Origin of the sequence: Streptomyces sp. NPDC012508 (assembly GCF_042902595.1) — a bacterium.
GTDB lineage: Bacteria > Actinomycetota > Actinomycetes > Streptomycetales > Streptomycetaceae > Streptomyces.
Genome location: NZ_JBIBEO010000010.1, coordinates 1 through 114,765 on the forward strand (window position 1 = coordinate 1; position 114,765 = coordinate 114,765).

97 protein-coding genes and 2 pseudogenes (1 of these 99 only partly in view) are annotated in these 114,765 nt (G+C 72.0%); 36 read left to right on the forward strand and 63 right to left on the reverse strand.

Annotation, left to right across the window (positions count from 1 at the left end; translation table 11 throughout):
• Positions 1-74 precede the first annotated feature (74 nt).
• From ACFY8U_RS30110 to ACFY8U_RS30125, 4 genes are all read right to left on the reverse strand, one after another.
• Positions 75-1,199 carry a cellulase family glycosylhydrolase gene (locus ACFY8U_RS30110; RefSeq protein WP_389575423.1) on the reverse strand — a complete coding sequence of 375 codons (1,125 nt, stop codon included), beginning with the start codon at positions 1,197-1,199 and terminating at the stop codon, positions 75-77.
• Positions 1,200-1,208: 9 nt separating this feature from the next.
• Complete coding sequence (locus ACFY8U_RS30115) at positions 1,209-1,982, reverse strand: class I SAM-dependent methyltransferase (RefSeq protein WP_389575424.1); 774 nt, start codon at positions 1,980-1,982, stop codon at positions 1,209-1,211.
• Complete coding sequence (locus ACFY8U_RS30120) at positions 1,979-6,571, reverse strand: aminotransferase class I/II-fold pyridoxal phosphate-dependent enzyme (RefSeq protein ID WP_389575425.1); 4,593 nt, start codon at positions 6,569-6,571, stop codon at positions 1,979-1,981. Before ACFY8U_RS30120 ends, ACFY8U_RS30115 begins: the two co-directional genes overlap by 4 nt.
• 103 nt (positions 6,572-6,674) lie before the next feature.
• Positions 6,675-7,703 (reverse strand): LacI family DNA-binding transcriptional regulator, encoded by a 1,029-nt coding sequence (locus ACFY8U_RS30125; protein ID WP_361433848.1) that lies wholly within the window; start codon positions 7,701-7,703, stop codon positions 6,675-6,677.
• 214 nt (positions 7,704-7,917) lie between these two features.
• Here ACFY8U_RS30125 and ACFY8U_RS30130 point away from each other — a divergent pair, with 214 nt between their 5' ends.
• The 6 genes from ACFY8U_RS30130 to ACFY8U_RS30155 all read left to right on the forward strand — a co-directional run bounded on the left by ACFY8U_RS30130 (position 7,918) and on the right by ACFY8U_RS30155 (position 15,552).
• Positions 7,918-9,267: an ABC transporter substrate-binding protein gene (locus ACFY8U_RS30130; RefSeq protein WP_389575426.1), complete on the forward strand. Its 1,350-nt coding sequence runs from the start codon at positions 7,918-7,920 to the stop codon at positions 9,265-9,267.
• A 251-nt stretch (positions 9,268-9,518) separates the two neighbouring features.
• Entirely contained in the window at positions 9,519-10,517 is a 999-nt protein-coding gene (locus ACFY8U_RS30135; protein WP_361598290.1) for a sugar ABC transporter permease, read from the forward strand.
• A 4-nt stretch (positions 10,518-10,521) separates the two neighbouring features.
• Entirely contained in the window at positions 10,522-11,391 is an 870-nt protein-coding gene (locus tag ACFY8U_RS30140) for a carbohydrate ABC transporter permease (RefSeq protein WP_361598288.1), read from the forward strand.
• A gap of 103 nt (positions 11,392-11,494) precedes the next feature.
• On the forward strand, positions 11,495-12,937 hold the full coding sequence (locus ACFY8U_RS30145; protein ID WP_389575427.1) for a GH1 family beta-glucosidase: 1,443 nt from the start codon (positions 11,495-11,497) through the stop codon (positions 12,935-12,937).
• 171 nt (positions 12,938-13,108) lie between these two features.
• Positions 13,109-13,645, forward strand: coding sequence for a GNAT family N-acetyltransferase (locus ACFY8U_RS30150; protein WP_389575428.1), 537 nt, complete (start codon positions 13,109-13,111; stop codon positions 13,643-13,645).
• A 92-nt stretch (positions 13,646-13,737) separates the two neighbouring features.
• Complete coding sequence (locus ACFY8U_RS30155; RefSeq protein ID WP_389575429.1) at positions 13,738-15,552, forward strand: VanW family protein; 1,815 nt, start codon at positions 13,738-13,740, stop codon at positions 15,550-15,552.
• Here the strand turns inward: ACFY8U_RS30155 and ACFY8U_RS30160 are convergent.
• Together ACFY8U_RS30160 and ACFY8U_RS30165 are read right to left on the reverse strand one after the other, a co-directional pair.
• The gene (locus tag ACFY8U_RS30160; RefSeq protein WP_389575430.1) at positions 15,535-16,404 is read right to left on the reverse strand and encodes a ketose-bisphosphate aldolase; all 870 of its coding nucleotides are present in this window, start codon (positions 16,402-16,404) and stop codon (positions 15,535-15,537) included. The two genes, ACFY8U_RS30155 and ACFY8U_RS30160, sit on opposite strands and share 18 nt — an antisense overlap.
• Positions 16,404-17,363, reverse strand: coding sequence for an SIS domain-containing protein (locus tag ACFY8U_RS30165; RefSeq protein WP_389575431.1), 960 nt, complete (start codon positions 17,361-17,363; stop codon positions 16,404-16,406). The genes ACFY8U_RS30160 and ACFY8U_RS30165 overlap by 1 nt, the downstream gene beginning before the upstream one ends.
• A 152-nt stretch (positions 17,364-17,515) precedes the next feature.
• Between ACFY8U_RS30165 and ACFY8U_RS30170 the strand changes: the two genes are divergently transcribed.
• Positions 17,516-18,316, forward strand: a complete 801-nt coding sequence (locus tag ACFY8U_RS30170; protein WP_361433826.1) for a DeoR/GlpR family DNA-binding transcription regulator — start codon at positions 17,516-17,518, stop codon at positions 18,314-18,316.
• Between the two features lie 28 nt (positions 18,317-18,344).
• On the opposite strand, the gene ACFY8U_RS30175 is transcribed toward ACFY8U_RS30170, so the two are convergent.
• Complete coding sequence (locus ACFY8U_RS30175; protein ID WP_389575432.1) at positions 18,345-20,408, reverse strand: phosphocholine-specific phospholipase C; 2,064 nt, start codon at positions 20,406-20,408, stop codon at positions 18,345-18,347.
• Between the two features lie 381 nt (positions 20,409-20,789).
• On the opposite strand from ACFY8U_RS30175, the gene ACFY8U_RS30180 reads away from it, so the two are divergent.
• Positions 20,790-22,436 (forward strand): protein kinase, encoded by a 1,647-nt coding sequence (locus ACFY8U_RS30180; RefSeq protein ID WP_389575433.1) that lies wholly within the window; start codon positions 20,790-20,792, stop codon positions 22,434-22,436.
• Complete coding sequence (locus ACFY8U_RS30185; RefSeq protein ID WP_361598264.1) at positions 22,433-23,044, forward strand: hypothetical protein; 612 nt, start codon at positions 22,433-22,435, stop codon at positions 23,042-23,044. Before ACFY8U_RS30180 ends, ACFY8U_RS30185 begins: the two co-directional genes overlap by 4 nt.
• Here ACFY8U_RS30185 and ACFY8U_RS30190 read toward each other — a convergent pair.
• The 9 genes from ACFY8U_RS30190 to ACFY8U_RS30230 all read right to left on the reverse strand — a co-directional run bounded on the left by ACFY8U_RS30190 (position 23,041) and on the right by ACFY8U_RS30230 (position 30,261).
• On the reverse strand, positions 23,041-24,429 hold the full coding sequence (locus ACFY8U_RS30190; protein ID WP_361768475.1) for a DEAD/DEAH box helicase: 1,389 nt from the start codon (positions 24,427-24,429) through the stop codon (positions 23,041-23,043). The genes ACFY8U_RS30185 and ACFY8U_RS30190 overlap by 4 nt on opposite strands.
• Before the next feature lie 83 nt (positions 24,430-24,512).
• A complete protein-coding gene (locus tag ACFY8U_RS30195) occupies positions 24,513-24,716 on the reverse strand; it encodes a cold-shock protein (RefSeq protein WP_015031667.1) in 204 nt (67 codons plus the stop codon).
• A 456-nt stretch (positions 24,717-25,172) separates the two neighbouring features.
• The gene (locus ACFY8U_RS30200) at positions 25,173-25,808 is read right to left on the reverse strand and encodes a DUF1345 domain-containing protein (protein WP_389575434.1); all 636 of its coding nucleotides are present in this window, start codon (positions 25,806-25,808) and stop codon (positions 25,173-25,175) included.
• 104 nt (positions 25,809-25,912) lie between these two features.
• Positions 25,913-26,728, reverse strand: a complete 816-nt coding sequence (locus ACFY8U_RS30205) for a family 1 encapsulin nanocompartment shell protein (RefSeq protein ID WP_389575435.1) — start codon at positions 26,726-26,728, stop codon at positions 25,913-25,915.
• Positions 26,729-26,733: 5 nt separating this feature from the next.
• On the reverse strand, positions 26,734-27,717 hold the full coding sequence (locus ACFY8U_RS30210) for a Dyp-type peroxidase (RefSeq protein ID WP_389575436.1): 984 nt from the start codon (positions 27,715-27,717) through the stop codon (positions 26,734-26,736).
• Positions 27,718-27,999: 282 nt separating this feature from the next.
• Positions 28,000-28,785 (reverse strand): metallophosphoesterase, encoded by a 786-nt coding sequence (locus tag ACFY8U_RS30215; RefSeq protein WP_389575437.1) that lies wholly within the window; start codon positions 28,783-28,785, stop codon positions 28,000-28,002.
• On the reverse strand, positions 28,782-29,036 hold the full coding sequence (locus tag ACFY8U_RS30220) for a hypothetical protein (RefSeq protein WP_361598243.1): 255 nt from the start codon (positions 29,034-29,036) through the stop codon (positions 28,782-28,784). The genes ACFY8U_RS30215 and ACFY8U_RS30220 overlap by 4 nt, the downstream gene beginning before the upstream one ends.
• Positions 29,033-29,644, reverse strand: coding sequence for a nucleotidyltransferase family protein (locus ACFY8U_RS30225; protein WP_389575438.1), 612 nt, complete (start codon positions 29,642-29,644; stop codon positions 29,033-29,035). The genes ACFY8U_RS30220 and ACFY8U_RS30225 overlap by 4 nt, the downstream gene beginning before the upstream one ends.
• 164 nt (positions 29,645-29,808) lie before the next feature.
• Complete coding sequence (locus tag ACFY8U_RS30230; protein WP_389575439.1) at positions 29,809-30,261, reverse strand: SRPBCC family protein; 453 nt, start codon at positions 30,259-30,261, stop codon at positions 29,809-29,811.
• A gap of 238 nt (positions 30,262-30,499) precedes the next feature.
• Between ACFY8U_RS30230 and ACFY8U_RS30235 the strand changes: the two genes are divergently transcribed.
• Positions 30,500-31,594: a chemotaxis protein gene (locus tag ACFY8U_RS30235; RefSeq protein WP_389575440.1), complete on the forward strand. Its 1,095-nt coding sequence runs from the start codon at positions 30,500-30,502 to the stop codon at positions 31,592-31,594.
• Positions 31,595-31,674: 80 nt separating this feature from the next.
• Here ACFY8U_RS30235 and ACFY8U_RS30240 read toward each other — a convergent pair whose 3' ends face one another.
• Positions 31,675-32,163, reverse strand: coding sequence for a DUF1269 domain-containing protein (locus tag ACFY8U_RS30240; RefSeq protein WP_389575441.1), 489 nt, complete (start codon positions 32,161-32,163; stop codon positions 31,675-31,677).
• A gap of 113 nt (positions 32,164-32,276) precedes the next feature.
• Here ACFY8U_RS30240 and glsA point away from each other — a divergent pair, with 113 nt between their 5' ends.
• A complete protein-coding gene (glsA, locus tag ACFY8U_RS30245) occupies positions 32,277-33,377 on the forward strand; it encodes a glutaminase A (protein WP_389575442.1) in 1,101 nt (366 codons plus the stop codon).
• A 12-nt stretch (positions 33,378-33,389) separates the two neighbouring features.
• Here the strand turns inward: glsA and ACFY8U_RS30250 are convergent, their stop codons facing one another.
• From ACFY8U_RS30250 to ACFY8U_RS30300, 11 genes are all read right to left on the reverse strand, one after another.
• Positions 33,390-34,406: a Rieske 2Fe-2S domain-containing protein gene (locus tag ACFY8U_RS30250; protein ID WP_389575443.1), complete on the reverse strand. Its 1,017-nt coding sequence runs from the start codon at positions 34,404-34,406 to the stop codon at positions 33,390-33,392.
• A gap of 2 nt (positions 34,407-34,408) precedes the next feature.
• Positions 34,409-34,633, reverse strand: coding sequence for a recombinase-like helix-turn-helix domain-containing protein (locus ACFY8U_RS30255; protein ID WP_389575444.1), 225 nt, complete (start codon positions 34,631-34,633; stop codon positions 34,409-34,411).
• A 33-nt stretch (positions 34,634-34,666) separates the two neighbouring features.
• A complete protein-coding gene (locus ACFY8U_RS30260) occupies positions 34,667-35,605 on the reverse strand; it encodes a PDR/VanB family oxidoreductase (protein WP_389575445.1) in 939 nt (312 codons plus the stop codon).
• Positions 35,606-35,641: 36 nt separating this feature from the next.
• Complete coding sequence (locus tag ACFY8U_RS30265; protein WP_389575446.1) at positions 35,642-37,267, reverse strand: thiamine pyrophosphate-binding protein; 1,626 nt, start codon at positions 37,265-37,267, stop codon at positions 35,642-35,644.
• Between the two features lie 9 nt (positions 37,268-37,276).
• Positions 37,277-38,065 (reverse strand): SDR family oxidoreductase, encoded by a 789-nt coding sequence (locus tag ACFY8U_RS30270; RefSeq protein WP_389575447.1) that lies wholly within the window; start codon positions 38,063-38,065, stop codon positions 37,277-37,279.
• 19 nt (positions 38,066-38,084) lie between these two features.
• Positions 38,085-38,825, reverse strand: coding sequence for an SDR family oxidoreductase (locus tag ACFY8U_RS30275; protein WP_389575448.1), 741 nt, complete (start codon positions 38,823-38,825; stop codon positions 38,085-38,087).
• On the reverse strand, positions 38,818-39,339 hold the full coding sequence (locus tag ACFY8U_RS30280; protein WP_361673218.1) for a cupin domain-containing protein: 522 nt from the start codon (positions 39,337-39,339) through the stop codon (positions 38,818-38,820). The genes ACFY8U_RS30275 and ACFY8U_RS30280 overlap by 8 nt, the downstream gene beginning before the upstream one ends.
• The gene (locus ACFY8U_RS30285) at positions 39,330-40,133 is read right to left on the reverse strand and encodes an alpha/beta fold hydrolase (RefSeq protein ID WP_389575707.1); all 804 of its coding nucleotides are present in this window, start codon (positions 40,131-40,133) and stop codon (positions 39,330-39,332) included. Before ACFY8U_RS30285 ends, ACFY8U_RS30280 begins: the two co-directional genes overlap by 10 nt.
• 140 nt (positions 40,134-40,273) lie before the next feature.
• Complete coding sequence (locus ACFY8U_RS30290) at positions 40,274-41,077, reverse strand: aspartate dehydrogenase domain-containing protein (RefSeq protein ID WP_389575449.1); 804 nt, start codon at positions 41,075-41,077, stop codon at positions 40,274-40,276.
• On the reverse strand, positions 41,074-42,018 hold the full coding sequence (locus ACFY8U_RS30295; protein WP_389575450.1) for a VOC family protein: 945 nt from the start codon (positions 42,016-42,018) through the stop codon (positions 41,074-41,076). Before ACFY8U_RS30295 ends, ACFY8U_RS30290 begins: the two co-directional genes overlap by 4 nt.
• Before the next feature lie 148 nt (positions 42,019-42,166).
• Positions 42,167-43,651, reverse strand: coding sequence for an aldehyde dehydrogenase family protein (locus tag ACFY8U_RS30300; protein WP_389575451.1), 1,485 nt, complete (start codon positions 43,649-43,651; stop codon positions 42,167-42,169).
• Between the two features lie 237 nt (positions 43,652-43,888).
• Here ACFY8U_RS30300 and ACFY8U_RS30305 point away from each other — a divergent pair, with 237 nt between their 5' ends.
• From ACFY8U_RS30305 to ACFY8U_RS30315, 3 genes are all read left to right on the forward strand, one after another.
• Positions 43,889-45,256, forward strand: coding sequence for an MFS transporter (locus ACFY8U_RS30305; protein WP_389575452.1), 1,368 nt, complete (start codon positions 43,889-43,891; stop codon positions 45,254-45,256).
• 158 nt (positions 45,257-45,414) lie between these two features.
• Positions 45,415-45,951, forward strand: coding sequence for a MarR family winged helix-turn-helix transcriptional regulator (locus ACFY8U_RS30310; protein ID WP_389575453.1), 537 nt, complete (start codon positions 45,415-45,417; stop codon positions 45,949-45,951).
• A 70-nt stretch (positions 45,952-46,021) separates the two neighbouring features.
• Positions 46,022-46,627 (forward strand): GNAT family N-acetyltransferase, encoded by a 606-nt coding sequence (locus ACFY8U_RS30315; protein WP_361433765.1) that lies wholly within the window; start codon positions 46,022-46,024, stop codon positions 46,625-46,627.
• 10 nt (positions 46,628-46,637) lie between these two features.
• Here ACFY8U_RS30315 and ACFY8U_RS30320 read toward each other — a convergent pair whose 3' ends face one another.
• The gene (locus tag ACFY8U_RS30320) at positions 46,638-47,366 is read right to left on the reverse strand and encodes a DUF6215 domain-containing protein (protein ID WP_389575454.1); all 729 of its coding nucleotides are present in this window, start codon (positions 47,364-47,366) and stop codon (positions 46,638-46,640) included.
• Positions 47,367-47,451: 85 nt separating this feature from the next.
• Entirely contained in the window at positions 47,452-48,585 is a 1,134-nt protein-coding gene (locus ACFY8U_RS30325) for a hypothetical protein (RefSeq protein ID WP_389575455.1), read from the reverse strand.
• Positions 48,586-48,761: 176 nt separating this feature from the next.
• On the opposite strand from ACFY8U_RS30325, the gene ACFY8U_RS30330 reads away from it, so the two are divergent.
• Together ACFY8U_RS30330 and ACFY8U_RS30335 are read left to right on the forward strand one after the other, a co-directional pair.
• Positions 48,762-49,262, forward strand: coding sequence for a VOC family protein (locus ACFY8U_RS30330; protein WP_389575456.1), 501 nt, complete (start codon positions 48,762-48,764; stop codon positions 49,260-49,262).
• Between the two features lie 9 nt (positions 49,263-49,271).
• Entirely contained in the window at positions 49,272-49,670 is a 399-nt protein-coding gene (locus tag ACFY8U_RS30335; RefSeq protein ID WP_389575457.1) for a molybdopterin-binding protein, read from the forward strand.
• A gap of 41 nt (positions 49,671-49,711) precedes the next feature.
• Here ACFY8U_RS30335 and ACFY8U_RS30340 read toward each other — a convergent pair.
• Positions 49,712-49,972, reverse strand: a pseudogene (locus tag ACFY8U_RS30340) (PucR family transcriptional regulator); the annotation flags it as partial.
• Here ACFY8U_RS30340 and ACFY8U_RS30345 point away from each other — a divergent pair.
• From ACFY8U_RS30345 to ACFY8U_RS30360, 4 genes and pseudogenes are all read left to right on the forward strand, one after another.
• Positions 49,916-50,071: pseudogene (locus tag ACFY8U_RS30345) on the forward strand (molybdopterin cofactor-binding domain-containing protein); the annotation flags it as partial. The pseudogenes ACFY8U_RS30340 and ACFY8U_RS30345 overlap by 57 nt on opposite strands.
• A gap of 191 nt (positions 50,072-50,262) precedes the next feature.
• Entirely contained in the window at positions 50,263-50,658 is a 396-nt protein-coding gene (locus ACFY8U_RS30350; protein ID WP_361598171.1) for a helix-turn-helix transcriptional regulator, read from the forward strand.
• An 82-nt stretch (positions 50,659-50,740) separates the two neighbouring features.
• Positions 50,741-51,580, forward strand: coding sequence for a molybdate ABC transporter substrate-binding protein (gene modA, locus ACFY8U_RS30355; protein WP_389575458.1), 840 nt, complete (start codon positions 50,741-50,743; stop codon positions 51,578-51,580).
• 83 nt (positions 51,581-51,663) lie between these two features.
• Positions 51,664-53,634 carry an ABC transporter permease gene (locus ACFY8U_RS30360; RefSeq protein ID WP_389575459.1) on the forward strand — a complete coding sequence of 657 codons (1,971 nt, stop codon included), beginning with the start codon at positions 51,664-51,666 and terminating at the stop codon, positions 53,632-53,634.
• A gap of 61 nt (positions 53,635-53,695) precedes the next feature.
• Here ACFY8U_RS30360 and ACFY8U_RS30365 read toward each other — a convergent pair whose 3' ends face one another.
• The gene (locus ACFY8U_RS30365) at positions 53,696-57,751 is read right to left on the reverse strand and encodes a molybdopterin-dependent oxidoreductase (RefSeq protein ID WP_389575708.1); all 4,056 of its coding nucleotides are present in this window, start codon (positions 57,749-57,751) and stop codon (positions 53,696-53,698) included.
• Positions 57,752-58,468: 717 nt separating this feature from the next.
• Complete coding sequence (locus ACFY8U_RS30370) at positions 58,469-59,749, reverse strand: serine hydrolase domain-containing protein (RefSeq protein ID WP_389575460.1); 1,281 nt, start codon at positions 59,747-59,749, stop codon at positions 58,469-58,471.
• A gap of 518 nt (positions 59,750-60,267) precedes the next feature.
• Between ACFY8U_RS30370 and ACFY8U_RS30375 the strand changes: the two genes are divergently transcribed.
• Positions 60,268-61,359, forward strand: coding sequence for a Rieske 2Fe-2S domain-containing protein (locus ACFY8U_RS30375; protein ID WP_389575461.1), 1,092 nt, complete (start codon positions 60,268-60,270; stop codon positions 61,357-61,359).
• Between the two features lie 78 nt (positions 61,360-61,437).
• Here the strand turns inward: ACFY8U_RS30375 and ACFY8U_RS30380 are convergent, their stop codons facing one another.
• A complete protein-coding gene (locus tag ACFY8U_RS30380; protein WP_389575462.1) occupies positions 61,438-63,078 on the reverse strand; it encodes a phospholipase D family protein in 1,641 nt (546 codons plus the stop codon).
• 38 nt (positions 63,079-63,116) lie between these two features.
• A complete protein-coding gene (locus ACFY8U_RS30385) occupies positions 63,117-64,595 on the reverse strand; it encodes a glutamate--cysteine ligase (RefSeq protein WP_389575463.1) in 1,479 nt (492 codons plus the stop codon).
• Between the two features lie 251 nt (positions 64,596-64,846).
• On the opposite strand from ACFY8U_RS30385, the gene katG reads away from it, so the two are divergent.
• Positions 64,847-67,006, forward strand: coding sequence for a catalase/peroxidase HPI (gene katG, locus ACFY8U_RS30390; protein WP_389575709.1), 2,160 nt, complete (start codon positions 64,847-64,849; stop codon positions 67,004-67,006).
• A gap of 224 nt (positions 67,007-67,230) precedes the next feature.
• Complete coding sequence (locus tag ACFY8U_RS30395) at positions 67,231-68,352, forward strand: calcium-binding protein (protein WP_389575464.1); 1,122 nt, start codon at positions 67,231-67,233, stop codon at positions 68,350-68,352.
• 97 nt (positions 68,353-68,449) lie between these two features.
• On the opposite strand, the gene ACFY8U_RS30400 is transcribed toward ACFY8U_RS30395, so the two are convergent.
• The 3 genes from ACFY8U_RS30400 to ACFY8U_RS30410 form a co-directional block, all read right to left on the reverse strand.
• Positions 68,450-68,995, reverse strand: coding sequence for an MOSC domain-containing protein (locus ACFY8U_RS30400; RefSeq protein ID WP_389575465.1), 546 nt, complete (start codon positions 68,993-68,995; stop codon positions 68,450-68,452).
• 72 nt (positions 68,996-69,067) lie between these two features.
• Positions 69,068-69,565 carry a pyridoxamine 5'-phosphate oxidase family protein gene (locus tag ACFY8U_RS30405; RefSeq protein ID WP_389575710.1) on the reverse strand — a complete coding sequence of 166 codons (498 nt, stop codon included), beginning with the start codon at positions 69,563-69,565 and terminating at the stop codon, positions 69,068-69,070.
• Between the two features lie 128 nt (positions 69,566-69,693).
• A complete protein-coding gene (locus ACFY8U_RS30410) occupies positions 69,694-70,257 on the reverse strand; it encodes a DUF7010 family protein (RefSeq protein WP_389575466.1) in 564 nt (187 codons plus the stop codon).
• A gap of 339 nt (positions 70,258-70,596) precedes the next feature.
• Between ACFY8U_RS30410 and ACFY8U_RS30415 the strand changes: the two genes are divergently transcribed.
• On the forward strand, positions 70,597-70,848 hold the full coding sequence (locus ACFY8U_RS30415; RefSeq protein ID WP_361433727.1) for a DUF6400 family protein: 252 nt from the start codon (positions 70,597-70,599) through the stop codon (positions 70,846-70,848).
• The gene (locus ACFY8U_RS30420) at positions 70,832-71,059 is read left to right on the forward strand and encodes a hypothetical protein (RefSeq protein WP_389575467.1); all 228 of its coding nucleotides are present in this window, start codon (positions 70,832-70,834) and stop codon (positions 71,057-71,059) included. Before ACFY8U_RS30415 ends, ACFY8U_RS30420 begins: the two co-directional genes overlap by 17 nt.
• Positions 71,060-71,073: 14 nt before the next feature.
• Here ACFY8U_RS30420 and hypE read toward each other — a convergent pair whose 3' ends face one another.
• From hypE to ACFY8U_RS30495, 15 genes are all read right to left on the reverse strand, one after another.
• Positions 71,074-72,147, reverse strand: coding sequence for a hydrogenase expression/formation protein HypE (hypE, locus tag ACFY8U_RS30425; protein ID WP_361598135.1), 1,074 nt, complete (start codon positions 72,145-72,147; stop codon positions 71,074-71,076).
• A 4-nt stretch (positions 72,148-72,151) separates the two neighbouring features.
• A complete protein-coding gene (gene hypD / locus ACFY8U_RS30430) occupies positions 72,152-73,291 on the reverse strand; it encodes a hydrogenase formation protein HypD (RefSeq protein ID WP_389575468.1) in 1,140 nt (379 codons plus the stop codon).
• Complete coding sequence (locus tag ACFY8U_RS30435; protein ID WP_361433718.1) at positions 73,288-73,608, reverse strand: HypC/HybG/HupF family hydrogenase formation chaperone; 321 nt, start codon at positions 73,606-73,608, stop codon at positions 73,288-73,290. Before ACFY8U_RS30435 ends, hypD begins: the two co-directional genes overlap by 4 nt.
• Before the next feature lie 24 nt (positions 73,609-73,632).
• Positions 73,633-76,026, reverse strand: a complete 2,394-nt coding sequence (gene hypF / locus ACFY8U_RS30440; protein ID WP_389575469.1) for a carbamoyltransferase HypF — start codon at positions 76,024-76,026, stop codon at positions 73,633-73,635.
• Positions 76,023-76,718: a hydrogenase nickel incorporation protein HypB gene (hypB, locus tag ACFY8U_RS30445; protein WP_361598127.1), complete on the reverse strand. Its 696-nt coding sequence runs from the start codon at positions 76,716-76,718 to the stop codon at positions 76,023-76,025. Before hypB ends, hypF begins: the two co-directional genes overlap by 4 nt.
• Before the next feature lie 2 nt (positions 76,719-76,720).
• Entirely contained in the window at positions 76,721-77,116 is a 396-nt protein-coding gene (locus tag ACFY8U_RS30450; RefSeq protein WP_361598124.1) for a hydrogenase maturation nickel metallochaperone HypA, read from the reverse strand.
• A gap of 148 nt (positions 77,117-77,264) precedes the next feature.
• On the reverse strand, positions 77,265-77,405 hold the full coding sequence (locus tag ACFY8U_RS30455; protein ID WP_389575470.1) for a DUF6893 family small protein: 141 nt from the start codon (positions 77,403-77,405) through the stop codon (positions 77,265-77,267).
• Positions 77,402-77,947, reverse strand: coding sequence for a hydrogenase maturation protease (locus tag ACFY8U_RS30460; RefSeq protein WP_389575471.1), 546 nt, complete (start codon positions 77,945-77,947; stop codon positions 77,402-77,404). Before ACFY8U_RS30460 ends, ACFY8U_RS30455 begins: the two co-directional genes overlap by 4 nt.
• Entirely contained in the window at positions 77,944-79,341 is a 1,398-nt protein-coding gene (locus tag ACFY8U_RS30465) for a hypothetical protein (protein ID WP_389575472.1), read from the reverse strand. The genes ACFY8U_RS30460 and ACFY8U_RS30465 overlap by 4 nt, the downstream gene beginning before the upstream one ends.
• The gene (locus ACFY8U_RS30470; protein WP_361598112.1) at positions 79,338-79,976 is read right to left on the reverse strand and encodes a DUF6084 family protein; all 639 of its coding nucleotides are present in this window, start codon (positions 79,974-79,976) and stop codon (positions 79,338-79,340) included. Before ACFY8U_RS30470 ends, ACFY8U_RS30465 begins: the two co-directional genes overlap by 4 nt.
• Positions 79,973-80,629 carry a DUF5947 family protein gene (locus ACFY8U_RS30475; protein WP_361673143.1) on the reverse strand — a complete coding sequence of 219 codons (657 nt, stop codon included), beginning with the start codon at positions 80,627-80,629 and terminating at the stop codon, positions 79,973-79,975. Before ACFY8U_RS30475 ends, ACFY8U_RS30470 begins: the two co-directional genes overlap by 4 nt.
• Positions 80,626-81,213, reverse strand: a complete 588-nt coding sequence (locus ACFY8U_RS30480; RefSeq protein ID WP_389575473.1) for a hypothetical protein — start codon at positions 81,211-81,213, stop codon at positions 80,626-80,628. Before ACFY8U_RS30480 ends, ACFY8U_RS30475 begins: the two co-directional genes overlap by 4 nt.
• A complete protein-coding gene (locus tag ACFY8U_RS30485) occupies positions 81,210-82,994 on the reverse strand; it encodes a nickel-dependent hydrogenase large subunit (protein ID WP_361433696.1) in 1,785 nt (594 codons plus the stop codon). Before ACFY8U_RS30485 ends, ACFY8U_RS30480 begins: the two co-directional genes overlap by 4 nt.
• Positions 82,995-83,099: 105 nt before the next feature.
• Entirely contained in the window at positions 83,100-84,182 is a 1,083-nt protein-coding gene (locus ACFY8U_RS30490; protein ID WP_361598100.1) for a hydrogenase expression protein HypE, read from the reverse strand.
• Positions 84,183-84,240: 58 nt separating this feature from the next.
• Positions 84,241-86,016 (reverse strand): hydrogenase maturation protein, encoded by a 1,776-nt coding sequence (locus tag ACFY8U_RS30495; protein ID WP_389575474.1) that lies wholly within the window; start codon positions 86,014-86,016, stop codon positions 84,241-84,243.
• A 384-nt stretch (positions 86,017-86,400) separates the two neighbouring features.
• Here ACFY8U_RS30495 and ACFY8U_RS30500 point away from each other — a divergent pair, with 384 nt between their 5' ends.
• The 8 genes from ACFY8U_RS30500 to ACFY8U_RS30535 all read left to right on the forward strand — a co-directional run bounded on the left by ACFY8U_RS30500 (position 86,401) and on the right by ACFY8U_RS30535 (position 97,210).
• Entirely contained in the window at positions 86,401-86,850 is a 450-nt protein-coding gene (locus ACFY8U_RS30500; protein ID WP_389575475.1) for an SMI1/KNR4 family protein, read from the forward strand.
• Positions 86,851-87,028: 178 nt separating this feature from the next.
• Positions 87,029-88,120 carry a substrate-binding domain-containing protein gene (locus ACFY8U_RS30505; protein WP_389575476.1) on the forward strand — a complete coding sequence of 364 codons (1,092 nt, stop codon included), beginning with the start codon at positions 87,029-87,031 and terminating at the stop codon, positions 88,118-88,120.
• A gap of 126 nt (positions 88,121-88,246) precedes the next feature.
• Positions 88,247-89,554 carry an ABC transporter substrate-binding protein gene (locus ACFY8U_RS30510; protein ID WP_389575477.1) on the forward strand — a complete coding sequence of 436 codons (1,308 nt, stop codon included), beginning with the start codon at positions 88,247-88,249 and terminating at the stop codon, positions 89,552-89,554.
• Positions 89,555-89,642: 88 nt separating this feature from the next.
• Entirely contained in the window at positions 89,643-90,629 is a 987-nt protein-coding gene (locus ACFY8U_RS30515; RefSeq protein ID WP_389575478.1) for a carbohydrate ABC transporter permease, read from the forward strand.
• Positions 90,626-91,561 carry a carbohydrate ABC transporter permease gene (locus ACFY8U_RS30520; RefSeq protein ID WP_389575479.1) on the forward strand — a complete coding sequence of 312 codons (936 nt, stop codon included), beginning with the start codon at positions 90,626-90,628 and terminating at the stop codon, positions 91,559-91,561. Before ACFY8U_RS30515 ends, ACFY8U_RS30520 begins: the two co-directional genes overlap by 4 nt.
• Positions 91,562-91,647: 86 nt before the next feature.
• Entirely contained in the window at positions 91,648-92,625 is a 978-nt protein-coding gene (locus ACFY8U_RS30525; protein WP_389575711.1) for a hydroxyacid dehydrogenase, read from the forward strand.
• Positions 92,626-92,740: 115 nt separating this feature from the next.
• Positions 92,741-95,626 carry a glycoside hydrolase family 2 TIM barrel-domain containing protein gene (locus ACFY8U_RS30530; RefSeq protein WP_389575480.1) on the forward strand — a complete coding sequence of 962 codons (2,886 nt, stop codon included), beginning with the start codon at positions 92,741-92,743 and terminating at the stop codon, positions 95,624-95,626.
• 84 nt (positions 95,627-95,710) lie between these two features.
• Positions 95,711-97,210, forward strand: coding sequence for an HAD-IA family hydrolase (locus ACFY8U_RS30535; protein ID WP_389575481.1), 1,500 nt, complete (start codon positions 95,711-95,713; stop codon positions 97,208-97,210).
• Positions 97,211-97,251: 41 nt separating this feature from the next.
• Here ACFY8U_RS30535 and ACFY8U_RS30540 read toward each other — a convergent pair whose 3' ends face one another.
• The 4 genes from ACFY8U_RS30540 to ACFY8U_RS30555 form a co-directional block, all read right to left on the reverse strand.
• Positions 97,252-99,684, reverse strand: coding sequence for a polysaccharide lyase 8 family protein (locus ACFY8U_RS30540; protein ID WP_389575482.1), 2,433 nt, complete (start codon positions 99,682-99,684; stop codon positions 97,252-97,254).
• 252 nt (positions 99,685-99,936) lie between these two features.
• Complete coding sequence (locus ACFY8U_RS30545; RefSeq protein WP_389575483.1) at positions 99,937-101,499, reverse strand: GMC family oxidoreductase; 1,563 nt, start codon at positions 101,497-101,499, stop codon at positions 99,937-99,939.
• 44 nt (positions 101,500-101,543) lie between these two features.
• Entirely contained in the window at positions 101,544-103,091 is a 1,548-nt protein-coding gene (locus ACFY8U_RS30550) for an APC family permease (RefSeq protein ID WP_389575484.1), read from the reverse strand.
• Positions 103,088-104,557, reverse strand: a complete 1,470-nt coding sequence (locus ACFY8U_RS30555) for an aldehyde dehydrogenase family protein (RefSeq protein ID WP_389575485.1) — start codon at positions 104,555-104,557, stop codon at positions 103,088-103,090. Before ACFY8U_RS30555 ends, ACFY8U_RS30550 begins: the two co-directional genes overlap by 4 nt.
• A 241-nt stretch (positions 104,558-104,798) precedes the next feature.
• Between ACFY8U_RS30555 and ACFY8U_RS30560 the strand changes: the two genes are divergently transcribed.
• Complete coding sequence (locus tag ACFY8U_RS30560; protein WP_389575486.1) at positions 104,799-106,169, forward strand: MFS transporter; 1,371 nt, start codon at positions 104,799-104,801, stop codon at positions 106,167-106,169.
• A gap of 62 nt (positions 106,170-106,231) precedes the next feature.
• On the opposite strand, the gene ACFY8U_RS30565 is transcribed toward ACFY8U_RS30560, so the two are convergent.
• The 4 genes from ACFY8U_RS30565 to lnt all read right to left on the reverse strand — a co-directional run bounded on the left by ACFY8U_RS30565 (position 106,232) and on the right by lnt (position 111,263).
• Positions 106,232-108,124 (reverse strand): helix-turn-helix domain-containing protein, encoded by a 1,893-nt coding sequence (locus tag ACFY8U_RS30565; RefSeq protein WP_389575487.1) that lies wholly within the window; start codon positions 108,122-108,124, stop codon positions 106,232-106,234.
• Positions 108,125-108,177: 53 nt separating this feature from the next.
• On the reverse strand, positions 108,178-109,044 hold the full coding sequence (locus ACFY8U_RS30570) for a 3-hydroxybutyrate dehydrogenase (protein ID WP_389575488.1): 867 nt from the start codon (positions 109,042-109,044) through the stop codon (positions 108,178-108,180).
• A 55-nt stretch (positions 109,045-109,099) separates the two neighbouring features.
• The gene (locus ACFY8U_RS30575; RefSeq protein ID WP_389575489.1) at positions 109,100-109,582 is read right to left on the reverse strand and encodes an NUDIX domain-containing protein; all 483 of its coding nucleotides are present in this window, start codon (positions 109,580-109,582) and stop codon (positions 109,100-109,102) included.
• 79 nt (positions 109,583-109,661) lie between these two features.
• Positions 109,662-111,263 (reverse strand): apolipoprotein N-acyltransferase, encoded by a 1,602-nt coding sequence (gene lnt / locus ACFY8U_RS30580; RefSeq protein WP_389575490.1) that lies wholly within the window; start codon positions 111,261-111,263, stop codon positions 109,662-109,664.
• Positions 111,264-111,502: 239 nt separating this feature from the next.
• Here lnt and ACFY8U_RS30585 point away from each other — a divergent pair, with 239 nt between their 5' ends.
• A complete protein-coding gene (locus ACFY8U_RS30585) occupies positions 111,503-112,570 on the forward strand; it encodes an O-antigen ligase family protein (protein WP_389575491.1) in 1,068 nt (355 codons plus the stop codon).
• A 17-nt stretch (positions 112,571-112,587) separates the two neighbouring features.
• On the opposite strand, the gene ACFY8U_RS30590 is transcribed toward ACFY8U_RS30585, so the two are convergent.
• Both ACFY8U_RS30590 and ACFY8U_RS30595 read right to left on the reverse strand, forming a co-directional pair.
• A complete protein-coding gene (locus tag ACFY8U_RS30590) occupies positions 112,588-113,172 on the reverse strand; it encodes a hypothetical protein (RefSeq protein WP_389575492.1) in 585 nt (194 codons plus the stop codon).
• Positions 113,173-113,233: 61 nt separating this feature from the next.
• Positions 113,234-114,019 (reverse strand): glutamate racemase, encoded by a 786-nt coding sequence (locus ACFY8U_RS30595; RefSeq protein ID WP_389575493.1) that lies wholly within the window; start codon positions 114,017-114,019, stop codon positions 113,234-113,236.
• A 58-nt stretch (positions 114,020-114,077) separates the two neighbouring features.
• On the opposite strand from ACFY8U_RS30595, the gene ACFY8U_RS30600 reads away from it, so the two are divergent.
• On the forward strand, positions 114,078-114,765 hold the 5' portion of the coding sequence (locus tag ACFY8U_RS30600) for a glycosyltransferase (protein WP_389575494.1). The gene runs 593 nt beyond the window's last position; only the first 688 of its 1,281 coding nucleotides appear in the window; the start codon lies at positions 114,078-114,080; its stop codon lies off the right edge, out of view.

Consider the following 114,765-nt stretch of genomic DNA (forward strand, 5'->3'; position numbering starts at 1 on the left):
CGCCGTAGAACGCTACGCCTGGCCCGCACTCACCGACCGCTACCTCGACCTCTTCCGAACCCTGCCCCCCACACCTACCGGCCGCTGAGCCCGGCCACCGCGTCCCGCAGGGCGGCGAGGGCGGGTTTCGCGCTTCCGTCGGCCCGGCGCAGACCGAAGAAGTTCTCGCTGTCCCGCCTGTCCGTACCGAGATCGCGCTCGGCGTACCAGATCAGCGCGGCGACATGCGGGGTTGCGGCCGCTGTGCGCACGGCGTCCGTGGCGATCTGTGCCTGACGTTCCTCAGGCACGTGCGTGGTGTCCTCCGCGACGGCGCCCCGGCCGTCCGACGACGTGCCGGGACCGTTCGTCGGCGCGCCGAACTCGGTGAGCCACACAGGCATCTTCGGCGTGCCGTTCGCGACGAGCACGCTCCTCAAGCTGTCCCGCGTCCCTTCGATCCGCTCCCACGGCGTACCCCACGAGGTCACGGAACTCGCCAGGAACGGGTACGTATAAGGGTGATAGCCGATGGCGTCCACCACGTGGTTTCCGCCGCGCGCCGAGACACCCTGCAGGAACGCGGTCTGGGAGATGTTCCCGTCCTTCGTGGTGGTCGCCGCCAGCCCGCCCAGAATGACGTACGACTCCGGGTCGTTGTCCCGCAGTGCCTGGCTGGTCTCCGTCAGCAGCGCCGTATAGGCGCCTTCGTCAGGCGCGGGCGCCCATGAACGGGTGAGGTTCGGCTCGTTCCAGACTTCCCAGGTGTGCACCCCGCGCGGTGCGTAGCGCTTCGCGGCAGCGCCGGCGAAGGCAGCGAAATCCATGGGGTCGGCAGGCCGGCACTGCTTGCTGGTGCAATCGGCTGGGCGCGCCCACGCCGGTGTGAATCCGAGCACCGGCAGGAGGTCGAGGCCCCGCTCCTCGACCGCGGTGACAACTCTGTCGAATCCCTCCCACCGGTACGTGTCCGGCCCGTCCGGCTGCACATGGGTCCACGTCAGATCCGCCCTCACCCACCGCGCACCCACCGCGACGGCATCGTCGAGGGCGGCGTCGAGATCCCTGTCGGACATCCAGACGAGACGGTCACCGTAGGCGATGCCCACGCGCAGGCCCGGAGCCGGAGGCGCGCATCCCGTCGTCAGGAGCGCCAGAGCCATGAACGCGATCACCACCATCCAGGTGACCGACCGACGGCGTCGGTGGGTGCCTCGCATCCGACCATCCTAACTTTGCGAACGTGATGTCTCCGTTCGCCGGGCCGTCAGGAGGAGCACGCCCGTGTCGCCGTATTCGGGCAGGGTGCGGTCCTTCGCCAGCCGGCTGATGCGCAGCTCCTCGGTCAGCGGCGCGAAGACGGCGCGGACCGCGCCCGCGTCCACCGGGCAGGCCGGCCAGTCCGGCCCGTCGCCGATGCGGTAGCTGGGCATGCGTTCCATGAAGGCGGCCACGAGGTGCCCTCCCGGCCGCACCGAGCGGACGAAATCGGCGCACAGGGCGGCGACTTCGGCGAAGTCCTCGGTGACGCTCTCGGCGACGAAGTTCATCGAGGCCAGGTCGTACGTCCCCGCGGGGACGTCGTCCGCGGCGCCGGGAACGATCCGTACCCGGGCCAGGGCCTCGGCGGGCTTCGCGGGGAGCGCCGGGTCGAGTTCGCGGCAGAGGGTGTAGAAGGCCTGCCAACTGGTGTCGGGTCCCTCAGCCAGCTGCCCCCGGAGATAGCGGACGTTGGCCGTGCTGGGTTCGAGTGCGTCGATGCGCCGGCTCGCCGCGGCCGCCAGCATCAGGGGGTACAGATTCGGCCCGGCGCCGAACTCCAGGGAGCGCGCGATGCTGCCGGGCGCGAACTGCCGGTAGAAGGCGGAGTGGTGGTGGATGACGCCGATGTCGCACGGGTGCAGCTGTCGGTAGTTCTCCGCCAGGTAGTCGGCGACCGGCCAGGAGTCCCAGTCCGCGTCGCGGTTGTGCCGGAGCGCCCGCGCGCGCGCCGACGAGCTCACCGGGAGTCCGCGGGCCGGCCGGCGGGGACGCCGGGGTGCGGGCTTCCGGGCACCCGCTGGAGGGCGAAGCGCCGCGAGAGGTCGGTCAGCGCCGCGTTGAGCTGGTCGATCTCCTCGTCGGTGTTGGGGGCCGTGACCTGGATACGGAAGCCCACGCGGTTGCGCGGGACGAGCGGATAGCTGGCCAGGGTGACGTAGATGCCCCGCGCCCACAGGAACGAGGCCACGGCTTCGAGGTCCTGTGCGTCGGCGAGCGGGATCTCGATGATCGGCAGTCCGTCGGTGTTGGGGGTGGCGATGTCCAGCGCCCGTACGTGGTCGAGGATCCGCATGGTCTTACGGTGGAGGTCGGCCCGGATCGCGTCGCCGCGCTCGGCGTTGACGTCGAGCCCGGCGAGGGCGGTGGCGAGCGAGGCCGTCGGGGAGGGCCCGGAGTAGAGGTAGGGCGCCGCCGCGACCTTGAGGTGGTCCTTCAGCCACCTCGGTACGGCGAGGAAGGCGAGCAGCGAGGAGTAGGCCTTGGAGAAGCCGCCGACCATGACGACCCCCTCGTAGGACTCGCCCAGGTGGCGGATGATGCTGTTCCCCCGGGAGCCCCAGGGCGACGTCTCGCCGTGGGTCCGTTCACCGATCACCCCGAAGCCGTGGGCGTCGTCCACGTACAGCAGTGCGCCGTTCTCCCGGCAGATCCGGGCGATCTCGCCGAGGTCCGGGAAGTTGCCGGTCATGCTGTTCACGCCGTCCATGCAGACCAGGCGGCTCTCGTCGCCGGGGACGGAACGCAGTTGCATGTCCAGCTCCCACGGGCTGTCGGCGTGGAAGCGCTGCACGGTGGCGCCCTGACCGCGGGCCACCACACAACCGTCGTACACCGTGCGGTGGGCCGTCGCCTCGACGAAGACCCGTCCGTCGCCCGCGAGCAGCGGGATCACCGACTGGTGGATGAGGGTGATCGTCGGCAGCAGCAGGGTGTCCGGCGCGCCGAGCAGTTCGGTCAGCCGCTCCTCGATCCGGGGGTACAGCCGGGGGCTGCCGATCAGTCGGGACCAGCTGGGGTGCGTACCCCAGCTGCTGACCTGCGGGCCGATCGCCGCCATGATCTCCGGGTCGAGGTCGAAGCCGAGGTAGTTGCAGGAGGCGAAGTCGACGAGCCACTCGTTCTCGACGCGCAGCTTGCGGCCGTCGATCTCGTCGATGACGGCGTCGCACATCGGGCTGGTCCGCTTCAGGCGCTCCAGGTCGCGCCACCGGCGATCGCGCTGGGCGGCACCGCGCCGCGCGCTCCCGGCAGGCCGGGCCCCCGCCTGCGCCCCTGACGCCCGTGCCGCCGCCTCTGCCGCCGCCTGCTGCGAGGTCATCGGCCGGACGACCGGACGGGGCCGCTCGGCGACGGCCGTCCCGGCCGGCGCGGACGCGGTTCCCGCCGAGGTGGACGCCGGCCCGTGCGAGGAACGGCGCAGGAAGGATTCGGCCTGGTGGGCGGTCATGGGCCGGGCGAAGAGATAACCCTGCCCGAACTGGCAGCCCATGTCGGCGAGGAGTTCACGCTGCCCCTCGTACTCGATGCCCTCCGCGACCACGTTCAGCCCGAGGACGTCGGCGATGCGAACGATGCCCTCGACCAGGGCCAGCTGCTGACGGTCGGTGGTGATGTCGTCGATGAACGACTTGTCGACCTTGAGCACGTCGATGGGGAACTCCCGCAGATAGCTGAGCGAGGAGAACCCGGTGCCGAAGTCGTCGATCGCGATGGAGACTCCGAGCTCGCGCAGCGCACGCATGGTGGTGCGGATCTGCTCGTCCTTGCGCATCAGCACGGTCTCGGTGAGCTCCAGGACCAGGGTGCCGGGAGCGAGCCCGGAGGAGCTCAGGGTGCGGCGCACGTCGTCGAGGAGGCCCGGGTCGCGGAACTGCCGGGGCGAGACGTTGACATTGACGTACAGCGGCGGCTGTCGTCCCGGGCGGGCCCGCTGCCAGCGGGCGACGTCGAGCGCCGCGTGTTCGAGCACCCAGGCGCCGAGCGGCATGATGTGCCCGCTCTCCTCGGCCAGGGTGATGAACTGGTCGGGCGGGACCATGCCGCGCCGCGCGTGCGGCCAGCGGATCAGTGCCTCGAAGCCGGCGACGACCCCGTCGGCGACCTCGACGATCGGCTGGTAGCGCAGGGCGAAGGCGTGGTCGGCGATGGCCGTGTCCATGCCCTCCTGCAGTTCGTGCCGGGCGACGAGACGGGAGTGCAGTTCGGGCCGGAACCGCCGCCAGCGCTTCTTGCCCGCGGCCTTGGCGGCGTAGAGCGCGAGGTCGGCGTGGCCGAGGAGTTCCTCGGCGTGGGCGCTGTCCAGGACGGTGGCGATGCCCACGCTCGTCGACACGGAGACGGCACCGTCGGTGAGATGGAAGGGCTGGCTCAGGGTCTGCACGATGTGGGCCGCGAGGGCTTCGGCGTCACTTGGTTCCTTGGCGCCCTCGATCAGGACGGCGAACTCGTCCCCGCCCAGACGCGCGGCGGTGTCGCTGAGCCGCAGCACGGAGGTCAGCCGGCGGGCCACGGCGACGAGCAGCTCGTCGCCGACCGAGTGCCCCATGGTGTCGTTGACGACCTTGAAGTCGTCGAGGTCGACGAAGAGCATGCAGGTCAGGGTGGAGTCGCGGCGGCCGCGCAGCAGGGCCCGCTCGATCCGTTCGAGGAGCAGGACCCGGTTGGGGAGCCCGGTGAGCGAGTCGTGGAAGGCGCGGTGGGTGAGCTCCCGCTCCAGCTTCCGCTGCTCCGTCACGTCGCGCAGGGTGAGGACCAGGCCGTGGACGGTCTGTTCGTTACGGAGGTTGCTGCACCGGACCTCGACGTGCAGGTCGGTGGACTCGCCGCGTCGCAGCTTCCAGTCGTCCCGGGCGTCCACGTCGTCACGTGAGCGGACACCCTTGAGGATCCGCAGCGCGCTGGCGGCGTCGCCGGGCGCCAGGAGGTCGGTCAGCGGCGTCCCGGGCAGCAGCGAGTGGCCGAACATCGACTCGGCGGAGGGGCTGGCGTAGCGCACGGTGTCGTCGTCGTCGACGATCAGGATGACGTCCGAGGTGTTGTGCACAAGGGTGCGGAAGTACGCCTCGCTGGTGCGGCGGTTGACCTCCTCGCTGAGCCCGAAGCGCTCCAGGGCGAGCGCGGCCTGGGAGGCCAGGGACTGCGCGGGCCCGGAGATCGCGCGGAGCTTCTTCTCGGGCGCCGCGAGCAGCAGGACACCGAGCAGCGGTTCGCCCGCTGCGGGCGCCTGCAGGGCCAGGGGGCACAGCAGCGCGTGCGACAGGGGCCCGAGGGCGTGCGCGACGGTGGGGTCGAGCTCGTCGGTGCGGACGTGCCGGCTGCCCTGGGCGAGCAGGTCGGGCCACGGCGGGCTCCGGGAGCCGGAGAGTTCCGTGCCCCGGAAGTTCCAGGGCAGGTGCCCGGTCGGGACGGCGTAGAGGAAGCGCCGTCGGTCACGGGCGAGGAGCATCGTCTTGTGCGGCGTGCCGGGCCCGACGAGGGTCGCGGCGGCCACCTCGACGGCGCTGGCGACCTCGCGCGGACTCAGCGAGGCCACCAGGGAGGCGGCGGCCACCCGCAGGCTGCGCTCGCGGGCCTCGGCGCTGCGGTGTTCGGCCATCATGCCCCACAGGCGGGTGAGCACCAGCAGGAACATGATCGCGGAGAAGACGGCGATGACGGCGATGTCCTGTTCCCGGTCGGCACGCAGCGACTGGTAGAGCAGCAGGACGGGGGCGACGAGCGAGGCCGCGGCGAGCAGGGCGAGCCGCCGTTCGGCGATGACGGCCGGCGGCTGCGGCACGCGCTCGGTCAGCCCGGTCATGGAGGGGTGCAGGGCCGCGAGGCCCCACGCCGTGAAGAAGATGACCCAGCCGAGGTCCCAGCCGGTGCCGACCTGCCAGGTCCCCTGCAGCTGGAGAGCTCCGTAGATGACGTCGGACGCGAGGATGCCGCAGGTCCCCAGGGTGAGCAGCTGCACGGCCCGTGACCTCAGCCCGCCGGGGACGAGGAGGCGGGCGAGCATCGCGAGCATCAGGACGTCGCCGAGCGGATAGGCGATCGAGATGGCCTTCTCGATCCATGTCATGTCGGGCGACTTGGCGAGCGGGGTGATCAGGTTCACCCAGGAGAGCAGGGCGAGCCCGGAGGTGAGGATGAGGGCGTCGAGCGCCACGGCGAGGTCGCGCCCGGCGGCTCGGTAGCGGATGAAGCCGAACAGCCCGATGGCGAACAGGGGGTACGTGGCCAGGTACAGGGCGTCCGCGACGGAGGGGAACGGGTTGGTCTGCCCGAACAGGTTCTCCAGGAGGTTGTACGCCGTGTCCCCGGCGACGAAGGTGAAGTTGGCGCCCGCGAGCACGAGCCACGGCCAGCGTTTCGCCGGCTTGTGGATGTGGATACCGGTGAGGATGGCCGCGACGCCGCTCAGACCGATCAGCGCCCAGAGAACGGTGTGCCTGGAGGGGATCGTGAGATAGCAGACCGTGAGCAGGGCCACCACGCACAGATAGACCACGACCCACCGGCGCAGTGTCCCGGACGCGAGCGCCCGGTACTCCTGTCGCAGCGGCATCGTCGACCGCCCCCTTGCCAGGTTGCGCCCGGTGGCGGAAACGGACCCTGTGCGTGCAATTCTCCGGGTATCGAGGGTCCGGTGCATCTTGGGGAGGAGGGGGTCAGGACGAGTCGCGGACCACCAGCTCGGTCGGCAGCACCCGGTACGGCTGTTCCTCGGACGCCCCCGCGATCTCCTGGAGCAGCAACCGGGCCATCGTGCGCCCCATCTCCTCGATCGGCTGGCGCACGCTGGTCAGCGGCGGGTCCATGTGACGGGCCACCGGCGAGTCGTCGACCCCGACCAGGGCCACGTCCTCCGGGACCCGGCGCCCCGACTCCTTCAGCACCCCGCGCGCACCGGCCCCCATCACGTCCGATGCGGCGAAGACGGCGTCGAGGCCCGGCTCGCGGTCGAGCAGCTCCCGCATGGCCCGCCGCCCGCCCTCCTCGGTGAAGTCGCCGGTGGCGACGAGCCGCTCGTCCACGGCGATCCCGGCCTCCGCGAGTCCCTGCCGGTAGCCGTCGAGGCGGCAGCGGGCGCCGTACATGTCCAGCGGGCCGGTGATGGTGGCGATACGACGGCGGCCCCGCCCGGCGAGATGGGCGACGGCCGACCGCCCGGCACCCACGTTGTCGGAGTCCACATAGGCCACCTGCTCCGCCTCGGTGCGCCGGCCGTTGAGCACGGCCGGCAGACCGAGCGCCCGCACCTGGTCCGGCAGCGGATCGTCGGCGTGGACCGAGACGAGCAGCACGCCGTCCACCCGCTGCGCGGTGAGGTACTGCTCGAAGCGCTGCCGCTCCTTGTCGTTGCGGATCAGCGTCAGCAGCAACTGTTTGTCGGCGTCGGCGAGTTCGGCGCTGACCCCGCGGATGATGTCGAGGAAGTACGGCTCGGCGAAGAGCCGGGCCTCGGTCTCGGGGATCACGAGCGCCACGGCGTCCGTACGGCTGCCGGCCAGCGCCCGGGCGGCGCGGTTGGGTACGTAGCCGAGTTCGGCGACGGCCCTGGCCACGGCGGCCTTGGCGTGCTCGCTCACCCGCGGGGAGCCGTTGATCACCCTGGAGACCGTGCCCCGGCCGACGCCGGCTCTGGCCGCGACCTCCTCCAGGGTGGGCCTGCCGGTCTGGCGCCCGCTCACCACCATCTGCCGTCTCCCCTCGTGTCCCCTGTGTTCCGGTGACTGTATCAAGCGTGGGAGCGCTCCCAAGAGTGGCGTAACGGATTCCGGCGCACCCCTTGACACCCGTACGCGCCAGGCAGCAACCTTCCGGCGAGACGCAGTGGGAGCGCTCCCACGCCGCGAGCCGCGCGGGCCGTACCGAGCCACGCATCGCACCACCCCGGACGAGGAGAGTCGAATGCGCACTTCCAGCACGAGCCGCAGCAGACAGGCACGGCGCCGCACCGCGCGGGCCGCGGTCGCCGGGGTCGCCGTCTGCGCCGCCCTGATCACCGGCTGCGGCAGCGACGGCGGTTCCGACGAGGCCGGCGGCGACGGACAGATCACCCTGCGCATCGGGACCTTCGGCTCCTTCGGCTACGACGACAAGACGGGCGCCAAGCTCTACGCCGAGTACGAGAAGGCACACCCGAACATCAAGATCGTCGAGTCGAACGTCGCCGACGGCCAGAAGTACTGGGACACCCTCAAGCTGCGGCTCTCCCGCAACAGCGGCCTCGCCGACATCCAGGCCCTGGAGGTCGGTTACGTCGCGGAGGCCACCGGTCCCGCCATGGCGGACAAGTGGGTCGACCTCGGCACGACCGGCGGCGCGGATCTGGGCGCGTACCTGGACTGGAAGGTCAAGCAGGCCACCACCGCCGACGGCAAGGTCATCGGACTCGGCACCGACATCGGCCCGATGGCCATCTGCTACAACAAGGAACTCTTCGCCAAGGCCAAGCTGCCCACCGACCGCGCCGCCGTCGGCGCGCTCTGGCAGGGGGACTGGGCCAAGTTCCTGGAGACGGGCAGGACCTACAAGAAGGCGGCTCCGTCCGGAACGTCGTTCCACGACTCCGCGAGCGGTCTGTTCAACGCCGTCGTCTCCAGCGAGGCCGTGCAGTACGCCGACACCAAGGGCGAGTTGGACTACGAGAACAGCCCCGGGGTGAAGAAGGCCTGGGAGACCGCCGTCGCCGCGGCGCAGGGCGGCCTCACCGCCAAGCTCCGCCAGTTCGACGAGAAGGGCACCTGGAACGCGGCGTTCAAGAACTCCACGTTCGCCACGGTCGCCTGCCCGAGCTGGATGACCGGCATCATCAAGGACCAGGCGGGCGCGGGCAACCAGGGCAAGTGGGACATCGCGGCGCCGCCGGTGGCTGGCAACTGGGGCGGTTCGTTCCTCGCCGTCCCCAAGTCGGGGAAGCACGCCAAGGAGGCCGCGGAGCTGGCCGCCTGGCTCACCGCGCCCGCGCAGCACGCCAAGGTCTTCGGCGTGAACGGCAACATCCCCTCGACCAAGGACACGCTCTCGTCGACGGCCGTGCAGGACGCGAAGCTGCCGTACTTCGGCGACACACCGGTCGGCCGGATCTACTCGGAGGCCGCGGCCGGCATCACACCGGCCCCGATCAGCCGCTGGGACGGCCAGGTGAAGACCTTCCTCACCGACAACGGCATCCTCGACATCGAGCAGCGCGGCACCGATCCCGCGAAGGCGTGGGAGAACGTGAAGAAGCTGATCGAGGACAAGATCGAGCAGTAGCAGGGGCGCGCGACGCCGCGGGCCGCCCGGCGCTCCCCCGCCGGGCGGCCACCGGCCCGCCGTCTCGGCGCCCGCGCCGCGCGCACCGCGCCCGGACCGGCGGCACGCCCCGTCCGCTCGCGCCCCGTCCGCACGCGCCCCGTCCGCTCGCGCCACGCCGCCGCCCGCGCGCCCGCCGCCACCCGCACCCGCTGCACCGCACCCGCACCGACCGCGCCGCGCATCCGTACCGATTCCGAAGGGACGCCCCCGTGGCCACCTCCCTCCGGGCGGCGGCCGACGGCTCCCCGCCGCCCGCCCCGCCCTCTCCCGCCTCGCCCCCTCCCCCACCGCCCCGCGCAGGGCTGCGCAGCCGGTTCTACCGCTGGGACCTGCGCTTCAGCCCGTACGCATTCGTCGCACCCTTCTTCCTCACCTTCGCCGCCTTCGGGCTCTTCCCGCTGATCTACACGGGCTGGCTCTCGCTGCACCGGGTGGAGCTCGGCGGTGAGGCCGAGTGGCGGGGCCTGGACAACTACACCGCCCTCGCGGACAGCGAGTTCTTCTGGAACGCGCTCGCCAACACCTTCACGATCGGCGTCGTCTCGACCGTCCCCCAGCTGCTGATGGCGCTCGGCCTCGCCCATCTGCTCAACTACCGGCTGCGCGCCCGGGGGTTCTTCCGGGTCGCGGTCCTCGCCCCGTACGCCACCTCGATCGCGGCGGCGACCCTGGTCTTCGCCCAGCTCTTCAACACCGACTACGGCCTGATCAACACCGTCCTCGGCTGGGTCGGGTTCGAGCCGGTGGACTGGGAGTCCTCCAAGTGGCCCGCGCAGATCGCCATCTCGACGATCGTGACCTGGCGCTGGACCGGTTACAACGCGCTGATCTATCTGGCCGCGATGCAGGCCGTACCGAAGGATCTCTACGAGGCTGCGGCGCTGGACGGGGCTTCCCGGTGGCGCCAGTTCCTCAGTGTGACGATCCCGTCGATCCGTCCGACGATCCTCTTCACGATCGTGGTCTCCACGATCGGCGCCACCCAGCTCTTCGGCGAACCGATGATCTTCGGCGGCAGCCTCGGCATCAGCGGCGGCAGCGGCAACCAGTTCCAGACGCTGAGTCTGCTGATGTACGAGAAGGGCTGGGTGACCGGAGCGCTCGGCCAGGCGTCAGCCATCGCCTGGGTGATGCTGCTGCTCCTGCTGGTGATCGGGGCGGTCCGTACGCTCCTCGCCCGGGCGAACCGCAAGAAGCTGGGGGCCTGACCTCATGTCACGTCTGCACGTCCGTCTCCGTCCGCGCCCGCCGGCCGGTGATCAGCACCGGGCCGGGCCGCTGACCTACGTCCTGCTCGGTCTGGCCGCCCTGATCTCGCTCTTCCCGCTCTACTGGAACCTGGTCGCCGCCTCCCATTCGGGCGAGCGCGTCGTGTCTCCCCCGGCGCCGCTGCTGCCCGGCCCCCGGCTCTTCGACAACCTCGCCTTCGCCTGGAACCAGGTCGACATGGGCGAGGCGCTGGTCAACACGACCGTCGTGGCGGGGCTGGTGGCGCTCTCCACCGTGCTCTTCTCCACCCTGGCCGGGTTCGCCTTCGCCAAGCTGCCCTTCAAGGGGAGGGGCGCGATGCTGACGCTCGTCGTGGCGACCATGACGATCCCGCCGCAGCTGAGCGTGATCCCGCTGTACCGGATCATCACCGACCTGGGCTGGGTCGACCAGCTCCAGTCCGTCGTCCTGCCGTCCCTGGTCGCCGCGTTCGGCGTGTTCTTCATGCGTCAGTACCTGATCGAGGCGCTGCCCGTGGAGCTGGTGGAGGCGGCCCGGGTGGACGGCGCGCACAGCCTGCGGATCATCTGGCACGTGGTGTTCCCGGTCGCGAGACCCGCGATGGCGGTGCTCGGCATGCTGGTCTTCGTCCAGGCCTGGAACGACTTCTTCTGGCCGTTCATCGCACTCACCCCGGACGGCAGTCCCACGCTCCAGGTGGCTCTGGCCGGTCTGGGAGCGGGCAACCACACCGTCGACCAGTCGATCGTGCTGACCGGCGCGCTGATATCCACCCTGCCACTGCTGTTGGTCTTCGCCGTGCTCGGCAAGCACATCGTCGGCGGCATCACCACGGGCGCGGTCAAGAGCTGACCCGCCGTCACGGGCCGGTCCGCGGGTCACCACCCGACCCGCCGACCGGTGGCCGCCCCCTGCCCTTCCCCCGTACACCCCTCTCACCCGGGAGCACTTCCGCATGACCGCGACAGATCCCCGACCGCTCACGACGGCCCGTCAGTTCCCGCCCGGCTTCCTGTGGGGCGCCGCCACCGCCGCGTACCAGATCGAGGGAGCGGCGGCCGAGGACGGCCGTACGCCGTCGATCTGGGACACCTTCTCGCACACCCCGGGGAAGGTGTTCGAGGGCCACAACGGCGATGTGGCGGTCGACCACTACCACCGCTTCCGGGACGACGTCCGGATGATGGCGGACCTCGGCCTGAGCGCCTACCGGTTCTCGGTGTCGTGGCCGCGAGTCCAGCCCACCGGCCGCGGACCGGCCGTGCAGAAGGGTCTGGACTTCTACCGCCGGCTCGTCGACGAGCTGCTCGCGGCCGGCATCGAGCCGGTCGCCACGCTCTACCACTGGGACCTGCCGCAGGACCTGGAGACGGCGGGCGGCTGGCCCGAGCGGGCCACGGCCGAGCGGTTCGGGGCGTACGCGGCGCTGGTCGGCGAGGCGCTCGGCGACCGGATCGCCCGCTGGACCACCCTCAACGAGCCCTGGTGCACCGCCTTCCTCGGCTACGGCTCCGGGGTCCACGCGCCCGGCCGCACGGACCCCGTCGCGGCCCTGCGCGCCGCGCACCACCTGAACCTGGGCCACGGGCTCGCGGCTCAGGCGCTGCGCGCCGCGCACCCCGGGCAGGCGAAGGTCTCCATCAGCCTGAACCTGCACGAGATCCGGCCGCTCACCACGTCGGCGGAGGACCAGGAGGCGGCCCGCCGGATCGACGCGGTCGGCAACAGGGTCTTCCTGGGCCCGCTCCTCGACGGCGGCTACCCCGCGGACCTCCTCGCCGACACCGCCTCGCTGACCGACTGGGCGTTCGTACGCGACGGCGACACGGCGACGATCGGACAGCCGCTGGACTCGCTCGGCATCAACTACTACACGCCGACGGTGGTGTCGGCGGTCACCGAGGGGATGGCGAAGCCGCAGGACGACGGGCACGGGGCGAGCGATCACTCCCCCTGGCCCGGCGCGGACGACGTGGCCTTCCACCGGGCGCCGGGCGAACCCACGGCGATGGGCTGGGCGGTGGACCCGAACGGGCTGTACGAGCTGCTGACCCGGGTCTCCGCCCGGTATCCGGAGCTGCCGCTGCTGATCACGGAGAACGGCGCCGCGTACGAGGACGAGGTCGGCCCGGACGGCTCGGTGCACGACCCCGACCGGATCGCCTACGTCCACGGTCATCTCGCGGCCGTGCACCGGGCCATGGCGGACGGGGCGGACGTCCGCGGCTACTTCCTCTGGTCGCTCATGGACAACTTCGAGTGGGCGTACGGCTACGAGAAGCGGTTCGGCGCGGTCCACGTGGACTACACGTCCCTCGCTCGTACCCCCAAGTCGAGCGCGCACTGGTACGCGCGCGTGGCGCGGTCGAACGAGCTGGTGGACCCGGTGGAGGGCTGACCGAGGGCTGAGTCACGGTGCGTGAGGGGGAGTTCGGCCCTCACGCACCACCCCCGCACCCCTCGGATCCGCGGCCGCTGGTATTCTTCCGGTACGTCAATGCGCCTCCCGGCCGGGCAAATCGCCCCCGCCAGGGAGGCTTTTTTCATGCCCCGAACCCCGAGGAGACCCATGCCCGACGTATCCGTGCGCCTCGCCCGTCCGGCCGACCGCCCCACCCTGGAACGCCTCTGGCTGATGTTCCGCCACGACATGTCCGCGTACAGCGGTGTGCTGCCCCGCCCGGACGGGACGTTCCGCAGCGAGCGGCTCGACTCGGCCCTCACGGACCCCGGCTGGGCTCCGTATCTCGTGACGAGCGGCGAGCATCCGGTCGGTCTCGCGTTCGTCCGCGGCCTGACCTCTCCGACGCGTGTGCTCAGCAGCTTCTTCGTGGTGCGCGCCGCGCGGAGGGCGGGAATCGGGCTGCGGGCGGTGCGGGAGGTCATGGCCGCGCACCCCGGGTCCTGGGAGGTCGCCTTCCAGGAGGACAACACCGGAGCCGTCCGGTTCTGGCGCCGGGTCGCCACCGACATCGCCGGTGAGGCGTGGACCGAGGAGCGCAGGCCGGTGCCGGGCCGGCCGGACGCACCTCCCGACGCCTGGATCTCCTTCGAGGTTCCGGCGGTGCCCCGCTCCAGCCTCCACCGCCCCGGTTCGGCGGCATAAGCGCAGGTCGGAGCCGTCCGACATGCGCGGGCCACCCGCCCGGCGTAACGTCACGGATGGATCTCGGGTAACCCGACCCACCGGGAGGCCGTGTGCGCGACTCCAGGGACTCCAGGCACGAGGACGACGCGGCGCCGTCGTCCTCTCGCGGTCGGCGCATACGCATCGCGGTCACGGCGGCCGGAGTGGCGCTTCTCGCCGCGGGCGGGCTGTACGCGGCGGGTCTTCTCGCCACCGGGGACGACATATCCGAAGGCACCCGGGTGGACGGCGTGGCCATCGGCGGGATGAGCCGTCAGGAAGCGCGGGCGACGCTCACGGCGCAGGCGCCCGCGTCCTGGACGTCCCCGATACCGGTGCGGACCGGGGCGAGCACCGGCACCGTCGATCCGGCCACGGCCGGGCTGAGCGTCGATGTGGCGAAGACCGTGGACAAGGCGGCGGATCCCGCGCGTGATCCGGTGACCGTGATCGGCCGGCTGTTCTCCTCCGACGAGCGGGAGGTCGAGCCGGTCGTCGCCTTCGACGAGTCCGAGGCCCGTACGGCGATGGCGGAGGCGGCCCGTACCTACGACCGGACGACCGTCGAGGGGTCCGTCTCCTTCGAGGACGGCCAGGCGGTGACCGTCCAGCCCCGCATCGGGCAGAAGCTGGACGTCGACGCGGCCGTGGACACCCTGCGCGCGAACTACCCGGAGCTCGAGGGTGAGAACCCGGTGCCGCTGCCGACCGCCGTCTCGCGGCCCAAGGTCGGCGAGGCGGAGACGGCCCGCTTCCTCAACACGTTCGGGACGCCCGCGATGTCGGGGCCGGTCACGCTCACCGTCGACGGCGAGAGCCTGCGGATCACCCCGGCGACGATCGGCGCCCATCTGACGGTGAAGGCGGACGACGAGGGCCGGCTCGTCCCGACGCTCGACGCGAAGGGGCTGATCGGCGACCCTGCCGTGGCGCGTCCGCTCGACAGGGTCGCCACCGGTCCGGTCGAGGCACGCCTGGGGGTGGAGAACGGCCGGGTGGTGGTCCTGGCGGACGGGCGGCCGGGTCACGAGGTGACGGCCGAGTCCCTGGGCGCGGCGGTCCTCCCGCTGCTGCCGAAGCGCGGCGAAGCCGCGCGGACCGGTCCCGTGGCCACGGAGCTGATCCAGCCGATGCTGACCCGGAAGTCGGTGGCGGAGATGGGGATCAAGGAGCAGATGTCGACGTTCACGGTCAACTTCCCCACCGCCCCCTACCGGACGATCAACATCGGCCGGGCCGTCGAGCTGATCAACGGCTCCCTGGTGAAGCCGGGCGAGGTCTGGAGCTTCAACCGGACCGTCGGGGAGCGCACCAAGGCCAACGGTTTCGTGGACGGCACGATGATCCTGGACGGGCAGTACCACTCGGCGCCGGGCGGCGGGGTGTCCGCCGTGGCGACCACGGTCTTCAACGCGATCTTCTTCGCCGGGGTGAAGCCCGTCGAGTACGGCGCGCACTCGTTCTACATCGAGCGGTACCCGGCGGGCCGGGAGGCGACGGTGGCCTGGGGCACGCTCGACCTGAAGTTCCGCAACAACTCCGACGCCTGGATCTACATCAGAGCGAGCTCCACCGACTCCTCGGTGACCATCAGCTTCCTCGGCACGAAGAAGTACGACGCCGTGGAGGCGGTGGAGGGTCCCCGCACCAACCTCACGGAGCCCTCCGAGCGGACCGGCACGGGTCCGAAGTGCGAGCCTCAGACTCCGCTCGAGGGCTTCGACATCACCGTGGACCGGGTCTTCCGCGACGGCGGGGCGGAGGTCGGCCGGGAGACCTTCCGTACGCACTACACCCCGCGCGACCGCGTCACCTGCGAGGAGCCGGAGGAGCCGGGGGCCGACGAGAACGCGGGTACCGCGCAGGGCTCAGGGACCGGCGAGTGAGCTGCGCACCAGGGGCGCCTCGGCTCCGAGCACCTGGAGCAGGTGGGCGACGGCCTCCGCGACGGCCGTGCGCGCCGGGCCGAGGTAGCGGCGCGGATCGACGGTCGTGGCGTTCTCCCCGAGGTGGGTCCGTACGGCGCCGGTGAACGCCTTGTTGAGGTGCGTGGCCACGTTCACCTTGGTCATCCCGGCGCCGACGGCCCGGCCGAGGTCGACGTCCCCGACGCCCGACGAGCCGTGCAGGACGAGCGGTACGTCCACGGCCTCGCGCAGCCGGGCGACGAGGTCGAGGTCGAGGACGGCGTCCCGGGTGAGCATCGCGTGGGAACTGCCGACGGCGACGGCGAGGGCGTCGACCCCGGTGGCGGCGACGAAGGCGCGGGCCTCGCCGGGGTCGGTGCGCACGCCGGGTGCGTGGGCGCCGTCCTTGCCGCCCACCTCGCCGAGTTCGGCCTCCACCCAGACGTTCCGGCGGTGGCAGTGGTCGGTCATCTCACGGGTGGCGGCGACGTTCTCCTCGTACGGGAGGGTCGAGGCGTCGAACATGACGGAGCAGAAGCCGAGGGCGACGGCCTCGCGGACGAGGTCGGGCGACTCGGCGTGGTCGAGGTGGACGGCGACCGGGACGGCGGCCCGGCGGGCGATCGCGAGCGTCGCGAGCGCGATGGGCTCCAGGGAGCCGTGGTAACGGGCGGTGTTCTCGCTGATCTGGAGGATCACGGAACGGCCCGCGGCCTCGGCGCCCGCGACGATGGCCTGCGCGTGCTCGATCTGGATCACGTTGAACGCCCCGGCGCCGGCACCGCGTTCGCGGGCTTCGAGGACGATCTCGCCGGTACTGGTGAGCGGCATCAGCTCTCCTCCGTCCCACCGCCGGCGAGGACCACGGATCGGGTGAGGTTGCGGGGCCGGTCCGGGTCCTGCCCCTGGGCCTCGGCGAGCAGGACGGCGAGCCGCTGGGCTCGGATGAGGTCGGCCATCGGGTCGAGCGCCGCGTCGGCGTCGCCCGAGTCCGCGACGAGCGTGCCGCCGACGCGGGCCACGTCGTCCGCGAGGCCGGCGGGCACGGGGCCGAAGGACCAGGCGACCCGGCCCGGCGCGGTGATGCTGATGGGGCCGTGGCGGTACTCCATGGCCGGGTAGGCCTCGGTCCAGGCGCCGGCGGCCTCGCGCATCTTCAGGCCGGCTTCGAGGGCGAGGCCGTAGGTCCAGCCGGTGCCCAGGAAGGTGTACTGCTCGGCGCCGGTGATGTCGGCGGCGAGGGGTTCGGCGACGGCGCGTTCGGCGTCCTTGGCCGCCCGCTCCACGGTGCGCACGCCGGCCGGGAGGGCGTCCTCGGCCTCCAGGTGCGCGCGGAGCAGGGCGAGGGCGGTGGTGGCGAAGCGGGTCTGCACCACCGACTCCTCGTCGGCGAAGTCGAGGACGGCCACGGCGTCGGCGGCGGCCATGACCGGGGTGGTCGGGTCGGCGGTGAGGGCACCGGTGGCGACGGTCCCCCGGACGCGGCGGAGCAGGTCGAGGACCTCGGTCGTGGTGCCGGAGCGGGTGATGGCCAGGATCCGGTCGTAGCGCCGGCCGAGCGGGAACTCGGAGGCGGCGAAGGCGTCGGTCTCCCCGTGGCCGCCGGTCTCCCGGAGCTGGGCGTAGGCCTGGGCGATGAACCAGGAGGTGCCGCAGCCGACGACGGCGACGCGTTCGCCGCGCACCGGCAGCGCCGCGCGGTGCTGGGGCAGGGTCTCTGCGGCCTTGCGCCAGGAGGCGGGCTGGGAGCTGATTTCGGCGGCGGTGCGGGAGGGTCCCGTAGGGGGCACGTGCGACTCCTTCACAGACAGAAGCTGCTCACTTTTGCTCGTAACAGATTATTTTCGAGCATCTTCGAGCATCGATCACTGGGCGCAGTATCCATCAGGCAGGGCTCAGGGTCCAGGGCCCACGGCTTCGGCGCGGCGCTAAAATCGCGATCATGTCGAAGCACGAGCGGTGGAACACGCTCCTCGAACTCCTCGCCTCCACCGGCAGGCTGGAGGTCGAGGAGGCCGCCGCCACGCTCGACGTCTCCCCCGCCACGATCCGCCGGGACCTGGACGAGCTGGCTGAGCAGCGGCTTCTCGTCCGTACCCGCGGCGGAGCCGTGCCACACGGTGTCTCGTACGAACTGCCCCTGCGCTACAAGTCCTCCCGGCACGCCTCGGAGAAGCAGCGCATCGCCGCCGCGGTGGCGGACCTGGTCCACGAGGGCGAGGTGCTCGGCCTCAACGGCGGTACGACGACGACCGAGGTGGCGCGCGCCCTGGCCCTGCGCTTCGGCGGCGGCAGGCCCGAAGCGCCCGGCACTGCGCACGCCCCGGCGCTGACCGTGGTGACCAACGCGCTCAACATCGCCGGCGAGCTCGCCGTCCGACCGCAGATCAAGATCGTCGTCTCGGGGGGGGTCGCCCGCGCGCAGACGTACGAACTGGTCGGCCCGCTGGCCGCGGGGGTCCTGAACGAGGTCGTCCTCGACGTCGTCGTCCTCGGCGTCGACGGCATCGACCCGGAGCTCGGCATCATGGCGCACCACGAGGACGAGGCGGGGATCAGCCGGCTGTTCGCCGAGCGCGCGAGCCGGGTCGTCGTGGTCACCGACTCCTCGAAGATGGGGCGGCGCGCCTTCGCCCGGATCTGCGGACTCGACCGCGTCGACGTGCTGGTCACCGACGCGGCCGTCCCCGCGGAGGCGGTACGGCGGCTCACCGACGCCGATGTGCGGGTCGTCACCGTCTGACCGGCCGCCGCACCGCCCCGCACCGGCCTCAGCCGGTGATGATCCCCGGGTCACTGACGCCCGGCGTGCCGTTCTCGACGTGACCCGCGAAGCGCCGGAGGAAGGTGCTGTTGCCGCTGGAGACGACCGTCAGGTCGTACCAGCGCCTGCTGCCGCGCAGATCCACGGTGTGGGTCACGGTCGCGCCCTTGGCGACGGCGACGCGCTGCGACAGGCCGCCGTAGGCGGGGGCGCTGGTGACCGTGAGGGTGACGGCGGCGGCCCCGGGGTTCGTCATCGTCAGCACGACGTTGCCGGCGACGGCATCATGCCGGGCCGTCACCTCCGGGCCCGCCGTGCCGCCCGGTCCCCGGAAGCCGCGCAGGAATCCGTTGGGGCCGGTCACGGTGAGGTCGTAGACCCCCGAGGAGTAGGCGGTGTTCCAGGTGTCGGCGATGCTCCTGCCGGCCGACACCGTGTACGTCCACGGGCCGTCGGTGCGGTTCGGGGCGGTGATGTAGTAGAAGGCGCCGGCCCTGGCACCCGCACCGAAGGTGAGCGTGAAGCGACCGGTCGACGGCGTCGCCGTTCCGTCGACGTACAGCTCGTACGGCAGCGCCCTGGCCGGACGCGCGCCCGCCTCCTGGACGGGCAGAGCCGGCTTGGCCGGCGGCTTCGGTACGTAGCTGGGGTGCCGGTCGTTGTCGAGCGGCTTGTACGCCGAGGTGTCGGGCAGCGCCGCCGGTGCGGTGTTCTCGAGGCCGAAGTCGAAGGCGGAGGTCAGATCGCCGCAGACGGCCCGGCGCCAGGGCGAGATCTGCGGTTCCGTCACCCCGAAGCGGCGCTCCATGAACCGGATGATCGAGGTGTGGTCGAAGGTCTCGGAGCAGACGTAACCGCCCGTGCTCCAGGGCGAGACGACCAGCATCGGCACACGCTGGCCGAGACCGTAGACGCCGGCGGCGTAGCCGGCGTTGCCGGAGAAGTGGTCGAGGGAGGTGTCGACGGTCGAGAGCCCCTGGGAGGCGGAGGCCGGCGGGTAGGGCGGGACGACGTGGTCGAAGTAGCCGTCGTTCTCGTCGTACGTGATGAAGAGCGCGGTCCTGCTCCACACCTCCGGGTTGGAGGTCAGCGCGTCCAGGACCTGTGAGATGTACCAGGCGCCGTAGTTCGAGGGGAAGTTGGGGTGCTCGGTGAAGGCCTCGGGAGCCGCGATCCAGGAGATCTGCGGCAGCCGGCCGGCGGCGACGTCGGCCCGCAGGATGTCGAAGAAGCCGTCGCCCTTCGAGGCGTCGGTGCCGGTGCGGGCCTTGTCGTAGAGCGGGTTGCCGGGCTGTGCGTTGCGGTACTGGTTGAAGTACAGCAGGGAGTTGTCGCCGTAGTTGCCGCGGTAGGCGTCGTTGATCCAGCCCCAGTGCCCGGCAGCGTTCAGACCGTCGCCGATGTCCTGGTAGATCTTCCAGGAGATCCCGGCCTGCTCCAGCCGCTCGGGGTACGTCTTCCAGCTGTACCCCGCCTCCTCGTTGCCGAGGACGGGACCGCCGCCCGTACGGTCGTTGCCGGTGTGGCCGGTCCACATGTAGTAGCGGTTGGGGTCCGTGGCGCCGATGAACGAGCAGTGGTAGGCGTCGCAGATCGTGAACGCGTCGGCCAGGGCGTAGTGGAACGGGATGTCGTCGCGGTTCAGATACGCCATGGTGCCCGCCGACTTGGCGGGGATCCACTGGTCGTACTTGCCGTTGTTGAAGGCCCTGTGCCCACCGGCCCAGTCGTGGTTCAGGCCGGCGATGAACTGCATGCCGAGGTCCTCGGCCGTGGGGTGGTAGGGCAGCACGGTCTTGGAGCCGTCCTGCTGGTGCCAGACCGACTTGCCGCTGGGGAGGGTGATGGGGCGTGGGTCGCCGAAGCCGCGGACACCCTTCAGCGCGCCGAAGTAGTGGTCGAAGGAACGGTTCTCCTGCATCAGTACGACGATGTGCTCGACGTCGGCGAGGGTGCCGGAGGTCCGGGCGGCGGGGATGGCGGCGGCCCGGGCGATGCTGCTGTCGAGCGCGGCGAAGCCGGCGGTGGCGCCCGCTATCTGCAGGAAGCGGCGCCTGTTGAGTTCGGTCATGGGGCTGAGCACCTCTGATGGATTCCGGGGGAGGACGGTGGTCCGAGCGAGCCCAAGATCAGTGGGTGAGAGGGCGTGTACGTGTCGTCGACGCATGGGGACGCGGTACAGGACGTGAACGCGGGGCGCATGATCGTGGAAGTGCCGGGACACCGCCGCGGCCGGGGTGTCCCTGCGGCCGGGGCGTCCCCGCGACCGAGGTTCACCGTAGGGTCCGGCGCCGCCCGGCGGGGGCCGTGTGCGAAGAGTCCATGGGGTCGCGAAAGAAGTCCATGCGCCGTCCGTACGCCGTCGTCGCGCCGCCCGCACTCCACGCGCGCGCCCTTGCCGGGAACCGGTCGTGGCCGGAATCTGTCCCCGTTGAAGAGGAGGGGGGGCCGGATGAACGCATGGGTGGTGCCCGGATACACGGAGACCCGGGAACTGGGCGCGGGCGCGAGCGGGCGAGTGGTGCTCGCCGTCCACGACGTGACCGGGCTGCCGGTGGCCGTGAAGTATCTCGGCGAGCGCCTGCGAGCCGATCCCGCCTTCGTCCGGGGGTTCCGGGCGGAGGCGCAGCGGCTCGCCGCACTCGAATCGCCGCACGTCGTGGGGTTGTACGAGTACGTGGAGGCTCCGTGGGGCGCCGCGATCGTGATGGAGCTGGTCGACGGGGTCGCGCTGCGCGCGCTGCTCGCGCGGGAGGGCGCCACCGGTCCCGAGGCGGCGCTCGTGGTCCTCAAGGGCTCGCTCCTCGGTCTGGGAGCCGCGCACCGGGCCGGGGTCGTGCACCGCGACTACAAGCCGGAGAACGTCCTGGTCGCGGCCGACGGCTCGTCCACGCTCGTGGACTTCGGCATCGCGACCGACCACGGCAGCACGCCGGGTGTCGCGGGCACCCCGGCGTACATGGCGCCCGAGCAGTGGAACGGCGAGCCCGCCTCCCCGGCCGCCGATGTGTACGCGGCGACGGCGACGTTCTTCGAGTGTCTGACCGGACGCAAGCCGTTCACCGGCCAGAACATCGCCGAGCTGGCGCTGCAGCACCTCGACGCACCGGTGCCGGACGCGGAGGTCCCGGAGCCTCTGCGGCCGCTGATCCGGCGCGGTCTCGCGAAGGCTCCCGGGCAGCGCCCGGCGCACGCGACGGCCTTCGTGGCGGAGCTGGAGGCGGTCGCCACGGCCGCCTACGGGCGCGACTGGGAGGAGCGGGGCCGGCGCAGGCTGGCCGCGCTCGCGGCGCTTCTGCCGCTGCTGCTCCCCTCCTCCGGCGGTGATCCGGCCACGGGGACGACCGCGCTCGCGACGACAAGGCTGCCCGCACGCGTCGGACGGGGGCGCCGGCTGTGGCCGGAGATCGTCGCACCGGCAGGCGTCACCGCGCTGATCCTCGCCCTCCTGGCGGCCGTCGCGGCCCGTGCCGGTGACGAGGGGGGCGGCACGACGGCGGAGGCGTTCGCCACCACGAGCGCCCTGCCGACCGCCCTGGTGTCCCCGACGGCCGCGCCGCCCACGAGCACGGCGTCTCCCGAAGCCACGCCTTCGGCATCGGAGGAACTGACGCCGTCGAGCACTCCCACGGCGACCGCGACGTCGACGCTTCCCGTACCGCCGACGACGACGCCCACGTGGGTGCCCACCCCGACGACCACCGCGCCGACGACGGATCCGGTGACCACACCGCCCACCACACCGCCGACGACCCCGCCCACGACGCGTCCGGTCGGGGTGAAGGCGGTCTCCGTCACCGCGCTGCGTCAGACGGGTACGACCACGGCGGAGGCGTCGTTCGAGATCGTGACCGACGGGACCGGCCCGGTGGTCCTCCAGCTCTCCTGGTTCACGGCGGACGGCAAGGGCGGGACGGGGGTACCCGACGGCTCCGAGAGCGTGCGGCGCAGCGGCGCGACGCGGTACGCGATCACGCTCCCGCACACCTTCCCGCGAACCGGAGGCTGCTACTGGGGCGTCCGGGCGACCACGGACCCGGCCGCCGCGAACGGCGCTTCCACGCAGCAGATCCTCACGAGGAGGTGCACGATCTCATGAGCGGCGACGACCCCGACGAGTACAGCGCCACGGTGCTCGGCAGCCACTGGTTCGAGGGGCCCGCCCGAGACGGTGAGCCGGACCGGGTGGAGGGCGAGGTCCTGCGGTTCGGTCCCGGAGTGACACCGGCCACCCGGCACCGCATGGCCGGCGGCCCGACGACCGCTCAGATCTGGCACGGCGGTCCGCCCGAGCCCCCGCCCCGCCGCCGTAGGGCACTGCGCCGGTACGCCCTGCCCGGCGCCGTCCTGCTGGCCGTACTCGCGTTTCTCGCCTGGCAGCGGCTCGGGCCCGAGGTCGCCGTACGCGGGGTCTCGGTCGCCGCGCCGGCGCGACCGCCCGGCTGCGACGGTACCGCCGATGTCGTGGCGCTCCTGGAGACCGACGGGCGGCCCGGCACCGTCACCTACCGCTGGGAGCGGAGCGACGGCACCACGTCCGGGCTGCTGCGGGAGCGGCTCGCCCGCCATCAGACGCAGGCACGCCTGCACCTGCTGTGGACGTTCCACGGCCCGGGCGAGCACCGGGCGACGGCACGACTCGTCGTCGTCTCCCCCACCCGGCACACCGCGGAGACCCGCTTCACGTACCGCTGCGAGCCGGTCTAGCGTCCTCGGCGGATCCGCGCGGCCTGCTTGGCCTCGGCGGTCCTACGGGCCTCGGCGGAGCGCCGTGACTCGTTCTTGGCGCGGCCGGGCTTGCCCGGGACGGTTCCGATGCCCCGGAAGGGCGCGCCGCCGCGCTTGGCGCGCTCGGTGCTCGGCGCGCTGCCGTCGACGGGCCGGCCGGACGGCGCCCTGGCACCGGTGAGACGGCTCAACTCGGCCTCGCCGGAACGGACCTGGGTGACGCGCGCGCGGATCCCGGCCTCGCCCATGAGGCGGACCACGTCCTTGCGCTGGTCCGGGACGACCAGCGTGACCACGCTGCCGGACTCGCCGGCGCGGGCGGTCCGTCCGCCCCGGTGCAGATAGTCCTTGTGGTCGGCGGGCGGGTCGACGTTGACGACGAGGTCGAGCTGGTCGACGTGGATGCCGCGCGCGGCCACGTTGGTGGCGACGAGGACGGTGATGTCACCGCTCCTGAACCGTTCCAGGGTGCGGTTGCGCAGCGGCTGGGACTTGCCGCCGTGCAGCGCTTCCGCGCGGACTCCGCTGCCGCGCAGATGGGCGGTGAAGCGGTCCACGGAGGCCTTGGTGTCCAGGAACATGATCACGCGCCCGTCGCGGGCGGCGATCTCCGTGGCGGTGGCGTACTTGTCGGCGCCGTGCACCTGGAGGACGTGGTGCTCCATGGTGGTGACGGCGGCGGCCGAGGGGTCGACCGAGTGCACGACCGGGTCGTGGAGGTAGTTCTGCACCAGGTGGTCGACGTTGCGGTCGAGGGTGGCGGAGAACAGCATGCGCTGGCCGTCGGGGCGTACGAGGTCGAGCACCTCGGTGACCTGCGGCAGGAAGCCCATGTCGGCCATCTGGTCGGCCTCGTCGAGGACGGTGATGTCCACCCGGTCCAGACGGCAGTCCTTGCGCTCGACGAGGTCGTTGAGGCGGCCGGGGGTCGCGACGAGGACCTCGGCGCCTTCGCGCAGCGTGGCGGCCTGCCGGCCGATCGACATGCCGCCGACGACGGTGGCGAGGCGCAGCTTCAGGACACGGGCGTACGGCGTGAGCGCGTCGGTGACCTGCTGGGCCAGCTCGCGCGTCGGGACGAGGATCAGGGCCCGCGGCTTGCGCGCCTCGGCCCGGCGGCCGGCGGTGCGCACGAGCAGGGGGAGGCCGAACGCGAGGGTCTTGCCCGATCCGGTGCGTCCGCGCCCGAGGACGTCACGTCCGGCGAGGGCGTTCGGCAGGGTGGCGGCCTGGATGGGGAACGGCGTGTCGACACCGAGCTCGGTGAGCAGCTCCAGCACCTCGGCGGGCAGATCGAGCTCGCCGAAGGCGGCGACCGCGGGAAGGGCCGGGGTGTGGGTGACCGGGGATGCGAATTCGTTCATCAGAGAGACCTCGTCCGAAAATGCGACGAGCTGAGGCCCTCACCTCGACGGTGAGGACCCCAGCTGCGTCGGAAGGCTCGGCGTCAGGCGGGGAGAATGTTCTCCGCCTGCGGGCCCTTCTGACCCTGGGTGACGTCGAAGGTCACCTTCTGGCCCTCCTGGAGCTCACGGAAGCCGGAGGTCGCGATGTTGGAGTAGTGGGCGAACACGTCCGGGCCGCCACCCTCCTGCTCGATGAAGCCGAAGCCCTTTTCCGAGTTGAACCACTTCACGGTGCCATTAGCCATGTCAAATCTCCTTCGAGGCACTACCCGGGGATTCACACTGTGTGAATCCCGGCGTCGCCGCGCGATTGCCCCGTCCGGATACAGCACCGAAAATACAAAAAGTGCCTGGCGAAATGAATCCACCCAAGGCACTTGAAGTTTATGGGAACCACAACTGCAACTGAGTCGACTGTAGCACGGTGTGGTCGAACGTGCACGGAATTCGTCGCTCCGTGTCCCTTCGGGGCGCGCCGTGCCCGCCCGTGCCCGGGCCCAGCACGGCTCCCGCCCGGCGCGAGGGTCCGACGAAGGGGTGCTCGCCTGCGCGAAGCGGGTCCCCCGGAGCCGAGCCCCGCCCCCTCGCGGCCCCGGGTCGTCCCCGCCGCGTCGGAGGGCAGGAATTCCGTCCCGATGCCCGGGAACGGTGAAATGCGCCGTCCGTTCGGGCTACCGGCACGGGAACCTGCCCGGCGAATCTCAGGCGGTGACGAGTCCCACGACGAGGTTGACGGCGGTGGCCAGAATGCTCGTGCCGAAGACGTACGACAGCAACGAATGCCGCAGCACCACGGCGCGGATCCGCGAACTGGAGACATCGGTGTCGGAGACCTGATAGGTCATTCCCAGGTTGTAGCTGAAGTAGAGGAAATCCCGGTACGCGGGCGGCTGGTCGGAGTTGAAGTCGATCCCGCCGCCGGTGGTCCCGCAGTACAGGTACGCATAGCGCGTCGCGTACATCAGATGCAGTGCCGCCCAGGCCATGAACACCCCGCTGAGCCCGGTCGCGGCCGCCGCGTGGCCGGGGTCGGGCCCGCCTCGCAGCAGGATGACGACGATGCTGCCCAGTCCGCACAGAGCGACCACGACGATGATGATCTCGTCGATCACGGGCCGGAAGTCCTCGCGCCGGGCGGCGCGCCGCGTCGTGTCCGCGTCCATCGGCCACAGGACGATCCAGCCCGCCACGACGAAGAACGTCTCCGTCAGCGCGATGCCGGCGAGGATTCCCAGGGGTGCGTCGGTCAGTCCGCCGATGGCCGTGCCGATCGCCGCTCCCGCGATGACCGATCCGGCGAGCCGGGAAACCGCGGACTGCGGCAGCCGCTGTGTCATGACCCGTAACCGTAGCGGCGCGTCGGTCCACCCCCCGGCATTTCGTCCGCCGCGAGGATCCGGGTGCAGGAACGCTCTCAGGCGCTCACGCCCGCGTGCCGCGCTCAGGCCCTCAGGACGACGACCGCCTCGTCGGTGTACGCCAGGAAGGTCAGCGTCTCCTGGAAGTACAGCTCGATGCCCTTCGCGTCGTGCGCCGTGTAGCCGATCGCGAGGTCCTGGCCGAGGAGGAGCTCGAAGTCGCCGCCCCGTGTGGACACGACGAAGGCGCCGCTCAGCGCCGGCGCCCAGATCGGGTCGCCGCCGAGGATCCGGCCGAGGTGCGCCGCGATCGGGTAGCCATGGTCGGACGTCTCGCTGACCGCCGTATAGGCGTCTGCGCCCAGCAGGAGCGCGTACGGCCCGTCGACGCCGGCCAGCCTCAGTGACGTCAGCGCCCTGCTGATCGCGTCCGGGTAGTCGCGGGGCTCGGCGGGCAGGCTCAGCTCGGGGTTGGACGAGCGTGACCGCAGCCCTTCGATGCCCGCCGCCGGGTATCCGTCGAAGACGGCCCGGTCCTCCGCGAAGGCCATGGCGCGCGCCGCGTCCTTCACGGGCTGCCAGTCGGAGTCGTGCGCGCCGCGTTCGACGTCGTCCACGGCGGCCCGGCTCACGGTGAACGGGACGCGGAGTTCGACCAGCCGCCGTGCCTCGCGCAGCCGCGCCGTGACACCGGGGGCGGGCGGGTCGATCTCGGAGAGGTGGCCGGTGCCGGCGGCGGCGAGCCCGGCGCCCGCCGGGTCGGGGACGTCGACGACACGGCGTCCGGCGAGATGGCGCCGGAACGTGCGGCGGGCCTCTTCCTCGATCTCGGCCCAGGCCTCGGGGGTGATCGGGGCGAGTTCGCGGTGGAGGTTGTCGGTGGCGGCGGGGTTCGTCATGACGCTCAGGCTCCTTTGAGGCTGCCGATGCGCAGGGAGTCGCCGCGGTGGACGGTCCCGGAGGGCGGGGCGGGCAGATCGCCGAGGAGGTCGGCGCTGGGGACGAAGAAGAGGCAGCCGGTCACGGCGGTGGAGAAGTCGAGGATGCGGTCGGTGAGGCCCGGCGGATCACCGAGGAACATGTTGCGCAGCATCTGCTCCGTGACCGCGGGCGTCCGCGCGTAGCCGATGAAGTACGTGCCGAACTCACCGCGGCCGATGTCGCCGAACGGCATGTTCTCGCGGACGATCTTCTGCTCGGTGCCGTCGTCGTCGACGATCGTGTTGAGCGCGACGTGCGAGTCGGCGGGCTTGACGTCGTCGGCGAGTTCGACGTTGGCCGCCTTCGTACGGCCGATGACGTGCTCCTGCTGCTCGGTGGTGAGCGCCTGCCAGGCCGCCATGTCGTGGAGGTACTTCTGGACGATGACGTAACTGCCGCCCTGGAACGGCGGCTCGTCGTCGGTGACGAACACGGCGTCGGTCGCCTGGCCGCCCTCGGGGTTCTCGCTGCCGTCGACGAAGCCGAGGAGGTCGCGCTCGTCGAAGTAGCTGAAGCCGTGCACCTCGTCGACGACCGTCACGGCCGGGCCCAGGGCCTCGACGATCAGCCGGGCCAGCTCGAAGCAGAGGTCCATGCGGCGGGCGCGCACATGGAAGAGCAGATCGCCAGGCGTGGAGGGCGCCCGGTGCCGGGGGCCCGTCAGCGGGACGAACGGATGGAGCTCACGCGGGCGCGGCCCGCCGACGAGGCGGTCCCAGGCGTGCGATCCGATGCCCGCGACGCAGGTGAGGGTGGAGTCGGGCGAGCGGAAGGCCACGGAGCGCGTCAGTCCGGCCAGATCGGCGAGCGCGTCCCGTACGGCGGCCTCACCGCCGGGGTTGAGCGTCGCCACGAGGAAGACGGCGGCGTTGGGAGGGGGTACGACGACGGGCTGGGGGGTGACCATGGCGCTCCCGGCGGACGATGCGGTTCCCGTCAGGCGGCGGGGGTGATGGTGACCTTGAGGTGTTTCATGACCGGCTGGTCGCTCTGTGTGCTGTGGTCGCCCGGCGCGGAGGCGCTCAAGGTCCTGACCTTCCGCCGTGCGGGCGTGGGCCCGGGGCCGGCAATGTCCCTGCCAGCCTAGGCATACAGGGCAGATCGCGGCATTTCGGCCGGGCCGGGCGAGGAGGGCGCGCCGGCGCGGCCGCGTGCGAGGGGTGCGTCGGTCGCGCGGCCGACGTGTCGGTCATGTGGCCTTCGCGGTGGGGGTGAGCGGCAGATGGTAGAGCGCGAAGGCCTTGCCGATCACCGGCTGGGCGACGTTACGGACCCTGATACCGCCCGCCGTCATGCCGTGTTCGGTCCCGAGGTGGGCATGGCCGTGGACCGCGAGGTCGGCACCGGCCTCGTCCATCGCCTCCGCGAGGAGGTAGCTGCCGAGGAAGGGATAGATCTCGCGGGGCTCCCCCGCCAGGGTGTCCGGCACGGGCGCGAAGTGCGTCAGCGCGATCCGGAGCGCGCAGGCGTCGTCGGCCAGCTCGGTGAGCGCCCGCCGCAGACTGTCCGCGCTGCGCCGGGTGACGCGTACGAAGTCCTTCATCTCCTGTTCCCCGAACTCACCGGCGCTGCGGCCGGCGAACCCGCCGCAGAACCCCTTCGTCCCGGCGACGCCGATCCGCTCCCCGTGCAGGGACAGGACGGTGGTCGTGCCTTCCAGGACGGCGACGCCTGCGTCCGCGAGGACGCGGGACACCTCCGCCTCCTCCCCGGAGTGGTGGTCGTGGTTGCCCAGCACCGCGACCACGGGGACACCCACGTCGGCGACCTCGGCGGCCACCACCTCGGCCTCGGCGACGGCTCCGTGGCGGGTCAGGTCGCCCGCGAGGAGCAGAAGGTCCGCGCGGTCCGGGAGCGTCGCGAAGGAGGGGCGGAGCAGGCCGCGGGAGTCGGAGCCGAGGTGGATGTCCCCCACCGCGGCCACCCGTACGACGGGTCCGGCCTCGGGGGCCGCGCGGTCGACGGGGGCGCTCACGGCAGGTCCTCGTGGCCGTCGGGGGGATCGGCGCTCGCGACGCCCAGATCGGCGAGGACGGGCATGTCGCCCAGCTCGGCCTCGGCGATCCGCAGAATCTCTTCCCGGTGGTCGGCCGTCGGCAGGGTGCCGAACAGCAGTACGGACTCGCCGCGCATCTCGATCCGTACGCCTAGTTCGGCCATGTCCCCGCTCGCCAGCCGCTCCCGCAGCCGGGCGATGCGGTACTCGCCGGCGTCGCGCCCGTTCACGTCTCGCCCTCCTTCGGGATGACGCCGAGCCGTTCCAGGAGGTACAGGAAGGCGCCCGGCATGGGCTCCTCGCCGTGCTCCTCGCGCAGTCGCGCCCAGTCCACGCGCTCCCGCAGCCCGCGGGCGACCGGCAGCAGGGCACCGAAGTCGCAGTGGTGCTCCGACAGCGCCGCCAGGCGGCTGCTGAGGAGGTCGGTGGGGGCGAGGACGGGCATGTGCACGGAGTCCACGGGCAGCGACTCGGCGCGTTCGAGGAGCTCGGTGGTGACCGGTCGGTTGGCGAGCGCGAAGATGAGGTCGATCTCCTCGCCCTGGGTACGGGCCTTGACCAGCCAGTCCTCGGGCGGCTCGACGATCTCGACCTCGTGGTCCGCCAGCGCCTTCACGACGTCCTCGGCGTCCTCGCGGCGTACGGCGAAGTCGGTGTCGTGCTGGAGCGCGAGGGGAATGCCGTGGGCGTAGACCGCGACGCTGCCGACCAGCGCGAAGGGGCGACCGGACGCCTTCAGGAGGGAGCCCACGCGTTTCGTGGCCTCCAGGATCGCCTGCGTGTGATCGGCGGGCAGGGCGTCGTCCCGCGAGTGGGCCGTGGCTGGGGTTGCGTCCATCGCCTCTCTCCGTCCCGCGCCTGCGGCGGGGTGGCCTTCGTATGGTCCGGCGCCGCGAGGCGCGGATGCCCGCGGTACGCGAACGTGGTCGCGCATCACGGGCGGCGAACGTTCGGGCCGTCGTGTGGTGTGTGGGAGCAAGCGGGTACCCCGAATCGCCGTCGTCACGCCCGGGCCGTCGCCGAGTGTTCGCGGACCGCGATCCGGGCGAGTTTCGTCAGCATCATGCCGTTGCGTACCGCGACGACGTAGTCCACCGGAAGTCCGTGCATCCGGGTGCCCGGGCCGCGGAGGGGGTGCCAGTCGAGGGTGAAGAGGGTGTTCTCGCCCCAGGGCGTCAGGCGCATGGCGATGCGGGCGGCTCCGAAGGGGTCGGCCTTCGCCTCCAGTTCGAGGCGTCGCTCCGGTTCGCAGATGCGGACCACGCACGTGTCGTCGAGGGTCAGCCGGCCGGCGCCGACGCGGACCTTCAGACGGGCGCCCACGTCCGGCCAGTGCGGGTCCGCGGCGAGGACCTGCTGGGTGCCGGTCACCCACTCCCCGTAGCGGCGGCCGTCGGCCAGGAGGCGCCAGACCTCGGACGGCGAGCTCAGGATCAGACGGCGGTTCCGGGCCACGCTGGTCACGCTCCTTTACGGGCTTGACCTCCAGCCTGGCGCCTCACGCCCGCCGGCGCAGTCCGGCAGGCCCGAACGGAGCCTCCCGCCGCGCCCGGTGGGGCGTCGCGCCCTCGCACGACGCGCCGACACCCATGTCCGGGCATATCGTGCTTTCTGGTGGGTCGGACTCCCAGGAGGGCCCGCGTGTCGCGGCCCCGCCCACGCCCGTGCGATCGCCTCCGAAAGGCCTGCTCCCATGCATCCTGCGCTCAGCACCGAAATGCTCGCGAAGCTGCGTCAGCCGCGCCCGTATCCGGCCGTGTCACTGGTGATGCCCACGCACCGCCGGGAGCCCCACAACGCCCAGGACCCCGTCCGGCTCCGCAACCTCGTGGCCCGGGCCGGAACGCTGATCGACAACGACCCGGCGGTGACCCGTGAGCGGCGGCTGGACGTGCTGAGCCAGCTGGAGCAGGCCCTCACCGAGGTCGACCTCGCCCGCGCCGAGGACGGTCTGGTGATCTACGCGGCCCCCGGGGAGCACCTGGTGTGGACGGTGGCCCGGACGGTTCCCGAGCGCGTCGTCGTCGCCGACACCTTCCTCACGCGCAATCTCGTCGCCGCCCAGGCCGCCGAACAGCCCTTCTGGGCGCTGACCGTGGCCGCCGACCGGGTCGCCCTCTGGGACGGCGACTCGGAGCGCGTGCGTGAGCACACCGCGGACGGCTTCCCGCGTACGCGGAGCCTGGAGGACCCCGACGCCGAGCGCAAGGAGCGCATCGGGGACATGCCGAGCACGTTCCAGGACGAGCGGACCCGCCAGTTCCTGCGCGACGCGCACGAGGCGATGCGTGTCGTGCTCAGCTCCTCCCCGCGCCCCCTGTACGTGCTCGGCGAGGCGGCGGCGATCGCCCTTCTGGAGGACCTCGGCCAGCTCGGCAAGGACACGACGACCGTCCGGAGCAGTGGCCTGGCCTTCGGACCGGCGGCGGATGTGTGGCGGGCGCTGGAGCCTCTTCGTACGGCGAGAGAGGCCGCCGACACGGCCACCGTGGTCTCCGAGCTGGATGCCGCGCAGGGCCGCCGCGAGTTCGCCGGGGGCCTCGACGAGGTCTGGGTGGCCGTGAGGGAGGGCCGGGTCCGTCTGCTGGCCGTCGAGGAGCACTTCCAGACGGTCGTCCGCGACTACGGCGACCACCTCGAACCGGCCGACCCCTCCGACCTCGACTCGCGGGACGACATCGTGGACGAGATCGTCGAGCAGGCGCTCGCGACCGGAGCGGCGGTGCGCTTCGTCCCGGACGAGACGCTGTCCGACTCGGGCCGGATCGCCGCCGCCCTCCGCTACTGAGCCGCGCGAGGTACGGAATCGCGACCGCGAGGTACGGAATCGCGACGTGGAGCGCCGGGCCGTCCTCTTCGCGAGACGGTCTACGCGCCGGCCAGCTGCTCCACGAAGGCCTGCTCGTCCTTCTCCGAGAGCGACGTCTTGAGGACGTTCCCGCCGAAGGACTGCATGGCGGCGGCGAACTTGTCCTCGGTGACCTTCGACGCCATGATCACCACCGCCGCGGAGCCGGGCTGGAGCAGCGAGTCGACCTTGCTGCGGAAGTTCTTGTCGACCCCCATCTGGTTCAGCTTGCCGATGAGCCCCCCGAGCGCGGCGCCGACCACGCCGATGCCGGGGGTGAGGATGAGGATCCCGAAGACCATGCCCCACAGCGCCCCCGCGGTGGCGGAGACAGCCACCTTCTCGGTCTTGGCGGGCGTGTCGACGTGGGTCTCACCGTCCTGGTCGACCGTGACGACGGCGAGCCCGCTGAGTTCGACGATGTGGTTGTTGTTGAGCTCCTGCACGGCCTTGAAGGCCTTCTTCGCGACGGCAGGGTCGTCGTAGCCGATAACGATGAGCTCGGACATGATCATCTCCTTTGCCACCAAACCAGTCACTCCGCACCATATGCTCACATTCGGACGAGGGCATCAGGCGCGCGGACGCGCGGAGTCGCTGTGGCGCGGGGAGAGTGACGTGCATGCGTGACGGCGGCCCGGGAACCCCGGGCGACCCTCCCCGTTCGCCCGGAGAGCCGGTGCCGCCCGAGTTGGAGCGGAGCGACACGGAGTTCGGTGACGAGATCGGCCGGGCGGCGATCTCGACCGGCCTCCTGCCGGCGCCACCCGTGGTGGATGCGCTGCTGCGGGAGACGCACGCCCGCTACCTGCCGTCGGCGGAGGGGCGGGTGGCCGACTACATTCCGGCGCTCGCGCAGGCGGACCCCTCATGGTTCGCGCTGAGTGTCGCCGACACGAGCGGCCGGGTGCACACGGCCGGCTGCGCGGACCGGTCCTTCTCCATCCAGTCGATCTCGAAGGTCTTCGTCTTCGCTCTCGTCTGCGAGGAGCTCGGCCACCTCGGTGTGTGGGAGGCCGTGGGGGCGAACAACACGGGGCTCCCCTTCGACTCCGTCATGGCACTGGAGCTGAACGCCGGATCTCCGATGAATCCGATGGTCAACGCGGGAGCCCTGGTGACCACCAGCCTGGTGCCCGGTGACAGCCCGGTGGCCAAGTGGACGTTCCTCCATGACGGCCTGTCCGCGTTCGCGGGGCGGCGGCTCGAACTCGACGTCGCCGTGTACGAGTCCGAGGCCGCGGCCAACCAGCGCAACCGCGGCATCGCCCGGCTGCTGGAGAGTTACGGCCGGCTGGCCTTCGACCCACTGGAGACCACCGACCTCTACACCCAGCAGTGCTCCCTGAAGGTGACCGCACGGGACCTGGCCGTCATGGGCGCCACCCTGGCCGACGGCGGCATGAACCCGCTGACGGGCGTCCAGGTCGTCACGCCCGGCACCTGCCGCCGGGCGCTGGCGGCGATGGCGGCCTCCGGGCTGTACGAACGGTCGGGCGACTGGCTGTACGACATCGGCATGCCCGGCAAGAGCGGCGTGTCGGGCGGCATCGTCGCCGTGGCGCCGGGCAAGTGCGCCGTGGCCTCCTTCTCCCCTCCGCTCGACTCGGCGGGCAACAGCGTGCGCGGTCAGCGCGCGGCACGCCATCTGTCCCGCGTCCTCGGCCTCAACCTCTTCGCCTCGACGCCCATGGAACGCTTCACGTCGCGGCCGGACGCGTAGCCCGATGCGCCGTCAGATCCCCGCCGAGGACTGGGACTCGGCCTCCGCGCGGTACAGCCGTCGCAGGCGCACCACACCGAGGTCGTGCTGGTACAGGTTCTCCCGCTGGTCGGCGTCGGCGGGCATGCCTTCGAGCATGACGCGGTCCTGTTCCAGGACCTCCCAGTGCCGCTTCTCGATCAGCGTCCGGTAGAGGAAGCGCCAGGAGTCGCGCTGCCAGCCCTGGACCGTCCGGTAGCGCCAGAAGAAGACGCCGGTGCGTTCGGCGTCCACCGGGCAGGCCATGCCGACGATGCCGAACGGGCCGCCGGGGCCCGCCGAGGGCGGGTACGGGATGGAGAGGTCCACCCAGTCCACACCGGTGCGGCACAGCTCCACCCAGTCGAAGTTGACGCCTCGCTGGTCCGTCTTCTCGAAGAAGTAGCCGCGGTCGGTCTCCCGGATGCGGAACTTGGCCGTGGTGTCACCGTCGAACATCGTGTGGGACTCGTGGTGCAGGAAGGCGCCGTGCATCGGGTCAAGCAGGTTCTCCACCGCGTACCGCCACGGCACGTTCCACTCCGCGTAGCAGAGGAAGGCGTCCGTCTCCGGGTCGACGAGCGGGTCGGGGAGTTCCAGCGGCACCGGCTCGGGGTGCTCCTCGTCGCCGAAGTACGCGAGCACCGCGCCCGCCACCTCGCGCACCGGGAGCGAGGTGACCAGCTTCTTGCCCTCCAGGTTGCAGCCCGGCAGCCCCGGCACGGACGAGACGGTGCCGTCCGTCTCCACCTCGACGCCGTGGTACCAGCAGGCGACCCGGTCGCCGAGGTGCTTGCCGAGGGAGAGGGGCGCGCCGCGGTGGGGGCAGCGGTCCGCGAGCATGGCGAGGGTGCCGTCGGAGCGGCGGAACAGGAGCCACTGCCCGCCGAGGGCGGTGACCTTGCGCATCGCGCCGGGGGCGACGAAGTCCGAGGGGACGACGGGGTGCCACTGGTTGCGCAGGCCGTGGGCGTAGATGTGGTCCGCGGAAGCGGTCGTGGACAGCGTCATGGTCAGGCTCCCAGTCGGTGCATCTCGGCGCGGAACGAGGTCTCGGTCCACGGCTGCCCGTCCGGGGCGTGGACCTTGCGGGCGTTGAGTCCGCGGACGACGTCGGGCAGTTGGTGGCCTTCGTTCGTGAAGACCTCCTCGAGCGTGGCGGCCAGCTTGTACTCGTACGGGCTCGGTTCACGCGTACGGCTCTGGTGGATCTCCAGGTACGGCCAGGAGTCGGTCATGGTGTCTCCAGGGGAGGTTCGGGCGGACGAAGGTCAGAGGTCGAGGACGAGCCGGCCGGAGGCGCACCGCGAGACGCAGATCATCATCGTGGCGTTCACGGCGTGTTCGGCCTCGCTGAGGAGGAAGTCGCGGTGGTCGGGGACGCCGTCGATCACCCGGGTCTCGCAGGAGCCGCAGATGCCGTCCCGGCACGAGCTCCGCACGTCGAGTCCCGCGGCCTCGGCGGCGTCGAGGATCGAGGTGCCGGGTCCGACGTCGAGCGTCAGCCCGGAGGTGCGGCACTCGACCTCGAAGCCCCCGTCCTCTCCCCCGCGCTCGACCACCGGGGCGGAGAACCGTTCGAGCCGCAGCCGCTCCGGCGGACACCGCTCCTCGACGGCGGCCAGGAGCGGCCCGGGGCCGCAGGCGTAAACGAGCGTGTCCTCGTCCAGACCGGCGAGCGCCGCGTCGAGGTCGATGTGCCCGGCCTCGTCCTGGGGTACGAGGGTGAGGGCGCCGCCGCCCAGCGCCGTGAGCTCGGCGGTGAAGGCCATGGAGGCGCGGGTGCGACCACCGTGGACCAACCGCCAGCGGGCGCCGCGGCGCTCCGCCTCCCTCGCCATGGCGAGCAGCGGGGTGATGCCGATGCCACCGGCCACGAAGACGTAGCCCCCGGCGTCCTCCAGGGCGAAGTGGTTGCGCGGTTCGGAGACGGTGACCTGCTGGCCGGGGCGGAGCGCGGTGTGCACATGGCGTGAACCGCCGCGGGACGCGGGCTCGTTGAGGACGCCGATCCGGTAGACGCCGGCCGACTGCGGGTCGCCGCACAGGCTGTACTGCCGTACGAAGCCACCGACGTGGACGTCGACATGGGCGCCCGGTGTCCACGCGGGCAGCGGCTTTCCGTCCGGGTGGACGAGCTCGACGGAGAGGACGCCGTCCGCCTCCCACGTCATACGGTGGACGACCAGCCGCAGCGACTTCTCGCTCATGATCTGCTGCCTCCTGACTGTCTTGGGGGACGGGGCCTACTGCCCCGGGATCCGTACGGGCGGGGTGAACGGGTTCTTCATGGGCCCGAGGGCCGTGAGGTCGACCTCGACGAGCACCGGGCCGTCACCGGCCACGGCCCGCGCGATCACCGGCTCCGCCTCTTCCTCGGCCGCGATGCGCAGATACGGCAGGTGGCAGGCGCGGGCCAGCGCCGCGAAGTCCGGGGTGACGAGGTCGACGCCCGAGCGGCGCTCGGCGTACCGGTCCTGCATGTTGCGCAGGACGCCGTAGCCGCCGTCGTTGAAGACGAGGAGCGTGAGGCGTGGCCGCTCCTGGGCGAGCGTGAGGAGTTCGCCGAGGTGGACGGCGAGTCCGCCGTCGCCGGCGATCACGACGGTGGGTGCGTCGGGGCGGGCGAGTGCGGCGCCGATGCCCATCCCGAGGCCCTGTCCGATGCCGCCGCCGCGCGGGAAGACGTTGTCCCGGGGGTCGTAGATCTCCAGGAGGCGGTTGCCCCAGCTGCTCGACGGGATCGTGACGTCGCGGGCGACGACCGCCTCGCGGGGCAGCGCGGCCCGCAGGGCGTCGCAGATCGCGGCCTGGGGGCCGATGCCGTCGTGCAAGGCGGCCCGTACGTCGGCGCGTACGGTGGCGACGCGCGCGCTCCAGCCGTCCTCGGCCGGCCGGGCGTGCGGGAGAAGCCCGTCGAGGACGGCGCCCGCGTCGCCGTGCAGGGGGTGGGTGACCTGGTGGACCCGGCCGAGGGCGGCCGGGTCGGCGTCGATCTGGATGTGCGCCGTGGGCAGCTCGAGCGTGTAGTCGGCGGTCTCGTTGGAGCGGAAGTGCGTGCCGACGGTGAGGAGGACGTCCGCGTCCGCGAGCAGGGCCCGGACGGCCGGAGTGGTGGCGAAGTTGCCGATGACCCGCTCGTCGTCCTCGGGGACCGCGCCGCGCCCGGAGTTGGAGGTGACGAGGGCCGCGCCGGTCGCGTCGAGGAGCCGGGTCAGCTCACGACGCGCCCGGACCGCGCCGCCGCCGGCCCAGATCACGGGGCGGCGTGCGGAGGCCAGCAGGGCGCCGGCCGCGTCCAGTTCACCGTCCGTGGGGGTCGGGAGCACGGGCGCGGGGAAGGTGGACGGGGCATCGGTCTGGGCCGCGTACTGGAGGTCGATCGGCCACTCGACGCTCGCCGGCCCGCCCGGCGTGGCCAGCGCCGCGCGCGCCGCCTCGCGCAGGATCCGTCCCGCCTGTTCCGTGTCGGGGACGCTCGCCGCGTACGCCGACACGGCGGTCAGCATGCCCAGCTGGTCCTTGGTCTCGTGGATGAACCCCCGTCCGCTTCCGAGGAATTCGCTCTCCACCTGGCCCGTGACGTGCAGGACCGAGCTGCCCGCGCTGAGTGACTCGATGAGCGAGCCGGCGGCGTTGCCCGCGCCGGTGCCGGTGGAGGTGAGCGCGCAGCCGATCGAGCCGCGCGCCCGTCCGTAGGCGTCCGCCGCGTTCACGGCGGACGCCTCGTGGCGTACGGGCACGAACCGCAGGTCGCGGTCGACGGCCTCCACCAGCGGCAGGTTGTGCACGCTGACGATGCCGAAGACGGTGTCGATGCCGAGTTCGCGCAGGACGGCGACGAGGAGATCGCCTCCGTTGTCGTGACGCATGGTGTCTCCTCAGAGGATGGAGCGGCCGACGCCGCCGCAGACGTCGATGCTGGTGCCGGTGATGTACGAGGCTCGGGGCGAGAGCAGCGCGACGATCGCGTACGCGACCTCCTCGGCCCGGCCGAGCCGGCCGAGCGCGATCCCGCGGTCGGCGGCGAGCTCCGCCTGCCACCCCTCGTAACTCAGGCCGGAATCCGCGGCGGCGTACCGGCGGGTCCACTGGCCGGTGTCGACGAGGCCCAGGCAGACCGAGTTGACCCGGATGCCGTCGGCGGCGAGTTCGGCCGACAGGGACTTGGAGAGGTTCAGGATGCCGGCGCGGGCGGCGCTGGTGGTGATGAGCCGGGTCTCGGGCTGCTTGGCGAGAACGGCGTTGACGTTGACGACGCTCGCCGCGTCGGAGGCGGCCAGATGGGGACGGGCGGCGTGCAGCGGGTTGAGGACCCCGGCGAACTTGAGTTCCAGTTCGTCGCGCCAGTCCTCGGCCGTGGCCTCGTCGAGCGCCTTCATCCGCGACTGCCCGGCGTTGTTGACGAGCCCGTCGACGGCGCCGAACTCCTCGGCGGTACGCCGGACGAAGGCGTCCACGGCGTCGGCGTCCCGTACGTCGCAGACCTCGGTCAGCAGCCGGCCGTGTCCGGCGCCGAGGGTGGCGGCCACGTTCTTCAGCCGTTCGGCGTCGCGGCCGCAGGTGGCGACGCGGGCGCCTTCGTCGAGCAGGGCGCGGACCGTGGCCAGGCCGACACCCGAGCTGCCGCCGGTGACCACGATGGCGCGGTCGGCGAGGCCCAGATCCATAACGCGTGACTCCTACAGCTCAGTTCATGGTGAAGCCGCCGTTGACGGCGATCACCTGTCCGGTCAGATAGCGGGACTCCTCGCCGAGCAGGAAGGAGACGATCCCGGTGATGTCCTCCGCCTGCTGCGGCCGGGTGACGGCCCGGTTCGCGCGGTAGAGGTCGTGGCGCTCGGCGGGCACGGTCTCGGTCGCCTCGCCCTCGGTCAGCCCGGGGGCGATCGCGTTCACGGTGATTCCCCTGTCGCCGAGCTCGCGTGCCATCGCCCGGGTGAGGGCGATGACCGCCCCCTTGGAGGCGATGTAGTGGGCCAGGCGGGGAGAGCCGTAAAGGGCGGCGTCCGAGGCGATGTTGACGATCCGCCCGGGCGCGGTGAAGAGCGGGTGGAGCGCCCTCGACACCAGCCACGGGCCGCGGGCGTTGACCGTCATCAGCCGGTCCCACACCTCGACGTCGATGTCCTGGAACTCGCTTCCGCCCACCCCGTTGGCGAGCGCGGCGTTGTTGACCAGGCCGTACAGGGGGCCGAGTGCGCGCACGGCGGTCGCCAGCGCGTCCACCGAGCCGGGGTCGGCGACGTCACACCGTACGAAGTGGGCGTCGGCGCCCTCCGCGCGCAGTTCGGCGGCGGCGTGCTCGCCCCGGTCGGCGTCCAGCTCGGCGACGACGACCCGGAAGCCGTCGGCGCCGGCCCGGCGGGCCATGGCCAGTCCAAGGCCACGGCCCGCCCCGGTGACGACGACGACCCGGAGGTCAGTCACGGGTGACCCCGTGCATCGGGGAGTACTCGGGGTACGACGGCACCTGCGGCTTCTGCGTGCCGATGACGACGCAGAACAGGGCGTCGGTGTCACCCTCGTTCTTCAGGGAGCGGGTCACACCGGCCGGGACGACGATCATGTCGCGGTAGCCGAGGGTGCGGTACTCGGCCTCGTCCGGGCCGCGGTGGATGCCGACCTTGACCTCGCCCTCCAGGACGAAGAAGGCCTCCTCGACGTCGTGGTGGGTGTGCGCCGGGCCCTCGGCGCCGGGCGGCAGCAGCATGTTGGAGAAGGTGAAGCCGCCGGACGGGATGATGCGGCTGTCGCCCTCGTGGTTGCCGGTGGCGCCCGAGCCGACGTAGCGGATCTGGCCGCGGCGGTACTGCGGACCGGCCTTCTCCTGGAACGAGAGGGTGTCGAAGTCCGCCACGCGGGACGCCTTGGTGGCGATGAGGGAGTCGGTGTACGCGGCGAGGTCGTCGCCGTTGTCGTACGCGGTGGTGGTCAGAGGCATGGTGACAACTCCTGTTCGGGGATACGCGCGGTGATACGGAGGTGGGAGAGGAGCCAGGCGTTGAAGCGGCCCGGCTGCTCCTGGTTGGCCAGGTGACCGGCGTCCTTGACGATCACGAAGGCGGTCTTGTGGAGGGCCCCGGCGATCTCCTGGCTCGCCTCGATGCCGGTGACCGTGTCCTGGTCGCCGCAGAGGACGAGGGAGGGCGCGGCGATCGAGGGCAGTTCGGCGCGGAGATCGGCGGCGGCCATGGACTCGGCGGCGTACGCGTAGCCCGGCAGCCGCACCGAGGCGGCCATGGTGTCGACGACCCGCCGGACCAGCGCGTCCGGGGCGCCGGGCGACACCAGGCGCGGTCCGCGGGCCTCGGCGAAGGCGCGCGGACCGAGTTCGGCCAGCTCGCCGGCGCGGGCCCGCATGCCCGCGGCCTTCGTCGCGTCCGTGCCCGAGCCGGGGCTGGAGTCGGCGACGACGAGGGAGTCGACGAGTTCGGGATGGCGGGCGGCGAGCCGCAGCGCGATCACCCCGCCCCAGGAGACGCCGAGGACGTGTGCGCTCGTGCCGCGCTCCCGGATGACGGCGGCGGCCGCGTCCGCGAAGTCGTCGAGGGTGAGGGGGACTTCGGGGTCGGGAGAGGCGGCGTAGCCGGGGGCGTCCCAGGCGACGACCCGTACGTACGAGGAGAGTTCGGCGAGCTGCGGCGCGAAGGCGGCAGAGGAGGACCCGATGCCGTGCAGGCACAGCAGCAGCGGACCGCGCTCGCCGGCCTCCTCGACATGGACGTCTGCCTGAATATGGACGTCCGCCCGGACGGGAACACCGCGTTCGGCGCGGGCGCCGCCCCGGACATCGGCCTCGACGCCCGCCCGGGCGTCGGCGCGGGCACCGGCGCGGGCGTCGGCGCGGGCGTCGGCGCGGGCGTCGGCGCGGGCGGTCACAGGATCTGTCCCGTCCGCCCGGCGAGCGCCGCGAGGCTGCGGAGCACCGCGTACGGCACGACCCTGCTGGTGGCGGGGTTGTCCGCGTCCGGGACGTGCGCGACCTCGAAGCGGTACGCGCCGTGCGGGCCGGAGGCCTCGATCACGTGCCGGGTGTGGTGCGCGGCCGGATCGGCGACGACCCGGACCCGCACAGCGTCCAGGTCGCCGACCGCCAGCGCGACCGACGCGGCCACGTTCGTCGACTTGGGGAACTTCGCCGGCACCTCGCGAGCGGTGCCGGCCATGACCTCGACCGGTCCGGTCGCCGTCCGCATGAGGGTCAGCAACTCCTCGTCCATCCAGGGCTGCTCGAGGGTCGACGGCAGCTTGATGGTGGTCAGGCGGACCTCGTCCAGCGGGCCGAGCGCGCGGGCAGCCTGGAGCAGGTCGAGTCCGCCGACGGCGCCGCCCGTGAAGTAGACCCGCCCCGGCCCCGCCGCGAGCAGCCGCTCGGCGAGCTCGTCGTCGGTCATGGCCCCGCTGGAGGCGATCAGCAGGTCGGTGCCGGAGGCGAGCACGCGCTCGCCCCACTCCCGTACGACGCCCTGGCCCGCGGCCTCCACGACGAGGTCGCAGAGGTCGAGCGCCTCCTCGAAGGGGACCTGCGGGGCGGGTGCCGTCTCGCCGAGCGGACGGTTGTCGACGACACACGCCAGGGCGGCGCCGTCCACCCGCCCCTCGGCGAGGGCGGTGCCCACGGTCCGGCCGATCGCTCCCCAGCCGACCACTCCGACCTTGCGTACGCGTGCGGTGTTCATGCGATGTCCTTCCGGGCGTCGACGGGCGCGAGCGGGCCGGGGTCCGGCGTGCCCGCCATGTGGCAGCGGATCTCCTTCGACGGCGGGCCGGCCGTCCCCCAGAGGTCGGAGAGCTCCGGCACCCGCCGCCACACGCGGGCGATCCAGGTGTCCTCGACGATCTGCGCGACCTCGGAGGTGTACTCGCAGACGAGACCGGACGGATCGGTGAAGTAGGAGAAGGTGTTGTTGCCGGGGCCGTGCCGTCCGGGGCCCCACTGCGGGGTGATGCCGTGGTGGCGCAGCCGCCCGAGGCCCCGCATGAAGTGGTCGACCGAGCTCATCTCGTACGCGACATGGTTCAGCGAGGTCCACTCGGCCTGGTTGAAGGCGATGCAGTGGTGGTCCGCGTTGCAGCGCAGGAACGCCATCTGGTGCTCGGACCAGTCCGAGACGCGCAGGCCCAGGACGTCGCGGTAGAAGGCGACGGCGGCGTCGATGTCGGTGGTGTTCAGCACGGCGTGCGTGACCCCGACGGGCACCGCGCCGTCGCGGCCGCGCGGGACGACGGCCTCGACCTGGGCGCTGATCTCGACGAGCCGCCGCTCGGGGTCGGTGAACCGCAGGCCGTAGCCGCCACCCGCCTGGTCGAGCGGGCCGGGGCCGAAGACGGGGACGATGCCGCGTGCTTCGAGGCGCCGGGCGGCCTCGTCCACCTCGGCGGGGGTGGCGACGGCGAAGGCGAGCCGGCCGAGGCCCACGCGCTTGCGCTCGGTGAGGTGCAGGACGTGGTGCTCGTCACCGGTGCCGCGCAGCCAGCGCGCGCCGCTGTCGGACTCGACGGTCTCCAGCCCCCAGACCTCCTCGTAGAAGTCGGCGGCCTCGGTGAAGGCGGGGGTGTGCAGCTCGACGTAGCGCAGCGAGCGGAGCCGTGCGATGGGGCCGGGCGGTGCGGGGTGCATAGGTCTCTCCAGACGGGGCGGGCGTGCCGGGGCGGGCGGCCGGCGGTGCGCCGGGGGGCGGCGGGGGCGGGCAGCCGGGGCGGCTCGGGGGCGCGCCCGGCTCGGCGCGGGGGCGTACCCGGGGCGGGCGGCGCGGGGGCGGGCCGGGTCAGCCGGCCCAGGGAAGGGGGGCGTCGGAGGTGCCCCAGTACAGGGACTTCTGGCGCTGGTAGGCGCGGATCGCGTCGCGGCCCTTCTCCGTGCCGAGGCCGCTCTCCTTCCAGCCGCTGAACGGCGTGGAGGCGCTGAACTGCTTGTACGTGTTGATCCAGACGGTCCCCGCGTCGATCCGGCGGGCGAGCCGCCACGCGGCGCGCGCGTCCCGGGTCCAGATGCCGCAGGCGAGGCCGTAGACGGAGTCGTTGGCCTGGCGGACCAGGTCGTCCTCGTCCTCGTACGGAAGCGCCACGAGGACCGGGCCGAAGATCTCCTCCTGGCAGGTGCGGGAGGAGTTCGGCAGGCCGTCGAGGACGGTGGGCAGGTAGTACGCGCCGTCCCGGTACCGCTCCCCCTCCGGCACCGATCCGCCGCACAGGACCCGTCCGCCCTCGGACCGGGCAAGGTCGACGTAGGCGGCGACGGCGTCGCGGTGGCGGTGGTGCACGAGGGGGCCGACCTGGGTGGCGGGATCGGTTCCGGGGCCGACCCGCAGCTTCCGGACGCGTGCGACGAGCTCTCCGACGAAGGAGTCGTAGACCTCCCGGGCGACGAAGAGCCGCGAGCCGGCGATGCAGGACTGACCGCTGGAGGAGAAGATCCCGAACAGCACACCGGCCAGGGCCTGCTCGACGTCGGCGTCGGCCCGGACGATCGTCGGAGACTTTCCGCCGAGCTCCAGCGAGGCGGGGATCAGCTTCTCCGCCGCCACGGCGGCGATCGACCGGCCCGTCGCGGTGCCTCCGGTGAATCCGACGCGGGCGACGAGGGGGTGGCGTACGAGGGCGTCGCCGACCACCCGGCCGCTGCCGGGCAGCACGGAGAGCAGCGCCGTGGGCAGGCCGAACTCCTCCAGGGCCCGTGTGATCAGCCTGCCGAAGGCGAGGGAGACCAGGGGCGTCCAGGCGGCCGGCTTGAGAAGGACCGCGTTGCCCGCGGCGAGGGCCGGCGCGATCTTCTGGGCGTCGCTGGCGATGGGCGAGTTCCAGGGGTTGATCGCCCCGACAACCCCGATGGGCTCGTGCACGCTCATCGTGACGTACGCGCCACGGGAGGGGGTGAGCGCGTCCTCGGCGGTCTCCAGGGCGGCGGCGATGTAACGGAACGTGCCCGCCGCGCTGAGGGCGAGGGCGCGCGTCTCGGTGAGGGTCTTGCCGGTGTCGGCGGTCTGCAGCGCCGCCAGCTCGTCGGCCGCCTCCTCGGTGAGCGAGGCGATCCGGTGCAGCAGACGGGCGCGCTCGTGCGGGAGCAGCTCCCGCCACCGCGGGTCGGCCGCGGCCTCGGCGGCGGCCTCCGCGGCCTCGGCGACCTCCTCGGCGGAGGCGGAGTGCACGGTGGCGAGGAGCCGCCCCGTGGCCGGGTCGACGGTGTCGAGCGGCTCGCCGGCACCGCGCCGCCACTGGCCCGCGATCAGGATGTCGGTGGGGTGGTGGGGCACGGGGAACCTCCTGGCGAAGCCGTTCTCGAAGTGCTTGAAATCTAAGCGCTTAACTATTTCGACGCAAGACCCCCGGCTCGAAATCGTTGCGCAACAGGTCTTGAGCGTGGAGTGGACCCACCGCAAGGATGTGTGACGAGCCGGCGGGTTCTAGATTGCTAAGCCCTTAACCATTGACCGCTTAGATAGCTGAACCTACTGTCTCCGCAACTTCTCTGTTCGCGGAAGGACCCCTCCATGACGACTGTGGCCGGCAAGCAGGCCCTCGGCTCGATAGCCGCGCGACTCGAACGACTGCCGCACTCGCGCTGGCATGTCAAGGTGCGCTTTCTGATCGGCGCCGTCACCTTCTTCGAGGCGTTCGACCAGCTGTTGGCCGCCTCCGCACTGCCCGTCCTGATGAAGGAATGGAACCTGACCACCGGGCAGGCCACCTTCGCCGTGACCGCCGCCTCGATCGGCATGCTCCTCGGCGCCCTCGCGGCCGGATGGATGGGCGACCGGATCGGCCGGGTGCGTACGGTCGCTCTCGGTGTCGCCGTCACCGGGCTCGCCAGCCTCGCCGTCGCCTTCTCCGGCTCCATCGAGACCTTCTCGCTCTTCCGGTTCGTCCAGGGCCTCGGCATCGGCGGAGTGGTCCCCGTCGCCGCGACGTACATCAACGAGATCGCCCGCTCCGACAAGCGCGGCCGCTTCGTGCTGCTGTACGAGATGATCTTCCCGGCCGGTCTCGCCGCGGCGACGCTGGTCGCCGTCTGGGTCGTCCCCAACCTCGGCTGGCGCGCCATGTTCGTCATCGGCACCCTCCCCGTCCTGATCGCCGCCGCGCTGCCGCGCCATGTCGAGGAGTCCCCGCGCTGGCTCCTGGCCCGCGGCCGCACCGAGGAGGCCGAGGCCGCCATCGCCCGGATCGAGGCGGAAGTCGCCCGCGCCACCGCCGCACCGCTGCCGGCACCGGCCGCCGGAATCCCCGAGGACGTCACGCGGGCCGGCCGGCTGCGCGACCTGTTCCGGGGCCGCTACCTGCGCCGTACGGCGGTCCTCTCCGGGCTGTGGTTCGTCGCGTACTACGTCAACCACGGCATCTCCACCTGGCTGCCGTCGCTCTACACCAAGCAGTTCGGCCTGGACCTGACCACGGCCCTCGTCTACACGCTGCTGAGCAATGTGACGGGCCTGCTCGGCACGTTCCTCGTCGCCATGCTGATCGACCGCATCGGCCGCCGGCCGGCGCTGATGGCCGCGCTCGTCGGCGGCGCGCTCTCGCTGGGCGTGCTGGCCCTGGCGGGAGCGACGTCGGGCGGCCAGGTCGCCGTCTTCGCCTCCTGCACGACCTTCTTCCTGTACGCGATCAACGCGGGTCTCTACCTCTACTCCCCCGAGCTGTACCCGACGGCCAACCGGGCCAAGGGCGCGGCGTTCGGCGGTCTGTGGAACCGGCTCGGCGTCATCCTGGGGCCGGTCGTCGTCGGCACGATCATCGGCGCCGGCGGCAGCCTGTCCCTGGTCTTCGCCCAGCTCGCGGCCATGGCCCTGGTCGGTGCCGTGATCGCCTGGTTCGCGGTCGAGACCAAGGGCAGGACGCTGGAGGAGCTCAACCGCTGACACCTGGGCGTCGTACGGCCCGCCGGGGTGGCGAAACGCCACCGCCGCGGGCCGTCGGCGTCCCTCCGCCCCCGGGCTCGAATGCCTGAGCAGTAAGATTCTCAGTGCTGTGAGATGCCGGAGGGGATGCCGGCCGGAGCCGTACGAGGGGATGGAACATGGCTGCATCGAAGCCGGCGAGCCGCGACGCGGTGGCGAAGGTGATGGAGGACTGGGCGCGCGAACGTCCGGAGCTGGACACGAGCCCCCTCGACGTTCTCGCCCGGCTGCACCGCACCTTCCTCCGCTACAACACCCGGATCACCGCGTCGATCGAGCGGCACGGCCTGTCCGTGGCCGGGTTCGACGTGCTGACCGCGCTGCGGCGCTCGGGTGAGCCGTACCGGCTGACGGCGGGGCAGCTCGCCGACTCCGGCCTCGTCTCCTCGGCGGGCGTGACCCTGCGGATCGACCGGCTCGAGAAGGACGGACTGATCGTGCGCGAACGGGACGCGGACGACCGGAGGGTCGTCTACTCCCGCCTCACCGACCACGGCCTCGCCACCGTGGACACGGTGTTCGCCGAGCACCTCGACAACGAACGCCGGATGCTCGACGCGATGTCGCCCGCCGAGCGCCGGCAACTCGCCCGCCTCCTCCGGAAGCTGGAGACCTCGATCCTCGACTCGGACGAGCCGGAGGAAGCCCCGGTGTGACGGGAGCGGAAGCGGGCGAACCGGACCCCCGCCGCACGGTCCAAGATCATCGGGGAGCAGAATGACCCGTATGTCGATAACGAACATTCCGCAGACGGCAACGCTCGACGACGCGCCGATGATCGGTCGCGCGTTGACCCGCGCCTTCGACGACGACCCGATGATGCGTTGGTTCTTCCCCGACGACACCTCGCGCGAGGCGGCCCTCGGCCGCTACTTCACGACCCTGTTCACCCGGCAGTACGTCCACCACGCGGTGTGCGAGCGCACCGCGGCGGCGGCCGCCTTCTGGGTGCCGCCGGAGGCGCAGGCCAAGGCCGTTCCCGACGCGGAGACGATCCAGGAGCTCCAGAACATCCTCGGTGACCGGGCGCCCGTGTTCGGCGCCGCCGTGGAGGCCGCCGCGCAGCACACGCCTCAGGAGCCGCACTGGTACCTGGCGCTGATCGGCGCCGACCCGGCCGCCCAGGGCCAGGGGCACGGGGCCGCGCTCCTGCGCTCGGGCCTGGCCAAGGCGGACGCGGCGGGGCAGGCCGCCTACCTGGAGTCCTCCAAGCCGGACAACCTGCCCTTCTACGAGCACTTCGGCTTCCGTGTGCGCGAGGAGCTGAGCCTCCCGGGCGGCGGCCCGGTGCTGTGGGCGATGTGGCGCGAGCCGCGCCACCCGGCCGCCTAGCGGATTCCGGTCACTGCCGTACGGCGCTCGCGGGGCTCCACCCCGGGAGCGTCGGCAGGACCGTCTCGGCGACACGGAGCAGGACCGCGTCGTCCGGCTCCGCGCCGTCCTGACGCCAGAGGGTCACCTCGTAGGAGCCGCCGCTGTCCTCGGCGTCCTGGGCCACGGTGACGGTGCGGGCCGGGACGCCGGGACCGGTCTCGGCGTCGCTTCCGTCCAGGCGGAAACGGATGCTGATGGTCCGGTCCGAGTAGAGGACCGCCGGGCGTCCCAGGACCGTTCGCTCCTCGGCGCTGTGTCCGCCGAACGGGGTGTGACCGGCCACCGGACGGCCGTCGTAGGTGGCCGCCAGCGTCACGGTGTAGGTCGCGAACTCGACCTCGGACGTGGGCGTGGCGATGTCCCTGGCGGCTCCGGCGAGCCTGAGGGAGCCGTCGCTGCCGTTGGCGGACGTCGCCATCTCCTCCGGGGTGCCCAGGAGTCGGGCGAGATCGGGGCGGTTCAACGCCTCGCAGAGCTGGTCGCCGGAGAGCCGCCCGCGCGCCTCGGCGGTCTCCCCCGGCGCCTCCGCGGACTCCCCGTCCGAGCACGTGGCGGGCCGTGGCGGGCCGCCGCCGGTGTCCGCCGTCTCCCCCAGGGCCCACGCGCCGAGCCCCAGTGCCGGTACGAGCAACAGACCGGCTACGACCTGCCCCCACATGCCCGCGCCTCTCGGCAGCGCGTCGATGTCCTCCGCCATGTCCCCCACCCGAGCGAAACGCCCGACAGGTGCCGGGGCCGGGGCACACTAACCCGTGATCATCGGGCGGACAAGGGAATTCCTCTCAGCTCCGCGGCGGCCAGGGGCCCGTGAGCAGCCGCTCGGCCTCCGCGACGATCTCGCGCGCCGCCTGTGCGCGTTTCCCGTCCTTGCGCGTCTCCCAGCCGTAGTACGCGTCGACGAGGTCGACCAGCACCCTGAGCCCTTGAGGCCGGTCCAGCGCGTGCCAGCCCTCGTACGTGATCACGTCACCACCGGCCCCGGGTTCCATGCTGCCGTTCACGATCAGCCGGAGCCACCAGCGGACGAGCTCCCAGCGGGCCGCTTCCCAGGGAACGCTGGTGTCGTCGGCGGGCAGGGTCCCGGTCGGCCCGAGTTCGGCGAGGACCCGGTCGAAGAGCGCGGGCGCGTCGTCCCGTTCGGAGCGCGTGAGGCCGGCGAGCAGCGGGAGCGACTCCGTCCCGACGTCGAGCACGAGGGCCGAGAGCGCCGCCTCGATCAGCCGCTCCGGGCGGACCTTCCGGCCGATCAGCCGCTCCAGCGCGAGCATCCGGAAGTACTCGACGGCCTCGTGCGCGTCGACGGCGTACGGGGAGTGCGGCGTGGGTGCGGTGACGTCGGTGCCCGGTCCCCCGTCGACGAAGTACGACCAGAAGTCGACGGTCGCCTCCGCGCCGGGGCTGCCGGCCCGTCCCGTGAACTCGTGCCGGATGTAGTCGGCGAGGTCGTTGCCGTAGAAGATGATGTCGGTCTGGTGGACGGACAGGACGGGGTGACCCCACTCGCCCGCCGTGCCCGGCAGGTACCGGTGGCCGTAGACGGGGACCAGCTGCGGGACGTCGGCCAGCTCGGTCCGTGCGACGCTCAGCGCCTCGGACCGGGACGCCGGCCTCGTGCCCCAGGACGGGTGCCAGAAGCCGGCGTGCTCGACGTCGAAGAGGACCCCCTCGGCCGGGAAGGAGAGCCGGCCGGCAAGGTCGGCCGGGTCGCCGTCACGCCAGTCGGGCCAGCTCGGCGAGCCGAGCGGGAGCCCGGCGGCGAGAAAGACGCGGTGGTCGGCGGCGAAGGTGAAGCCGAACCGGGCCTCGATCCCGTCGAGTTCCCGCTCGCTGAGGCCCGGTGCGACGACCGCTCCGGTCAGGCCCATGAGGCCTCTGGCGGCTTCCGGCGTGAGCTGCGGGGACGAGGGCATGATCATTCCCGCGAGTCTAGTGAGCGGCCCCGCCCGTCCGTGCGCCTGGGCCCGGGCGGCCCTTCGGGGTATCCGGTCACGGGGCGCCGCGCGGCGTGGGCGGGCCGTCAGGAGGTTCGGGATATCAGTGGTCGCAGGCGACGGTCGGCGGTGACCGTCCCGCTGCGAAAGGCGGAAGACCCGTGAGTGTGAAGCCCGTTCCCGAGGACTATCCGAGCCTCACGCCGTACCTCTGTGTCGACGGAGCCGCGGCGGCCATCGACTTCTACGTCTCCGTGCTCGGGGCGAACGAGCGGATGAGGATGCCGGCCCCCGGCGGCAGGATCGGCCACGCCGAGCTGGCGCTGGGCAACTCGATGATCATGCTCGCGGACGAGTTTCCGGACATCGGCTTCCGCTCGCCCACGTCGGTGGGCGGCACGCCCGTCACCCTGCACGTCTACGTGGAGGACGTGGACGCGGTCTTCGCCGACGCCCTCTCTCGCGGGGCCACGGAGGTGTCGCCGGTCAAGGACGAGTTCTACGGCGACCGGACCGGGCAGTTCAAAGACCCCTTCGGCCACCGCTGGAGCGTCGCCACGCACGTGGAGGACGTCGCCCCGGAGGAGATGAAGAAGCGGGCCGACGACGCCATGCGCTCCATGGACTCCGCGCCCGACGGCGGCCGACCCACCGAGGGCTAGAGTGCGGGTGTGCCGTCGTACAGCATTGGGCAGGCAGCGGAGCTGCTCGGAGTGAGCTCGGAGACCGTCCGCCGGTGGGCCGACAGCGGTCGGCTGCGCATGGACCGTGACGGGTCGGGAAACCGGGTCATCGACGGTGCCGGCCTCGCGGCCTTCGCCAAGGAACGGGGCGCCGGCCTGTACGCGGTGCCGGAGGACGATCCGCCGACCTCCGTGCGCAATTCGTTCGTCGGGATCGTGACCGCCGTCCGCTTCGACGACGTCGCCGCGCAGGTGGAGATCCAGTCCGGTCCGCACCGGCTCGTGTCGCTGGTGACGAGGGAGTCCGTCGAGGAACTCGACCTCTCCGTCGGCGTCACGGTGACCGCGCGGGTGAAGTCGACGAACGTCCATATCGACCTGCGCTGACGACCGGCCGGCCGGCCTCGGCCGCGGAGCAGCGCGGTCCGCAGGTCGAGTCTGTGGTCGAGGCGGGACAGGTCACGTCCCGTCAGGGTCTCGATGCGTGCGATGCGGTAGTGGACCGTGTTCACATGGAGATGGAGCGCTTTGGCCGTCCTCGCCCAGGACCCGTCGTGGGCGAGGAACACCTCCAGTGTCTCGAGCAGCACGGCGTTCGAGGACCCGCCGCCCGGCAGGAGCGGGCCCAGTGATTCCGGCTGGCCGTCGATCCGGGTACCGGAGAGATGAGGATCCTGCGGAGCGTCCACGCCGCCGACGCGGGCAAGGTCATGAACCCGATGCAGTGCCGCGGACAGGTGGAGGGCGGAGTCGCCCAGGCCCTCGGCGCGACGCTCTTCGACTGCGTCACGAACGGACCGCAGCACCACCGGTTCGAGGGCCCGCTCCTGCGCGAGGTGGTCAGCGGCGCCCGCCCCGCCCTACGGAACCGACTGAGCGGGCCGGCCTTCATCCTTTCCTCCAGACCGCCTCGCATTCGCCATGGACAGTCCTACGGACTTGTTGCAGATGCCAGGACAATCGCTCTACGGTGTCGCTTATGCAGTCCTACACCATCGGGCAGGCCGCCCGTCTGCTCGGCGTCAGCCCGGACACCGCCCGCCGCTGGGCGGACGCCGGCCGGGTCTCGACCCACCGCGACGAGAGCGGCCGCCGGCTCATCGACGGCCGGGATCTGGCCGCCTTCTCCGTGGAGATCGCCCAGGGCGGCACCGGCGAGGAAGACGCGTCCTACACCTCGGCGCGCAACGCCTTCCCCGGCATCGTCACCGCGATCAAGCTCGGCGACATCGCGGCGCAGGTGGAGATCCAGGCGGGCCCGCACCGGCTCGTCTCCCTCCTCACCCGTGAGGCCGTGGACGAGCTGGGACTGGAAGTCGGCATGCAGGCCACCGCCCGCGTGAAGTCGACCAGCGTGCACATCGACCGCACCTGACCCCTCACGCATTTCCCGAGCGGCGGCGTCCGTCACCGGCGCGGCTCGTCACCATCCGCGACGGACGGCATCCTGCCGACCCATGCCCAAGGAGTTCCACCGCATGTCCCTGTCCCGCACCTTCTCCGGGCGCCGTGTCGCCGCCGCCGTCGTGACGGCCGCGCTGCTCGTTCCTCTCGCCGCCTGCGGCAACGAGGACACCAGGAAGTCCACCGGGGGTTCGACCTCGGGGTCCACGTCCGCGTCGGGCGCCCCGAAGGCCGACCTCACGGTGCTGGCCGCCGCGTCCCTGACCGACGTGTTCAAGACGGCCGGCGCCGCGTACGAGAAGGCGCATCCCGGCACGAAGATCACGTTCTCCTTCGCGGGCTCGCAGGAGCTGGTGGCCCAGGTCGCGCAGGGGTCGCCCGCCGACGCCCTGGTCACCGCCGACACCAAGAGCATGGCCCAGGTGAAGGCGGACACCGGCACCCCGACCGTGATCGCCAGGAACCGGCTCGTCATCGCCACCGGCGAGGGCAACCCGCACAAGGTCGACGAGCTGAAGGACCTCGCGGACACCAAGCTCAAGGTCGTGCTCGCCGCACCCGAGGTGCCGGCCGGCAAGTACAGCAAGCAGGTCCTCGACGCCCAGAAGATCACGGTGAAGCCGGTCTCCCAGGAGCCGAACGTCCGCGCCGTCCTGAGCAAGGTCGAACTCGGCGAGGCCGACGCCGGACTCGTCTACCGGACGGACGCCGCGGCGGCCCCCGACAAGGTCGACGCGGTCGAGATCCCCGACGCCCAGAACGCGATCGCCGCGTACCCGGCGGCCACCCTCAAGGAGTCCAGGAACGCCGAGGCCGCCGCCGCGTTCGTCGCCTGGCTGTCGACTCCGGAGGCCCAGAAGATCCTCCAGGACGCCGGCTTCCAGAAGCCGTAGCAGGAGCGATCCCCGAGGGGCTGCCCGTTCCGGGGGGACGGACAGCCCCTCCCCCATTCCCCACCGACCCGCAGGGACCACCGATGAAGACAACCGGCCGTCGCGCCCGGGGCGCTCGCGCGCCCCTCGCCCTGGCGATTCCCGCGCTGCTGGCCGTGGCCTTCCTCGTACTGCCGCTGATCGGCATCCTCGCCCGGACGCAGTGGGGCCAGCTGACCGACCACCTCGGCTCACCCGGGACGACGCAGGCGCTGCGTCTCTCCCTCGTGGTGTCGTTCTGGTCGCTCGGCCTGTCCCTGGTGCTCGGCGTCCCGCTGGCCTGGCTGCTGGCCCGGGTGTCGTTCCCGGGCAAGGCGCTCGTCCGCTCCCTCGTCCTGCTGCCGATGGTGCTTCCGCCCACCGTCGGCGGCGTGGCGCTGCTCCTCGCGTTCGGCCGCCGCGGGCTGCTCGGCCCCTGGCTGGAGTCCACCTTCGGCATCACGTTCCCCTTCCACACCTCGGGCGCGGTCCTCGCGGCGACCTTCGTCGCCATGCCGTTCCTCGTCATCAGCCTGGAAGGCGCGCTGGGCGGGCTGCGGCTGCGGTACGAGGAGACGGCGGCCTCTCTCGGTGCCTCGCCGGTACGGGTCTTCCTCACCGTCACCCTGCCGATGGTGGCGCCCGGACTGATCGCCGGCGCGGCCCTGACGTGGGCACGGGCGCTCGGCGAATTCGGGGCCACCATCACCTTCGCCGGGAACCTGCCCGGCACCACGCAGACCCTGCCGCTCCAGGTGTATCTGCTGCTCCAGGACGAGCCGGAGGCCGCGACCTCCGTCTCCCTGCTGCTGCTCGTCATCGCCATGGCCGTACTGATCGCGCTGCGCGGGCGCTGGACCGGCACCCCGTCGGGTCGCGGACGCGAGGAGCAGCCCCCGCGGCCGGTGGACGGGGCCCTGCCCGGCGCGTCCCCCTCGGACCGTGCCCTCCCGGACGGCCCCTTCGCCTCCGCCGGCGCCGAGTCGTCCGTTCCCCGGGAGGACTGGGCGCTGCACGCCGAGGTCACCGGCTTCACCCGGCTCACCCTGGACGCGGAGCCCGGCACGACCATCGCCGTCGTGGGCCCCAACGGCGCCGGGAAGACGACACTCCTGCGGGCCCTCCTCGGCCTCACCCCACGCGCCCACGCCGACCTTCGCCTGGGTGACGTCGACGTCACCGGCCTTCCGCCACACCGTCGGCACGTCGCCTGGGTCCCCCAGGACGGCGCCCTCTTCCCCCACCTGTCGGCGCTCGCCAACACCGCGTACGGACTGCGCGCCCAGGGCGTGCGCCGGGCGGAGGCACGGCGCACCGCGCAGCAGTGGCTGGACCGCCTCGGCGTCGGGCACCTCGCCCACCGCCGCCCCGCCCAGCTGTCCGGCGGCCAGGCCCAGCGCGTGGCACTCGCCCGGGCGCTCGCCGCCCGCCCCCGGCTCCTGGTGCTCGACGAGCCGCTCGCCGCCCTCGACCAGACCACGCGGGCCCATGTCCGCCACACGCTGCGCTCACATCTCCAGGGCTTCGGCGGCGTCTGTCTGATCGTCACCCACGATCCCGTCGAGGCCGTCTCCCTCGCCGACCGGGTCCTCGTCCTCGACGAGGGCCGCGCCCTCCAGGAGGCCTCCCCCGCCGAGGTCAGCCGCCACCCGCGCTCCCCCTGGGTCGCCCGGATGCTCGGCCGCAACGCCTGGCCCGGCACCGCCACGGCCGAGGGCCTCGCACTCACCGCCGGGGGCACCCTGGTCGTCGCCGACCCGCTCCCGACCGGTACGGAGGCGCTCGCCGTCATCGCGCCCGAGGCGGTCGCCGTCCACCGCGAACGGCCCGGTGGCAGCCCCCGTAACGTCTGGCCCGGCACCGTACGGGAGATCACGGCGAGCGGCAGCCGGCTGCGCGTGCTGATCACCTCCGACGAGGCGCCCGACCTCGTCGCCGAGATCACCCCGCAGGCCGCGGCCGAACTCGGCCTCGCCGACGGAACGCCCGTCTGGACCAGCGTCAAGGCCACCGAGGCGACCGCCGTGGCGCTCTGACGCCCCGGGAGGGGGCGCACATGCGCGCACAGAGGGGCGCACTAGGGGCGCGCAGCGGCCGTCAGTACACGTCGCGGACGTATCGCTTGTCTGCGGCGAGCTGCTTGACGTACAGCACCGCCCCTTCCTCGTCGAGGCCGCCGTGGGCGACGGCGATGTCGCGCAGCGCCCGGTCGACGTCCTCGGCCATCCGCGCGGCGTCGCCGCAGACGTAGAAGTGCGCGCCGTCCTGGAGCCAGGACCAGAGCTGGTGACCGTGCTCGCGCATCCGGTCCTGGACGTAGACCTTGGCGCGCTGGTCGCGTGAGAAGGCGGTGTCGAGCCGGGTGAGGGTGCCCTCGGCGAGGAAGGCGGTCAGCTCGTCCTCGTAGAGGAAGTCCGTGGCGCGGTGCTGCTCCCCGAAGAACAGCCAGTTCGAGCCCTGGTGGCCGCGGGCCCGGCGTTCTTCGAGGAAGCCGACGAAGGGAGCCACCCCGGTCCCCGGGCCGACCATCACCATCGGTGTGCCGGGGTCGGCCGGAGGCCGGAAGTGGGGTGAGCGCCGGACGGAGACGGGCACGGGTGCGCCGGGCGCCGCATCGGCGAGGTACGGCGAGCAGACCCCCTTGCGGGGGCGGCCGTGGAGGTTCTCGTACCGGACGACGGAGACCGTCAGCGACACCTCGTGGGGGACGGTGAGCGGGCTGGAGGATATGGAGTACAGGCGCGGCTGGAGGCGCTTGAGGACGCTCGCCCACTCCTGCGCGGTGGCGCGGACCGGGTACTCGGCGATGACGTCGACCGCCTGGCGGCCCCAGGACCAGCGCGCCAGTTCGCCCTTGTTGTCGGGGCGCAGCAGCTTCCTCAGGTCGCGGTCGCCGGTGCGTTCGTGGACGAAGGCGAGGAGGGCGGGGGTGAGGCGGGTGATGTCCAGGTGCCGGTGCAGGGCGTCGGCGAGCCCGACCGCGCCGATGCCGGCGACCTCGACCGTGGCGGCGGGGTCGACTCCGGTGACCGCCAGCCATTCGGTCACGAGGTCGGGGCAGTTGACGGGGTGGACGCCGAGGGCGTCGCCGGCCTCGTAGCGGAGCGGGGTCTCGCTGTCGCGGGTGTCGAAGGTGAACCGGCGGACCTCCTTGCCCGCCCCCGGCAGGCTGAGCAGACGGTTGCCCGTCAGCCGAGCGGTGGCCGGGGTCTGCTTGGCCGTACGGACCGGTGAGGCAGCCCGAGAAGGGGCGGCGCCCGGTGCGGGAGGGGTGGGCGCGGAAACGGCGGGCGCGGCCTCGGCCGTCGGCTCCCCGGAGAGCCGGTCGAGGACCTGCGCCAGCCAGGCGTCGGCGGAGTGCTCGTAGTCCGGCTCGCAGTCCGTGCGCGGTGCCAGACGTACGCCACCCAGCTCGTCCAGGCGCCGGTCCAGGCGGCGTCCGTGGCCGCAGAAGTCGTCGTACGAGGAGTCCCCGAGGGCGAGCACGGCATACCGCCTGCCCTCCAGGATCGGGGGATCGGCGGCCGTGAGCGCGTCCCAGAATCCGGAGCCGTTGTCCGGGGCGTCGCCGTCGCCGAACGTGCTGGTGATGAGCAGCAGATCGGCGGCGGGCGGCAGGGACCGCGGATCCATGCCGTCCATGCCGAGGAGCACGGAGCGGTGGCCCTCGGCGGAGAGCCGCTCGGCGGCGGACGCGGCGAACTCCTCGGCGTTGCCCGTCTGGGAGGCCCAGAGCACGACGACCTCACGGCCGGAGGCGGTAGGGGTGCCGGTCGTGTTCTCCGCACCGGTCCGGGGCGCTCGGGAGTACAGGCCCGCGAGCGCGCCGTTCACCCAGCGCGCGTGCTCGTCGCTGAACGGGGCGCCGGGCGGCAGGACGGGAACACCTGGCGCGCCGGACGCCAGCCCGGCGAGGAAGCCGACCAGGTACTGGCGTTCGTGCTCGGCGAGCGTGGGCGGGGGTGTGCTCTCCAGCCCGAAGACGGCCGGGGCGCCGGGCAGAACGTCGGAGGGCACGAGCGCGGACGGCTCCGCGATCACGGCCGGCACGAGCACGGACGGCTCTTCCGGGTGTGCGGCGACCTTCGCCAGTGTCACCGCGCACATCTTGAACTCGGGCTGGAAGGAGATCGGGTCCACGGCGTCGTTGGTCACCGCGTTGATGCTCAGATACTCGCCGAACAGGTCGTTCCAGTGGAACGGCGCGAAGCAGCAGCCCGGCCGTACCCGGTCGGTGACGACCGCGGGCAGCACGGCCCGGCCGCGCCGGGAGGCGACCTCCACCGAGTCGCCTTCGCCGATGCCGAGGCGTTCCGCGTCGTCCGGGTGGATCTCGACGAACGGCCCCGGGGCGAGCCGGTTGAGTGCGGGGACCTTGCCGGTCTTGGTGAGGGTGTGCCACTGGTGCTGGAGCCGTCCGGTGTTCAGGACGAACGGATAGTCGTCGTCGGGCATTTCGGCCGCCGGGACGTGGGGGCGGGCGAAGAACACCGCCCGTCCGGTCGCCGTCGGGAACACCGGGCCGCCGTCGTCCCCGAGATAGCGGATCGGGTTGCGGTCCGGGCCGTCGGCGGTCGGGGCGGGCCACTGCACGGGCGTGGCGCGCAGCCGCTCGTAGGTCACGCCCCGCAGGTCGTATCCGGTCTTCGGGTTCGCGGCGCGCTTGATCTCCTCGAAGACCTCCTCGGCGCTGTCGTACGAGAACGCCTCCTCGTACCCCATCGCGCGGGCGATCCGCGCGATGATCCGCCAGTCGGCCAGCGCCTCCCCGGGCGGATCCACGGCGGCGCGGGCGAGGGTGAGGGTGCGTTCGCTGTTGATCAGTACGCCCTCGGTCTCGGTCCACAGGGCGCCGGGCAGTACGACGTCGGCGTAGGCGTTGGTCTCGGTGTCGGCGAACACGTCCTGGGTGATGACGAGTTCGGCCGCCTCCAGCCCCTCCATCACGGTGCTGCGGTGGGCGACCGAGGCGACGGGGTTGGTGCAGATGATCCAGCAGGCCTTGATCTCGCCGTCGGCCATGCGCCGGAACAGGTCGACCGTTCCCGTGCCGGATCCGTCCTCGCGTACGGTGCCGGGCTCCAGCCCCCACAGCTCCTCGACGAAGGAGCGGTCCTCGTCGACGAGCACCGAGCGCTGTCCGGGCAGTCCCGGCCCCATGTACCCCATCTCGCGCCCGCCCATGGCGTTGGGCTGGCCGGTGAGGGAGAACGGCCCGCTGCCCGGGCGGCAGATCGCGCCGGTCGCCAGGTGCAGGTTGATCAGTGCGTTGGTGTTCCAGGTGCCGTGGGTGGACTGATTGAGCCCCATGGTCCAGCAGCTCGTCCACTCCCCCGCCGTGCCGATCCACTCCGCCGCCCGCCGGATGTCGGCCTCCGGCAGACCGGTGATCTCGGCGACCTTCGCGGGCGGGTACTCCGCGAGGAAGGCCGGCATCGCCTCCCAGCCCTCGGTGTGCTCCGCGATGAAGCCGGCGTCGGTGTGTCCGTTCTCGTGCAGCAGGTGCAGCAGCCCGTTGAGCAGGGCCAGGTCGGTACCGGGGGTGATAGGGAGGAAGAGGTCGGCCTTGTCGGCGGTGGCGGTGCGCCGCGGGTCGACGACGATCAGCCGGGCGCCCGCCTTCACCCGCTCCATCAGGCGCAGGAACAGGACGGGGTGGCAGTCGGCCATGTTCGAGCCGATGACGAGGAAGACGTCGGCCCGCTCGAAGTCCTCGTACGAACCGGGCGGGCCGTCGGCCCCGAGGGAGAGCTTGTAACCGCTGCCCGCGCTCGCCATGCACAGCCGCGAGTTGGACTCGATCCGGTTCGTGCGTATGTAGCCCTTGGCCAGCTTGTTCGCGAGGTACTGGGCCTCCAGGCTCATCTGCCCGGACACGTACATCGCGAAGGCGCCGGGCCCGTGCTCGTCGATGACGGCCCGCAGCCGCCGGGCCGTGTGCGTGATCACCTCGTCCACCGCGGCCGGTACGGGTTCGGCCCCGCGCTCCGGGCGTACGAGCGCGGTGGTCAGCCGTCCCGGCGCGGCGAGCATGTCGGCCGTGGTCACGCCCTTGGTGCAGAGCCGGCCACGGTTCGCGGGGTGTGCCTTGTCGCCCGAGGCCTTGAGGACGGTGCGGCGGCCGTCGGGGCCGGAGGCGATGTCGAGGAGCATGCCGCAGCCCACGCCGCAGTAGGAGCAGACGGTCCGCACCTGGTCGACGGCGGCAGAGGAGTCCTGTGGGGGCACGGGCTGGGGCCTCTCTGTCGATCGAGCGTGGCCTCGACGGTACGGAACGCCCGTTGCGCCGATGTGACCGCGGGCGATCATGCACGGTAACGCTCGTCACACACCGTCCGGACCGGGGGTGTGAGTCGCGGACCGGCGGACTTGCCCGGTCGTGGTGGGCGCCTGGACTCCGAGACACCACCGAAGGTCGCGTTCGGGAAGCACCGCGGGGCGACGACGAGCGCGTGACGAGGGGGGCGGACGGCGGGGCCGGTCCGCGCCCGGGGAGCCGCGTCGATCGTCGCGGAATATGCCCGCGGTTCTTTCGTGCACGACCCTGTCGCGGGCGGACGGCCGGTGGGAGGGTGGAGGTACGCGGTCCTCGCCGTGGCCCCCGAGGTGGATCGCGCCCGGCCCCGTCCGCGACTGCGCGCGGGCGGGGCGGCCGGGTGCGTGGGTTCCCCGAGGAGCGAGCCCATGGGCGGTGGGCCGCCCTCGCGATCGCGGCCGCCCGCCTGGGCCGGACCTCGCGGTGACCGGCGAGCCGCCCACGACCGCCTCCCGTCGTACGGAGCGACGACACGGGCACGCGGAAGGGCCATCGGTCGAGCGACCGATGGCCCCTGATCACTCCCGTCCGACCCGCGGTCGGTGGGTCGTGGGTCAGCCGCGCTCGGGCAGGTCCTTCTCGGCCGGGAGCATCGAGAAGCCGCGCTCCGTGGGAGACGCGGACTTCGCCGTCGCCGGCTTCTTGCCGCAGAACGCGGCCTCCAGCGTGCCGCCCAGGGCGGTGTTGGCCTCACCCCGGTTCGACGTGTTCGCCATCGCGGCGAGGCTGCGCTTCCCGTCCCGCGTCGCGAAGGCGTAGGTGTAGAAGCCCTGCACGGTCCCCGTGTGGCCGAACACCTGGGTGCCGCAGGACAGGTCGTAGCGGCGCAGGCCGAGACCGTAGAACCGGGTGTTGGTGGCGTCCGTGGGGGTCACGGTCGTCATCGCGTCGAGCATCTGCGGCGACAGCAGCCTGCCCCGCATCAGCGCGGTCATGAAGGTGTTCAGGTCCGCCGGGTTGGAGATGACCGCCCCGGCCGACTGCGCCCAGGACACGGTCTGCTCCGTGGAGTCCACGAGCGCCCCGCCGGCCTCGTCGGGGTGCAGATAGCCGCGCGCGTGCAGCCCGGAGATCAGGGTGTCGGGGTGCACGTACGAGGTGTTCCGCAGCCCCAGCGGCTTGATGATGCGGCGCTCGTACTCCTGGGCGACCGGACCGCCGGCGGCCTTCTCGATGAGCATGCCGACGACCACGAAGTTCGCGTTCGAGTACTTGTACGCCACGCCGGGCTGCGTGGTGCGCGGCTCGCTCAGGGAGAGGTTCACCAGCTCCTGGTAGCTGAAGACCCGCTTCCGTACGGCCTCGAAGCCCGGGACGGTCTGGTTGAACATCTTGTCGGTGTAGTCCGCCAACCCGCTGCGGTGGGTGAGCAGATGACGCACGGTGATCTTGTCGTCGGGCAGCAGCCCGGGCAGGTAGCGGTTGACCGACGCGTCCAGCTCGATCTTGCCCTCGTCCACCAGCTGCAGCAGGACGACGGAGGAGAAGGTCTTGCTGACGCTGCCGATGCGGAAGCGCGCGGCGGCGTCCATGGGCGCGCCCGAGACGCGGTCGCGGACGCCGAGGGCCTCCGTGCGGACGACTCTCGGTCCGGTGAACCGGGCCATGGCGCCCGGTGCACCCTTGGCCATGGCGGCGTTCAGCGCTGCGGCCACGCCCTCCATGTCGGGGGCGGGGCTGGTGGGGCGGGCGGCCGCCGCCGCTGCGGCGGCATCGGAGGTGGCGACGGGAGCGGCCGGGGCGGCGACCGCGCCGGTGGCGGGGACGACGCCGGCCGCGAGTGCGGCGAGCAGGGTGGTGCTGATGGCAAGGCGTCGATGCGACGACAGGGGCACGTTGATTCCTCGACTCGTTCGACACGGCACACGGGCTGAGGTGTGCCGTGAGGTTCCGAAGGGCCCGGCCGCGGCGCACGCCGTCTCCGGGACCCATGGATCATGAGTGCCAACGCGACGGGTTCGGTTCCTGACACGGGCCCACATGATCCGGAGTCCTCCACTCCGTCCGGCCTTGCCGTGCCGTCGCGGATCGTCGGAGTAGGGCCGGCGGGCATCAGCATGATCGCCGACTTCACGACGCCTCGGGTGACGCCTCGGGCCGAGGTGGCGTCGCCCGCCTCCGGCCGGCGATCGTCGCAGTCACCCCGCCGGCCCTGCGGCCGATGGTGCCGGCCGTCGCCTCCCGGCCCGGCCGTGCACCCGTCGTGAGCTGGAGGAGACCTCGTCGCGGGGGCGATGAGCAGGGCGGGTCCCCGGCGGTGACGGCTCGGTACGCGGTGGCTGAACCGCCCACCCGCTGCCACCCTGCAGAAGAGCACGTCCGCAGCGAAGCCTGCCCGGCGAGGGAGTGGTGAATGACCGAGGCGCAACCACGGCGTACGACCGCCGAAGAGTCCGGGGCCCTCACCGACCTCCGGAGAATCGGAATCCACCCCGATTTCTGGTATCCGGTCGCCGTGTCGCGGAAGGTCCCCAAGGGAAAGGCGTTCGCCGCGGTGTTCGCGGGCGAACGGATCGCGCTGTACCGCGGCGCCAGCGGTGAGGTCTTCGCCCTGGAGGACCGGTGCGCACATCGTCAGGTACCGCTGAGCATGGGAGTGGTCGAGGGCGAGACGCTCCGATGCTGCTATCACGCCTGGGCGTACCGCGGGAACGGGCGCATCTCACAGATCCCCTATCTCCCCAAGGGGGTCGACCGGCCACCGCGGGGCGTGCGCGCCTATCCGGTCCGCGAAATGTACGGACTGGTGTTCGTCTTTCCCGGGGACCCGGAGAAGGCGGCGACGACACCGCTTCCGGAATTGCCGGAGTTCCACTCGCCCCGGCACAAGACCATGACGTTCTCGCGCACCGTGCGGTGTCACTACACCTTCATGCACGAGAACCTGCTCGACATGAATCACCAGTTCCTCCACCGGGGTGTGCTGGGCAGGATCAAGCCCAAGCTCCTCGGATATGACACCGGGCCGCGGTTCGTAGAGGCGCGCTATCTCTTCGTTCCCGGCGGCGGCAGGAAAGACCGCGGCGCCGGGCTGCTCTCCGCCGAAGGGATCGGCGGTGCCGACTCCCCCGATGTCGTCACCGTCCGCACCGAATATCCGTACCAGACACTCCAGGCGGTGCCGACGCATGCCGAACTCCCCGCGTTCTCCCTCTGGGTCGCCTATGTGCCGGAGGACGCCGAGCAGCGCACCAATCACGCGTACGGCCTCCTGATGATCGCGAAGCCGTCGATCCCGGGGGCGCTGGACCTCGCCTGGCCGTTCATCCGCCGCTTCACGGAGCGGGTGTTCGCCCAGGACCGGATGGCGGTGGAGGCCGAGCAGCGGGCCTGGGACGAACAGGGCGAGGACCGGAACCACGAGGTGTTCCCGCTGATCCTCGACGTCCGGGACGTGTTGCGTACGAACGGCGTTCCGCTCACGCCGGGCACGACCGCCCGCTAGCCGGCATCCGTGCGACCTGGCCGGGATTCGCATGGCCGCCCCCTGGCCGGACCCGTAGGACCGCGCCCGTCGCCGGGGTCAGAACGCGTTGCGGCGCCGGAGCCTCAGCGGGCGGCCGTCCGGGTCGATCAGAGCGCGGTGCAGCGGGGCGGCGGACAGCCGCTGCGCTACGGGCAGGTCCGGGACGACGTACCGCCGCAGCCGGCCCGCCGGCCGTGGTCCACGGCGGCCCCGCGCGTGCCAGGCGTCCAGTGCGTCGGCCGCCTTCGCGAAGGCGTCGAAGGCGGTCGCGGGGTCGCACAGCGCGTCCGGCCCCGCCGCCGCCCGCTGACGGGCGGTCCCTTCCTCGTCCAGGTGCTCACGCATCAGCTCCAGGCGCAGCTCGCGGGCGAAGACCCGCGCACCGTCCCCGAGCCCGCCGGGGTCCCTCGGCTGCCGTGGGTCCAGGCTCTCGTCGACGACGGCGCAGCTGAGTTCGGAGTCGTGGGTCCATGAGCGGAGGTTGATGTTGTCGGAGCCGACGGAGGCCCAGGCGTCGTCGATCACGCACACCTTGGCGTGTACGTACACGGGGGTCCCCGCGTGGTTCTCCAGGCCGTACACCGCGACCCGGTCGCCGCCCGCGCGACGCAGCTCGTCCAGCGCCTTGATCCGTCCGATCAGGTTCATGGGCAGCGAGAGCCTGCCGTCCTGCTCCGGCACGGAAGGGACGACTCCGATCATCATCAGGCCGGGCCGGCCGGCCAGAGCCTCGGCGAAGCCGGCCACCACCCGCGGGGACCAGAGGTACTGGTCCTCGACGTAGATCAGCGCACGGGCCCGGCGCAGCGCCTTGAGGTACCCCCGGGCGATGCTCCGTTCGCCGTCGGGGGCGAAGGGGTATCCGCGCAGCAGCCGGTTCGGGTACGTACGCAGGAGCTGTACGGCGTGCGTGCCGCACGGTTCCGGATCAGGTGCCTGCGGCGGCAGCCTGTCCGCGGTGGTGTCCTCCCGGTGCGCCAGCTCGCGCAGGCGGGTGAGCGGGCTGCGGCTGAGCGGAGCGGGGTCCTCCCACCGTTCACGGAACACGGCTTCGACGTCGCCGACGACCGGGCCGCGCAGGGCGAGCTGGATGTCGTGCCACGGCGGGTGCGGACCGTAGGCGGAGGCCATGGGCAGGGACTGGCGGTCGCCCCGGTGGGCGGCGTCGTCGTTCCGGTTGTGGCAGAGATCGATGCCGCCGACGTACGCCACATCCAGTTCCGGGCGCCCGGGATGCCGCAGCACCACCAGCTTCTGGTGGTGCGATCCTCCGGGCCGTACGCGCATGTCGAGCAGGCACTCACCGCCCGCCTCCTCGATGTCCTCGCCGAGGTGGCGGTTCTCCTCCTCGCTGAAACGGAGACTGTCCAGGTGGGAGCGCCACAGCAGCCCCTTGACGACGACGCCGCGCCGGGCCGCCCGGCAGAGCACGGTGCCGATCTCGGTGCCCTCCCCCGCGAGCCGCTCGTCGGGATCGCCGCGCCAGTCGGTGAAGAGCAGCAGGTCGCCCGCGCGCATGACGCGGATGGCCGCGAGCAGCTCCCTGAAGTACACGGCACCGTGGACCAGGGGGCGCGCCTGATTCCCCTCGGACCAGGCCTTTCCGTCCGGACGGCGGCGGTCGAGGCGCGTCGCGCTGTTGCCGCGCTCGCCGGGGCCGAGAAGCCACTCCGCGCGCGTCACGTCGTCGGGCTCCACGGTGGTCTCCCGGTCCCTCCGGGGTCTTCGGGAGGGCATCACTCGACCGGCCAGGTGTGCGCCGGAGCGTTCAGGTGCATGTACTCGATGTACTGCTGGGTCATCCGCCGCAGCGCCTGGTGGCGGTCGGCGTGGGCGATGTCCTGGATGTGGTGGAACATCTCGGACTGCCACACCGCGCCGTTACGGCCCGTGACGCAGCGCTGCTCGATGATTCCGAGGAGTGGCTCCCGCCAGGCCGCGTCCATGCCGAGCCGCTCCAGGCCGCGGTCCGCCAGCGGCAGCAGCCGCCGCAGGACCAGCTCGGTCACCGGGACCTCGCCCATGCCGGGCCAGTACAGCTGCGCGTCGATGCCGTGCCGGGCCGCTGCGTGGAAGTTGTCCTCGGCCGCGACGAACGACATCCGCGACCAGACGGGCCGGTCCTCGTCGACGAGGGCGCGGACGAGCCCGTAGTAGAAGGCGCCGTTCGACAGCACGTCGGCCACGGTGGGACCGGCGGGCAGGACCCGGTTCTCCACCCGCAGATGCGGTACGCCGTCGACGACGGCGTAGACGGGGCGGTTCCAGCGGTAGACCGTCCCGTTGTGCAGGGTGAGCTCGGCCAGTCCCGGGATCCCGCCACGGTCGAGCGTCTCCTGCGGGTCCTCGTCGTCGCAGAGCGGCAGCAGCGCCGGGAAGTACCGCGTGTTCTCCTCGAAGAGGTCGAAGACGGAGGTGATCCACCGCTCGCCGAACCAGACCCGGGGCCGTACGCCCTGCACCTTGATCTCGTCCGGCCGGGTGTCGGTGGCCTGCTCGAAGAGCGGGATGCGCGTCTCGCGCCACAGCTCCTTGGAGAACAGGAACGGGGAGTTCGCCGCGAGGGCGACCTGCACGCCGGCGATGGCCTGCGCGGCGTTCCAGTAGTCCGCGAACTCGTCCGGTGAGACCTGGAGGTGGAACTGCGTGCTGGTGCACGCCGCCTCGGGCGTGATCGTCTCCGCGTAGGTGCGCAGTCTCTCCACCCCGTCCACCGCGATCAGCAGGTCTTCGCCGCGCGCGGAGAAGATCTGCTCGTTCAGCAGGTGGTACCGCGGATTCTCGGACAGCGATTCCGGGCCCGCGTCCTTCAGCTCCAGCGTCGGCAGAATGCCGATCATGACGAGATGGGCGCCGATCGCCGCGGCTTTCTCCTCGGCATGATTGAGCGCGTCGCGGATTTCCTGCTCCCAGGAGTCGGGACCGCCCGCGGTGAGCCGCCGCGGCTCCACGTTGATCTCCAGATTGAACCGGCCCAGCTCGGTCGACCAGGAGGGATCCGCGATCGCCTCCAGAACGTCCGTGCTGCGCATGGCGGGCTCGGCGCTGCCGTCCACGAGATTCAGTTCGATTTCCAGACCGACCTGCGGCCGTTCGAAATCGAACCGCGACTCCCGCAGCATCCGCGCGAACACATCGAGGCACGAGTGCATCTTGTTCCGGAACCGGCGACGGTCTTCACGGGTGAACTCCAGCGCCGGGACATCACGTCCCATTCGGCCCTCCCGAGTCTCGGCGGCACGGGCCCCACCTACCTATCAGCGTCCCACTCCCGGGGCGGCCCAACCACCGAAGCCCGCGATCCGCCCCCTGGAGGCCGCTTTTCTCGCGCGCCTTGCAAGGGGGTGCTCTGCGTGTTCCCGTGCGGTGCGGTCTCCCGTGCGCGACCATACGGACGCCACCTGCAGGAAATCACGAGACAGGAAGAAGGACGGACGTGTCCGGCAGCGAAAGCGAAAACCCGGTAATTCCCTCCCCCACCCCTACGCCGGATCGCCCCAGGACGAACCGGGACTGGTGGCCGAATCAGCTCGACCTTCAGGTCCTTCACGCGCACTCGCCCCAGTCCAATCCGATGGACGACGACTTCGACTACGCGAAGGAATTCGCGACCCTCGACGTCGAGGCGCTGAAGCGGGACGTCTTCGACGTGATGACGACGTCGCAGGACTGGTGGCCCGCCGACTACGGCCATTACGGGCCGCTCTTCATCCGGATGAGCTGGCACGCGGCGGGCACGTACCGCATCGAGGACGGCCGGGGCGGTGGCGGCTCCGGCGCCCAGCGATTCGCCCCGCTCAACAGCTGGCCGGACAACGCGAGTCTCGACAAGGCGCGCCGTCTGCTCTGGCCGGTGAAGAAGAAGTACGGCCGGAAGATCTCCTGGGCCGACCTTCTGGTCTTCGCCGGCAACTGCGCCATGGAATCGATGGGGTTCAAGACGTTCGGCTTCGGCTTCGGTCGCGAGGACATCTGGGAACCGGAGGAGATCTTCTGGGGTCCTGAGGACACCTGGCTCGGCGATCAGCGCTACAGCGGCGACCGGGAACTGACCGGTCCTTTCGGCGCCGTGCAGATGGGCCTGATCTACGTCAACCCGGAGGGCCCCAACGGCAATCCGGATCCGATCGCGGCGGCTCGCGACATCCGCGAGACGTTCGGACGCATGGCGATGAACGACGAGGAGACGGCCGCGCTCATCATCGGCGGCCACACGTTCGGCAAGTGCCATGGCGCGGTCGATCCCTCGTACGTCGGTCCGGAGCCGGAGGCCGCTCCGATCGAGCAGCAGGGCATCGGCTGGCGGAACACGTCCGGCACGGGCAAGGGAGCCGACACGCTCACCAGCGGCCTGGAGGGCGCCTGGACCTCGGACCCGACGAGGTGGGACAACGGGTACCTGGACAACCTGTTCGGGTACGAGTGGGAGTTGACGACGAGCCCGGCCGGCGCCCAGCAGTGGAAGCCGAAGGATCCCGCGGCGCAGGGCACGGTGCCCGACGCCCACGACCGGTCGAAGAGCCACGCTCCCATGATGCTGACGACGGACCTCTCGCTGAGGATGGATCCGGTCTACGCGCCGATCGCGAAGCGCTTCCACGAGAACCCCGACCAGCTGGCGGAGGCGTTCGCCAAGGCGTGGTACAAGCTGCTGCACCGTGACATGGGGCCCGTATCGCGCTACCTCGGCCCGTGGATTCCCGAGCCGCAGCTGTGGCAGGACCCCGTGCCCGAGGTCGACCACGAGCTCGTCGGGGACGCGGACATCGCCGACCTCAAGCGCCGGATCCTCGGCACGGGGCTGTCCGTCTCCCAACTGGCGACGGCCGCTTGGGCGGCGGCGGCGAGCTTCCGCGGCACCGACAAGCGCGGCGGGGCGAACGGGGCGCGGCTCCGGCTCGCGCCGCAGAAGGACTGGGAGGTCAACGACCTGCCCGAGGTGACCGAGGTGGTGCGCACCCTCGAGCAGGTCCAGCAGGACTTCAACGGCTCGCAGTCCGGCGGAAAGAAGGTCTCGCTCGCCGACCTGATCGTGCTGGGTGGCTGCGCGGCCGTCGAGCAGGCGGCGAAGAACGCCGGACACGACGTGACGGTCCCGTTCGCGCCGGGGCGCACGGACGCCTCGCAGGAGCAGACGGACGTGGAGTCGTTCGCCCTGCTCGAGCCGAAGGCGGACGGGTTCCGCAACTACCTCCGGGCGGGCGAGAAGCTGTCGCCGGAGACCCTCCTGCTGGACCGCGCCAACATGCTGACGCTGACCGCTCCGGAGATGACGGTGCTGACGGGCGGCATGCGGGCCCTGAACACCGGCTTCCAGGGGTCTGCGCACGGCGTGTTCACCGACAGGCCGGAGGCGTTGACCAACGACTTCTTCGTCAATCTGCTCGACATGGACACGGAGTGGAAGCCGTCGACCTCGACGGAGAACGTGTTCGAGGGCCGGGACCGCGCCACGGGCGACGTCAAGTGGACCGCGACCGCCGTCGACCTCGTCTTCGGTTCGCACTCCCAGCTCCGGGCGATCGCGGAGGTGTACGGCTCCGAGGACGCGGGCGAGAAGTTCGTACGTGACTTCGTGGCGGCGTGGGACAAGGTGATGAACCTCGACCGGTTCGAGCTCGCCTGACTCCGGCGCATCCTGATGTCCCGGTCGGCCGCCAACGGGGCGGACCGGGACATCGCCCTGTGCGCCGGGCCCGGTGAAAAATCCGATCGGATGAAAACATCACGGGCTCTGGGACGCGCACCCCGGCTGCTGGCAGGCATCACGCGCAGCGATCGCTCTCCGTGACGGCGATCACTCTCGGTGAACTCCCTTGCCGACCCCTCTCAGCAGCCGAAGGAGCCCCCATGCCCGGGGACCGAAGAACCACCACCTACCGCCGCCGCGCCCTGGCCGCTCTCTGCGCCCCCGCGATGGCCACCGCCCTCCTCGGACTCGGCGCCCCTCCCGCCGTCGCCGCGGCACCCACGTGCTTCGACGCCACGGCCACGACCGCCACGGGGACCCCCGGCGACGACGTGATCATCGGGACGGCGGGCCCCGATGTGATCGACGGCGGGGGCGGCAACGACCTGATCTGCGGAATGGGCGGTAGCGACACCCTGATCGGCGGGGAGGGCGACGACCGGCTCTCCGGCGGCGCGGGTGACGACCAGCTCGACGGCGGCGTCGGCGACGACTCGCTGGTCGGCGACGACTGGGCCCTCACCGGCGACGTCACCGGCCCCACGGGCCGCGACCGGCTCTCCGGAGGCGCCGGCCTCGACTCCCTGACCGGCGACCATGTCGCCGTACAGGGCACCGCGCGGGGCGCCTCCACCGACCTGCTCTCCGGCGGGAACGACGAGGACCAGCTGGTCGGCGACGGCTTCGCCGACCGCACGTTCGGCGCGGCGACCGACCGCCTCGAAGGCGGCCCGGGCAGCGACACCCTCACCGGCGACTCGCTCGCGTTCTTCGACGCCACGGGTGCCGCCGACGACGTACTCCTCGAAGGCGCGGGAGAGTTCGGTTACATCACCGGCGACAACGAGGCGCTCCTGGGCCATGTGAGCGGCGCGGGCGGTGACGATGTCATCGACCTGGGCGAGGACGGCGGCATCGGGGCGAACGGCGACAACGTGACGTTCTTCGGCCGGGCGGCCGGCTCCGGAAACGACCGGATCACCGGCGGCTCCGCGAACGAGGAGCTCATCATCGGGGACAGCGCCTTCGGCGACCCCACGGGCTCCACCGGGGGCAACGACGTCATCGACGGGCGCGGCGGCAACGACCGCATCGTCGGCGACAACTACAACAGCCAGGGCGGCTCGGCCGGCACCGCGGGCGGCACCGACGTCGTCAACGGCGGAACCGGCGACGACAACCTCCGGGGCGGCCCGGCCGACGACGCCCTCAACGGCGGGGCGGGGACGGACGACTGCGACGGCGAGGGCGGCACGGACGCGGAAATCAGCTGCGAGGTCTGACCACCGGCGCGGCGACTCCACGGCGGGGCCCGCCGCCCGGCGACCTGGTGGGCGGGCCCCACCGCGCCGGGGTTCGAGGGCTCGCGCGGAGGGGTGCCTAGACGCGCTCGAGGGGACGGTGAGGTGCGGGCGGGAGTTCGACCTCAATGGCGTCGTGCGGGCGGACCGTGCCGCCGTGGCGGACCACGGCCATGATGCCGGACTTGAAGGTGAACTCGCCCGACTCGGGGTCGAGGGCGAAGACCTCGGCGAGGAGGCCCTTGCGGAAGTCGTTGATCTTCGCGCACGGGTTGCGCAGGCCCGTCACCTCGACCACGGCCTCGTCCCCGAGGTGGAGCAGGGCGCCGGTGGGGAGGCCCAGGAGGTCCACCCCGCGCGTGGTGATGTTCTCTCCGAGCCGGCCGGCCGAGACCTCGAAGCCCTTGAGCGCCAGCTCGTCGAAGAGCTCCTCGTGCATCAGGTGGACCTGGCGCAGGTTGGGCAGGTCCGGCTCGTAGGTCATGCGGAACTGATGCCGGATCGTCTCACCGGCGTGCACATCGCCCTCGACCCCGAGCCCGGCCAGCAGCGTGACGGACTCCCGATTCGGCTTGCTGAACGCGTACGTCCCGTTGCGACTCACCGCCGTGACCCGACCGGCCATCACGCACCCCCACCTGTCTCGCTCCGCCACCGCCGGCCGATCCTACTCAGGAGGCCACGGCGTGCCGAAGCGTCAGGCGCGTCCGCGTTCCTCGCGCTGCCGCACCAGTTCCTCGACCGCGGTGGGCAGGGTCGTTTCGAAGTCGATCAGCTTCGCCCAGGTCGGGGACACGACGATCCGGACCATGCCGTCGTAGAGCGATCGCACCTCGGTCTCCCATTCGGCGCGCTGCTCGGGCGTCATCTCGTAGGTGCCGTTCGTCTGGAGGAACTCGTCCGGGATGCCCTCGACGACGTCCAGCTCGGCCTGGCCGCGGAGCAGCAGGATCTTCGGCGGGTGCACCTCGGTGTCGATCGTCAGGGCGACCGCCGGGTTGCGGCGCAGGGACGGGAGCTTCGGGGCGTTCTTCGGCGTGCACATCACGACTTCCCTGCCGTTCCACGTGAAGCCGATCGGAACGACCCGCGGTGTGTCGTCCTGACCGACGTACGCCAGCCGGGTCAGGTCGCGGGCCAGGAGCTCCTGGCTCAGCGGACGGTTCAGGACCTCGGCGATCTCGCTCGGCTGCACGGTCTGAGCCACCTTCCCTCGGTCGTTCGCCTCGACAGACTCGGACCGCCTACGCTGCCCTGCCGGCGGCCCGTACGGCGCGAACACGGCCGCGGCTTGCGCCGAACGGGACGCCTGGTCCCCGCGCGTCAGCCGCGCAGAGCCACGTGGAAGGACGAGGCCCACAGGACGACCGCCGCCCCCAGGCCCACCACCGCACGGATCGTCTCGGCGGTGGCGCCGGCCGCCAGGAAGGCGAGCCCCACCAGCGCGACCGCCGTCAGGAAGATCGCGGTCCACGTGTACTGGCCCTGGTCGAAGAGGCGGGCCAGCGGGAAGAAGTGCAGCCCCACGACGAGGCAGATGCCGACCGGGATGAACTCCGGGTGGCCCGACGCGTTCGACGCGGCGATCACCGCGAAGATCGCCACCAGCTCGGCCATGTTGACCAGGCCGACCCCCCTGTTCCACTTCTCCGGCAACCGCACCGGACGCGTCACGGGACCCGCCGCGCCCCGGAAGGCGAGCACCACCGCGCCGACCGTCACGCAGGCCGCGACGACGCCGATCGCGACCGACACCGGCACCGCCGCGATCCCCGAGCCGCCCGCGAGGGCCCACACCAGAGCGAAGACGGCGAGGACGATCGCGCCTCGGCGGCGCAGATTGCGTGTGAGGGCCAGGCACTCCGCGTCGGCGGTTTCCGTAGTCATGGCGCGGACACTACAACGATGATCCGACCGGTTCGGCGGCTTTTCGACGGGGAGTGCCGGACGGCCCGATCACTGCAGCGCGCGTGACCGGTTTCGCATGAGATGCGCCACAGCGTTCGAAAGCGCGGAGATCCACCACCAGCGGCCTCCCGGACCCCGCGCCCCTTCATTCTCGCCGTTCCGGGGCCTGCATCGCCCGATTCCTGCGCCGTGCGCGCATCCTGCTCGCATCTCACCGGGCAGGCCCGCTCTTCCGCACCCCCCGCCCCCTCTGATACACGTGGCGGAACCTGTTCGATTTTCGGATCTCCGCCGAAAGCACCGTCGAAAGCATCCGCCATGAACCAGGGCTCCGATCCCGACCACGTCCCCTTCACCATCGACCTGACCGCCGAGGAGGCCCGCCGCCGGGCCGAGGTCATGGCGGCACTGGGGCCCGACTGGGACCCCGTGGCCGTGCTGCGGGAGGAGGAGGCCGCGTACGCCCTGCTCTACTCCGGCCTGGACGAGGAGCAGCAGCGGATCCACACCATGCTCGTGGCGGCGGGTGTGCTGCCGGGACAGGAGCCGGGTCGTGCGGCTTCCCATTGATCCCCACGCGGATCGGGCCCGCCGCGCCTGGGTCGCCTGCCCGGGATGCGACGACGCCCGTGACTGCGCGCCCTGTACGGAGCGCCGCAACTGTGCGGAGCACTGGCGGTACCTGATCTCCAACAAGGGGCCTCGGGTCCATCTGCAGTGCCCGAACTGCACCCACACATGGACCCTCGACACCTCGCGCCACCGCCGCGCCCGCGGCTGACACCCACCAGCCGCTCAACAGATCCGCGGCAGCTGCTCCCCGAGCGGCATGTCCACCACGCGCGTACCACCGAGGCCGGTACGGGCGACCACCATGCCCGGGTGTGCCTCGACGGCCTCCCCGATCACGGCCGCCCCGGCGCCCAGCGGGTGCGCGCGCATCGCGGCGAGCACGGCGTCGGCGTGCTCGCGCGGGACGAAGGCCACCAGCTTGCCCTCGTTCGCCACGTACATCGGGTCGAGGCCGAGCACCGCGCAGGCGCTCGCCACGGGGGCCGGTACGGGAACGTCCCGCTCCTGGACGACCACGCCGGTGCCCGACGCGGCGGCGATCTCGTTGAGCGAGGCGGCGAGCCCCCCGCGCGTGGGGTCACGCAGCACGTGCAGGTCCGGCGTGACAGCGAGCATCGCCTCGACCAGGCCGCCGAGCGCGGCGCAGTCGCTCTCGATCTCGACCCCGAACTCCAGGCCCTCGCGCACGCTCATGATCGCCACGCCGTGGACGCCGATGGGGCCGCTGACGATCACCACGTCACCGGGGACGACACGCTGCGGCCGCAGGTCGACCCCGGCCGGGATCAGACCGATGCCGGAGGTGTTGATGTAGATGCCGTCGCCGTGGCCGGCCTCCACCACCTTGGTGTCACCCGTGACCACCTCCACTCCGGCCACCCGCGCCGCCGCCCCGAGCGCCTGAGCCACGCGGGTCACGACGTCGGTCTCCACCCCTTCCTCCAGGATGAAGCCGCAGGACAGGTACGCCGCGCGGGCGCCGCTCATCGCGAGGTCGTTCACCGTGCCGTTGACGGCCAGGTCGCCGATGCTGCCCCCGGGGAAGAACAGCGGGCGCACCACGAAGGAGTCGGTGGAGAACGCCAGCCGGGCGCCGCCGAGTTCGACGGCCGCGGCGTCGGTGGTGACCGAGAGCGCGGGTCCGCCGAAGGCGGGCGCGAAGATCTGCTCGACCAGTTCGGCGGAGAGTGCGCCGCCCCCGCCGTGCCCCATCACCACACGCGGCTGGTCCCGCAGCGGTGCCGGGCACGTCCAGGCGAGCATGTCGGGCGCCTCGTCCGGAGCGGTCTCACGCATCAGCTCAGACAACGGAACTGCCTTCCAGGGTCGGGGACTTCTGCGCCGGGGTGCCGAGGTCGAGCCTCCGGTAGAGGTAGTACGCGGCGCACGCCCCCTCACTCGAGACCATCGTGGCGCCCAGCGGGGAACGGGGCGTGCAGGTCGTACCGAACGCCTCGCACTCGTGGGGCTTGAGCAGCCCCTGCAGCACCTCGCCGCTACGGCACTCGGCCGGCTCGCGCGTGGTGATCCCCTCGACGGAGAACCGGTGCTCGGCGTCGTACGCGCGGTACCGCTCCGAGAGCCGCCAGCCGCTGTCGGGGATGACGCCGATCCCGCGCCACGCGCGGTCCGTGACCTCGAAGACGTCGTCCAGCATCGCCCGCGCGGCCGGGTTGCCCTCCGGCAGCACGGCACGCGGATAGGCGTTCTCGACGGTGTGCTCCCCGCGCTCCAGCTGGAGGACGGTGCGCCGCACGCCTTCGAGGATGTCCAGCGGCTCGAACCCGGTGACGACGATCGGCACCCGGTGGCGCTCGGCGAGTTCGGGGTACTCCGCCGTGCCCATCACGCTGCACACGTGCCCCGCCGCGAGGAATCCCTGGACGCGGCAGTCGGGGGAGTTCATGATCGCCTCGATCGCCGGGGGCACCCGGACGTGGGAGACCAGCAGGCTGAAGTTGCGGATGCCCAGCTTGCGCGCCTGATGGACCGTCATCGCGTTGGGCGGCGCCGTCGTCTCGAACCCGATGCCGAAGAAGACCACTTCGCTGTCCGGGTTCTGCTCGGCGATCCGCAGCGCGTCCAGCGGCGAGTACACGACCCGGACGTCACCGCCCTGCCCCCGGACCTGGAACAGGTCGCGGTCGGTACCGGGCACCCGCAGCATGTCCCCGAAGGAGCAGAAGATCACGCCGGGGCGGGACGCGATCTCCAGCGCCTTGTCGATCACCTCGAGCGGTGTCACGCACACCGGGCAGCCCGGCCCGTGGATCAACTCCACCTCAGGAGGCAGAAGTTGGTCGATGCCGTGTCGGATGATGGTGTGGGTCTGGCCGCCGCAGACCTCCATCAGCGCCCAGGGCCGCGTCACCGTCGCGCGGATCTCGTCGAGCAGCCGCCGGGCCAGCTCGGGGTCCTGGAACTCGTCGATGTACTTCACTGCCGCACCTCTCCGGCCACGCCCTCGTGCGCCGGCCGCTCGTCCACCATCGCTCCGGCGGCCGACTCCCACGGGTCGCCGAACTCCTCCTGGAGCATGCCGAGGGTCTCGAACAGCTCCAGCGTCCTCCTGGCCGACTCCTCGTCCAGGCGCTGCAGGGCGAACCCGACATGGACGATGGCGTACTCGCCGGGCTTCAGATCCGGCAGGTACTCCAGGCACACCTCCTTGACCACGCCTCCGAAGTCGACCGTGGCCATCCGGGTGCCGTCCCGGTCCTCGACGTCCAACACTTTTCCGGGTACCGCCAGGCACATGGGTGTCTCCTCACTGTCGTCTCGTCATGGCGTGCCGGGGACGGCCGCTGGATGGTCCGTGGCGCGGGCGGCCACGACGAGCTGGCCGAGGGCCAGACCGCCGTCGTTCGGCGGGATCCGCCGATGACGCAGCACGGTGAAGCCGTCCTCCCGCAGTCCGTGGGCGCAGGCGGAGGAGAGCACCGTGTTCGCGAACACTCCCCCGGTCAGCGCGACCGTCTCCACGCCGGTCTCGCTCCGGGCGGCCGCGCAGACGGTGCGGACCAGACGCGCCACGGCACGGTGGAAGCGCGCCGCGACGACGGTCGCCGAGGTGCCACCGAGCACGTCCTCGACCACTGCCGCCAGCAGGGGCGCGGGGTCGGCGGTCAGCGGGGCACCGGCCCGCCGCGACCCCAACCGGAAGACATACCGTCCGTCCTCCGCCACGGCCGGTTCGCGCAGTGCCGCGGCCTCCAGCTCGATCGCGGCCTGTGCCTCGTAGCCGGCGTGATGGCAGATGCCCGCGAGGGAGGAGACCGCGTCGAAGAGGCGCCCCATGCTGGACGTGGGCACGCAGTTCAGGCCACGTGTCAACTGCCGTGCCAGTACGGGAAGTTCCTCGACCGGGCAGGCGCGCGTGCACGGCAGGGCGAGCTCGGCGGCCAGACCCGCGGCCCGCAGATGGGCCAGGGCCATGCGGTAGGGCCGCCGTACGGCCGCGTCTCCGCCGGGCAGGGGTACGTAGGCCAGATGCGCGAACCGGGAGAACCCTGCGTAGTCCGCCAACAGGAACTCGCCGCCCCACACCGCCCCGTCGAGACCGTAACCGGTGCCGTCGAAGGCCACCCCGATCACGGGCCGCGTACCGTCCAGGCCGTTCTCGGCCATCGCCGCCGCGACGTGCGCGTGGTGGTGCTGCACCGGTACGACAGGGCGCCCGGCCGCATGGCTCCGGGCCCAGCGGGTGGAACGGTAGGCGGGGTGACGGTCCGCGGCGAGCAGCCGGGGGCGTACGCCCGTGACGGACTCCAACTGCCGCTCGGCGGAGGCGAGGGCGAGCTGCGTGGCGAGGTCGTCCATGTCGCCGATGTGGGCGGAGAGCCATGCCTGGCGTCCCTCGCCGAGGCAGAAGGTGTTCTTCAGGTCCCCTCCCACGGCGAGGGCGGGGGCGACCTCGACCGGCAGCGTGACCGGCAGCGGGGCGTACCCCCGGGAGCGGCGCAGCGTCAGCTGCTCGCCGTCGCAGACACGGACGACGGAGTCGTCGCAGGGCACATGGATGGGGCGGTCGTGCAGCAGCCAGGCGTCCGCGAGACCGGCGAGCCGGGTCAGAGCCTCCGCGTCGTCGGTGACGATGGGCTCGCCCGACAGGTTGCCGCTGGTCATGACCAGCAGCCGGGGTCCCTCCCGGTCCGGTGCGCCGAGGCCGAGGAGCAGGTGGTGCACAGGCGTGTACGGGAGCATGAAGCCGAGGTCCGGGCTGCCGGGCGCCACCGCCTTCGCCGGGGCGGCACCGGGGCGTGGCCGGGGGTCGTCACGGCGCCGCAGCAGGACGACGGGCCGGACGCTGCCCACGAGCAGCTCGCGTTCGAGCGGGCCGAGGTGGACGAGGGGCTCGACGTCGGCGAGGTCCGCCGCCATCATCGCGAACGGTTTGTCACCACGCGCCTTGCGGCGGCGCAGTTCGGCCACCGCGTCGGGGTTGGTGGCGTCGCAGGCCAGGTGGTAGCCCCCGAGGCCCTTCACGGCGAGGATCGCGCCCGCCGCCAGCATCCGCCGCGCGGCGGCGACAGGGTCGGCCCCGGCCTCGGCGCCACCGCCCTGTGCCGTGACCAGCCTCAGCCGGGGGCCGCAGGCGGGGCAGGCCACGGGCTGGGCGTGGAAGCGCCGGTCCGCAGGGTCCCCGTACTCCCGGGCGCAGTCCGGACACATCGGGAAGCCGGCCATGGTCGTGTGGACCCGGTCGTAGGGCAGACCGGTGACGATGGTGAACCGGGGGCCGCAGTGGGTGCACGTGACGAACGGGTGGAGATACCGCCGGTCGGCCGGGTCCGCGAGCTCGGCGACGCAGTCGTCGCAGGTGGCCGTGTCCGGCGGAACGAGCGTGCGGACGGCGCCGCCCTGCCGGGAGGGCACGATCGTGAAGCCGCGGCCGCCGCTCGCGGCCACCTCTGCCGCCTCGACGGATTCCACCCGGGCCAGCGGCGGCGCGTCGGGCGCGAGGCGCGCGCAGAAGGCCGCCACGTCCGCGGGGTCGCCCTCGACCTCCGCGACGACGCCGTCGGCCGTGTTCGTCACATGGCCCGACAGGCGCAGCCCGGTGGCGAGGGCGTAGACGTACGGCCGGAACCCGACGCCCTGCACGACACCGCGGACGACCACCCGGCTGCGCCGCGGGGCCGTGCCGGGTGCGGTGACGGGCCGTGCCGTGGTCACGCGCCGGCCTGGGCCATCACCGGGGTGTGGACGCGGTTCCCCTCGGCCGCGGCGAGGGCCCGGTCGAGGAGGGCGCCGGCGCCCCGGCCGTCGCGCACGGAGCTGAGGACGACCTCGACACCGGGGTTGACCTGCTCCACGTTCTGGCGGAAGGCCGCCTCGTCGAACTCCGCGGCGTCGGCCATGTCGGTCTTGGTGACGATCACCAGCTGTGCGAGGCCGAACGCCGTCGGGTACTTGAGCGGCTTGTCCTCGCCCTCGGTGACCGAGGCGAGCACGACCCGGAGGGATTCGCCCAGGTCGTAGCCGGCGGGGCAGACGAGGTTGCCGACGTTCTCGACGAAGAGCAGCCGGGTCGACTCGGGGAGCCAGTCGTGCAGGTGCCGGGCGACCATGTCGGCCTCCAGATGGCAGAGGCCGTCCGTGAGCACCTGCTTCACGGGGACCCCCGAGCGGGCCAGACGTCGGGCGTCGTTCTCGGTCGCCAGGTCGGCGGTGAGCGCGGCGGCGCTGACGCCCCGCTCGCCGGCAAGGCGCAGTTCGCGCTCCAGCAGCGCGGTCTTACCGCTGCCGGGGCTGGAGAGCAGGTTGACGACGGTGGTGCCGCGGGCGGTGAGTTCGGTGCGCAGGATCTGTGCCGCGGCCTCGTTCTTGGCGAGTACGGCGCGCTGGAGATCGACGGCTCGGCACATGCTCAGCTCTCCTCGGTGATCGGTTGGCGGCGTCGTTCGCCGGCCGCCTCGGGGTCGGCCCAGCGGACTTCCCTGATCTGGAGTTCGCGGCCGGAGACGAGTTCGTCGGCGGCGACGCCGCAGCCGGGACAGAGCAGCCGCGGTGGCATGCCGACCGCCCAGTCCTCGTCGCACGGTGCGCAGCGCGCCATGCCCGGGACGGTACGGGTGATCAGCTCGGCGCCCTCGACGACGGTTCCCGCGCAGGCGAGTTCGAAGCAGAAGGCGAGGGCGTCGCCGACGACGCCGGCCAGTTCGCCCACGTCCAGGCGGATGCTGCTGACACCGACGGCGCCGCGGGACCGCGCCGCCGCCTCGACCTGGTCGACGACGGCGACCGCGACGGACATCTCGTGCATCGGTCTCCGTCCTGGGCGCGGGGGTGTCTCTCGGGCGCCATTAGAGGACGGGCGGGCAGCGGCGGCCGCCCGGCGCGCCGGGATCGTACGGCGGTGTCGTCCGTTCGGTGCAGCCGCCGCCCGAACCGCGACGACATCCCGCGTTGCGTCACATCCTGCTGATGCGCAGGTAGCGCCGGATGTCGGGGAGGACCGCCACCACGACGGCCAGGGCGGCCAGGGCGGCGGTGACGGCGGCTGCGGTGCCGACGACGTTCTTGGTCATGGTGCTCTCCGTTTCGGTGTTCATACGACGGCTTCCTGGCGGACCAGGTCGGTCACCGTGCGCACCGCCTCGGGCACCGCGGCGGCGACCTGCGGGCTGAGACCGATGCCTTCGTCGAGGGAGGCCGGTTCGCAGCCGACGACGAAGATCCGCCGTGGTGGTGCGGCCCCGGTCCCCGCGCACAGGGTGTCGAGCAGGGCGAGGACGGCGTCGGGTGTCATCCGGTGGCCGTCGAGGGGTGCGGGTTCCTGACCGGAGGTCCGCTCGGCGGCCGTCGAGGCGTCGATCAGGTACAGCGTCCCGGGTTCGCCGCCGCGCGCGGTGACGTCGATCAGGACGAGGGTGTCCCAGCCGTCGAGAAGCTGGTACGCGAGGTGGACGCCGCGGACTCCGACGTCGGCGACCTCGACGTGAGCGGGCAGCTCCTCCCGGGTGAGCCGCCGCACCGTCTCGACCCCGAAGCCGTCGTCGCCGAGGAAGATGTTCCCGACCCCGGCCACCAGGGTGCGAGCTGTCGGGGCCGCGGGGGCGCCGGCGGCATCCCGCCCGGGCGCGGGGCCGTTCACGCGTCTCCCGCCACTTCGACCTCGTCCGGCTGGAAGTAGAGGAACCGGCCCTGTTCGCGGCGGATGTCCGCGCCCGGATCGTCCTCCACGGTCACGGCGATGTGGACCCCGCCGTCGACGTCGTGCAGGATCGCCTCGACCAGCGCGGCCCGCCCGTCGAGGAACAGGTCCTGGGCGTCGCTGCGGCGCAGGCCGGGGCGCAGGACGACCCTGCTGCCCGCGCTGACGGCGTGGCCGTCGACGAGGACGTGGTCGCGCCCCGGATCGACGCCGGTGTCGCCGCCCGGGTCCCACCAGGGGGTGTCCGGTTCGAGGATGTCGCGGGCCGGTTCCTTCGGTCCGGTGACGCTCTGGAGGCTGCGTACGGCTCCGTGCAGGCGCTCGAGCACCTCGGGCGGCATGGTGTCCGCCAGGTCGATCACGGCCGCGGCGCGGGCGTCGGTCCCTCGGGCCTCGCGCTTCTCCTCGTCGGTGAGGGCGGCGGTCCGCAGGGCGAGGATCTCGTCGATCTCGGTGGCGTCGTAGAGGGCCCCGGGGCTCTCGGGCGCGATGGCCGGGTGGTCGTCGAGGATGATCGGTGACGACAGCATCAGGTCGTCGCGCCCCGGTTCCCCGGCCAGGACGGGCCAGGTGTGCAGGTTGCGGCAGGTGGCGATGGCGCCCTTGGCCCATTCCGGCGGGTCGGTCATCGACAGGAACGACCCGCCGTCGAGGCGGAGCAGCGTGTGCGTGGCGACCAGCGAGTACGGCAGCGCCGCATGGCGGTCCCCGCCCGGCTCGGCGGTCCAGGTGCTGGTGTTCTCCACCGTGACCGAGAGCCTCTGGACGCGGTACGGGCCGTCGAGGTCGGCCGCCGAGATCCGCAGGTTGCCGCTGATCTCCTCACGTCGGCGGACGAGCCGGCCGAGGACGCGTCCGTCGGCGTCGGTGACGTCCTCCGTCTCCTCGGCGGCGGGGCGGGTGAACGGCAGGGTGGTGCCGTCGCCCGCCAGTTCGCCGACGGGGACGACGAGGGCGACCCGCTCCTCCACGCCTTCGTCCCAGGCCACCAGGACCCGGTCGGGCAGGCGCAGTTCGGTGGTCGGGGCGAAGGTGCCGTCCGCGCGGAGTTCTTCGACGGTCCGCCGCTGGGCGCGCAGGAAGCGGACCTCCACGGCGAGTTCGGCACCGGTCCTGGGCTCGATCAGGCACTCGGTGTGCTGGAAGTCGTGCTCCTCGGCCGCGGCGCTCCAGGACGGCGGCACGAGGACCCCGAACTGCCAGCGGAGCCGGTTCTTCGCGGCTGACGCGCGGTACGGGTAGAGCACGTACCCCTCGAAGAGGACGGCGTCGGCGACGTGCCGGGCGACGGCGAACCGCGCCTCGGTGCCGGGGGTGAAGGCGACCGTGGTCATCGTGTCCTCTCCCCCGCCGCTTCGAGCAGGGTCTCGACGGTGGCCTGCCAGGACGGGAGGGCCTTCCGCGACCGGTAGGCGAGCAGGGCGTCCATCGTGTCTGCGGGCAGCCGGAGCCATCCGCAGCCGGGGAAGTGCTGGTCGATCATTTCCCGCCAGACCTTCACGGGCATCCGGTGGGAGATCTCCTTGTCCCAGGGCACGGGTTCCACGTGGAAGCCCCCGGCTCCGGTGAACGCGGTGCCGGAGAAGAGCAGGAGCAGCGGCACGTCGCCGCCGGAGAGCGCCCGGAAGTAGCGGGACGCGGCGATGTCGGTGTCGTAGGTGCACGGCACGACGAGGTCGGTCTCGATCTCGCCGGTGAAGCCGGGCACCATGACGGAGACCTGGGCGAACTGGACCGGGTTGAGGCTGCTGCCCCACCGGGAGCGTTCGCCGAACAGGTCGCCGAGGGCCTCCGCCTCGGCGTCGTCGTAGCCGCGCCGGGCGGGCTCGATACGGATCTGGCAGCGCAGCGCGAGGGCGTGGACCCGGGTTCCGCCGGAGGCGGTGACGCGCAGCCGGAACACGAGGGTCGGGCCCGCCGCGTAGGGGTCGGCGCGGACGTCGGTGCAGCTGAAGGAGAACTCGGTCACGACCGGCTCCCCTGCGGCTCGCGCGCCCGGCCGCGTACGTGGGTGAAGAGGGCGTCGAGGTCGGCGCGCGCCTCCGCGCCTCCGTCGAAGCCCTGCCAGAGCAGTCTCATGCGGCCCACCAGTTCGTAGCAGAGGTCGATGGGCACGAGGAAGCACTCGGTGCGGCCCTCATGGCGGCGCAGCAGCAGGGCCTCCACGTCGGGTTCGAGGAGGGCGGCGAGCCGGGTGGCGTCGAGCACGGACCGCCAGGAGGCCTCCTCCAGTTCGCTCTCGGTGGCACCTGCGGGACTCGGGTAGAGCGCCACGGGCCGGTCGAGGGCGGAGTTGCGGAAGAAGAAGGCGACCGAGACCGGGATCCGCAGCGACTCCCACGCCTGGTCGTCGATCCGGTGCCCCGGGTCGCCGAGGAAGCGGCCCGGGACCGCCCGGAAGCGGCCCTGGGAGCCGCCGGAGCGGTCCATGAGCTGCGCGCACGGGCCGCAGGCGCAGGCCAGGGCCCGCTTGTCGATGTCCACCAGGTGCCGGTGGCGCTCGTCGGCCAGCCGGGCCCCGCACAGTTCGCAGCGTTCCTCGCGCGGTGCACGTGGGGTCGTGAACCGGCGCAGGCCCGTGGGCTGCGGAGGCCGCGCCGTACCGTTCGGGAAGCCGTTCACGAGACGGCGGCCGATCGGCGGCCGTCCGCGCCGGCGAGGGGCGGACGGGTGCCGATCTGGAGCAGCGCCGGCTCGCGTGGAGCGGCGGGCTCCAGCTCGATGTCGGTCACCTCGGGGGCGAAGCACGCGAGGGCGTCCACGGCCGCCTGGCGGACGGACTCCTGCGTACTGGGGCAGCCGCAGCCGGAGGACGAGGCGGTGGCACGGAGCCGCAACACCCCGCGCGCCGCGTCGAATCCGGCGTTCTCCACAGGCTGCGGCAGCGCGGACAGGGCGCGGTCGATGCGGGTCGGCACGTCCTCGGGGTGCAGGCCGTGCAGCGTGAGGAGGCTCGCGACGAGTTCGTCCCCGAGCAGCGGGCCCAGCGGGTCCGCCGGCTGCCCGCCCGCCGCGTCGGCGGAGGGACGGGCGGCGGGGCGGCCGAGGAGGTCGACGACGCGGGCGAGGCCGCTTCCGTAGAACTCCATGAGGACGCGTACGACTTCCTCGGCCGCCGCGCAGGCCTCGGCGTCCCCGTTCTCCGCCAGTCGGTCGAGGACCTCCTCGACCCGTCGGCCCGCCTGTTCGGCGGTGGTCGCGCTCATCCGGCGAGACCGCTCAGGCCGGTGGGGACGTGCATCTGCTTCACGGTCCTGCCGTTGCCCGTGTACATGTGGACGCCGCACGGCAGGCAGGGGTCGAAGCTGCGCACGGCGCGCATGATGTCGATGCCCTTGAAGTTCTCCGGCGTGTTCTCCTCGAAGATCGGCGTGTTCTGCACGGCGTCCTCGTACGGCCCGGGGGTGCCGAACGTGTCCCGGGTGGAGGCGTTCCACGGCGTGGGCGGGTACGGGTGGTAGTTGGCGATCTTGCCGTCGCGGATGACCATGTGGTGCGAGAGGACACCGCGGACGGCCTCGGTGAAGCCGACACCGATGGACTCGTCGGGGACCTCGAACTTCTCCCAGGTCTGCGTGCGTCCGGCGCGGACCTCCTCCAGGCCCTTCTCGGCGCAGTGCAGGGCGACGGCCGCCGCGTACGCCTGGAAGTACGTCCGGGCGCGGTTGCGCTCCAGGGCGTTGCTCCACTGGGGAATCTTCCACTCGAAGGTGGTCTCCGGCTTGGTCATCGTGCGGGGGAGGTTGATGACGACGCTGTGTCCGGTGGCCTTGACGTAGCCGATGTCGACGAGGCCGGACAGCGCGGTGGACCACAGACGGGCGATGGGGCCGCCGCCGGTGTCCAGGGCCAGGTGGTCCTTGCCGTCGAACCACCGCGGGGACATGACCCAGCTGTACTTGTCGTCGAAGTTCCGCTTCTGCGGCGCCGGGATGGTGTGCTGGTTCCACGGGTGGCGCGGGTCGACCGGGTTGCCCAGCGGGTCGTGGGTGACGAACTGCTCCTGCCCCTGCCAGTCCTCGTAGTACGAGCTGCCGAGCAGGATGCGGATGCCGAGGTTGATCTCGGTGAGGTCGTTGGTCACGAGCTTGCCGTCGACGACGACGCCCGGGGTGACGAACATCTTCCGTCCCCAGTCGGTCATGTTGGCGTAGGTGAAGTCGCAGTGCTCGGGGTCGTTAAGCGCACCCCAGCAGCCGAGCAGGACGCGGCGGCGGCCGACTTCCTCGTACCCGGGCAGGGCCTCGTAGAAGAAGTCGAAGAGGTCGTCGTGGAGCGGGACGACGCGCTTCATGAACTCCACGTAGCGCATGAGCCGGCTCATGTAGTCGGTGAAGAGCTGGACCGACGCGATGGTGCCGACGCCTCCGGGGTAGAGCGTGGAGGGGTGGACGTGGCGCCCCTCCATCAGGCAGAACATCTCCCGGGTGTAGCGGCTGACTTGCAGCGCCTCCCGGTAGAACTCGCCTTCGAGGGGGTTGAGCGAGCGCATGATGTCGGCGATCGTGCGGTAGCCGTGCTCGCCGGCGTGCGGGGCCTCGGTGCGCTCGGCGAGCTCCAGGACCCCGGGGTTGGTCTCGCGGACCATCTTCTCGCAGTAGTCGACCCCGACCAGGTTCTCCTGGAAGATGTTGTGGTCGAACATGTACTCCGCGGACTCGCCGAGGTTGATGATCCACTCACCGAGGTGCGGGGGCTTCACTCCGTACGCCATGTTCTGCGCGTACACGGAACAGGTGGCGTGGTTGTCACCGCAGATGCCGCAGATGCGGCTGGTGATGAAGTGCGCGTCGCGGGGGTCCTTGCCCCGCATGAAGACGCTGTAGCCGCGGAAGACGGAGGACGTGCTGTAGCACTCCGCGACGCGCTTCTGCTTGAAATCGATCTTGGTGTGGATGCCGAGGCTGCCCACGATCCGGGTGATGGGGTCCCACGCCATCTCCACCAGTCCGGAGCCGTCACCCGTCGTCTTCGCCGGAGATGCCATGGTTGTTGTGGTGCCCTTCGTGAGCTCTTCGACTTCGCGAACAGCAGGTTGGATGGGGGGTCTGGCGGGGTACGGACGCCGATGCCGGAGGCGGTGACGCGACGGTCACCAGGGCGGCCGGTAGCCGGTGGTGATGCGCTCGCCGGTGTGCCGCCACTTCGGCTCCTTGTCCACGGTCTTGGCCGTGATGGTGCGCAGGCGCCGGACGACGGAGCCGTACACACCGCTCGCCGCACTGGAGACCTTGCCGCCGGGAGGTTCGTCCATGAACGGCATGAACTTGTCCGGGAAGCCGGGCATCGTGCACGCGATGCAGATGCCGCCGACGTTCGGGCAGCCGCCGATACCGTTCATCCAGCCGCGCTTGGGGACGTTGCACTTGACGACCGGCCCCCAACAGCCGAGCTTGACCAGGCACTTGGGCGAGTCGTACGTCGTGGCGAACTGGCCCTGCTCGTAGTAGCCGGCCCGGTCGCAGCCCTCGTGCACGGTCGCGCCGAACAGCCAGGTGGGGCGGAGCTTGTCGTCCAGCGGGATCATGGGCGCGGAGCCGGCGGCCTGGTAGAGCAGGTACGTCAGGGTCTCCGCGAAGTTGTCCGGCTGGATGGGGCAGCCGGGCACGCACACGATCGGGATGCCGGCGTGCGACTTCCAGTCCCATCCCAGGTAGTCGGGCACGCCCATCGCTCCGGTCGGGTTTCCCGCCATGGCGTGGATGCCGCCGTACGTGGCGCAGGTGCCGATCGCGACGACGGCGAGGGCCTTGGGAGCCAGCCGGTCGATCCACTCGCTCGTGGTGATGGGCTGACCGGTCTCCGGGTTGTCGCCGAAGCCGCACCAGTAGCCCTCCTGCTTGATGGCCTCGTTCGGGATCGAACCCTCGACGACCAGCACGAACGGGTCGATCTCGCCCCGCTCGCCCTTGAAGAACCACTCGATGAACGTGTCGGCGCCGCCCACCGGGCCGCACTCGAAGTCGATCAGCGGCCAGTGGACCGCGATCCTGGGCAGTCCCGGCAGCCCGGCGAGGGCGATCTCCTCGATGCTGGGCTGCATGGCGGCGGTCAGGGCCACGGAGTCGCCGTCACAGCTCAGACCCGCGTTGATCCAGAGGATGTGGATCGGCTTCTCTTCGCTGCCGGGGGCGGCGCCCTGGTCCTCGACCGGTGCCGGCGTTGCTGCGCTCATGAGTCGCGCCTCCTGAGGAGGGATGGGGCAAAGGCCCGATTCCGGGCCTAGGTCTTTGTTAACAGTCGACCGGTCCGGCCGCGCCCGCACCTGGTCCGTCCGGGGAACGCGCGCCGTGGACCTCTTTTCGGACGAAGGCCCGGCGCAGCCGGTGGTAGTCCGCGGCGGGATCGTCGAAGATCCGCCGCATCCGGGCGAGCTCCTGTTCGCGGTGGGCGGCAAGGGGAGTGACGGACTCCCGGCGCTCGTGCTCGGCCTTCTTCGCCGCGATGCGCGGCTGGACGCCGCCACGGGACGCCAGGTGAACGGCCAATCGGGTGATCTCACCGCCGAAGTCCGCGGGGCCGCAGTCGACGACCCGGTCGACCAGGCCCATGGCGAGCGAGGCGGCCGCGGAGAGGGGCCGGGCCTCGTCGGTGAGCCGTGCCGCCAGGCCCGCGCCCACCTTGCGGGGCAGGGTGTACGTCCAGTACTCCGACCCGTACAGGCCCATGCGCCGGTAGTGCGGATTGAGCACCGAGCCCGACCGGCACCAGACCTCGTCGGCGGCGAGGGCGAGCATCACCCCGCCGGCGGCCGCGTTGCCGCCGATCGCGCTGACGACGAGCCGGTCGGTCGTGGTGAGGACCGCCTCGACCAGGTCGTTCATGGCGTTGATGTTGGCCCAGGACTCGGCGGCGGGGTCGGCCGCGGCCTCGATGACGTTGAGATGGATGCCGTTGGAGAAGAAGTCGCGCTGCCCGCCGAGCACGAGCACGGAGGTGGGACGCGTCCGGGCGGCCTTGTAGGCGTCGAGCAGGCGGCGGCACTGGTCGGTGCTCATCGCGCCGCCGGGGAAGGCGAAGGACAGGACCCCGACAGGTCCCTGTTCTCGGTACCGGATGTCGGACCAGGTCCGCCCGCCCTCCGGTGCCGGCTGTGCGGGCGCGAGCAGTTCGGGGGGTGCCGGCAGTCCGGCCGGCGCGGGCATTTCGGCGGCCGCGGACAGTCCGGCCGGCGCGGGCAGTTCGGGCAGCTTCGGCAGCCGGCCGGCGAGGGCCAGGGTGGCGGGGAGCTTGCAGGCACGCGGCCGGCCGGGACCCGTACGGGCACGGAGCTCGGGGATCCACACCGCGCCGTCCGCCGTGGCGCGGCAGACGGCGCCCGCCCGAGTGGCGAGCAGCTCACCGGGCCGGCCGCGCAGGCCGTCCTCGGCGTGGCCCCCGTGCAGGAACCACTCAGCGCCGAGAAGGTGGTCGCGGACGCCGGGCTGTGAGTCGGCGGCCCGCAGGATGCGCAGTACGGTCTCCGTCGTGTCGTCGCCCCAGGAGATCGCGCGCTGCTCCTGACGGAGCGTGGGACGGGCGTGGATCACGCCGGTCTGCGGCTGCGGCGTGGCCCCGGCGGCGACCCGCTCGACGGCGAGGAGCACGGCGGTCACGGCGGCGTCGGACAGCTCGTTGCGGTACAGATCGCTCTTGCCGACCTCCGGGACGCGGAAGGAGACGGACGCCCAGACGGCACCGGCGTCCATCTCCTCCTCGGCCTGGAGGACGGTCACGCCCCACTCGGCAACGCCTTCCTGGATCGCCCGGTCGAGCGACGAGGGCCCCCGGTCACCGACCGGCCCCGGGTGCACGATCAGACAACGGTGCGCGCTCCACACGTCCCTCGGCACGACGGCCTTCAGCATGGGGGCGACGACCAGGTCGGGCGCGTGGCGCGCGACGGCGTCGCGCATGGCGGCCCCGTCGGGCGTGACCTCCACGGGGACGGTGTGCCCGCGGTCGCGCAGCTCGACCAGAACGCGCTGGGTGAGGCTGTTGAAGCTGCTGGCGATGAGCAGAATGCGCATGGCGTCCCTTCCGGGTTGCGGTGGCCGGTACGGCCCCGGGGACGCGGGTCGACCGACCGCCAGCGATCATCGAGCACCACGGGCGGCGGAGGCGGACGACGGAGCCCGCACCTCACCCGTACGAGGGGCGCGTCCGACCGATTGGCGGGGCGGGCGCACGGCGGAGGCGGCCGGACCGGGCGTCCCACGCCGCTGCTTGACCCCGACGCGACGTCAGGGTTTCTACTGAGGGCATCGTGCGCCGGCCGGTCTCCCGAGCGAAGGGCCCCTCCATGGACATGACCCCTGCGACGAACATGGCCCTGATGCGCACCGCCGACAAGACGTCCCGGAGAGGTCGGACCGCTGAGGCGGTCCGGTCCGGGTGATGGGATCCACCGCCCTGTGGCTGCTCAGATACGTGCGGACCGGCACGCTCGTCCCGGACGCTCGGCCCCCCGCGGGCGGGATACGCCCCCATGCGACGATCGTGGTACGCAGCGGCAGGACGGCCGCCCGTGGTGCACGGGGCGGGACGCCTTCCCCACCAGCCGGCCGACCTCATGGGCTCCCGACCACGTCCCCTTCGACTTCGTGATGGGCATCGGCCACCGCGATCGGGCGCTGTCCTTGCTCGAGAGCCCGTACCTGGTCGAGGAATGGGGCCTGCCCAAGGACGTGGTGCTGATCTCGGGGGACGGCCACTCCTGGATCGGCCTGGACTACCGCGCCTGCGGCCGGCACGGAGAGCCGTCCGTTGCCTGGTTCGACGCGGACGACGACTCGGGACTGACCCTGGCCCCGGACTTCCGCTCGTTCATCGAAGGCCTCACCTCCCCGGGTTCCCCCGCCTGAGCGCCGCCGACGCCGTCGCGAGTGGCCCCGCGTACCGGCACCCGGCTCCCGTTCCCCGTTCTCGGGCGGTACCTTCACAATCTCCGCACTCCCCATTCTGATCGATTCGATCGCAATCGATCGATACGCTAGCGCCAAAGGCGTACGGTGACGCCTCCGTACCGCTCCAGGGGGAGCCATGCGACACCATGTCGACCATCGCCATGACCGGGTGCTCGAACTCGTCCGGGCACGCGGCAGCATCCGGGTCACCGAGCTCGCGGCCGAGCTCGGCGTCTCCCCCGTGACCCTGCGGCGGGACGTGGACGCGCTCGCCAACCAGGGCAAGGTGCAGCGCATGCACGGCGCGGTGGTCTGGCCGGGTGAGGGACGCGCGGAGGAGCCGGACCCCGGCGGCCGGGTGATCGGAATGATCGTGCCGACGACCAGATACATCTTCGGGGACGTCGTCAGCGGGGCTCGCAAGGCCGTCGAGGCCCAGGGGGGCCGGCTGGTGCTCGGCGTGTCCGGGTACGTCGACAGCGAGGACCCCGTCCAGGCCGAGCACCTGCTGACCAGCGGCGCCGAGGGGCTGCTGGTGGCACCCAGCTGGTTCGGCGGGGCGCCCGCCGACGGCCAGGAGGAGTGGCTGATGGCCTGCGAGGCGCCGACCGTGCTGGTGGAGCGTACGGCGCCGGCCATCAATCCCGCGGCCCTGCTCGACCGGGTGCGCACCGACCGTGCCCACGGCGCCGCGCTGGCGGTGAGCCACTTCGCGTCGCTCGGCCACCGATCGGTCGCCGCCGTGGTCCAGGAGGGCCCGCACGCGGCGGGCATCACGGACGGGTACACGAACGCGGTGCGGTCGCTGGGTCTGGAGACCGTCCCGGGCTCACCGTCCGTCCGCACGCCGGGAAAGGAGTACGACGAGGTCGCGGAGTACCTCGTCGAGGCCGTCGAGCGGCACGGCGTCACGGCGGCTCTGGTGCACAGCGACGAGGACGCGATCGTACTGGTCCCCCGGCTGCAGGCACGCGGCATCAGCGTTCCCGAGGACCTCGCGCTGATCGCGTACGAGGACGAGGTGGCCGCGCTGGCGGACGTACCGCTGACGGCGATCGCCCCGCCGAAGCAGGCGGTCGGCGAGCTGGCGGCGAAGCTGCTGCTCCAGCGGCTGGCCGAGCGGAGCGCGGGCAGGGAACCGGAGCCGCGCCAACACGTGGACCTGCTGCCGAAGTTGAGGATTCGGGCCTCGTGCGGAGCCCTCCAGGAGCCTCCGAACGCCGAGTGATCATGTTGATCGTGACTCGATCATTTTGATTGTCTTGCGCGTTTGCTCTTGACGGTGATCGAGTTGGCGAAAAAGATATGCCTCGTTCGCCTCTCTCCCCATCGAGGTTTCCGTAGGAGCCGTGCCATGTCGCGCAGTTCACGTTCGTTCCGTATAGCCGCCACCGCCACCCTCGCCGCTCTCGGCCTGTTCGCCAGCGCGTGCGGTGGCGGCGACGGCTCGTCCGACGCCGCCTCCGACGGCAAGCCGGTCACCCTGACGTACTGGACCTGGACAGGTGGCGCCAAGGCCACGGTCGACGAGTTCAACCGGACCCACAAGGACATCCAGGTCAAGTTCACCGAGATCCCCGGTGGCGCGGAGGGCTACGGCAAGCTGGCCAACGGGGTGAAGGCGGGCAACGCGCCCGACGTGGCGACCATCGAGTACCAGATGGTCCCGGAGTTCGCGAGCCAGGGAAACCTCGTCGATCTCACGGAGCACGCCGGTGACACCGTCAAGGAGAAGTTCCCCAAGGCCATCCAGGACCTGGTGACTTTCGGCGGCAAGACCTGGACCGTGCCGTTCGACGCCGCGCCGCAGGTCTACTACTACCGCACGGACCTGTTCAAGAAGTACGGCATCGAGGTCCCCAAGACCTGGGACGAGTTCAGAGTCGCCGCCGAGAAGGTCAAGAAGGCGGACAAGAACGTCCGCCTGGCCAACATGACCAAGTCCGACCCGGCCCTGCTCGCGGCGCTCTCCTGGCAGGCCGGCGGCAAGTGGTTCAGCACCGAGGGCGACGCGTGGAAGCCCGGAGTCGACGACGCCGCGTCCACGAAGGTCGCCGCCTACTGGGACGACCTGGTCAAGAACGACCTCGTGCAGACCTACACCGGCTGGAGCCCGGAGGAGACCAAGGCCAGGATCGAGGGCAAGACCCTCTCCATCCTCGGCGCCTCCTGGTCCGCGGCCGGCATGAAGACCAACCTGCCGGACCTGAAGGGCAAGTGGGCCGCCGCGCCGATGCCACACTGGGGCACCCCGGCCAGCGGCAACTACGGCGGCAGCTCCTACGGCGTGCTGAAGGGCAGCAAGAACGTCGAGGCCGCGGCCGAGTTCATCAAGTGGATCACCACCGACGGCGAGGCGGTCAAGGCCCGGCTCAGCGACCCGACGAAGCCGAGCAGCGCCCTGCCGGCCAACCCGGAGATGCGTGAGGTGGCCGCCGCGAAGTTCGACACCGCGTACTTCAACGGCCAGGACCTCTACAAGCTGGCCTCCGAGCAGGTCGACACCATCGTGCCCGGCTGGACCTGGGGCCCGAACCAGATGGACGTCTACACCGCCATCCAGGACGCGAGCGCCAAGTCCGGCTTCGCCGGCGGCGTCACCGCCGGCCAGGCCAAGGCCAGGACGGGCATCCAGGAGCGCGGGCTGAAGCTCGCCGAGTGACCCGATGGGGCCCGGCCGGTTCCTGACCCCGGCCGGGCCCCGTCGTCCCATCCCCGGACCCGCAGCGCACACCCGCCAAGGAGCACCCGTGGCAGCACCACTCGCGAAGGCCGCACCCCCGCCCGCGGCCGGCGTCAGCCGTACCGGCGGCCCGCGCACCGGCCGCACCCGTAACGGCAGTTCACAGCTCAGGCGCAACCAGCGCGCCACGGCCGCCCTGTTCATCGTCCCGTTCTTCGTGCTCTTCGCCGCCATGACGGCGGCCCCCATCGTCTACGCGGTGTGGATGAGCCTGTTCACGGAGCAGTCGTCCGGACTCGGCTTCGGCGGCAGCGAGCGGGCATTCACCGGTGTCGAGAACTACCTCAGAGCGCTCTCGGACGCGGGCTTCCGCGAGTCCTTCCTGCACATCGCCACCTACTGCACGCTGTACATCCCGGTCATGATCGGCGGGGCGCTCGCCCTCGCGCTGCTGGTCGACTCGGCCGTGGCACGCGCCAAGCGCTGCTTCCAGCTCGCGCTCTTCCTGCCGCACGCCATCCCCGGGCTGATCGCCTCGATCCTGTGGATCTACCTCTACACCCCAGGACTCAGCCCGGTGCTCGACTGGATCGAGGCCGCCGGCGGCTCGTGGGACTTCTTCAGCTCCGACCACGTGTACTCGTCCATCGTGAACCTCACCGCCTGGCAGTGGATGGGGTACAACATGATCATCTTCTACGCCGCCCTGCAGGCCATCCCCCGCGAACTCATCGAGGCCGCGGACATCGACGGGGCCGGGCCGATCCGCACGGCGCTGCAGATCAAGGTGCCCATGATCGCCTCCGCGGTCGTGATGGCCGTGCTGTTCACCTGCGTCGGCGCCATCCAGCTGTTCACCGAGCCCAAGCTCCTCGGCCAGCGCGGCACCGCCGCCGTCGACACCGAGTGGTCGCCCACCATGTACATCTGGAAGGCGGCCTTCCTCCAGCACGACTACGGCCTCGCCGCCGCCGCGTCCCTCCTGCTCGCCGCGCTCGGCGTCGTGCTCTCGTACATCGTCACCAAGATCGGAAACCGGTGGAAGGCGGCATGAGTACGCACACGGTCATCCAGGAACCCGCGGCCGCCGGGACACACGCCGGCGATGCCGCCGCCTCGGCCGGGCGCCGCGGCCCCCGCCGGAAGCGCCCGGGCGGCCTGCTCTCCAAGGGCGTCGTCAACGGCGTGCTCCTCCTCGCCTCCTTCTACATGCTGATGCCGGTCAGCTGGCTGCTGTTCGCCGCCACCAAGGACCACGGCGATCTCTTCGCCAGCGACGGCTTCGCCTTCGCCGACTTCAACCTCTTCTCCAACCTCGCCGCGGTCTTCACCTTCAACGACGGCATCTACCTGCGCTGGCTCGGCAACAGCGTCATCTACTCCGTGATCGGTTCGGCCGCCTCGACGCTGCTGTGCGTCGCCACCGGCTACGCCTTCGACAAGTACGAATTCCGGGGGAAGGAGAAGCTGTTCGGGGTCGTCCTCGGCGGCCTCCTCGTCCCCGCCACGGTGATCCAGCTGCCGATGTACCTGCTCGCCTCCAAGGTCGGCCTGGTCAACACGTACTGGGCGCTGCTGCTGCCCGCGCTGGTCAACCCGTTCGGCGTCTACCTCGCCCGGGTCTTCTCCGAGGGATACGTGCCGAACGAGGTGCTGGAGGCCGCCCGTGTGGACGGCGCCGGCGAACTGGGCACGTTCACGCGGATCGCGCTGCCGATGCTCTCGCCCGGCTTCATGACCATCTTCCTCTTCTCCTTCACCGGAAGCTGGAACAACTTCTTCGGCGCGCTGGTCATGCTCAACGACGACAAGCTCTATCCGGTCAACCTCGGTCTGTTCATGTGGAACAGCACCACACAGCTCCAGCCCGAGTTCTACTCCCTCGTGATCACCGGTTCGCTCGTGGCCGTCGTCCCGCTCATCGTCGCCTTCATCTGTCTGCAGCGCTTCTGGCGCTCGGGCCTCACCTCGGGCGCGGTGAAGTGACCGTGTCCGTACCGGAAGGCTCCGTCCTCGACGACGGCCACACGAACCCGGCGGCCTCCGCGCATCGCCCGCGCACCCTGCTGGCCATGGGCGCCGCGATCCACGCCCAGCTGCTCGCCGAAGGCGCCCTCGACCGGCTGGCGGGCGTCGCGGCCGTGGACACCGACAGGTTCGTCAGCGACTTCGGCGACGCGGACCCGGCAGCGCTCGCCGACACCGAAGTGCTCTTCACCCACTGGGGCGCCCCGCTGCTCACCGCGGACGCGGTGCGCGCGATGCCCCGGCTGCGGGCCGTCATCCATGCCGCAGGGTCCGTCAAGCACCATGTCACCGAGGCCGTGTGGGAGCGCGGCATCGCCGTGTCCACCGCGGCCGGGGCCAACGCCCTGCCGGTCGCCGAGTTCACCCTCGCCGCGATCCTGTTCACCGGCAAGCGGATCCTCGACAGCGCCCGGGTCTACCGGGAGGCCCGCGACCAGGTGCCCCTGCTGCCGTACTTCGCCGGCCACGGCAACCACCGCCGTACCGTGGGCGTCGTCGGCGCGTCCCGGATCGGCCGCCGCGTGCTGCAGCTCCTGCGCCCCTTCGACTTCGAGGTCCTGCTGTACGACCCGTACGTGGAGGCGGACGAGGCCGAGGCGCTCGGCGCGCGCTCCGTCGGTCTCGACGAACTCGTGCGGCGCAGCAGCGTGGTCTCCATCCACGCTCCGCAGCTCCCGGAGACACGGCACATGTTCGACCGGCGGCGGCTGGGGCTGCTGCGGGACGGTGCCACGCTCATCAACACCGCCCGCGGCTCCCTCGTCGACACCGAGGCGCTCACCGACGAGCTGCTGGCCGGCCGGATCCACGCCGTGCTCGACGTCACGGAGCCCGAGGTGCTGCCTCCCGGTTCGCCGCTGTACACGCTGCCCAACGTGCTGCTCACCCCGCACATCGCCGGTTCGCTCGGCAACGAGCTCGTACGGATGGCTCATTGGGCGACCGACGAGGTGGAGCGCTACGCCGAGGGTCGGCCCCTCGCCCATGGCGTGGGCCCCGACGAGCTCACCCGCTCGGCCTGACGCCCCCTGTCCGGGCCGGGCTGCGGTGGCCGCCGCCCGCCGCCCGGCCCCACAGCCGCCGCCCGGCCCGACGACCCCAGCCGCAGCCCGGCCCGAAGACCCCACAGGAACCGCCATGCACCAGCCGCACGAAACCCGCTACGTCGAGGACCGCTCCCCCGGCACCGGCCGGCTGGCGCCGCGGGCCGCCTTCCGCTCGGACGCCCCGGCCGTCGGTCTGGACGGCGCGTGGCGGTTCCGGGCCGCCACCGGGCTCGCGGACCTCACCGCGGGGTTCGAGGACCCCGCGTTCGACGACGCCACCTGGGACCGGCTGCCGGTGCCCTCCTGCTGGCAGCTCCAGGGCGTCGGCTCCCCCGCGTACACCAACGTCACCTACCCCTTCCCCCTCGACCCTCCGCGGGTGCCCGACGAGAACCCGACGGGCGAGTACCGCAGGGACTTCACGCTCCCCGACGGGTGGCCCGCGGGACGCGGCGTGCTGCGCTTCGAGGGCGTCGACTCGTGCTTCGCCGTCTGGCTGAACGGCGTCCGCCTCGGCGACGGCAAGGGCAGCCGCGTCCCCACCGAGTTCGACGCGACGGACGCGCTGCGGCCGGGCCGCAACGTCCTCGCCGTCCGCGTCCACCAGTGGTCGGCCGGCAGCTATCTGGAGGACCAGGACATGTGGTGGCTGTCCGGCATCTTCCGTCCCGTACAGCTGCTGTCCCGGCCCGAGGGCTGCGTCGAGGACTTCTTCGTCCACGCGGACTACGACCACGTCTCCGGCACCGGCACCCTGTCCGTCGACACCTCGGGCCCGGCCAGGCTCTCCGTACCGGAACTCGGCCTCGCCGACGCCGACCCCGCGGGCCCGCACACCTTCGCGCACGTCGAGCCGTGGAACGCCGAGCAGCCGCGCCTGTACGAGGGCGAGCTGACCGCGGCCGGCGAGCGGATCCCGGTGCGTATCGGCTTCCGGCGGGTCGTCGTCGAGGACGGCCTGCTGAAGGCGAACGGCCGTGCCCTGCTGCTGCGCGGTGTCAACCGGCACGAGTGGGATCCGGAGACCGGCCGGACGCTCTCGTACGAGACGATGCTGCGCGACGTGCTGCTCATGAAGCGGCACAACATCAACGCGGTGCGCACCAGCCACTACCCGCCGAGCAGCGACTTCCTCGCCCTGTGCGACGAGTACGGGCTGTGGGTGGTCGACGAGTGCGACCTGGAGACCCACGGCTTCGAGCAGGTCGGCTGGCGCGGCAACCCGAGCGACGACGAGCGGTGGCGGGAGGCCATGCTCGACCGGATGCGGCGGGTCGTCGAGCGCGACAAGAACCATCCGAGCGTCCTCATGTGGTCGCTCGGCAACGAGAGCGGCACCGGGGACAATCTCGCGGCGATGGCCGAGTGGGCCCGCACGCGCGACCCCTCGCGCCCCGTCCACTACGAGGGCGACCGGGACAGCGGCTACGTCGACGTCTACAGCCGAATGTACGCCGACCACGCCGAGACCGAGCTGATCGGCCGGGGCGAGGAACCACCGACGCGGGACCCGTCGCTCGACGCGCACCGGCGCGGGCTGCCGTTCATCCTGTGCGAGTACGCCCACGCCATGGGCAACGGGCCAGGGGGACTGAGCGAGTACCAGCGCCTCTTCGAGACCTTCCCGCGGCTCCAGGGCGGCTTCGTCTGGGAGTGGATCGATCACGGCATCGCGCGGCGCACCGCGGACGGGCGGGTGTTCCACGCCTACGGCGGCGACTTCGGCGAGCCGGTGCACGACGGCAACTTCGTCGCGGACGGCCTGGTCCTCCCCGACCGCAGGCCCTCCCCCGGACTGCTCGAGTACAAGAAGGTCGTCGAGCCGGTCACGATCGGCTTCGGCGTGGACGGGGAGGCCGTCGAGGTACGCAACGGCCATGACTTCCGGGACACGGCTCATCTGCGCTTCCGGTGGTGGGCCGAGGACGACGGCGAACGCGTCGGAGACGGCGTGTTCGACGTCCCGGTCCTCGCGCCCGGCGAGCGTGCGGACCTTCCTCTGCCGGAGCTTCCGCCGTGCAAGGACGCCGAGCGTGCCCTGACGGTCGTCGCCGAGCTCGCCGCCGCCGAGCCCTGGGCACCGGCGGGCCACGAGATCGCGTGGGGTCAGACCGTCCTCGCCCCCGCCGCACCGGCCCCGGAACCTGGCCGCGTCCTTCCGGCGGTATCGGGCGGCGGAGGCCGGCTCACCCTCGGACCTGCCGCGTTCGACGCCCACCACGGGCGGCTGCTCGCCGTCGGGGGGCTCGGCGTCGGAGCGCTCCGGCTCGACCTGTGGCGGGCGCCGACCGACAGCGACCTGCTCGGCGACCGGGTCGCCGACCGCTGGCGCGCCGCCGGTCTGCACCGGCTCACCACCAAGGTGCTCGACGTCGCGGCGACGGGCGAGGGACTGACGGTACGCACACGGACGGCGCCCGCCGGGGCCGACCACGCGGTGTGCGCCACCTACCACTGGCGTTCGGACGGCCGGTCGTTGTGGCTGGACGCCGGCATCGCTCCCGAGGGCGAGTGGCCCTGTCCGCTGCCCAGGATCGGCCTCGGCTTCTCCCTGCCCGGCTGGATCGACACGGTCGACTGGTACGGCCTCGGGCCCGGTGAGGCGTACCGGGACACGACGGCGGCGGCGCGGCTCGGCCGCTACCGGCACACGGTCGACGCGCTGCAGACCCCTTACGTCCGGCCGCAGGAGAACGGCAACCGGCGGGCGGTCCGGCGGGCCCTGCTCACCGGCGCTCGCGGCGGACTGCTGATCGGCGGCCTTCCCTCGTACGACCTCACGGTCCGCCGCTGGACGAGTGCGGAACTGGATGCCGCACGGCACACCGCCGACCTGGTGCCCGGCGACCGGGTGCACGTCAACATCGACGTGGCGCACCACGGCATCGGGACCGCGTCCTGCGGTCCGGGTCCGCTGCCCCAGCACGCGCTGGGCGCGGGACCCGTGGCACTCCGACTGGTCCTCCGTGCTCTCTGAGCGGACCCGGCAGCACAGCCCGCACACCGTCGGTGCGGGCCGCACGACCACCTCGCCCCGCACCGTCCGATCCGGAGGAAACCCATGCCCGTTGCCGCTCGCCGCCGCGTCCTCGTCGTCGGCATCGACGGTGTGCGCCTCGACACGCTGAGGCGGCTCGACACCCCCCACCTGGACGCCCTCGCGGCGGCCGGCTTCCTCGCGCCGCTCGTGGTCGAGCCCGGCACCCCGACCATGTCGGGGCCGTGCTGGGCGACGATCGTGACCGGGGTGACCGTGGACAAGCACGCCGTCTGGAGCAACGACTTCAGCGGCAACCGCCTCGCCGTCTTCCCGGACTTCACGACGCGGCTGCGGGATGCCGGCCGGCGCACCTATGTGGCGGCCGCCTGGGAACCGCTGATGACGGTGGCGAACGGCGGCCCCCTGTTCCGCGGCCCCGGCCGGGTGAGCTTCGTCGCCCCGGCGTCCGACGACTGCGAGGGCTGGGAGGAGGCCGACGAGCTGATCACCGCCGAGGCCGTGCGGGTGCTCGCCGAGGACGACCCCGAGGCGTCCTTCGTCTATCTGGGGGCGGTCGACGAGACGGCCCACATCCTGGGCTGCGGCGAGGAGTACGAGCGTGCGGTGGTGCGCGCCGACGAGCGGCTCGGGCGCCTCCTCGCCGCGGTGCGCGACCGGGCCGCCCACGCCGAGGAGGCCTGGACCTTCATCGTGGTCACGGATCACGGCCACCGTGACGAGGGTGGTCACGGCGGCCGTTCGGAGCGGGAGCGCACCGCCTGGATCGCGTGCGCGGGACCGGACGTCCCGGCGGGCGCGCGGGTGGGCGGGCTCCGTCACCAGGACGTCGCCGCCCAGGTGTTCGCTTCGCTGGACTGCCCCGCGGACTCGCACTGGACCCTGGACGGGCGCCCGTTCGCCGCGGAACCGCAGGCCGTGCTGCTGGACATGGACGGCACGCTCGTCGACACCGAGGCCCTGTGGTGGCGGACCGCGGGGGAGGTGGCGGAAGGGCTCGGACACGGGCTGACCGACGCGGACACCTCCGAGGTCGTGGGGCGCTGCGTGGAGGACACGGCGGTCCATCTGTGGCGGGTCTCGGGCACCGAGCGGCCGCTCGACGCCCTGGTCGCCGAGCTGGACGCCCGTTTCCTCGCGGCGGTGGAGGGCGAGACCGTCCTGCTCCCGGGCGCCCGGGAACTCCTCGGCGCGCTGGGGGACATGGGCATCCCGACGGCGCTGGTCACCGCCTCGCCCCGGCCCGTCGTGGAGTCGGTGCTCAAGCTGCTCGGCGCCGAGTCGTTCCAGGTGACGGTGACGGCGGACGACACGGACCGGACGAAGCCGTATCCCGAGCCGTATCTGGCCGCGGCCCGCGCGCTGGGCGTCGATCCGGCGGGCTGTCTGGCGGTGGAGGACAGCCCTGCGGGCATCGCCGCGGCGGAGGCCGCGGGCTGCCGGCTCGCCGTCGTCCCCTCCCTCGTACCGGTCGCGGGGGCGCCCGGCCGGCGGGTCCTGACCGGCCTCCAGGAGCTGGTGGAGCTTCTGGAGGCCGGCCGGGCGCCCCGCGGGTCGGAGTAGGGCGAGGGACACCCGGCCGGATGGTCGGGTGTCCCTTCCGGTCATCCGAGCCTGACGGTGATCCTCTGGGTGGCGCCCATGGTGCCGCTGAGGTCGCCGAACGTGAGGTTCAGCGAGGAGCCGGTGGTCGCCGAGGCGACCGTGGAGGGCTTGGAGGTCACGGAGGCCACGGCCCGGTTCCAGGTGAGGGTGAGGGCGGTCTGCATGCGCATCGGGTCGCTGACGCAGATCACCGCGGTGCCGTCGGTCTTCTCGGAGATCATGACGGAGCAGGGCGCGCTCGCGGTGAGCGCCCCGACGCTGCCGCCGAACCAGAAGTTGACGCCGGTGAAGCCCAGTGAGGGCACGCGCACGCCCTGCTGGTTGTCGGTGTTGGCGAGGATCTGCACCCAGCCGGTGTCGGCGGCGCGAGCAGCGGTCTGCGTGGTGCTCGCGCCGGGCATCAGGATGTAGGAGTACGTGCCGTTGGCCGGGTTGGTGCCGTGGTCGGCCCACAGGGTCAGGTAGCGGCGGGTGATCGGGGTGGTGGCCATGCCCCGGTTGATGTCGCTCCATCTGCCGGTGCGCTCCTCGCGCAGCGCCCTGACCGTCGCGCCGCCGGGGAAGACGTACCCGCCCATCCCGCCGATGTGCGCCCAGGTGGCCCCGGTCAGCGTCTCCGACCAGGGGTGACCCACCGGCTTCACGGTGCCGTCGACGGTGAGGGCGTGGGTGCCGCCCGGCCCCAGGTTGCGGTTCTCGACGACGGACTCGACCGCGGCGCCGTCGGTGCTCTTGATGCCCGCGCCCAGACAGACGATGGAGTCGTCCAGGCAGAACCAGGACTTCTTCGCCATCAGGGTGCTCTGGAGGCCCTTGAGGTACTGGCCGACGGCGGCCCGGTGGCCGTCGGTGGCGCCGCCCACCCAGTTGACGTCGGGCTTGGGCGCGCCCCAGTCGCCGCCGGTGGCGTCCGCGAGCGGGATGCGGGAATTGGTGGTGCCGGGCAGCCGGTAGGGGTCGACGGTGGGCCAGAAGGCGTCGCTGTACTGCCCGTTGGCGTAGGTGTCGCCCCACCAGTAGAGCATTCCGGAGCCGGTGTGCCAGCCGCGCAGGTTCTCGCCGTTGCCGGTCTCGTAGTGCGTGATGCGCTTGCCGGCCATGCTGATCGAGGCGGCCCAGCCGGGGCGGCGGTGGGTGGCCCGCGCCATGGACGGGAAGAGCCGGTGACCGGTGGGCTCGGCGATCGCGGAGACCGAGGTGTCCTCCGCGACGGACTTCAGCCGCGCCAGACCCACGAGGCTGAGCCAGGGGTCGCTCAGCGGCGGGCTGTAGTAGTCGCGCTGCATCCAGCCCTTGACCATGCCCCGCCAGCGCGCGTTCTCGGCGGCGCTCGCGCCCTGCCCGAGCAGCACGATGGCGGAGAGGATGCCGTGGCCGCGCAGGTGGTCGTCCGCCTGTATCCGGCCGGGGTCGTTGAGGGAGATGCCGCGGCTCATTCCGCGCCCGGAGACGTTGTCCATGACGAGCCCGTTGTAGAGGAACGGGGCCCAGGCGTTCTCGACCGCGTCGAAGACGATCTGCCGGTTCGGGTCGGTGACCGCCCAGGTGGAACCGGCGAGGAGCGCGAAGAGCATGCCGAGGCCGCCGAGCATGACCGCGCCGTAGGTGCCGGCGTAGGGGACGGAGGTGTGCTGGATGAAGGACCCGTCGGCGTAGAGGCCGTCGCCGGAGGTGACGTACGGGAAGACGGGCGAGAGCGCGTTCCGGCCGACGGTGACCTTGGCTGAGCTGCCGCCGACGATGCCGCGCAGGATCAGCACCCGGCAGAGGTCGACGCGGTTGGCCCCCGTGCTGGTGCCCGTGTAGCCGGCGACGGCCGAATCGGGGACGAAGTGGTCGACGGCACGGCAGTAGTTCGCGATCTGCGTGGCCGAAAGCTGGTCGTACATGAGCACGCAGGTGTCGAGGAGGGCCTGTGGTGCGCCGATCTGCCAGCTGTAGAAGTTCCCGAAGCGCGTCCGGCCCTCGTTGTAGATCCCGGCGTACACATGGTCGAGGCCGGCGACGATGTCGGCCGCGAGGGAGGCGTTCCCGGTCAGACCGGTGCCCGGCTGGCAGTAGGCCTGGGCCATGACGGACAGCCGGCCGTAACTGTCGTTCATGCGTTGCGAGTAGCCGTACGACTCCTGGTCGGTGTCCGGCTCCGGGTCGGCCCACACCAGGTCGGGCCAGAGCGACCCCCCGGCCGGAGCCATCGTCGACCGGAACTCGGCGGCGCGGGTGCCGAGCTTGGTCAGCATGGTCCTGAACGGCTCGGCGGTGGGGCTGAAGCCCTCACCGAGCATCAGGGTGCGCCACTTGGCGCGCAGGGCGCTGAACTCGTCGGCGGCCATGGCCTGTCCGGACAGCAGCGGGCTTCCGACGATGCCGACGGCGAGCGCCGTACCGCCGGTCGTCTGCAGGAAGGTGCGGCGGGACCAGGATCGCGTCATTGCGGGCTCCTGCTGGGTGAGGCGGACACTGGGGCGAGTGCCCGGGTGGGGGTGGCGCGTGGCGTGCTGCGACGGCCCCACGACCCAGGTTGGAGAACACTCCGGAAGCGCGGGAACCAGTCATGCCTGGCTGGTTCTAACACGCGCACGCTCAAACGATCCATACCGATGACAGAGTTGAGCGTTTCGATCGTTCCGCCGGTAGCGCGGTACCGCGCTACCAGGAGGGCCGACGGTGCACCCGGGTCGCGGTCAGTGTCCGGCCCGGATCATGTCCGAGCACTTCTCGCCGATCATCATCGTGGTGATGCACGGATTGACCGCGGGCAGGAACGGCATGACCGAGGCGTCCGCCACCCGGAGCCCCTGCACGCCCTTGACCCGCAGCTGCGGGTCGAGGGGGGAGTCGGCGTCACGTGCGGCACCCATCCGCACGGTGCCCGCCGGGTGGTAGACCGTGTTGTGCGTCTGGCGGATGTAGGAGAACAGCTCCTCGTCGGTCGTGGCGTCCGGTCCGGGCGCCAGCTCCGCCCCCTTCCAGTCGGCGAGCGGCGCCTGCGCTGCGATCTCCCGCGCCAGCCGCAGACCGTGGATCATCACCCGGATGTCGTGCTCATGGGTGAAGTAGCGCGGGTCGACCTTCGGCTTGTCCCGGAAGTCACGGCTCCGCAGCCGGACCGTGCCCTCCGAGCGGGCACGGGTGACGTTCGGCGTGAGGCAGAAGGCGTTGTCGGTGGTCGGATAGCCGCGGCGGTAAGTGTTCATGTCGAACGGGACCGAACCGTAGTGGAACATCAGATCCGGCCGGTCGAGACCCGGTTCGGTGTCCGCGAAGATCCCGATCTCCCACCACTGCGTGGACGAGGTGACCATGGGCTGCTTCGCTTCCCACATGATCACCCCCTCGGGATGGTCCTGGAGGTGCGAGCCGACGCCGGGGGAGTCCACCCGCACGTCCACGCCGTTGTCGCGCAGATGGGCCGCGGGCCCGATTCCCGACAGCATCAGCAGCTTGGGCGAGTCGATCGCCCCGCACGAGACGATCACCTCGCGCCGCGCCCGTACGGAGTCGACATGCACGGCGTCCGGCAGCAGGTACTCCACACCCGAGCAGCGCGCGCCGTCGAAGAGCAGCCGCCTCGCCTGCACCCCGGTGCGTACCTCCAGCTGGGGCCGCTTGCCCATCACGGGATGCAGATACGACACCGAGGCGGACGAACGGGTCCCGTCCTCGCGGCAGTTGATCTGGAACCAGTTCGCGCCGCGCACCACCGTGCGGCCGGAGTTGAACGGCACCGTCGGAATGTCGCACGCGGCACAGGCCGCCAGCAGCGCCCGGCCGCACGGGTCCCGGGGCGGCACCGAGCGGATCGTCACCGGACCGGAGCGGCCATGGTGGTCGCCGGGGCCGTCGTTGGTCTCCAGCCGCTGGTACAACGGGAAGCAGTCGGCCGCGCTCCAGCCCGTGCACCCCATCGTGCCCCACTCGTCGAGGTCCTCGGCCGGCGCCCAGAAGGCGATGCACGAGTTGTGCGACGAGCAACCGCCGAGCACCTTGGCACGGGCGTGGCGCATGAAGCTGTTGCCGTTCTCCTGTGGCTCCACCGGATAGTCCCAGTCGTAGCCGGACTCCAGCAGTGCCATCCACCGGTCCAGCCTCAGGATGCTCTCGTCGCCCTCGTCGGAGGGGCCGGCCTCCAGCAGGCAGACGGTGACCCCTGGATCCTCCGACAGGCGGGCCGCGACGACGGCCCCGGCGGTGCCGCCGCCGACCACGACGTAGTCGAACTCGGGCGCGGAGGGCTGTGCGGGCATGGTCTCTCCAGTACGAGATGTCCCCGAGGGGGAGGGAGCGCGGATCAGGGGACTTCTGCGCGGTGTTCGGCCAGCACGCCCGTACGGTGCCGCTGTACGAACCAGTAGTAGGCGAAGCCGCCGAGCGCCACGATGCCGACGAACAGGAACGCACCCCAGCGCAGGTACCAGTGCTGGGGCCCGGTCGCGTTGTAGACCGCGGCTCGGGGCCAGGCCAGGTTCAGGGACATGGCGGCGCCCCACAGCACCGCCAGGATGTTGATCGGCAGTCCGAAGCGGCCGAGCGAGAAGGCTCCCTCGCGGGGCTTCCAGTTCCCCCGCAGCCGCTGGATCAGCATGGGAACGGTGACCAGGAGGTACGCCACATAGATCATGATGATCGCGATACTGGTGATCACCGAGAAGATCTGCGGCTGGTTGATGTTGATGACCAGGATGACGACACCTACCACGCCGATCACGACGGCGGGGATCACCGGGGTCCGGAAGCGGGGGCTCACCTTGGCGAGCACCGATCCGGCGGGCAGGTTGTTGTCCCGTGCCATCGCGAACATCAGCCGGATGCCCGCCGCCTGGACGGCCAGCACGCACACGGTGATCGCGACGACCACGCACCACAGGAAGATCTCACCGATCGTCGCCCCGAGCGTCTCCAGCACCACGTACTGCAGGCCGCCCGTGCTCAGCTCCTTCGCCTGCAGATCCGGCACCGCCATCAGCGCGAACAGCAGGATGAGACCGCCGAGGACGAAGGACGCGATGAGCGCCCGCAGAATCGCGCGCGGAGCGTTCCGGCTCGGGTTGTGGGACTCCTCGCCGAGCGAGGAGGCCGTGTCGAAGCCGTACATCACGTACGCCGAGGCGAGTGACGCGGTGAGGAACGCCCCGAAGTAGCCGAGCGGATCCCCGCTGCCCAGACCGTACGTGTCGGTGAGCACCGTGCCGGGTCCACGGGTGATGTGCGCGGCGAGGAAGATGATCAGAGCCACGGCGGCGATCAGCTCGATGAAGACGCCCGCCGAGTTGATCCGCGCCATCAGCTGTACGCCGAAGGCGTTGACCAGCGTGGAGAAGAGGATCAGCACCGAGCCCAGCAGGACCGCGTTGGCCGCGGCGTCGTTCGCGCCGCTGCCGTCGCCGACGAACTGGAACCAGGGGTCGATCTGCGGCAGTGTGATCTGGTACGCCAGGGCCACGGCCGACAGGGTCACCATGGTGGCCGTCATCATCATCCAGCCGCCGAGCCAGCCCACGTGCGGGCCGCCCATCTTCTTCGCCCAGTTGTAGACCGAGCCCGCGACCGGGTAGCGCGCGGCCAGCTCGCAGAAGCACAGTGCCACCATCAGCTGGCCCACGAACACCATCGGCCACGACCACCAGTACGCCGGGCCGCCGAAGGCGATTCCGAAGTAGAACAGCTGGAAGGTGCCGGTCAGGATCGAGATGTAGCTGATCCCGGCGGCGAACGTGTGGAAGTTGCCCAGCGTGCGCTTCAGTTCGGGCCGGTAGCCGAGCTCGGTCACCGAGTCGTCGTCGTGCGCGGCGCCGTTGCCGGCACCGGGCCGGTCCGGGCCTGTCGGCTGTGCGGTCACTCGAACCACCTTTGCGCCTTGGGGGCGAGATTGCGCCAGATGTGCTTGGTCTCCTGGTATTCGGCGAGTCCCGCCGGCCCCAGTTCACGGCCGAAACCGGATTGCTTCATGCCGCCCCATTCCGCCTGCGGCACGTAGGGGTGGAAGTCGTTGATCCACACGGTGCCCGCCCGGAGCCGGGACGCGACCCGGTGTGCGCGGCCGGTGTCCTGCGACCAGACCGCACCCGCGAGGCCGTACATGGTGTCGTTGGCGAGTGCGACGGCCTCGGCCTCGCTGGCGAACCGCTCGACCGTGAGCACCGGGCCGAACGACTCGTCCCGGACCACAGACATCCCGGGCGTGCAGTCGTCCAGCACGGTCGGCGGATAGTAGTAGCCCTGGGCGAGTTCCGGGTCCGTCGGCCGCGCCCCGCCGCAGCGCAGCACCGCGCCCTCGGCCAGGCCCGCGGCCACGTAGGCCTCCACCTTGTCGCGGTGTGCTGCCGAGATCAGCGGCCCGGTCCGCGCGTTCTCGTCGAACGGACCGCCCATCGGGATGGCCCGCGCGCGGGTCACGATCTCGTCGACGAAGGCGTCGTGCAGGGAGTCCTCCACGAGGAGCCGGGCGCCTGCCGAGCAGACCTGTCCTGAGTGCAGGAAGACGGCCATCAGCGCATGGTCGACGGCCGCCTCGAAATCCGCGTCGGCGAAGACGATGTTCGGGTTCTTGCCGCCGAGCTCCAGGGCGACCTTCTTCACCGTGGGCGCCGCTGCCGCCATGATCCGGCGTCCGGTGGCCAGGCCGCCGGTGAACGACACCAGATCCACGCGGGGATCCTCGGTGAGCGGCGCGCCGGCCTCGGCGCCCGTGCCCAGGATCAGATTTCCGGCCCCCGGCGGCAGCCCCGCCTCGGTGAGCAGCCGCATCAGCAGGATCGCGGTGTGCGGGGTCAGCTCGCTCGGCTTCAGCACGAACGTGTTGCCCGCCCCGAGCGCCGGGGCGACCTTCCACGCGGTCTGCAGCAGCGGATAGTTCCATGGGGTGATCAGGGCGCACACCCCGACGGGTTCGTGCACCACCCGGCTGTCCGCCTCCGGGTTGCCGGTGGCGATGATCCGGTCGCTGCCGCCCGACGCGGTCAGATTGCCGAAGTAGCGGAAGCAGGCCGCAATGTCGTCCATGTCGTACTCGGACTCGACGAGCCGCTTGCCGGTGTCCAGGGACTCGGCCCGGGCGAAGGTCGCCTTGTCACGTTCCAGCAGATCGGCGACGCGGACCAGCAGCCGTCCGCGCTCCGCGGCGGGCGTGGCGGGCCACGGCCCGCTGTCGAACGCCTCGCGGGCGGCGGCGACGGCCGCTGCCGCGTCCTGGGGACCGGCCTCGTCCACGGTGGCGACCAGAGTGCCGTCCGCCGGGCAGCGGATCTCCCGCGTACGACCCTCGGCAGCGGCGGCCCACGTGCCTCCGATGAACAGCTCCGGCATCGCGCACCTCCGGGTCGATGGGCCGGGCACTGTCTGTGTGCTCCACCCCATGACACTAGGCAGCCTCGGCCGACCCCGCAGAAGGAACGCTCCGGGCTGGTAACGCGACCACCCCCCATGGTGGTCGCACGCACTCCGGCCGCTAGAACTATGGTGTCCCACCACATACGCCGGTGACCTGCATGTTTCTACGGTGTGGCAACACCAAGACGTCCCCGCACATCCCCTGGAAGTGGTGCACATGGCCTCCCCCGCGTCGGCTCCACCGGCCGAGTCGAATCTCAAGCGCATCGTCGCCGCGAGTCTCATCGGCACCACCATCGAGTGGTACGACTTCTTCCTCTACGGCTCCGCCGCCGCGCTGGTCTTCAACAAGCTCTTCTTCCCCGACTCCGACCCGCTCGTCGGCACGCTGCTCTCCTTCCTCACCTACGCGGTCGGGTTCGCCGCGCGGCCGCTCGGCGCGCTCGTGTTCGGGCACTACGGTGACCGGCTCGGGCGGAAGAAGCTGCTCGTGCTCAGCCTGCTCCTGATGGGTGGGGCGACCTTCGCGATCGGTCTGCTGCCGACGCACGCGACCGTCGGGTCCGCCGCTCCCCTGCTGCTCACCGCGCTGCGGCTGGTGCAGGGCTTCGCGCTCGGCGGTGAGTGGGGCGGGGCCGTGCTGCTCGTCTCCGAGCACGGGGACGCGCGGCGGCGCGGGTTCTGGGCCTCCTGGCCGCAGACCGGGGCGCCCGCCGGTCAGTTGCTCGCGACCGGTGTGCTCTCCGCGCTGACCGCGCTGCTCTCGGACTCCGCGTTCCTGGCTTGGGGCTGGCGCATACCGTTCCTGCTCTCCGGTGTGCTGGTGATCGTGGGCCTGTGGATCCGGCTCTCCGTCGACGAGTCGCCGGTCTTCAAGGCGGCGCTGGTCGCCGCCGAGGAGCGCAAGGCGTCGGCCGCTCAGATCGAGAAGATGCCGCTGGTCGCCGTGTTGAAGCACCACTGGCGGGACGTGCTGATCGCGATGGGCGCCCGCATGGCCGAGAACATCTCGTACTACGTGATCACCGCGTTCATCCTCGTCTACGCGACTCTCCAGGTCGGCCTCTCCAAGCAGACCGCGCTCAACGCCGTCCTCATCGCCTCCGCCGTCCACTTCGCCGTCATCCCCGCGTGGGGCGCGCTGTCGGACCGGATCGGCCGGCGGCCGGTGTATCTGATCGGTGCCGTCGGGGTCGGTGCCTGGATGTTCCCGTTCTTCATGCTGATCGACTCGGGGACCTTCGGCGCACTGCTGCTCGCCGTCACCGTCGGCTTGATCCTGCACGGGGCGATGTACGCGCCGCAGGCCGCGTTCTTCTCCGAGATGTTCGCGACCAGGATGCGCTACTCGGGCGCCTCCATCGGCGCGCAGTTCTCCTCGGTCGCCGCCGGTGCCCCCGCACCGCTGATCGCGACCGCGCTGCTCTCCGACTACGGCTCCTCCACCCCGATCTCCCTCTACGTGATCGCCGCCGCGCTTCTCACGGTCGTCGCGATCGCCTGCGCCCGGGAGACCCGCAACCGCGACCTGTCGGAGGTCGCCGAGGACGCCGCCCCGGCCCCGGCCCCCGTGCGCGCCGACGCCTGATCCCCTGCCGCACCACACGTCGAAGGCGCCGGCCCCGAAAGGGGCCGGCGCCTTCGACGTGGTCAGCGGGCGACCGCCGCCGCCATCGTGTGCAGCCGCAGGGCCAGTTGGATCTCCAGGGCGCGAGAGGGGGACTGCCAGTCGGGTCCGAGGAGGCGGCCGATCCGCTCAATGCGCTGCGCCACGGTGTTCACATGGACATGGAGGTCGTCCTTGGTACGCGCCGGGCTCATGCCGCTCGCGAAGTACGCGTCCATCGTGCGCACCAGATCCGTGCCGCGGCGCCGGTCGTACGCGACGACCTGGCCGATCGTGCGGTCCACGAAGCCCTCGATGTCCCGGGTGTCGGCGAGGAGCAGGCCCAGGAAGCCCAGGTCCTCCGCCGCGGCGCCCTCGCCCGAGCGGTTCAGCAGGCGCAGGGCGTCCAGGCAACGGCGCGCCTCCTCGTACGCGGTGGCGACCTGGCCGGGCTGGGCGAGCGGGGAGGCGACGGGGGCGGAGGCGCCCACGGTGACGGGTTCGCGGACGGCGCCGCCGAGGTGCTTGGCGGTCTGCCGGGCCAGTTCGGCGGCGTCCTCGCCGGGGCCCAGCGGCAGCAGCAGGACCGTTCCGCCGTCGCGTGCGGAGGCCAGGCCCTGACGGGTGGCGGCCAGGTGGGAGGCGGCCGACCAGAGGCGCTGCCGGTCCGCGCTCTCCCGTACTCCGGCGTGGTCCGCCTCTCCCCCGGCCCCGCCCCGGTCGATCCGGGCGGCGAGCACGACATGGGGCGCGTCGACGTCGGTACGGAGCCGCGCGGCGCGCTCGCGCAACAGACGGCGGTCCCGGTCGGGGGCGTCGAGGAGGTCGTCGAGCAGTTCGCCCCGTACCCGCTGTTCCGCCTCTCCGGCGGAGCGGCGGGCGAGCAGCAGGAGCGAGGTCACCAGGGCGGCACGCTCCAGGGTGCGCTGGTCGACGGGGTCGAGGTCGGGCTGCCCGTGCAGGACGAGGGCGCCGAACGACTCGCCGCCGGCCGACACGGCCGCCACCCAGCGGTCGCCCTCGCGCCGTGCGTGGCCGTCCGCGTGCTGGGCGGGGTCCTGGCCGGTGTCGGTGAACTCGACTCTTCCGCCGAGGACTTCGGAGACGGCCTCGGCCACGTCGTGGACGCCGCCGCCGTGCAGCACCAGTTCGGTGAGCCGGTCGTGGACGTCGGAGGCGCGCTCTATGACGCCGCTGTGCTCCCGGATGATGTCGTTGGCGCGCTCCAGCTCGGCCAGCGCCGAACGGGTCTCGGCGAGCAGGTTGGCGGTGTCGATGGCGACGGCGGCGTGCGCGGCGAGGGAGCCGAGCAGCGCGACCTGTTCCCGCTCGAAGACCCGGGCGCGCCGGTCCGCCGCGAACAGCACGCCGATCACCTGGCTGCCGAGGCTGAGCGGTACGCCGAGGATGGCGACGAGGCCCTCGTCGCGCACGGCGGAGTCGATGGTCGGGGTGTGCTGGAAGCGGGGGTCGTCGAAGTAGTTCTCGGTGACGTACGGCCTGGCGGTCTGGGCGACGAGCCCGCCTAGCCCCTCGCCCATGCCGAGCCGGACCTGCTGGAAGCGCGCCGAGACCGAGCCTTCGGTGACGCGCATGTACGTGTCCCCGGCACCCGGGTCGTTGAGGCTGAGGTAGGCGACCTCGGTGCCGAGCAGCGAGCGGGCGCGCTGGACGATGGCGCGGAGCACCGCGTCGAGGTCGCGCAGTCCCGCGAGGTCGTGGGCGGTCTCGAAGAGCGCGGAAAGCTCCGCCTCGCGGCGCCGCCTCCCCTCGAGCTCGGCACGGACGCGCAGGGCGAGCCGCTTGGCCCGCTCCAGGTCGGCCAACGCCTCCGGGCCCGCGCCGCTCGCACGGGCGAGCAGCACGGGCCGGTCGTACGCCTCCGCCGCGGCGCCTCGTGCGAGGAGCTCCAGGTAGGAGACCTGTTCTTGGGACATGGACACAGGGATACCTGCCGAACGGGTGGGAGCACCACCCCTGTGGAAAACCGTCAGTGCGCGGTCCAGCCGCCGTCGAGGCTCAGGGAGGTACCGGTGATGAAGGACGCCTGCGGCGTGCAGAGATACAGAACCGCTTCCGCGACCTCCTCCGGCTCGATCAGCCGCTTCAGCGCCGAGTCCTTGAGGAGGATGTCGGTCAGGACCCGCTCCGCCGGGACGCCATGGGCGGTGGCCTGGTCGGTGATCTGCCGCTCGACCAGAGGCGTCCGCACATAACCGGGGTTGACGCAGTTGGAGGTCACCCCGTGCGGGGCGCCTTCGAGGGCGGCGGTCTTGGAGAGCCCTTCGAGGCCGTGCTTGGCGGCCACATAGGCCGACTTGAAGGCGGAGGCGCGCAGTCCGTGGACGGAGGAGAGGTTGACGATCCGGCCCCAGCCCTGGGCGTACATGTGCGGCAGGGCGCCCCTGATCAGCCGGAAGGGCGCCTCCAGCATCACGGTGAGGACCGTGTGGAAGACGTCCGGCGGGAACTCCTCGATGGGGCGGACGAGCTGGATTCCGGCGTTGTTGACGAGGATGTCGGTTCCGGCGGCCGCCTGCTCGGCGGCGTCGAGGTCCGTGAGGTCCAGGGTCTGCGGCTCGACCGCGCCCGGCAGTCCGTCCGCCGCCTCCGCGAGCGCCTCCAGTCCGTCGGCGGCCCGGTCGACGGCTCTCACCCGGGCCCCCGCCGCGGCGAGCCGGAGCGCGCAGGCCCGGCCGATGCCTCCGGCCGCACCGGTGACGAGCGCCGTGCGGCCGGCGAGGTCGAGCAGCACGGCGCCGGGCGTGGGAGCGGCTGCGGGGCCCTGGCCGGGAGCCTGGACGGGTGGTGCCGGTACCTGTGCCGGTACGGGCCCTGATGTGGTGGGGGCGCTCATGCTCCGCACCCTATGAAGCGCCTCACCCTCAACCGATGTGTTCCGAACCCACACTTCAACTGCTGGGCATGGGGTCGAACCATGTGGGTTCGTCGGCGAGCGCCTGTTCGATCCGGAAGTGCGAGAACCGCTTCATCTCCGGCAGGTCGTCCACGTCGAACCAGGCGACGTCCGTCGACTCCTCGTCGTTGACCCGGGCCTCGCCGCCGACCGCGCGGCACCGGAACGAGACGTCCATGAACTGGCACTGGTCGCCGTTGGGGTAGACGACGGGCTTGCGCAGGGTCTGGACGATCACGACGCGCTCGACCTCGCAGCGCACCCCGGTCTCCTCGTACACCTCGCGTACGGCGCAGGCGGCCGGCTGCTCCCCCGGTTCGACGATGCCGCCGATGACGGACCAGAGGCCGTTGTCGGCGCGTCTGCCGAGCAGGACCCGGCCCCGGTCGTCGAAGACGATGGCGCTCGCGCCCGGGAGGAAGAGCAGCTGGTGGCCGATACCGGCCCGGAGCTCGCGGATGAAGTCAGGAGTACCCATGGGCCGACCCTATGTCCCGGTGGATCAAGCACTCCCGCTCCGCCGGACGGCCCGGGCTCCCGGCGGAGCGGCCGGCCGCTCAGGCGTCGCGGTTCCGGCGGGCGCGGACCGAGCGCAGCAGCGACCAGCCGAGTCCGGCCGCCGCCACGGCCACCAGAAGCGCCTCGGGCAGCGTGCCCATCCGCGTCGCCGGGGTCAGGGAGGAGCGCAGCGGCACCTTCTCGACCAGGACGTCCGGGGTGAACATCTGTGTCTGCTCCACGATCCGGCCGTCCGGCGCGATGATCGCGCTGACCCCGCTGGTGACGGGGACGACGACGGAGCGGCTGTGCTCGACCGCCCGGACCCGCGACATCGCGAGCTGCTGGTACGTCATCTCGCTGCGGCCGAAGGTGGCGTTGTTGCTCGGGACGGAGATCAGCTGGGCGCCGTGGGTGACGGTGTCGCGCACGGCCCAGTCGAAGGCCGCCTCGTAGCAGGTGGCGAGTCCGACCTTCGTACCGGCGAGGTCGAAGACGCCGATCTTGTCGCCGGGGCCGAAGTCACGGCTGACACGGTCCACGTTGCTGTTGAAGATCCGTACGAAGGACCGCATCGGGATGTACTCGCCGAACGGCTGGACGTGCCGCTTGTCGTAGGTGGTGACGGGGCCCTTCTGCGGGTCCCACTCGATGAGGGTGTTGCGCAGCTTGCCCGTCGGGGGCGCGACGACGGCGCCGATCACGGTCGGCACGCCGATCTTCTTCACGGCCTGGTCGATGGCGTCCGCTGCATCGGGATTCGCGTACGGATCGATGTCGGAGGAGTTCTCCGGCCACAGGACGAAGTCCGGCTGCGGCTCCTTCTTCTGCTTGACGGCTGCGGCGAGCTCTTCGGTACGGGCGACGTGGTTGTCGAGGACCGCCCTGCGCTGCGCGTTGAAGTCGAGTCCGAGACGCGGAACGTTTCCCTGGACTGCGGCGACGGTCGCCGTGCCGTCCTCGGCGGAGCCGTCGACGAGCGGCAGCGCGGCGAGGGCGCCGGTGACCGGGACGAAAACGGTGAGGGCCGCTGCGGCGAGCGGGCCGCGGGGGACGGTGCCGGTCGCGCGGTAGGCGCGGACCTGGCGGATCACCTCGTACAGCCCGAAGCCGCACAGGGCGACGGCGAAGCCGAGCACGGGGGTGCCACCGACCGCCGCGAGGGGCAGGAAGACGCTGTCGGCCTGGCCGAAGGCGATCTTGCCCCACGGGAAGCCGCCGAACGGGACACGCGCGCGTGCCGCCTCGGCGAGGATCCACACGGCCGCGGCGAACACGGGCCAGCCGGGGAGCCGGGAGACGGCCGCGATCCCGAGTCCGGCGGCGGCGATGAACAGCGCCTCGACGGCCGAGAGCGCGATCCACGGGAACCTGCCGACCTCGGCTCCGGTCCAGATCAGCAGCGGCAGCAGGAAGCCGAGCCCGGCGAGGTACCCGAGGCCGAACCCCGCGCGCGCCCGACGGCCGCGCAGAGCCCAGCCGAGGAGAGCGAATCCCGGCAGGGCGAGCCACCACAACGGGCGGGGCGGGAAGCTCAGAAAGAGCAGGACCCCGGCCAGCACGGCCACGCCGGGCCGCACCAGGCGTCGCAGCCGGGCGGGACCGGGCTCGGGGGTGGCGGCGGGCCCGGAGGCGTCGACGGGCGTCATGGTGGTGCTCACGTTGCGGAGTCTACGGCGCACACCCACGCCCCCAGCATGCCGGTCGGAGGCCCGAGCGGCCCGCAGTGCGGTCCCGGAGGTCCCGGCCGAGGGCCCCGGCCAGGCCGGCGTGGGGCCACGGGGTCAGGCAGGTACTCACTCTTTCTTCACTGATGCCGCAACGTTTCTGCGCATGTCGCTCCCCAAAGCCCGGCCCCGCCGTTACCGTGTGCCCCAGACCGAGCGGGGGGACCACGGTGATGGCTGCATCTGCGGCTCAGGTGGCCGTCGTGCGCGAGCGCGGCCGCGCCGCGGACGTGGCTGGGGTACTGGTCCTCGGCGCCTGCGTGCTCTGGTCGCTCGTCAGCGCGGCAGGGCGGGACGCGCGCCCCGAAGGCGTGCTCCTCGCCGTCTTCGCGCTCACCGCCGGGTACGCCTGCGGCCGGATCTCCGGCACGCTGCTTCCGGTCTCCGCCGCCGCGGTGGCCTCCCTCGCCGCCCTCGGCCTGGCGCTGACCTCCGGGCCCGGCATCCCGGGCGCCACGCCCTTCGGCTCCGTACCTCCCGGTCATACGGGAGCGGCCGTGGCCCTGCTCGTGCTCGCCGCCGGCGCGGCCTGCTGTGCGGCCTCGGCGGCGAGGTCGGGCTCCGGCCGGTTCGCGCTCCGGGCCCTCGCCCTGGCCGTGGCGGGGTCGGCGCTGGTGCTGGGCTCGGTGGCCGGTTTCGTGGCCTCGATCGGCGTACTGCTCTGCTCGCTGGCGGCGGTACGGATGCGGCGCAGGCTCCTCGGACTCGTGGGGCTCGCCCTGGCGACCGGTCTGGTCGTCGGGGCCTCGTGGGCAATGGCGGAGGAGAGGCTGCCCGACGGGCTCGCGGCCTCGCTGGAGAGCCAGCTGACCCCGCACCGGGTGCTGTTGTGGCAGGACGCGGTCGCGCTCGCGAAGGAGGACCCCGTGCTGGGGGTGGGTCCGGACCGGTTCGGCGCGCTGAGCCCGACGGCCAGGGAGACGTTCTCCTCCGACGGCAAGCCGCATTCGGCCGTGCTCCAGCAGGCGGCGGAGCAGGGGGTGCCGGGGTTGGTCCTCCTGGGGGCGGCGTACGGCTGGCTGCTCTGGGGCCTGTGGTCCTCGCCCCGCACGACGGCGGTCGTTCTCACGGCCGGTGCCGGCCTGACGGCTCTGGCCGCCCTGGCCACGGTCGGCAACGCGCTGAGCTTCACCCCGGTGACGGCAGGCGCGGGGCTCCTCGCCGGACTGGCGACCGCCCGCGCCGCCCCGGCACAGTCCGGCCTTGCGGATCTGGCGGATCCGGCTGCTTCGGCGGACTGACGTCCGGCGGGTACGCCTCAGGCGCTCGTCGGCTCGGTCGGGGTCCCCGGACGGAGCCGGTCACGGATGACCCGTACACCAAGCTCGGCGTCGTCGACGGTGACGGTGAACGTGCGGCCGTCGTCCATCCGGAGGATCAGGGCCTCGCCCCGGCGGACGATGACCGCCTTGCCCTTCTCGGGCCGCCAGCGGTACCCCCAGCCTCCCCACTCATGGGGGGTGACCCTCGGGATGTAGTCGGCGCCGACCACATGGGAGAGAAGAATGCGACGGCGCGGTACGCCGATGTGGCCGCAGCGGACCTCCATGGCCTCGTCGTCCACGGTCACCTCGACGTGGACGAAGGCGAGCGTGCCGAAGAGCACGAGCAGGCCCGCCGCCACGCAGCCGATCACGGCCATGAGCAGTGCGGCGATCCCGGAGGTCCATGCCGAGTCGACCGCCAGGGTGATGCCCAGGGCCATACAGGCGGCACCGGCGACGGCCGCGACCCACTGCATACGGTTGGTGGCGCGCCCGGTCCACACCTTCGGGACCGGGGCGTCCTTGCCCGGAGGCCGTGGTTGTCGGGGATGCCGTGGATGCCGGGATTCGTCCCTCATACGTCGCAGCCTACTCACGATCCGCTCGTGCGGCGCCTCTTGGACACCGCCCCCGGGGCCGTCAGCGGGCGGCGGCCGCGGCCAGGAGAAGACGCCCTTCGGCGTACTTCAGGGCAGCGGCCGTCAGTTCCCCGTTCCGGCCGCTGAGCAGAACGCTCAGGCCGCCGGACGGGGTCGCGTCGGGCTTCGGCTCGGCACCGATACGGCGCAGCGCCTGTGCTGCGACTGCCCCTGCGGAGCCGTGGAAAACCACCGGCGGCAGGTCGGCGGACTGCACGGCCGCGCGGATCCGTTCGGCGACGAGTTCGTAGTGGGTGCAGCCGAGGACCAGGGCGCGCACATCGCGCGGGGTGAGCTTCGCGGCGGCCTCCACGGCCCGCTGCACGGCGTCGGCGTCCGCCTGCTCCACCGCGTCGGCGAGCCCGGGGCAGGGCACCTCGGTGACCTCGGCGCTGTCGGCGAAGTCGCGGATCAGTCCGCGCTGGTACGGGCTTCCGGTGGTGGCCGGGGTTGCCCAGATGGCGACCTTGCCGCCACCCGAGGCGGCGGGCTTGATCGCGGGCACGGTGCCGATGACCGGGATGCGGGGTTCCAGCGCGGCTCGCAGCGCGGGGAGGGCATGCACGCTGGCGGTGTTGCAGCCGACGATCAGCGCGTCGGGCTCCAGGGCCGCGGCCGCCCGGGCGACGGCCAGGGCGCGCTCGGTGAGGTCCTCGGGGGTGCGCGGGCCCCAGGGCATGCCGTCGGGGTCGCTGGAGAGGACCAGATCCGCGTCCGGCCGCAGTCGGCGAACCGCGGCCGCTGCCGGGAGCAGGCCGATTCCGGAGTCCATGAGCGCGATCTTCACCCGATCACCCTAGCCGACCACCCTTGCGTCTCCGCCGATCTGGGGCAGACTGCGGCGAATGAGCGCCATTGCCTGGATCGCCATGGGTTCGCTGGCCGCCTGGGGGTGGCTGCTGCTGGGTCAGGGGTTCTTCTGGCGTACCGATCAGCGCCTGCCGTCGCCGTCCGGCCACGCGCGCGTGGACCCGGCGGCGTGGCCTCGGGTCGCCGTCGTCGTACCGGCGCGGGACGAGGCGGAGGTGCTGCCGCTGAGCCTGCCGTCACTCCTCGCTCAGGACTATCCGGGCGAGGCGGAGGTCCTGCTCGTGGACGACGGCAGTACGGACGGCACCGGGAAGCTGGCCGAGGAGCTGGCCCAGCGGTACGGCGGGCTGCCGCTGACGGTCACGTCCCCGGGGGAACCCGAGCCGGGCTGGACGGGCAAGCTCTGGGCCCTGCGCCACGGCATCACTCTGGCCCGCACCCGGGGCCCTGATCCGCGCGGCCCGGAGCCTCTCCGCGTCGAGTCCGCCCGTCCCGAGAGCCTCCGCGCGGCCCCCGGTGGCGTCGGGCCCTGCCGGCCGGAGTTCCTGCTGCTGACGGATGCGGACATCGCTCACGAGCCGGACAGTCTGCGCCGACTGATGGAGGCGGCGCTCGCGTGCGAGCTGGATCTGGTCTCCCAGATGGCCAGGCTGCGGGTCGCGAGCGGCTGGGAGCGGCTCGTCGTGCCCGCCTTCGTCTACTTCTTCGCCCAGCTCTATCCCT

Bases quoted from the DNA above. Each gene is read 5' to 3' on its own strand.
- ACFY8U_RS30110 (WP_389575423.1), bottom strand. From the start codon at position 1,199: ATGCGAGGCACCCACCGACGCCGTCGGTCGGTCACCTGGATGGTGGTG.
- ACFY8U_RS30120 (WP_389575425.1), bottom strand. From the start codon at position 6,571: ATGCCGCTGCGACAGGAGTACCGGGCGCTCGCGTCCGGGACACTGCGC.
- ACFY8U_RS30125 (WP_361433848.1), bottom strand. From the start codon at position 7,703: ATGGTGGTGAGCGGGCGCCAGACCGGCAGGCCCACCCTGGAGGAGGTC.
- ACFY8U_RS30130 (WP_389575426.1), top strand. From the start codon at position 7,918: ATGCGCACTTCCAGCACGAGCCGCAGCAGACAGGCACGGCGCCGCACC.
- ACFY8U_RS30140 (WP_361598288.1), top strand. From the start codon at position 10,522: ATGTCACGTCTGCACGTCCGTCTCCGTCCGCGCCCGCCGGCCGGTGAT.
- ACFY8U_RS30145 (WP_389575427.1), top strand. From the start codon at position 11,495: ATGACCGCGACAGATCCCCGACCGCTCACGACGGCCCGTCAGTTCCCG.
- ACFY8U_RS30150 (WP_389575428.1), top strand. From the start codon at position 13,109: ATGCCCGACGTATCCGTGCGCCTCGCCCGTCCGGCCGACCGCCCCACC.
- ACFY8U_RS30160 (WP_389575430.1), bottom strand. From the start codon at position 16,404: ATGCCGCTCACCAGTACCGGCGAGATCGTCCTCGAAGCCCGCGAACGC.
- ACFY8U_RS30170 (WP_361433826.1), top strand. From the start codon at position 17,516: ATGTCGAAGCACGAGCGGTGGAACACGCTCCTCGAACTCCTCGCCTCC.
- ACFY8U_RS30175 (WP_389575432.1), bottom strand. From the start codon at position 20,408: ATGACCGAACTCAACAGGCGCCGCTTCCTGCAGATAGCGGGCGCCACC.
- ACFY8U_RS30180 (WP_389575433.1), top strand. From the start codon at position 20,790: ATGAACGCATGGGTGGTGCCCGGATACACGGAGACCCGGGAACTGGGC.
- ACFY8U_RS30185 (WP_361598264.1), top strand. From the start codon at position 22,433: ATGAGCGGCGACGACCCCGACGAGTACAGCGCCACGGTGCTCGGCAGC.
- ACFY8U_RS30190 (WP_361768475.1), bottom strand. From the start codon at position 24,429: ATGAACGAATTCGCATCCCCGGTCACCCACACCCCGGCCCTTCCCGCG.
- ACFY8U_RS30195 (WP_015031667.1), bottom strand. From the start codon at position 24,716: ATGGCTAATGGCACCGTGAAGTGGTTCAACTCGGAAAAGGGCTTCGGC.
- ACFY8U_RS30200 (WP_389575434.1), bottom strand. From the start codon at position 25,808: ATGACACAGCGGCTGCCGCAGTCCGCGGTTTCCCGGCTCGCCGGATCG.
- ACFY8U_RS30205 (WP_389575435.1), bottom strand. From the start codon at position 26,728: ATGACGAACCCCGCCGCCACCGACAACCTCCACCGCGAACTCGCCCCG.
- ACFY8U_RS30210 (WP_389575436.1), bottom strand. From the start codon at position 27,717: ATGGTCACCCCCCAGCCCGTCGTCGTACCCCCTCCCAACGCCGCCGTC.
- ACFY8U_RS30225 (WP_389575438.1), bottom strand. From the start codon at position 29,644: ATGGACGCAACCCCAGCCACGGCCCACTCGCGGGACGACGCCCTGCCC.
- ACFY8U_RS30235 (WP_389575440.1), top strand. From the start codon at position 30,500: ATGCATCCTGCGCTCAGCACCGAAATGCTCGCGAAGCTGCGTCAGCCG.
- ACFY8U_RS30240 (WP_389575441.1), bottom strand. From the start codon at position 32,163: ATGTCCGAGCTCATCGTTATCGGCTACGACGACCCTGCCGTCGCGAAG.
- glsA (WP_389575442.1), top strand. From the start codon at position 32,277: ATGCGTGACGGCGGCCCGGGAACCCCGGGCGACCCTCCCCGTTCGCCC.
- ACFY8U_RS30250 (WP_389575443.1), bottom strand. From the start codon at position 34,406: ATGACGCTGTCCACGACCGCTTCCGCGGACCACATCTACGCCCACGGC.
- ACFY8U_RS30255 (WP_389575444.1), bottom strand. From the start codon at position 34,633: ATGACCGACTCCTGGCCGTACCTGGAGATCCACCAGAGCCGTACGCGT.
- ACFY8U_RS30260 (WP_389575445.1), bottom strand. From the start codon at position 35,605: ATGAGCGAGAAGTCGCTGCGGCTGGTCGTCCACCGTATGACGTGGGAG.
- ACFY8U_RS30265 (WP_389575446.1), bottom strand. From the start codon at position 37,267: ATGCGTCACGACAACGGAGGCGATCTCCTCGTCGCCGTCCTGCGCGAA.
- ACFY8U_RS30270 (WP_389575447.1), bottom strand. From the start codon at position 38,065: ATGGATCTGGGCCTCGCCGACCGCGCCATCGTGGTCACCGGCGGCAGC.
- ACFY8U_RS30280 (WP_361673218.1), bottom strand. From the start codon at position 39,339: ATGCCTCTGACCACCACCGCGTACGACAACGGCGACGACCTCGCCGCG.
- ACFY8U_RS30290 (WP_389575449.1), bottom strand. From the start codon at position 41,077: ATGAACACCGCACGCGTACGCAAGGTCGGAGTGGTCGGCTGGGGAGCG.
- ACFY8U_RS30295 (WP_389575450.1), bottom strand. From the start codon at position 42,018: ATGCACCCCGCACCGCCCGGCCCCATCGCACGGCTCCGCTCGCTGCGC.
- ACFY8U_RS30305 (WP_389575452.1), top strand. From the start codon at position 43,889: ATGACGACTGTGGCCGGCAAGCAGGCCCTCGGCTCGATAGCCGCGCGA.
- ACFY8U_RS30310 (WP_389575453.1), top strand. From the start codon at position 45,415: ATGGCTGCATCGAAGCCGGCGAGCCGCGACGCGGTGGCGAAGGTGATG.
- ACFY8U_RS30315 (WP_361433765.1), top strand. From the start codon at position 46,022: ATGTCGATAACGAACATTCCGCAGACGGCAACGCTCGACGACGCGCCG.
- ACFY8U_RS30320 (WP_389575454.1), bottom strand. From the start codon at position 47,366: ATGGCGGAGGACATCGACGCGCTGCCGAGAGGCGCGGGCATGTGGGGG.
- ACFY8U_RS30325 (WP_389575455.1), bottom strand. From the start codon at position 48,585: ATGATCATGCCCTCGTCCCCGCAGCTCACGCCGGAAGCCGCCAGAGGC.
- ACFY8U_RS30350 (WP_361598171.1), top strand. From the start codon at position 50,263: ATGCAGTCCTACACCATCGGGCAGGCCGCCCGTCTGCTCGGCGTCAGC.
- modA (WP_389575458.1), top strand. From the start codon at position 50,741: ATGCCCAAGGAGTTCCACCGCATGTCCCTGTCCCGCACCTTCTCCGGG.
- ACFY8U_RS30360 (WP_389575459.1), top strand. From the start codon at position 51,664: ATGAAGACAACCGGCCGTCGCGCCCGGGGCGCTCGCGCGCCCCTCGCC.
- ACFY8U_RS30365 (WP_389575708.1), bottom strand. From the start codon at position 57,751: ATGCTCCTCGACATCGCCTCCGGCCCCGACGGCCGCCGCACCGTCCTC.
- ACFY8U_RS30375 (WP_389575461.1), top strand. From the start codon at position 60,268: ATGACCGAGGCGCAACCACGGCGTACGACCGCCGAAGAGTCCGGGGCC.
- ACFY8U_RS30385 (WP_389575463.1), bottom strand. From the start codon at position 64,595: ATGGGACGTGATGTCCCGGCGCTGGAGTTCACCCGTGAAGACCGTCGC.
- ACFY8U_RS30395 (WP_389575464.1), top strand. From the start codon at position 67,231: ATGCCCGGGGACCGAAGAACCACCACCTACCGCCGCCGCGCCCTGGCC.
- ACFY8U_RS30400 (WP_389575465.1), bottom strand. From the start codon at position 68,995: ATGGCCGGTCGGGTCACGGCGGTGAGTCGCAACGGGACGTACGCGTTC.
- ACFY8U_RS30410 (WP_389575466.1), bottom strand. From the start codon at position 70,257: ATGACTACGGAAACCGCCGACGCGGAGTGCCTGGCCCTCACACGCAAT.
- ACFY8U_RS30415 (WP_361433727.1), top strand. From the start codon at position 70,597: ATGAACCAGGGCTCCGATCCCGACCACGTCCCCTTCACCATCGACCTG.
- hypE (WP_361598135.1), bottom strand. From the start codon at position 72,147: ATGCGTGAGACCGCTCCGGACGAGGCGCCCGACATGCTCGCCTGGACG.
- ACFY8U_RS30435 (WP_361433718.1), bottom strand. From the start codon at position 73,608: ATGTGCCTGGCGGTACCCGGAAAAGTGTTGGACGTCGAGGACCGGGAC.
- hypB (WP_361598127.1), bottom strand. From the start codon at position 76,718: ATGTGCCGAGCCGTCGATCTCCAGCGCGCCGTACTCGCCAAGAACGAG.
- ACFY8U_RS30450 (WP_361598124.1), bottom strand. From the start codon at position 77,116: ATGCACGAGATGTCCGTCGCGGTCGCCGTCGTCGACCAGGTCGAGGCG.
- ACFY8U_RS30455 (WP_389575470.1), bottom strand. From the start codon at position 77,405: ATGAACACCGAAACGGAGAGCACCATGACCAAGAACGTCGTCGGCACC.
- ACFY8U_RS30465 (WP_389575472.1), bottom strand. From the start codon at position 79,341: ATGACCACGGTCGCCTTCACCCCCGGCACCGAGGCGCGGTTCGCCGTC.
- ACFY8U_RS30480 (WP_389575473.1), bottom strand. From the start codon at position 81,213: ATGAGCGCGACCACCGCCGAACAGGCGGGCCGACGGGTCGAGGAGGTC.
- ACFY8U_RS30485 (WP_361433696.1), bottom strand. From the start codon at position 82,994: ATGGCATCTCCGGCGAAGACGACGGGTGACGGCTCCGGACTGGTGGAG.
- ACFY8U_RS30490 (WP_361598100.1), bottom strand. From the start codon at position 84,182: ATGAGCGCAGCAACGCCGGCACCGGTCGAGGACCAGGGCGCCGCCCCC.
- ACFY8U_RS30495 (WP_389575474.1), bottom strand. From the start codon at position 86,016: ATGCGCATTCTGCTCATCGCCAGCAGCTTCAACAGCCTCACCCAGCGC.
- ACFY8U_RS30505 (WP_389575476.1), top strand. From the start codon at position 87,029: ATGCGACACCATGTCGACCATCGCCATGACCGGGTGCTCGAACTCGTC.
- ACFY8U_RS30510 (WP_389575477.1), top strand. From the start codon at position 88,247: ATGTCGCGCAGTTCACGTTCGTTCCGTATAGCCGCCACCGCCACCCTC.
- ACFY8U_RS30520 (WP_389575479.1), top strand. From the start codon at position 90,626: ATGAGTACGCACACGGTCATCCAGGAACCCGCGGCCGCCGGGACACAC.
- ACFY8U_RS30525 (WP_389575711.1), top strand. From the start codon at position 91,648: ATGGGCGCCGCGATCCACGCCCAGCTGCTCGCCGAAGGCGCCCTCGAC.
- ACFY8U_RS30530 (WP_389575480.1), top strand. From the start codon at position 92,741: ATGCACCAGCCGCACGAAACCCGCTACGTCGAGGACCGCTCCCCCGGC.
- ACFY8U_RS30535 (WP_389575481.1), top strand. From the start codon at position 95,711: ATGCCCGTTGCCGCTCGCCGCCGCGTCCTCGTCGTCGGCATCGACGGT.
- ACFY8U_RS30540 (WP_389575482.1), bottom strand. From the start codon at position 99,684: ATGACGCGATCCTGGTCCCGCCGCACCTTCCTGCAGACGACCGGCGGT.
- ACFY8U_RS30545 (WP_389575483.1), bottom strand. From the start codon at position 101,499: ATGCCCGCACAGCCCTCCGCGCCCGAGTTCGACTACGTCGTGGTCGGC.
- ACFY8U_RS30555 (WP_389575485.1), bottom strand. From the start codon at position 104,557: ATGCCGGAGCTGTTCATCGGAGGCACGTGGGCCGCCGCTGCCGAGGGT.
- ACFY8U_RS30560 (WP_389575486.1), top strand. From the start codon at position 104,799: ATGGCCTCCCCCGCGTCGGCTCCACCGGCCGAGTCGAATCTCAAGCGC.
- ACFY8U_RS30565 (WP_389575487.1), bottom strand. From the start codon at position 108,124: ATGTCCCAAGAACAGGTCTCCTACCTGGAGCTCCTCGCACGAGGCGCC.
- ACFY8U_RS30570 (WP_389575488.1), bottom strand. From the start codon at position 109,044: ATGAGCGCCCCCACCACATCAGGGCCCGTACCGGCACAGGTACCGGCA.
- ACFY8U_RS30575 (WP_389575489.1), bottom strand. From the start codon at position 109,582: ATGGGTACTCCTGACTTCATCCGCGAGCTCCGGGCCGGTATCGGCCAC.
- ACFY8U_RS30585 (WP_389575491.1), top strand. From the start codon at position 111,503: ATGGCTGCATCTGCGGCTCAGGTGGCCGTCGTGCGCGAGCGCGGCCGC.
- ACFY8U_RS30590 (WP_389575492.1), bottom strand. From the start codon at position 113,172: ATGAGGGACGAATCCCGGCATCCACGGCATCCCCGACAACCACGGCCT.